Consider the following 112122-nt stretch of genomic DNA (forward strand, 5'->3'; position numbering starts at 1 on the left):
AGCCGCCGCAGGCAAACATCCTTGCCCGCAACCATGCGTTCGACGAGCGCCGCCCCCCTTTATCGAGACGACGATCCCCGAACCGGCCCAATGTCCAGTCAATCCGTGGCGACATGGCGGCACCTCCGTCAAATCGAAGTGCCACAATAGAAATCACACAGATTCCCGATTCTGGAATCCCTCACACCCGCCCCGAGTCAATCCGCCGCACCGCACCACATCTGTGCATGCCCTAGCGCCTTCGCGGGGACGACAGTGGAGTGCGGGGCTAGCGCTTGCCTGCTCCCATATAGCCGAACAGGAATCCCGCCACTTTGCGCTTCTGGATTTCCTCGCTGCCTTCGGTGATGCGGTAGCGGCGGTGGTGGCGGTAGATGTGCTCGAACGGCTTGTGGCGTGAATAGCCCATGCCGCCGTGGACCTGCATGGCGCGGTCGGCGGCCTCGCAACAGAGGCGGTTTGCCCAGTAGTTGCACATCGAGACCTTGTCGGAGAGCGTGTGCTCGACCTGCGCCTGGGTGAGCTGATCCATTTCCCAGGCGGTCTTGCGGATCAACAGACGCAGCATCTCGGCTTGGGTCGCAAGCTCCACCAGTGGCCACTGGATCGCCTGGTTCTCGGCCAGCGCCTTGCCGAACGGTTTTCGTTCGCGCGCATAGGTGACGCTTTCATTGATGCAGTAGACGGCGGCGCCGAGCGAGCTCGCAGCCTGGCGGATACGGTTCTCGTGCACGAAGCATTGCGCTAGCGACAGCCCGCGGCCGACCTCGCCGAACAGCGCATCCTCAGGCACGAACACATCCGTGAAGCTGACGCGGGGATGATCGGTCGGCATGTTGAAGGTCCACATATATTCCTCGACCTTCACGCCTTCCGATTTCGCCGGCACGAGGAAGCAGGTGATGCCGCGCGCATCGCCGTCATTGCCCGACGTGCGCGCGAACAGCGCGCAATGGGTTGCGACATGCATGCCCGTGGTCCACATCTTCTCGCCGTTGATCAGCCAGCCCTTGACGTTGTCGCGGGTCGCCGGCTCCGCCCTGGCCTCCATATGGGTCGCATCGGAGCCGTGGTCGGGCTCGGTGAGGCCGAAGGTGATGCGGTATTTTCCTGTGATCGAGCCGTCGATCATCGCCTTCTGTGCGTCGCTGCCGTAGCGGTCGAGCATGGTGACGACAGGGAAATTGCCGACGATCGAATGCTCGTTCTGCAGGTCGTTGTGCAGGCCTAGCCCCTTGGAGGCGAAATGCTCGCGGATCACCGCCATCCAGAGATTGGAGCCGTCCTTGCCGCCATAGCGTTTCGGGATCGCAAAGCGCAGATGGCCCGCGGCATCGGCGCGGTCCTTGGCTTTGCGCAGCAGCGCTTCCCATTCGTGCCGCGGCAGGCCTCCGTTCTCGAAATCGGTGCGCGCCCATTCGCGGCGGTGGTCGAAGAAGCGGATGTTATCGTCGGCCTCCTCCAGCGGCTTGATCTCGCGTGCGATGAAGGAATCGAGTTCGGCGAGATAGCCAACGAGGTCGGCCGGCAGGTTGAAATCCAAGGCAATCTCTCCCGCAAGATGTCGTTGCTTGTCGTTTTGCGTTTAGGCGCTGCGCGCCTCTGTTCGGTTGATTAAGGTGAGAAGACTGTGCCCAAGTCAAGCAACCGCGGCGCGCTTGGCATGCGCAGACGCCTTGCGTAATTGGCTGGCATCAAGCGCCTGAGCCGCGCTACTATCGCGGCCAATATTCTTCGCCACAGAAAATCAGCGGGAGCGAATATGGATCTGAAATTCTCGAAGGTGGAACGCAAGGGCCCGATCACCATCGTGACGCTGTCGCGCCCCGAGGTCTACAACGCGCTGCATATCGATGCGCATTTCGAGCTCAACAAGGTGTTCGACGATTTCTCCGCCGATCCCGAGCAGTGGGTCGCGATCGTCACCGGTGCCGGCGACAAGGCGTTCTGCGCGGGCAACGATTTGAAATGGCAGGCGGCCGGCGGCAAGCGCGGCTGGGACAAGGGCGGCTTCGGCGGGCTGACCTCGCGCTTCGACTGCGACAAGCCGATCATCGCCGCGGTCAATGGCGTAGCGATGGGTGGAGGCTTCGAGATCGCGCTCGCCTGCGACCTCATCATCGCCGCCGAGAATGCAACCTTCGCGCTACCGGAACCGCGCGTCGGTCTCGCCGCGCTCGCCGGCGGCCTGCACCGATTGCCGCGGCAGATCGGGCTGAAGCGCGCGATGGGCATGATCCTCACCGCGCGCCATGTCAGCGCCAAGGAAGGCCACGAGCTCGGCTTCGTCAACGAGGTGGTGCCGCAGGGCGAGGCACTGGCTGCGGCTGTGCGCTGGGCCGAGACCATCTGCAAGAACTCGCCGATGTCGATCCGCGCCTCCAAGCAGACCATCGAACGCGGCTTGGCCGTGTCGCTGGAGCAGGCCATCAACGAGCAGCGCGATTACCCCGCGGTGAAGGCGATGGCGGCCTCACAGGATTACATCGAGGGTCCGAAGGCGTTTGCCGAGAAGCGCCCGCCGAAGTGGGTGGGGAAGTAGGCTGCCTTCGCTCTCCGTCATGGCCGGGCTTGTCCCGGCCATCCACGATCTTTGGCACCTCGATGAAGGACGCACGTGGATGCCCGGGACAAGCCCGGGCATGACGACACAACTACGATCTCGTTGTGTCGCCCATCTCCCGTTTATACGCCGCATAGTTCGGCTGATCGACGGCGAGCTTGTCCATCGTGGTCTGCCAGAGGTGGTCGGCCAGTCCCGGCGTTTGCAGATCAACCACGCCACTCGCGATCTTCTCCGAGAGAAGGCGGTTAAGCTCGATCAGCGAACCGTCCGCGCCGAGTAATTGCTCGAGCCGCGCTGCCTCGGCAGCATCAGCCGTTTGCGCCAGTGTGAGCTGCCGCGTGACCAGATCAAGCGCGTTGATGCCGACGCGAAGCTTGAACGAATTGTGGCCCGTGATCGCGGGCGCGATCTCGTTGCGCAGGAAGTCTGCGACGGCCTTGATCAGTTCTGTTGGTGTCGGTTCGTCCTGCATCTCAACGCCCTCGCGGTGCCAATAGCCTGAGCAAATCGATCTCGGTCTCCGACGCACGACGGCCGATCATCGCGCGCTCCATCGAATGGTCGGGGCCAATGCGGAAGCGCTGCATCATGCCGCAGCACATCACGCCCCAGCGCAGCGTGCCCATGACTTCCCAGAACATCACCCTGCTAGGATCGACCGTGCCGCCGGCCTCCTCATAGCCTGCGAACAGCTCCTCGCGCGAACCGAAACCGCCGACCGGCTTGTCGATCTCGCCGAAGCGCCAGGAGTTGACGCAGATCCAGCCGAGATCCTCCATCGGGTCGCCGAAATGCGCGAGCTCCCAGTCCAATACCGCGCGCACGCCGTCGGGGCCGATGATGAGGTTGCCGTGGCGGAAATCGCCATGCACCAGCGTCATCTCGTCCGATGGACCGGGATCATGGTCGCGCAGCCAGCGCAACGCCAATTCGAACACCGGGCGCGGCCAGTCGAAGCCGCGATATTCCCGCTCGAGATCGCCGATCTCCTTGGTCGCCGTCATCTGCCTCAGCTTCGGCAGTTTCGTCGCCGGCAAGCCGTGGATGCCCGCTGCGACCTTACCGAGCTGGCGCGCCAATAGGGGCCGCGCCTTGGCGAACTGCTCGTCGCGCAGGATCTTGCGCGCGATGGTCTCGCCCTCAACGCGCGCCATGATGAAGCCGGTACCAAGCCCCTCCTCCGGCCTCAGCACATGCAGCACGCGCGGCGACGGCAGGCCGGCATCATGCGCAAGCTGCATCAAGCTCGCCTCCGCATCGAGCCCGGCCGCGCGCGAGGGTGCCGCACCAAAGCCCGGCGGCGCGCGGCGCAGGATCGCGCCGATAGTGCCGTCCGGATGCACGATGTCGAAGGTCCAGGTCTCCTGGCTGGCGCCGCCGGAGAGTTTTGCGGCGCCGGTGACACCGGTCGCGCCGGGATGGAACGATGCGACGCAGCGCGCGAGTTCGGCCTCGATCATTTGCCCTTGAACTTCGCCGGGCGCTTCTCGAGGAACGCGGTGACGCCTTCCTTGAAATCCTCGGTGGTGCCGGCCTGTCGCTGGCACTGGAATTCGAGGTCAAGCTGATCCTCGAACGAATTCTCCGGACTGTTCCAATAGAGCTTGCGGATCAGCGACAGCGCCACCGTCGGGCCGTTGGCAAGCTCATGCGCGAGCTTCATCGCTTCATCCATCAGCGCGCCGTCGTCATGGAGGCGATTGATGAGGCCCCATTCCAGCGCCTTCTCCGCCGGCAGCCGCTCGCCCATCAGCGATAATTCGATCGCACGCGCCTTGCCGACCAGTCGCGGCAGCAGCCACGTCGAGCCGCAATCCGGCACCAGGCCGATGCGACGGAAGGCCTGCAGGAAATACGCCGAGCGCGCGCACAGAATCATGTCGCCCATCAACGCGAAGCTCATGCCGGCGCCCGCCGCCGGACCATTGACCGCGGTGACGATCGGGCAATGCAGATTGCGTAGCCGCCGCAGGAACGGATGGAACGCGGTCTCCAGCGCCGCGCCGGCGTTACGCCTGCCTGGCGTCTGGTTGTTGCGTCCCTGCAGATTGGCGCCGGTGCAGAAAGCGCGGCCGGCACCGGTGATAACAACGCAGCGCACCTCGTCCCGCTTGTCCTCGATCGCATCGAGAGCTTCGGCCAGGCCGCCGAGCATGTCGATCGACACCGCGTTCATGACCTCCTGATGGTCGAGCTTGAGGACCGCGACCGGTCCATCGAAATCGAGCGTGACGTGCTTGAATTGCATTGTTTCCTCGCGAGTTGCGCCCGCGCCATGGGTAACGCGGTAGGTCCAGTCTTCGACCCATATTTGATTTTTGAGACGCGCTTGTCCATGGTGGAGCAAGAACGCCTCGCTTTCGGATGCACGATTAACGTGCGTCAGGCCAAATGGAAACACTCCAGGGAAAATACGCCAAGGAAAAAATACCATGAGCATCTTCGACCTCTCGGGCCGCGTTGCGGTCATCACCGGTGGCAATGGCGGGATCGGGCTTGGCATCGCGCAGGCGCTCAATGCCGCCGGCTGCAATGTCTCGATCTGGGGCCGCAACGCCGAGAAGAACAAGGCCGCCGCGGCAACGATGGCGGCGGGTCCCGGCAAGGTCGACGCCCGCATCTGTGACGTCAGCAATGCCGCCTCGGTGCAGGACGCGATGAAGGCGACGCTCGACACCTTCGGCCGCGTCGATGGCTGCTTTGCCAATGCCGGGATCGGCGGCGGCGGACGGCGCGCCTTCATCGACCGCACCGAGGAGGAATGGCGAACCATGTTCGCAACCAATCTCGACGGCGTGTTCCATGTATTCCAGGCCGCCGCCCGCCACATGACCGAGCGCGCCGAAGCCGGCGATGCCTTCGGCCGCCTCGTCGCCACATCGAGCCTGGCGTCGCTGTTCGGCACCGCACGCAACGAGCACTATGCCGGCACCAAGGCCGCGATCAATGCTCTCGTCCGCGCGCTCGGCGTCGAGCTGGCCCGCCATGGCGTCACCGCGAATGCAATCCTGCCCGGCTGGATCAAGAGCGACATGACGGCCGGCATCATGGCGAATGACAAATTCGTCGCCAATGTGATGCCGCGCATCCCGGTGCGCCGCTTCGGCGAACCCTCCGACTTCGGCGGCATCGCGGTCTATCTGATGAGCAAGGCGTCGTCGTACCACACGACGGATTGTTTCGTGATCGACGGCGGCTACACAGCGTTTTAAACGCTGTTCGAATTCCGTCATGCGGCAATGGCGTCCTGCGCTGCGTCAGCGCAGGCACCCATGAAAAAATGTGCGCTCGCACTTTGAAACCGCCGCGTCTATGGTTGGCCGCAACGATCTCGGCGATGGGAGGAAAAAATGAAACACGCCTATATACCCCGGACCACAAACTACACGCTCAATCCGGGCGACGAGCTCAACGACCTCCGCATGTCGGATCAGGTCCGTCCGCTCTATGAGCATGTGAAGAAGTTCATCCGGGAAACCGTCGAGCCGATGTCCGTCGAATTCTATCGCCACGGCGAGAACAAGAAGGACCGCTGGAGCTTCACCGACAGCCAGCTCGAAGTGCTCGATAAGGCCAAGAAGAAGGCCAAGGAGGAAGGCCTCTGGAATTTCTTCCTGCCCGACGCGGAGACTGGTGAAGGCCTGAACAATCTCGACTACGCCTATATCGCAGCCGAGCTCGGCAAGAGCCCGCTGGCCTCCGAGACCATGAACTGCTCGGCGCCCGACACCGGCAACATGGAAGTGCTGGAGCGTGTCGGCACCAAGGCGCAGAAGGAGAAATGGCTGAAGCCGCTCCTGAACGGCGAGATCCGTTCGGCCTACGCCATGACCGAGCCCAACGTTGCCTCGTCGGACGCCAAGAACATCTCCACCACCGCAAAGCTGGTCGGCGATGAGTGGGTGATCAACGGCGAGAAATATTACATCTCCGGTCTCGGCGATCCCCGCTGCAAGATCATGATCGTGATGGTGAAGACCAATCCGGACGCGCCGCCGAGCAAGCAGCAGTCGCAGATCCTGGTGCCAAAGGACACGCCCGGCGTCGAGATCCTCGGCCCCATGCATGTGTTCGGGCAGGATCATGCGCCGCGCGGCCACATGCATCTGCGCTTCAACAATGTCCGCGTGCCGAAGGACAACATCCTGCTGGGCGAGGGCCGCGGCTTCGAAATTTCGCAGGTTCGCCTGGGGCCGGGCCGCATCCACCATTGCATGCGTACCATCGGCAAGGCGGAGAAGGCGCTCGACATGATGGTGCAGCGCGGCCTCACCCGTGAAGCCTTCGGCAAGAAGATCGCGCATCTCGGCGGCAATCTGCAGATCATCGCGCAGGCGCGCTGCGAGATCGAGGCGATGCGGCTGATGGTGCTGAAGGCGGCGAAGGCGATGGACGTGCTCGGCAACAAGGAAGCGCGCGTCTGGGTCTCCATGGTCAAGGCCATGATCCCCGAGCGCGCCTGCAAGATCATCGACCAGGCAATCCAGATGCACGGCGCCACCGGCATCTCGCAATGGACGCCGCTTGCCGAAATGTACCAGGACGTCCGCCATCTCCGCTTCGCCGACGGTCCGGACGAAGTGCACTGGATGGTGGTCGGCCGGCACGAACTCAGCATGCCGTAGCGCTCACCTGTCATGCGCGGGCTTGACCCGCGCATCCATCAGCAACAAGATTTTCGCAAGGTGATGAATTGCCGGGTCAAGCCCGGCAATGGCAAGATTGGGTTCGGACCAGCTATTGGAGCCAATCATGGAATACGCTGCCAGCGATCTGAAGCCGCGCGAACGCTACAAGGTGCTGGCATCCTTCGTGCTGCCGCGACCGATCGCCTGGGTGACCAGCGTCGGTCCAACCGGCGTCGTCAATGCCGCGCCGTACAGCTTCTTCAACGTGTTCTGCGAGGACCCGCCGCTCTGCATGTTCGCAGTCAATCTGCGGCCCGACGGGCGGGTGAAGGATACGCTGGTCAACATCGAGCGCACCGGGGAATTCGTGGTCAATATGACCGACGAGCCGCTGGCGCACGCGATGCATGAGACCAGCGGCGACTTTCCGCCAGATGTGGGCGAGCCCGACTATCTCGGGCTCAAGCTTGTGCCATCGACCAGCGTGGCAGTGCCGCGCCTTGCGGATGCGCCGTGGGCAATGGAATGCAAGACCTGGAAGATCATCGACGTCAACGGCGACCGCCGGCTGATCATGGGTGAAGGCATCCACTTCTACATCCGCGACGAGCTGTGGGACCGCGATGCCATGCGTGTGCACATGGACCGCTACCACCCCGTCGGCCGCATGTTCGCCGACCGCTATTGCCGCACCGACGACCGGGTGGTGTTTCCGGCAGCCGAGGGCGCGAAAAGCTAGCTCGCCGCCTCTCCGATCTTGTCCTGCGTCTTGGTCTCGAAGTCGCTGGCGTCGTGGCGCTCGTGCAATTGGCTCGCGGGATCGCCCGAGATGCGGTTGACGATGCGGCCTCGCTTCACCGCCGGGCGCTTTGCGATCTGATCGGTCCAGCGCAGCACGTTCTTGTATTCATGCACCGACAGGAATTCGCCTGCGCCATAGAGCAGGCCCTTGACGAGCCCGCCGTACCACGGCCACACGGCGATGTCGGCGATCGTGTAGTCGCTGCCGGACAGATATTCGTTGTCCGCCAGACGACGATCGAGCACATCGAGTTGACGCTTCACCTCCATCGCATAGCGGTCGATGGCATATTCGATCTTGGTCGGCGCGTAGGCATAGAAGTGGCCGAAGCCGCCGCCAAGAAACGGCGCGCTGCCCATCTGCCAGAACAGCCATGACAGGCACTCGGCGCGAGCCTGACCGCCGGTCGGCAGGAATGCACCGAACTTCTCGGCAAGGTGCATCAGGATCGCGCCGGACTCGAACACGCGGATCGGTTCCGGCCCGCTACGGTCCAGCAGCGCCGGGATCTTGGAATTCGGATTGACCGCAACAAAACCACTGCCGAACTGGTTGCCATCGATCTTGATCAGCCACGCGTCATATTCGGCGTCGGAATGGCCGAGCGCGAGCAGCTCTTCCAGCATGATCGTGACCTTCTGGCCGTTTGGCGTCGCCAGAGAATAAAGTTGCAACGGATGCTTCCCGACGGGAAGTTCCTTCTCATGCGTGGGCCCGGCGATCGGGCGGTTGACGCTGGCGAAACGGCCGCCATTTTCCTTGTTCCAGGTCCAGACTTTCGGCGGCTCATAGGCAGGTGCATCGGTCATTGATCAAGCTCCAGCGCGGAAGCCGCGCCAGTGTTAACTAGCGTCGAGCACAGGATTGGCAAGGGCGGGATTTCGTATAGCCGGAGCCTCTTCACTTCCGTCATGGCCGGGCTTGTCCCNGCCATCCACGTCTTGCGTCAAAGGAAGTGCTTGAATACTCGAGACAGGCTCGGGCATGACGGTTGATAAAGCTCAGAACGCGGCCGCCCGCTGCTGGCGCGCTGCGCCCGTCATCGCAAAGCCGTCATAGCCCTTCGCCGCGACCTCGTTGCAGATCTGCCGATAAGGCCCGACGCCGCCGATATAGGGCATGAAGATCCGCGGCTTGCCGGGAATGTTGGCGCCCATGTACCACGAATTGGCCTGCGGATAGAGCGTGGTGTAGGCAACCTCGTTGACGTGCGTCACCCATTTGTCTTCGGCCTCCCTTGTCGCCTCCATCGTGTCGAGTTCACGCTCTCGCATGTAGTCGAGGCAATCGCTGATCCAGTCGACATGCTGCTCAATCGAAACGATCATGTTCGACAGCACGGACGGACTGCCGGGCCCGGTGATGATGAAGAGGTTCGGAAAACCGGCACTCATCAGGCCGAGATAGGTGCGCGGTCCCTCGGCCCATTTCCGGTTCAGCGTCAGCCCGTCGCGGCCGCGAATGTCGATCTTTGCCACCGACCCGGTCATAGCGTCGAAGCCGGTCGCCAGCACCAGCGCATCGAGTTCATATTCGCATGCTGTGGTGCGCACGGCGCTTTCCGTGATCTCCTCGATCGGACTGCTCTTGATGTCAACCAGCGTCACGTTGGGCCGGTTGAAGGTCGCGAAATAGTCGGTATCGACGCAGATGCGCTTGGAGCCGATCGGATGGCTGTTCGGCTGCAGCAGCTTCGCGGTCTCGGGGTCCTTGACGATCTCTGCGATCTTCTCGCGCACGAAGTTTGCGGCGGTATCGTTGGCGGCCTGGTCCAGCGCCAGATTGTTGTAGGCCGACATGAACGTGAGTCCGCCCCGCTGCCAGCGCGCCTCGTATTTGGCACGGCGCTCGTTGTCGCCATCATCGAGCGCGCCGCGATCGGGCAAGTCGGTATAGATGCCGTTGCGCGCCACTTCCCGCTCCACGCGCCGGATCTCCGGATAGTTCGCGCGAAACCATGCACGTTCCTCATCTAGCAGCTTGGCATTGCGCGCGGGGATCGAGAAATTCGCCGTGCGCTGGAACACGGTGAGATGGCCCGCCTGCTCGGCGATGACAGGTATCGACTGTATTCCGGATGAGCCGGTGCCGATCACGCCGACGCGCAGGCCCGTGAAATCCACCGGCTCGTGCGGCCAATGGCCGGTGTGATAGATTTGGCCCTTGAACCGATCGAGACCCTTGATGTCGGGCTTGCGCGCATTCGACAGGCAGCCGGTGGCAAGCACCACGAATTTGGCGGTGACGGTCTTGCCGTCGGAGGTGGTCACCGACCAGAGCTTGCTGGTCTCGTCGAATGCGGCCGCATCGATGCGGGTGTCGAACTGGATGTCACAACGCAGGTTGAAGTGGTCGGCGACATGGTTGGCGTATTGCAGAATCTCCGGCTGCGGCGCGTAGCGCTCGCTCCAGTCCCATTCCTGCTGCAGTTCCTCGCTGAATGAATAGGAATACTGCATGCTCTCGACGTCGCAGCGCGCGCCGGGATAGCGGTTCCAGTACCAGGTGCCGCCGACGCCGCTGCCCTGCTCGTACACTCGCGCGGTAAAGCCGAGACCGCGTAGCCGATGCAGCATGTACATGCCGGAGAAGCCGGCACCAACCACGACGACGTCGTAATGCGCGGCAGGGCCGCCGGAAGCGGATGGCGAAACGGACATGGACGCGGGCTCCCTTGAAGATTCTTTTCGTTGCCGGCCAGCATTCCCCGCGACGCGCCAAAGCGCAAGGGACAAAGCGCGAGTAGAAGGGAGCTGCATATTTTGCCTTACGGAATGCGTAGCAGCTGCACGCAAGTCGGCGAAAGCCGGTTGGCTTTCCTCTCCGCCATGCGCTAGCCTGATCGTTATCAAAATAGAAAAGCAGCCTGAACCTGCCATCGGGAGAGAGAACGCAGCCATGAAATCGCCGATCTGCGACATGCTGGGCATCGAATTTCCCCTGCTCGCCTTCAGCCATTGCCGCGACGTGGTCGCAGCGGTCAGCCGCGCCGGCGGATTTGGCGTGCTGGGCGCGACCGTGCATTCGCCTGAGAGCATCGAGCAGGAACTGAAATGGATCGACGACCACGTCGACGGCAAACCCTATGGGCTCGACGTGCTGATCCCCGAGAACATCTCGACCGCCGGCGAGAAGAACGTCACCTGGAAGAGCCTGGAACAGCGTATCTCGCCTGAGCATCGCGACTTCACCCGCAATCTCCTGAAGAAATACGGCGTCGAGCTGACGACGACCGATGTCGCCGACAACCAGCCGCAGCCGTTCGACGCACAGCGCGCGCTCGAAGTGCTGGACGTCTCCTTCAAGCATCCGATCAGGCTGATCGCGAACGCGCTGGGCGTACCGCCGCAGGAGATGATCGACATGGGCCGCAAGCACGGCGTGCCGGTCGCGGCGCTCGTCGGCGCCAAGGAGCACGCGCTGCGCCAGGTCGCGGCCGGTGTCGACATCCTCGTCGTGCAGGGCACCGAGGCCGGTGGCCACTGCGGCGAAGTCTCGACCATGGTGCTGGTGCCGGAGGTCATCAAGGCGATCAAGCCGATCCGCGATGTGCCCGTATTGGCCGCGGGCGGTATCATGACCGGGCGCCAGATGGCGGCCGCGATGGCCATGGGCGCCGCCGGCGTCTGGACCGGCTCGGTGTGGCTCGCGACCGTGGAATCCGAGACCACGGAAACCTTCCGTGAGAAGATGATCGCGGCCTCCTCGCGCGACGCGGTGCGTTCGAAGGGCCGCACCGGCAAGCCGGCACGGCAGCTGCGCTCGGTCTGGACCGACGCCTGGGACCGCTCACCCGACAGCCCCGGCACGCTGCCGATGCCGCTGCAGAGCATCATCAGCCGCGACGCCTTCAACTCGATCGACCGCTCCGCGGCGGCCGGCAACGAGAAGGCGCGCGACCTCGTGAGCTATTTCGTCGGCCAGGGCGTCGGCCTGATCGACAGCGTGAAATCGGCAGGCGCTGTGGTACAGGAATTCAAGGAAGATTTCATCGAGGCGGTCGAACACATGAATGCGCTGGTGGCGGAATAGCGGCGTCATTGCGAGGAGCGCAAGCGACGAAGCAATCCACGCCTCCGCAAGCTCAGAGATGGATTGCTTCGCTTCGCTCGCAATGACGGGTAAAATGGCCGGCGAGCCCAATGTCCGAAAGTGAACCAAGAAGACAAGAAGAAATGTCCAATAGCATCCCCGAAGACCGCATCCCAGTCATCGTCGGCGTCGGCGAGATCGTCGATCGTCCCAAGGACATCGCTGCAGGCCTCGAGCCTCTCGCGCTTCTCGAAGAAGCGCTCAAGCGCGCGGAAGCCGACAGCGGGGCCAAGCTGCTCCACGACGTCCAGTCGCTCGACGTCGTCAATTTCCTGAGCTGGCGCTATCGCGATCCGGAAAAACAGCTTGCCGAACGGCTCGGCATCAAGCCGGCGCATCTCTATTACGGCCCGGTCGGGGGCGAGAGCCCGATCCGCTATCTGCATGAAGCGGCGCAGCGGATCGCGCGCGGCGAATGCAGCGTGGCGGCGGTCTGCGGCGCCGAGGCGCAGTCGACCGCGACCAAGGCGGATCGCGGCGGCATCGCCCTGCCCTGGACGCCGTTTGCCCATGATGTCGAGGAGCCGAAGCGCGGCGCGGCATTCCAGAAGCCGCTGGCGGTGAAGCTCGGCGTGTTCAGGCCGATCACGGTCTATCCGCTCTATGAGTCCGCAACGTCAGCGCATTGGGACCAGACGCCACGCGAGGCGCTCGCCGAGTCCGGCGAGCTGTGGTCGACCTATGCAAGCGTCGCGGCTTCGAACCCGAATTCGTGGCTGAAGAAGCGCTTCACGCCGGAGGAGATCACCACGCCGACGCCGGAGAACCGGCTGATCGCCTGGCCCTACACCAAGCTGATGGTGGCCAATCCGACCGTGAACATGGGCGGCGCGCTGCTGCTCACCAGCCTCGCCAAGGCGCGCGCGGCCGGAATTCCCGAGGACCGGCTGGTCTATCCGCTCGGCGGTGCGTCGGCGGAAGAACCGCGCGACTATCTCGTGCGCGACCAGTTCTTCGAAAGCCACGCGCAGAATGCGGTGCTGAAAGCGGTGATGGACCTGGTCGAGGGCGACGGCAGCAAGTTCGACGCGATCGAGCTCTATAGCTGCTTCCCCTGCGTGCCCAAGATGGCGCGACGCACGCTCGGCCTCGGCCCTGACGTGCAGCCGACCGTCACCGGCGGGCTCACCTTCTTCGGCGCGCCGCTCAACACCTACATGACACACGCCGCCTGCGCGATGGTGCGCAAGCTCCGCGATGGCGCCAAGCTCGGCCTGCTCTACGGCCAGGGCGGCTTTGTCACCAAGCATCATGGCCTGGTGCTGTCGCGCGAGGCACCGAAGACGACGCTCAAGCAGGATACCAGCGTGCAGGCGGAAGCGGATCGCAACCGCCGCACGGTGCCGGAGTTCATCGCCGAGGCCAGCGGCAAGGGCAAGGTCGAAAGCTTCACCGTGATCTATCGCGGCAATGGCGAGGTCGAGCACGGCGTCGTCATGTTGCGCACCGAAGACGACCGCCGCACGCTCGGCCGCGTGCCGGCGAGCGATGCGACGACGTTAGCGCATCTGCTCGGCATGGAGCGCACGCCAGTCGGCACCACAGGTGACATCGTGATGGCCGATGACGGCGTGCCAGAGTGGCGGGTGGTGTAGATCGCGGAAATCGTAGGAAAATTCGTAGGGTGGGCAAAGCACAGCGTGCCCACCCTCCACGTTCGGTGCAAGGAAAGGTGGGCACGCTGCGCTTTGCCCACCCTACAATCCTCTTCCCTTCTCCCCTTGTGGGAGAAGGTGGCGCGCATGCAATGCGCGACGGATGAGGGGTTGTCTCCGCGAGCGATTGTGCTTGTGGAGAGAACCCCTCACCCAAGCGAGTCCGTTGCTGGCAACGACGCAGCCCTCTCCCACAAGGGGAGAGGGCGCAGCAATCGGCTTCGGCGCAATCTCGTAAGGGAGCGCCTCCCCTACCCCTTCACGTCCTGCTTTTCGGAGGCCGTGGTCGGCTTCTTCGCGCCGCCGCCGACCACGCGGACCTGGTCGCCGTCGTTGATGCCGTCGGGCGGGGCGATGATGATGCGGTCGTCGGCGGTGAGGCCGGAGGCGATCTCGATCTCCTTGCCGAGGTCGCGGGCGATCGTCACCTTCTTGAACAGGATCTTGTCATCGGCGCCGACGGTCGCAACGCGCAGGCCGTTGCTGTCGAAGATCAGCGCGCTGGCGGGGATGTGCAGCGGAATGGTGTCGCGCTGTAACGTCAGCTTCACATTGGCATAACCGCCGGGCATCAACTCGCCGCTGGAGTTGTCCAGCGCGAGTTGCATGCGCGTCGTTCCCGAGCTGACATCGACCGCCTGCGAGGACGTTTCCACGGTCGCCGTAAAGGTGCGGTTCGGATATTCCGGCAGCGTGATGACAGCCTTGGCGCCCATCTTGATCGACGGCACGAAGTTCTGCGGCACGTTCACATAGACGCGCAGCTTGGAGATGTCGGAGACGATGAACATCGCCGGGCCCGCGCCGCCGCCGGCATTGATCAGCGCGCCGACATCGGTGTTGCGCTCGGTGACGACGCCGTCGAAGGGGGCGGTGATCTTCTTGTAGCCGGCAAGCGCTTCCAGCCGTTCGACATTGGCCTGACCGGAATTGACGGCGGCCTTCTTGTTGGAGAGATCGGCGGTGCGCTCGTCGATTTCCTGCATCGAGACGAAGTTCGAGGCAAGCAGCGACCGCCGCCGGGTCAGCGTCGCTTCCGACAGTTTGGCGCTGGCCTGCTGGCTCGCGAGATCGGCCCTGGCCTGCAGCAATTGCTGGTCGAGGTCGGGCGCCTCGATTTCGGCGATCACCTGCCCGGCCCTGACGCGGGCGCCGATGTCGACGCTCCAGCTCTTCAGGTAACCGGACACGCGCGCGAAGATCGGGGCGCGGTAATAGGCTTCCAGCCGGCCCGGCAGGTCGATCGTGGGGTTGAGCACCTTGGCGCTGGGCGGCGCCACCGCAACACTCGGAATGGCCTGATTCTCGGTCCATTCCTTCAGCTTGGTGCCCTGCTCCTCGCGGGCACGGATGCCGGTGATGACGACGAGGACCAGGCCGACACCGGCGGCAAGCCCGAAAATGCCCAGCTTCCAGCGCGAGACCGGCGGGCGTTGGTCAGTGGGCATGCGACATCTCCGGTGCGGCGGCGGCGCTGGCGCCTTGCTTCTTGTGTACCATACTAAAGACGACGGGAACAAACATGAGTGTGGCGAACGTTGCAAAGATCAGGCCGCCGATCACGGCGCGGCCGAGCGGGGCGTTCTGCTCGCCGCCCTCGCCCAAGCCGAGCGCCATCGGCGCCATGCCGATGATCATGGCCAGCGCCGTCATCAGCACCGGGCGGAAACGGACGAAACCGGCCTCGAGCGCGGCGGCAATGGGATCGCCGAGCTGCTCGTAGCGCTCGCGGGCGAAGCTGATGACCAGGACGCTGTTGGCGGTGGCAACACCCATGCACATGATCGCGCCGGTCAGCGCCGGCACCGACAGCGTGGTCTCGGTGGTGAACAGCATCCAGACGATGCCGGCGAGCGCTGCCGGCAGCGCGGTGATGATCACGAACGGATCGGACCAGGACTGGAAGTTCACGACGATCAGGAGATAGATCAGCACGACGGCGCCGAGCAGGCCGAACAACAGGCCGGAGAACGCACTGTTCATGGTCTGCACCTGGCCGAGCAGCACCACCGAGCTTCCCTTCGGCACGTCCTTTGCGGTCTCGGCGATCAGCGCCCGCACGTCGGTGGCAACGGCGCCAAGGTCGCGGCCCTGCGTCGTGGCGTAGATCTGCACCATGGACTGGATGTCGTATTGGGAAACGACCGCGCTCGAGGTCGAGCGCGTGATGTCGGCAATGCCGCCGAGGATCGGCGACTGCGGATTGCCGGTCGCGGTGATCGGCAGCGTCTGCAAGGCGCTCAGCGAGTCGATCTGGTATTGCGGCGTCTGCATCACGATCGAATAGGACACGCCGTTATCCGGATTGAGATAATAGGTCGGCGCGACCTGCGAGCTGCCGGCGAGATTGACGACGAGGCTGTTGGTGACGTCGCGCTCGGTCAGCCCGACATATTGCGCGCGGGTGCGGTCGACATCGATATTGAAGGTCGGGTTGTTTGGCGATTGCTGGATGCGCGCGTCGGCAATGCCGGGAATGCGACGGATCCGGCTCAGCAGCTTGTTGGCATAAGCGAAATTGGCATCGAGATTGGCGCCGCGGATCTGCAGGTCGATCGGCGCCGGCGCACCGAAGTTCAGGATCTGGCTGACGATATCGGCAGGCAGGAACGAGAAGCTGATGCCGGGGAACATCCGCGGCAGTTGCTCGCGTAGCACCTGGACATATTGCTCGGTCGGCCTGTGGCCTTCCTTCAGCTTGACCTGGATGTCGCCATCCTGCGGGCCGATCACGCCGGTGTTGTTGTAGGTCATGTTGATGCCGGAGATCGGCATGCCGATATTGTCGGCCAGCGTGTCGATCTCCTCCGGCGGGATGATCTTGCGGATCGCCTTCTGCACCTCGGCGAGCTGGTTGGCAGTCTCCTCGACGCGGGTGCCGACCTGGGTGCGGACGTGCATCAGGATGTTGCCGGCGTCGACCGACGGAAAGAAGTTGCGGCCGAGGAAGGGCACCAGCAGCATGGACACCGCGACGAAGCCGAGGAAACAGCTGACGAAGATGGCACGGTGTCCGAGCGCCATCGCCAGCATGTCGCGATAGGCGCGGCGGATGCGCTCGAACCGCGCCTCGAAGCCGCGCTGGAACAGCTTGAACGGATTGCGCGTCGGCGGCAGCCCGCCCTCGTGATGCACATGGGGCTGCAGCAGATATTTCGCCATTGTCGGCACCAGCGTGCGCGACAGGATGAACGACCAGATCATCGCGAACATCACCGCTTCCGCCATTGGCACGAACAGGAAGCGCGCAACGCCGGTCAGGAAGAACATCGGCACGAACACGATGCAGATGCAGAGCAGCGAGACGAATGCCGGCGTGACGATCTGGTTGGCGCCGTCGAGAATCGACTGTTCGACCGGCTTGCCCTGCTCCAGATGGTAATTGATGTTCTCGATCGTCACGGTGGCGTCATCGACGAGGATGCCGACCGCGAGCGCCAATCCGCCGAGCGTCATGATGTTGAGCGTCTCGCCGATCGCCGACAGCATGATGATGGCGCCGAGAACCGACAGCGGGATCGAGACCGCGATGATGATCGTCGACCGCCAGCTCCCGAGGAACAGCAAGATCATCACGCTGGTGAGCAATGCAGCAATGACGCCTTCGAAGGCGACGCCGGTGATGGCGCCGCGGACGAACACCGACTGATCGCCGATGAAGCCGATCTTCAGCGCGTCCGGAAGCTGGTCCTTGACGTCGATCACCTTCTGCTTGATGCCGGCGATGATATCGAGCGTCGAGATCGCGCCCGCCTTGAGCACCATCATCAGCACCGAGCGGTTGCCGTCGACATGGACGATGTTGGTCTGCGGCGGGTTGCCGTCGCGGACGGTGGCGACATCCCGAACATAGACCATGGCGCCGTTGACGGTCCTGATCGGCAGATTGCCGAGATCCTCCATCTTCAGCGGCGAGTTGTTGAGCTGGATGTTGTATTCGAACTGGCCGATCTTCTGCGTGCCGACTGGCGTGATCAGATTTTGTGCAGCCAGCGCATTGGCCACGTCCTGCCCCGACAGGCCGCGCGCCTGCAGCGCCGTGGAGTTGAGGTCGATCTGCACCTGACGCTGCTTGCCGCCGAACGGGTAGGGTATGGCTGCGCCCGGCACGGTGACGAGCGGCGTGCGGAGCTGGTTGATGCCGATATCGGCGAGGTTCTGCTCGGTCAGCCCCTCACCTGACAACGCGACTTGGATGATCGGTACCGTGGAGGCGCTGTAGTTCAGGATCAAAGGCGGTGTCGCGCCCGGCGGCATCTGCTTCAAAAGCGTCTGCGAGATCGCCGTGACCTGGGCGTTGGCGGTACGGATGTCGACATTCGGCTGGAAGAAAATCTTGATGATGCCGAAGCCGTTGTAGGAATTGGCGACGATATGCTCGATATCGTTGACGGTGGTGGTCAGCGCGCGCTGAAATGGCGTGGTGATGCGCCCGGACATCTGGTCCGGCGGCAGGCCAGTGTACTGCCAGACCACCCCGATCACGGGGATGCGGATGTCGGGAAAGATATCGGTGGGCGTGCGCAGCGCGGCGAGCGGTCCGACAATGAGGAGCAGCAGCGCGAGCACGACAAACGTATACGGCCGGCTCAGCGCGATACGGACCAGTGCAACCATTGACGAGTTATTCCCCGGAACCCGTAAAATGTACGGGGGATTGGCGCCCCTACAGGCCAATTCACTTGCGTCGATCTAGCGAAAAACGGGCCAAAAGCCAACTTTACGCGACGCAATCCGCGTTCACATCCTCGACATAGCTGCCGGGCCGGACCGGCCGCGGGGTGAACCGCGGCCGGGAATTATCGCAACTAATTAAGTAATTAAGCCGCCCGTACCGATTCCAGGAACTTGCTGACCTCGACCTTGAGGCGGCTGCTGTCGCCGGACAACGCCTTTGCCGCCGACAGCACCTGCGAGGAGGCCGAACCGGTCTCGGTCGCGCCGCGCTGCACGTCGGTGATGTTGGCCGAGACCTGGTGGGTACCCTGGGCAGCCTGTTGGACGTTGCGGGAGATTTCCTGCGTAGCCGCGCCCTGCTCCTCCACCGCCGCGGCGATGGTCGAGGAGATCTCCGACAGCCGTTCGATGGTGTTGCTGATTTCCTTGATCGCGTTCACCGAGTCCTGGGTGGCGGCCTGGATGCCGGTGATCTGCTGGCCGATCTCGCCGGTGGCTTTCGCGGTCTGCTCGGCCAGCGCCTTCACTTCGGAGGCGACCACCGCAAAGCCGCGGCCGGCCTCGCCGGCGCGTGCCGCCTCGATGGTCGCGTTCAGCGCCAGCAGGTTGGTCTGGCCCGCGATCGTGTTGATGAGCTCGACGACGTCGCCGATCCGTGCCGCCGCCTTCGAGAGCTCGCTGACACGGTCGTTGGTGCTGCGGGCCTGGCCGACGGCGTCGCCCGCCATCCGTGCTGATTCCTGGACCTGGCGGCTGATCTCGGTGACGGAGGATGACAGCTCCTCGGTCGCGGACGCCACCGACTGCACGTTGGTGGACGCCTCTTCCGAGGCGGAGGCGACCGTGGTGGTCAATTCCTGCGAGCGTGTGGCAGTCGAGGAGAGCGTGCCGGCCGCGGCTTCGAGCTGGGTCGAGGCGGAAGAGACGGTCTGGACGATCTCGCCGATCATGGTCTCGAAATTGCGGGTGATGGCGTCGACCCGGCGGCCGCGCTCGATCTTTGCTTCGGCGTCGGCGGCTGCAGCCTCGTCGGCGGCCTTCTTGGCGATCAACGCTTCCTTGAACACCTGAAGCGCATCGGCCATCGTGCCGATTTCGGTCTTCTCGCCCTGGTGCGGGACTTCGGCGGTCAGATCCCCATTTCCGAGCGCCTGCATCGGCTTGACGATGGAGGCGATCCCGGCCGAGACGTCGCGGATCAACAGGAAACTGATGGCGGCGCCAACAAGCACCGCTGCCAAGAGAATGGCAGCGAGTATCGCGAAGGCGGAAGAGTAGTTGGCGGCGGCGTCCTCCGCAGCCTTGTCGGCACCCACCTTGTTGAGCTCGATGTCCTTGAGGAGAATCGCGTCGGCGTCGAGCCCGATCTTGTTCACGGTCTTGCTGTTCAGCTCATGCGCGTCATGCGGGATCTTGCCGACATCCCTGCGCGACAACGCCATCACCTCTTCGGTGCCCTTCCTGTATCGATCCCAGGTGTCCGACCATTGAGCATAGAGCGCCCGCTCCTCCCGGGAGGTGATCATCGTTTCATAGCTCTTGCGGGCCTTCATGTTGCCCTCGACAACGGTGACCAGAGTCTTCTCCGCGGCCAGCTTCTCCTCGAGCGTTTCCGAGAGCATGTGCTCACGGATCACGTTGCGGTAGGTAATGACACCAGCGCGAAGCTCACCGAGCACCCGGACGCTCGGCAGCCAGCTCGTCGTGATGTCGACCGTATTGGCATTGATCGCCTGCATGTTGCGGACGGCGAGGAGCCCCATGCCCGTCATCGCGAGGAGCAGCAGCGCAACCACGGTGATGATCTTGGCGCGGATCGAGTATTTGGCGAACATCTCAGAATCTCTTGGTGTTGCGCGTGTCGGGCACGTCGGGTGATGCAAGGTGCTTTGGTTTAGAAGGATGCCTTACTGGCAATCAAATCGCGCAACTTCTGAGGTCGCGTTAATTTGTCCCTCCGTAGAGTTACGGTAAATGAAAACCGTCACTAACAAATGAACGAAGCGATGAGATCAGCGCATCAACGCAAGCGCGTCCGAGAAAAATTGCGGTCCGCCGAAATTGCCTGATTTCAAGGCGAGCAGCATCTCGCCTTTGTTCGCGCCGACCGCACGCAGAACTGGTACACCAGCGGCGATCTCCACGCCGACGAGAAAACCTGGAATTCGCAAACGATCGACCACGGCGCCTGACGTCTCACCACCGGCGACCACCAATCGACGCACGCCGTGTTCGACGAGACCTTCCGCGATGTCTGCCATCGCCTGCTCGATGGCATGCCCGGCTGCATCACGGCCATAACGGGACTGCAGAGCTGCGACTTCGTCGGGCGTGGCGCTGCTGGCGATCAGCACCGGCCCTTCGCTGATCCGGTCGCGGGCCCAGGCGAGCGCGCGATGGACTTCATCCTTGCCGGTCACGATCCGCTCGGGGTCGAGATGCAGCACGGCCATGCTGCGCTCGGCATTGGCGATCTGCTGCAGTGTCGCTTGCGAACAGCTTCCGGCGAGACAGGCGGCTGGCCCTCCGACCAGCGCCTCGGCCGTCACGCTTGCGGCTTCTGGCCTGACTTTTTCGGAGTCAACCAGCGCCCTAGCAAGCCCGAGCCCGATCCCGGAAGCGCCGACCGAAACGCGATGATCCAGCGCCACGGTGCCGATGGTGCCGAGGTCGCGGTCGAACACGGCATCGATGATGGCGGCGCCAAATCCGCCGGCGACGAGATCCGCAAGGCGCGCGCGAACAGCGTCCGGGCCACGCGCAACGGTGGCAAGGTCGACCAGCCCGACCTTGGTCCTGCTCTGGCATGCCAGCACGCGCACCAGGTTCGAGTCATGCATCGGGTTGAGCGGATGATCCTTGAGCGGGCTTTCATTCAACGGCACCGACCCGACGAATAGATTGCCCTGGTATACAGTGCGGCCGGTTTCCGGGAATGCCGGCGTGACTAGTACGATGTTGTCGCGGGAGTCCTCACGCAGCGCATCCATCACCGGGCCGATATTGCCAGCGTCGGTTGAATCGAAGGTCGAGCAGATCTTGAACAGCACATGCGAAGCGCCGCGGCTACGCAGCCATTTCTCGGCCGCGCGCGAGCGGGTGACCGCCTGGCTCGCCTCGATCGAGCGGCTCTTCAGCGAGACCACCACAGCATCGACCTCGGGCAAAGCGAGATCGTCCGATGGCACGCCAATCGTCTGCACCGTGCGCAGGCCGGCACGGGTCAGCGTGTTGGCGAGATCGGAGGCGCCGGTGTAGTCGTCGGCGATACAGCCCAGCGCCAAAGTCATGCTTTTGCTCCGGCATAGGGCTTGAACCAGCCGAGGCCATCGACGGTCTTGCCACGCGGATTATATTCGCAGCCGACGAAGCCGGCATAGCCGAGCCGGTCGAGCTCATCGAACAGGAACGGATAGTTCAGCTCTTCGCCATCGGGCTCGTTGCGCGAGGGGATGCTGGCGATCTGGGTGTGGCCGATGATCGGCATCATCTCACGCAACCGCATGGTGACATCGCCATGGATGATCTGGCAGTGATAGATGTCGAACTGCAACTTCAGGTTCGGAATCTTCAACTCGTTGATCAGATCACGTGCAAAGCCGAAATCGTTGAGGAAATAGCCGGGCACGTTGCGTGGATTGATCGGCTCGATCACGACGTCGAGGCCATGCGGCGCGAAGAACTCGGCGGCCCATGTAACGGACTTATAAAATGCCTCGACCGCCTTGCTGTCGCTTCGGTCGGCAATGCCCGCCATCAGGTGCACGCGCTTGACGCCGGTCGCTTCCGCATAAGGGAGCGCGGTGGCGAGGCTCGCCTGCAGGTCGGCAAACCGCGCCGGCAGCGCCGCGAAACCTTTCTCTCCGGCCGCCCAATCGCCCGGCGGCAGGTTGAACAACGCCTGCGTCAGGCCGTTCTTGCGCAGCCGCTCGCCGATCTCCTTCGCCGGATGGTCATAGGGAAACAGGAACTCCACCGCGGTAAAGCCGGCTTTCGCCGCAGCCTCGAAACGGTCGAGGAACGCGACCTCGTTGAACATCATGGTGAGATTGGCGGCAAAGCGGGGCATCGCGTGTCCTTATTAATTGTGTTCGCCGGGCAGCTTGGTGCCGGTGACGCGAGCGTACATCCGCGCCACCGAGGCGTCGTCATCACGCCCCATGCCGGCGGCGGCCGTCATCAGGAACATCTGCAGCGCCGCGGCTGCAACCGGCACCGGGAATTTCGCTGACCGAGCCATGTCCTGGATAATGCCCAGATCCTTGACGAAAATCTCCACCGCGCTGCGCGGCGTGTAGTCGCCGTCGAGCACATGCGGCATGCGGTTCTCGAACATCCAGGAATTGCCGGCGGAGGCCGTGATCACCTCATAGACCTTGCGGATATCGAGGCCTTGCTTGGCCGCGAACGCCATGGCCTCCGAGGCGGCGGCGATATGCACGCCGGCGAGTAGCTGGTTGATCATCTTGAACGCGGCGCCCTGCCCGGCCGCATCGCCGAGTTCATAGAGCTTGGCCGCCATCGCATCGAGCGCGGGACGGGCTTTTGCGAACGCCGCCGCGCTGCCGGAAGCAAGGATGGTGAGTTCGCCCTGCGCTGCGCGCTGGGCACCGCCGGAGATCGGGGCATCCAGATAATGCCGACCCGTCGCCTCGAGCTTGGCTGCCAATCGCCGCGCCACATCAGGGTCCATGGTCGCGGAGGAGACGAACACGGATCCCTTCGGCAACGTCTCGGCGACGCCGTTCTCGCCGAACAGGATCGTTTCGGTCTGGGCGGCGTTGACGACCACGCTGACCACGATGTCGGCGCCATCGGCGGCTTCCTTCGGCGTCTTGGCGCCCTTGCCGCCGCCCTGGACAAACCGTGCGACGCTGTCGGCCGACACGTCGCAGCCGGTCACCTCAAAGCCTGCGCGCAACAGCGAGGTCGCCATGCCTGATCCCATCGAGCCGAGCCCGATCACGGCGACGCGGGTTTTTGACTGGTCAGGCATGCGGCGGTCCCTCACATTTTTCTTCAGGCTTGTCCCCTGCGTATCACGGCTTGGCCGCCGTGCCAAAGCGTGAGACAAGGCGACAAACGGGTATGGCTGCCATGAGCGAAACAAAGCTCCGTGAGGAAATCTGCCGCTTCGGCCGCTCGCTGTTCGAGCGCGGGCTGACGTCGGGCTCGTCAGGCAATATCAGCGTGAGACTGGACGATGGCGGCTGGCTGGTGACGCCGACCAATGCCTCGCTCGGTTTCCTCGACCCTGCCAGGATGTCGCGGCTCGATGCCGATGGGCGGCTGCTCTCGGGCGACGCGCCGACCAAGGAGGTGCCGCTGCACACCGCGCTTTACCAGACCCGCGGCGCGGCGCGTGCTGTCGTGCATCTGCATTCGACCCATTCGGTGGCTCTCTCGATGCTGCCCGAGATCGACCCGCGCGCCGCGCTGCCGCCGCTCACCGCCTATTATGTGATGAAATGCGGCCAGACCGCGCTGGTGCCTTATTATCGACCCGGCGATCCCGCGGTGGCCGACGCGATCAAGGGATTGGCGGGCAAATATTCGTCGGTGCTGCTCGCCAATCATGGGCCTGTGGTTTCAGGCGACACGCTGGAAGCCGCGGTGTTCGCGACGGAGGAACTGGAAGAGACCGCGAAGCTCTATCTGCTGCTGCGCGGGCTGAACCCGCGCTATCTCTCGCCGGAGCAGGTGGCGGATTTGACGAAGGTGTTCGGGCTGAAGCTGCCGGAGCATGGGCACTAGCCCTTCCGAATTCGTCATGGCCGGGCTTGTCCCGGCCATCCACGTTCTTTGCATCCGGAAAGAAAGACCGTGGATGCCCGGGACAAGCCCGGGCATGACGGAGAACCTACCGTTTCGTCGTTGCGAGCGAAGCGAAGCAATCCATTTTTCTCCGCGCGCGTGGAGAGGTGGATTGCTTCGCTGCGCTCGCAATGACGGGGACGCGGATCAAAGCCCCAGATAGGCCTTGCGCACGTCGGGGTTGGTGCTGATCTCAGCCGCCGGGCCCTGCATCAGCACGCGGCCGGTCTGCAGGATGTAGGCGCGGTCGGCGATCTCAAGACATTCGGCCATGCGCTGCTCGACGATCAACACGGTCATGCCGGCGTCGCGGATGCGCTTCACTGCCTGGAAGATCTCGTCGACGAGCTTTGGCATGATGCCCTGCGATGGCTCATCGAGCATCAACAGCCGCGGGCGGGTCATCAGCGCGCGGCCGATCGCGAGCATCTGCTGCTCACCGCCGGACAGCGTCTCGGCGCGCTGCTCCAGCCGCTCCGAAAGCCGCGGGAACAATTTGAACACGAGATCGAGCGGCTCGTCACGATTGGCTTCACTGCGGTAGAGATAACTGCCGAGGCGAAGATTGTCGCGCACCGACAGGCGCGGAAACAGCCGGCGGTTTTCCGGCACGAAGGCGATGCCGCCCGCGGTGATGACATGCTGCGGCTTGCCGTCGATCCGCACCCCGTCGAAAGTGACGGTGCCCGAGCGCGGGCGCTCGGCGCCGGCGATGGATTTCAGGAGCGTCGACTTGCCGGCGCCGTTGGCGCCGGCAACGCAGACGATCTCGCCCTTGGCGACCTCGATCGAGACCGCGGAGATCGCGACCAGCCCCTGATAGGCGGTGGTGACTTCATGCACCGACAGCATGACGATCCCCAAGATAGGCGGTGATGACTTTCGGGTCGCGCACGACCTCGGTTGGCTTGCCCTCGACCAGCACCTTGCCGAGATCGAGCACGATGGCGCGGTCGACCAGCGGCATCACGATCTCCATGACATGCTCGACCATCAGCACGGTGACGCCGGTGTCGCGCACCTTGCGCACGAGTTCGACGCCGGTCTTGGCCTCCACCGGTGTCAGGCCGGTCAAGACTTCATCGAGCAGCAGCAGTTTTGGTTCGGTCGCGAGCGCGCGGGCCACTTCGAGACGCCGCTTCTCTGATGGCACCAGATCGCTTGCCAGCACGTTGGCACGCGTGCCGAGCCCGCAGAATTCCAGCACCTCATGCGCCTTGCGGCGGGCGACGCGCATCACGGTGTTGCGGATCAGCGCGCCGACGATGACGTTGTCGATGACCGTCATGGTCTCGAAGCTTTTCACCACCTGAAAGGTGCGGCCGATGCCACGCTGGCAGCGTTCCGCCGCCGGCAATCTCGTGACATCCTCGCCATCGAACCAGATCGAGCCTTGAGTGGGCGGCAGCACGCCGGCGATCAGATTGAACAGGGTCGACTTGCCGGCGCCGTTGGGGCCGATCAGCCCGACGATTTCGCCGCGGCCGACCGAGATCGAGACGTCGCTGTTGGCGACCAGGCCGCCGAACCGCTGCCAGACGCCACGGGTTTCCAGGAGCGCCGTCATCGCACGGCCGCCTTGCGCCAAAAGAACTTGGGCCGTGCGAACAAGCTCACCAGCCCGCGCGGCAGTGCGAGCGAGATCAGCACGATCAGCGTGCCGTAGACGATCAGGTCGACGCCGCGTCCCGAACCGCCGATGAAGGATCGGGTCAGTTCGGTCAGCGGGATCAGGATCACGGCGCCAAGCACCGGTCCCCACAGCGTGCCGATGCCGCCGAGCACCGCGGGCAGCGCCATCAGCAGCGAGAACTGGAAGCCCATCACGCTTTCAGGATCGATGTAGGAGACGAACTGTGCGTAGAAGCTGCCGCCGACGGCGACCAGGAACGCGGAGACCGCTGCCGCCCCCATCTTGGAATTGAACACGACGACGCCAAGGCTTTCGGCGGCATCCGGATTGTCCTTCACCGCGCGCCACCAATAGCCCCATTTGGAGTCCTCAAGCCACCAGGTGACGAACCAGGCGACGCAGGCGAGCGCCAGCGCGAAATAGAAATAAGGCAGCTTGCTGCGCGTGAACTGGAATTTCAGCCAGCTATCGCCACGCACCGGGATATCGATGCCGAGCGCCGCTCCCGCCCACTCCCAGTTCTGGATCAAGAGCAACCCGATCTCGGCAATCACGATGGTGGCGATGACGAAATAGTGCCCGCGCAGGCGGAAGCAGGGATAGCCCAGCGCCATCGCGATCAGCGCCGAGAGCGCGCCACCGGCAAGCATGCCGAACCAGGGCAGCACGCCGAACTTGGTGAACAACAGCGCGGTCGTATAGGCGCCGAGCCCGAAATAAAGCGCGTGGCCGAGCGAAATCTGCCCGCAATAGCCAGACAGGATGTTCCAGCTCTGCGAGAGCGCCGCATACATCAGCGTCAGCACCATGACGTTCTGGACGTAGACGTCCTTCACGAACAGCGGCACCAGCGCGGCGACGGCCGCAAGACAAAAGGCGATGATCAATTCGCGGCGGCGTCGTCTGGCGAAATCCTTGTCCATTACATCGACCCGAACAGGCCGCGCGGGCGGACGAAAACGACGAGCAGATAGACAGCGTAGATGCCGACCGATTTCAGCGAGGGCGGCAGGATCAGCGCGGTGGTCGCCTCGACCAGGCCGACGATGATGCCGCCGGCGAAGGCGCCGAACACGCTGCCGAAGCCGCCGAGCGCCACGGTGACGTAGGCGATCAGCGCGAAGGAGGCGCCGACGTCGGGATAGACATAGAAGAAGATCGCCATGATCGCGCCGGCAAGACCAACGAGCGCCGCGCCGAGCCCCCAGCCGAGCGCGAATACCCGGTTCTTGTCGATGCCGACCAGCGCCACCGCACCCGCATCCTCACGCGTTGCCTCCAGCGCGCGGCCGAAATCGGTGCGGTGGATGAAGAAGTAGAGTCCCGCGAAGGCCGCGATCGACAGCAGCGCGCCGACGAGCTGCGGCTCCGGCAGGAAGATGCCGCCGACCGAGATAGTTTTCCCGCCGAGCCAGGAATTGGTGACGCTGCGATAGTCCGGCGTGAAGAAGAACTGCGCCAGTCCGCGCATCACGATGGCAAGGCCGAAGGTCGAGAAGATCTGCACCATGCCGGCATTGGCCTTGGCGCGCACGGCAAAGCGCACGATCAAGAGATAGACGATCGCCCCGAACACGAACAGAGCCGCCGCCACCAGCGGCGCCGACAATAGCGGGTCGATGGCGAAGAACGCGAACAGGAAGAATGTCGCGTACATCGCGATCATCAGGAACTCGCCATGGGCGAAGTTCACAACGTCCATCAGGCCGAAGATCAGCGCCAGCCCGACGGCGATCAGTCCATAGAGCAGCCCCATCAGGAGGCCGCTCGCCAGACTCTGGATAATGGTCTCGGCTGTCACTGCCGTTTCGCTCCTGTCAACAGATCACTCGATGTCGTCCTGACGAAAGTCAGGACCCATAACCACGACTGCATCGAGGGATGGATGACAACCAATCATCGCGAGAACGCAGACCTGTGGTTATGGGTCCCGGGCCAAGCCCGGGAGGACGTAGAGAGGTGCCTACTTCATCGGCCAGACGGCTTCGGCCACTGCCGCCTGCGGCGGGAAGATGGTGACGAACTTGCCGCCGATGTATTGCAGCAGCACCGGATCGGCGTCGTTGTTCTGGCCCATGTCGTCGAATTTCACGCGCTTCCAGGGCATGATGGTCGCCTCGCCCGGCATGTCGGTCGCGACCAGCGCCTCGCGGATCTTCTCGCCATCGGTGGACTTGGCGCGATTGATGGCGTCAGCCATCACGATCAGGCCCATGAACTGGCGCGAGGAATAGTCGTTGAAGTCCTTGCCCGAGCGCTCCTTATACATCGCGTTGATCTTGCCGACCATCGGCCGCTTGGCGGCGAGATCGAGCGAGAAGCTGCCGCGCGAGATCACGCCTTCGAGCTTGTCGCCGACCGCGTCATACAGCGCCTTCTCGGAGAAGCCGGCGTCCTGGGCCACGATCGCGGGCGGCTTGTAGCCGAGCTCGGCCATGGTCTTCACGAGCAGGATGCCGTCGGTGGTGTAGCTCGAGGGCATCAGCACGTCGGCATTACCAGCCTTGAGTTGCTGCACTTCGGCCGACAGCGACGGCGAGTTGGCGCGGTACTTGATATCGGCAACGATCTTGTAGCCGCGCTCACGTGCGAGCTTGGTCTGGGCGTTGCCGGAGTCGGTGCCGAAGATGGTATCCTCGTGGAACAGCGACAGCGTGTCGATCTTGGTGCCCTTCTTCTTCATCGCATCGAAGAAGTCGAACATCGCGGTCGAGAACATCTCGTCATGAGGCGCCGCGCGGAAATAGAATTTCAGGCCGCGGCGATGCAGGCTCGGCGAGGAATTGTCGGCCGAGATGAAGGGGATCTGGTAACGCTCGCAGATCTGGCTGACGGTGACGGCAACCGCGCTCTGGTAGGTGCCGACGATGGCGCAGACCTTCTCCTGCGTGATCAGGCGCTCGGCCTCGGCCCGGCCCTTCTGCGGATCGGCCTGGTGATCGGCGAAGACGAGGCGGACCTTGGCGCCGCCGAGACCGGACAGGCCCTCGCCCTTGGCGAGCGGCAGCTCGAAATCATAGTTCTTGTTGATGATGTCGGCCGCTGTCTCGAATGCCTTTTGCGCGTCGACGCCGATCTGGGCGCTGGCGCCGGACAGCGGATAGATCACGCCGATCACCACCTCGCTGGTTTGCGCGCGCGCAGCGATCGGCGCGAGCGCGGCAGCAGCGGTGGCTCCAAGCAACACATTGCGGCGAGTGATCGTCATTTGCGGAAATTCCCCTTAATTGAAGCGTAGCTATCGAATGAAACGGAAGGCGGTTGCGGTAAAGCCTCAAGAAACGGCAGGCGCTGCCCTTTAGAGCACAGCCAACTGCTTGTTCCTCAGATCAGTGATCAGCATCAATCCCGGCGCATGCGTGATCGCGAATGGTAGCTTGGCGTTCGCGATCACCGCCTGCGGTGTCACGCCGCACGCCCAGAATACCGGGATCTCATCGGCTTCGACCGGAACCGGATCACCATAGTCGGGCTTGGCGATGTCGCTGATGCCAATCAGATGCGGATGGCCGAGATGCACCGGCGCGCCGTGCACCGAGGGAAAACGCGAGGTGACCTGCACCGCGCGGATCGCATCGGCCGGCTTGAAGGGACGCATCGACACCACCATCGGCCCCGCGAACGGGCCCGACGATCGGCAGGCGATATTGGTGCGGTACATCGGCACCCGCACGTTGCGCTCGATGTGACGGATCGGCAGGCCCTCGTCCATCAGCGCTTCTTCGAACGAGAACGAGCAGCCGAGCACGAAGGTGACGAGATCGTCGCGCCAATGCTGCATGATGTCGGTCGGCTCCTCCACTACCTCGCCGTCGCGCCAGACACGATAGCGCGGCACGTCGGTGCGGATGTCGAGATCAAGGCCGAGCGCGGGGATCCGGGGATCGCCGACGTCAGACATGCCGATAATCGGGCATGGCTTCGGGTTGAGCTGACAGAAGCGGTGGAAGGCCCCTGCGAGCTTTTCTGGCAGGATGGCAAGGTTGCCCTGGACAAAGCCGTTCGCCACGCCGGCGGTGCTCGAAGCCATGCCCTTACGGTACGCCAGCCGGGCCTCTCGGCTCGGAAGCACGGGGTCGTTGTCACGGGCTTGCTGCGCTGCCGCAAAAACAGTCATTTGACCGACCTGCCTAATATCTCGACAAGCGCAACCAACACCATGCGTGCTATAAAGTCTAATCTTCCTTTCTAATCGAATTCGATAAATCCCATTTATCGAGTGGGAAAAAGCTTCCAATGCTTGATTTCAAGTCGATCGAAACGTTCCTCTGGGTGGTCAAGCTCGGAAGCTTCCGCGGCGCGGCGCAGCGGCTCAACACGACCCAGCCGGCGATCTCCCAACGCATCGCGCAGCTCGAGCGCGAATTGGGCGTGAAGCTGCTCAATCGCGACCATCGGGTGGCCTCGCCGACGCCAAGCGGCCGGCGGATGATGGTCTATGCGGAGAAGCTGATCGGGCTGCGCTCGGAGATGATGGCCGAGATCGGCGACCGCTCCGCGATGCGCGGCGTGCTCCGGCTCGGCGTGGCCGAGACCATCGTGCACACCTGGCTGACGCGCCTCGTCAAGAGCGTCAACGAGGTCTATCCGAACCTGTCGCTGGAGATCGAAGTCGACATCACGCCGAATTTGAGCGCGCGGCTGCTCGCGCAAGAGATCGAGCTGGCCTTCGTGGTGGGGCCGCTATCGGCGTCGGGCGTGCAGAGCCGCGTGCTTTGCGATTATCCGATCGGATTTCTGGCGAGCCCGGCGCTCGGCCTCGGCAATGGCCCGGTGGCGCGGCATGAGCTGGCGCGCTTTCCGATCATCACCTTTCCCCGCAAGACAGTGCCTTACGAAAGCGTGCGCGCGGTGTTCGAACGGCCAGACCTGCCGCCGATCCGGCTGCACGCAAGCGCCTCGCTGGCAACCGTCATCCACATGGCGATCGAAGGGCTCGGCATCGCCGTGATCCCGTCGGCCATCGTCGAGAACGAACTCGCCGACGGACGGCTGCAACTGCTCGATACCGACATCAACATGGCGCCGCTCACCTTCAACGCAAACTGGCTCACCTCCCCCGACATCGCCGCAATCGAGCGCGTCGCCGACCTCGCGCGCCAGATCGCGCAAGCGAGCCCGTCGGTTGACGAGGCGCTGCGGGCGCGTCATTGAACGAACACCATGTAACGACGCGTCATTCCGGGGCGCCCGCAGGGCGAACTTGGAATCTCGAGATTCCGAGTCTGGTCCTTCGGACCATCCCGGAATGACAGAAAACGAATGGAACGAACGCATGAGCCGAGCCGCATCCAACCTGCAGATCGATTCCGCCCGCCTCTGGGGCACGATTCATGAAACTGCGAAATTCGGCGCGACGCCGAAAGGCGGTGTGCGGCGGCTGACATTGAGCGCCGAGGACAAGCAGGTGCGCGACTGGTTCCGCAAGGCCTGCGAGGACGCAGGGCTTGAAGTCCATGTCGACGCGCTCGGCTCGATGTTCGGCCTGCGCAAGGGCCGCGACATGTCGAAACCGCCGATCGGGCTCGGCTCGCATCTCGACACCCAGCCGACCGGCGGCAAATATGACGGCGTGCTCGGCACGCTCGCCGCGCTCGAAGTCGTGCGCACGCTCAATGATGCCGGCATCGAGACCGAGATGCCGATCTGCATCTGCAACTGGACCAACGAAGAAGGCTCGCGCTTCGCGCCGGCGATGATGGCCTCCGCCGCCTATGTCGGCGATTTCACCACTGATGACATCCTGTCGCGCAGGGATGCCGAGGGCGTCACGGTTAGCGAGGCGCTTGACAGCATCGGCTATCGCGGCACGACGGCGGTCGGCACGCAAAAATTCTCCGGCTTCGTCGAATTGCATATCGAGCAGGGCCCGATCCTGGAAGCCGAGAACAAGACCATCGGCGTGGTCGATTCCGGCCAGGGCGTCTTGTGGTACGACGGCAAGATCACGGGCTTCGAGAGCCATGCCGGCTCGACACCGATGCCGCTGCGGCGCGATGCGCTGGCGACCTTGTCGGAGATCGTGCTGGCGATGGAGAGCATCGCGAAAAAGCACGGGCCGAACGCGGTCGGCACAATCGGCGAGGCCGTGATCGCGAAGCCCTCGCGCAACGTCATTCCGGGCGAGATCGCCTTCACCGTCGATTGCCGCAGCGCCGATGCCGCCATCATGGACGCGCTGGACAAGGACCTGCGCGCTGCGATCGCCGAGATCGCCGCCCGCCGCAAGGTCGAGGTTACGCTCGACCTGGTCTGGCGCAAGCCGCCGACGCATTTTGATCCCAAGCTGGTCGATGCCGTCGAGAACGCCGCCAAGCAACTCGGCTATTCGCACCGGCGCATCACCTCGGGCGCCGGCCACGACGCCTGCAACCTCAACACGTTGATCCCCGCGGCAATGGTGTTCGTACCCTGCAAGGACGGCATCAGCCACAACGAGCTCGAGGACGCAACGCAGACCGATTGCGCCGCCGGCGCCAACGTACTGATGCATACGGTGCTGGCACTCGCTGGCGTCGCGTCCTGACCGGTCCACCAAGCAAGATGGAGATGTGCCGTGCGCGGGGTTTTTGTCGACGCCAATGAATCGCTTGCCGTGATCTTCGAGCGCCTGGAGAAACCCGGCGATCCCAAGGTGCGCATCCACCGCAATCCCGACGTCACGTCCGACCAGCTGCCTAAAGTGCTCGACGGCGCCGAGATCGCCATCATCGACCACACGGCGCTGCCGACCGACATCGCAAAGCAGTGCGGCGGGCTGAAGCACGTCGTGTTCCTCGGCACCGGCGCGCGCAGCTACATGAATCCGGAGGAACTCGCCGAACTCGGCATCTCCGTGCATCTGATCAAGGGCTATGGCGACACCGCCGTGGCGGAGTCCGCGATCGCGCTGATGTGGGCCTCCGCCCGCGTGCTGGCGCAGATGGACCGCGAGATGCGCGCCGGAAAGTGGCTGCGCGAAGACGGCATGCAGCTCACCGGCAAGACGCTCGGCCTGATCGGCTTCGGCGGGATCGCGGCTGAAGTCGCGCGCATCGCGCTGGGATCGGGGATGCGCGTGATCGCCTGGAACCGCTCGCCGAAAAACTATCCGGGCGTCGACTTCGTCGATCTCGACACGCTGCTCGCGCAGAGCCATGTCGTCTCGCTGCATCTCCTGCTCAACGATGACACGAGAGGCTTCATCACCCGCGAGCGCATCGCCGCGATGAAGCCGGGCGTCATCTTCGTCAACACCGCCCGGGCCGCCATCGTCGACGAAGCAGCGATGATCGATGCGCTGAACTCAGGCCACATCCGCCACGCCGGGCTCGATGTCTTCACCGTCGAGCCGCTGCCTGCCGATCATCCGCTGACAAAACTGCCAAACGTCACGCTCTCGGCGCATTCCGCCTTCCGCACGCCGGAAGCCAGCGAGAACCTGCTGCATGCCGCCTGGGAGCATTGCCGGCGTATTGTAAAGGGCTAGACCCCGCCGTCTCCCGGCGAAAGCCGGGACCCATACCGCGTTGTGCTCTCGGCTTACGCGCGGTGGCAGAGGCGCATCATAACCACGGCCTGTGGTTATGGATCCCCGCTTTCGCGGGGATGACAGCGAGCGCCTAATCCACCATCTCCGCGACCGCCTTGCCGCAAGCCTCGGTATCCGCATTGCCGCCGAGGTCGCGGGTGCGGAGCGTGCGTTCGGCGAGCGTGCGTTCGATCGCGCCGACCACCGCGTCCGCCGCCGGCTTCTCGCCGAGATGCTCCAGCATCATCGCGCCTGACCAGATCATGCCGATGGGGTTGGCGATCCCTTGGCCCGCGATATCGGGCGCCGAGCCGTGCACCGGCTCGAACACCGACGGGAAATCGCCTTCCGGATTGATGTTGCCCGAGGGCGCAATGCCGATGGTGCCGGTACAGGCCGGGCCGAGATCGGAGAGGATATCCCCGAACAAATTGGAGCCGACCACGACGTCGAACCAGTCCGGATGCAGCACGAAGTTCGCGGTCAGGATGTCGATGTGGTACTTGTCCCACTTCACCGACGGATAGTTCTTGGCCATCGCCTCCACGCGCTCGTCCCAATAGGGCATGGTAATCGAGATGCCGTTCGACTTCGTCGCGGAGGTCAGATGCTTCTTCGGCCGCGACTGCGCGAGGTCGAAGGCGAATTTCAGGATGCGGTCGACGCCGATGCGGGTCATCACCGTCTGCTGCGTCACGAACTCACGCTCGGTGTCCGGGAACATCCGCCCGCCGACGGACGAATATTCGCCTTCGGTGTTCTCGCGCACCACCCAGAAATCAATATCGCCGGGCTTGCGGTTCGCGAGCGGCGACGGCACGCCGGGCATCAGCCGCACCGGGCGCAAATTGACATACTGGTCGAACTCACGGCGGAACTTGATCAGCGAGCCCCACAGCGAGACGTGATCCGGAATCTTGGCCGGCCAGCCGACCGCGCCGAAATAGATCGCGTCGTGCTTGCCTATCTGCTCCTTCCAGTCATCCGGCATCATCTGGCCGTGCTTCTCGTAATAGTCATAGGAGGCGAAATCGAAATGGTCGAACTGCACGGCGACGCCATGTTTCTTCGCGGCGGCCTCGAGCACACGCAGCCCCTCCGGCATCACCTCCTTGCCGATGCCGTCGCCGGGAATGACCGCGATCCGATACTGTTTCTTTGCGTTGGCCATGAAGAACACCCTTGTGATTTGCCCGGCTTGAGGCGCCGTCTATTCTCGCGCCCTGCAATGGACCAAACTTCGCCCCGGCGCAACGCTGCAGTGCAATGTTGACGGTCAAGGCGTGATCCACCTACCAATTCCGCCGACTTTTCTCCGATCCCCTCCAGCAACAGCGAGTATTGCCATGGACCTGCATCTGCGCGGCAAGCGCGTTCTGATTACCGGCGCCTCCAAGGGCATCGGCGCGGCCGCCGCCGAAGCCTTTGCCGAGGAAGGCTGCCATCTGCTGCTGGCCGCCCGCAGCGGCGACCAGTTGAAGGCGCTGGCCGACCGACTGCGCTCGGCCCACCAGATCGATGCCGCGACGTCGGTGGTCGACCTGCGCAAGCCGGAGGATCTGGCGCGATTGTCCAAAGAGGCAGCCGACATCGACATCCTCGTCAACAATGCCGGCGATATTCCCGGCGGCTCGATCGACAAGATCGATGAGGCGACCTGGCGACACGCCTGGGAACTCAAGGTGTTCGGCTATATCAATCTCACCCGCGCGATCTACGCACAGATGAAGGCGCGTGGCGGCGGCGTGATCATCAACGACATCGGCGCCGCCGGCGAGAAATTCGATGCCAACTACATCGCCGGCAGCGCCGGCAACGCCGCGCTGATGGCGCTGACCCGCGCGCTCGGCGGCAAGAGCCTTGCCGACAACATCCGCGTCGTCGGCATCAACCCCGGTCCCGTCGGCACCGACCGGCATGTCACGCTGCTCAAGACCCGCGCCAAACATCAGTTCGGCGACGAGAACCGCTACAAGGAATTCCAGAAGAGCCTGCCACTCGGCCGCCCTGCCCACGCGCGCGAGATCGCCGACCTCATGGCGTTCCTGGCATCCGACCGCGCGGGTTATACGTCAGGCGTGATCTATACGGTGGATGGCGGCATCAGCGCAGGGTGGTGATGGCTACCACCGTCATTGCGAGCGAAGCGAAGCAATCCATCGCATCCGCGGAGACAGTATGGATTGCTTCGTCGCTCACGCTCCTCGCAATGACAGGTGGGCCTCACTCGCCCTCGCACAACCGCCGGATCAGCGTCGTGATCCGGCCATTCGGCGACATCATCTCGTCCATGATTGAAAAATGGTCAGCGCCGGGAATCTCCTCATACGTCACGGGCAATCCGTAATTGGCGCGGTGCCCGGCAAAATCGGCGGTCTGCTTGCGCAGGAGCGGCAGTTCGCCGCTGCCGACCACAAGCGACAGCGGCTTCGGCGGCCCGCCCGCCTGCTCCATCGGAGAATTGCGGTGGGAAGCCGCCTCGTCGAGCCCGAGCTTGACGTTGAGATAGCTCATCCGGATCGGCTCGAGATCATAGATGCCAGAGATCGCGACCCCGCCCCGCACATGCGGATGCGACAGCGCCATCGCGGTCAGATGACCGCCGGCCGACCAGCCGGAGACGACAAGCTCGGTTTCGGCCGCGCCCAGCGCCGGCAACTGTTTCGCGAGGAAGTCGGTGCCGGCGTGGATCTCGGCGACGATCTCGTCGAGCGTCGCCTCAGGCGCGAGCGTGTAGCCGATCAGCGCGACATTGATGCCGTGCGCCATCGGCCCTTCGGCCATTACCGTGAAGAACTCTTTCGATCGCATCTGCCAATAGCCGCCATGGATGAACAGCAGCGTCGGCGCGCGCTCGCCCGCTTTGAGGAAATCGATGCGGTTGCGCTCACGCGGGCCATAGCGGAGATCGATGTGATTGGGATGGCGCTTGCGCAGCTCGGCGGAGCGCTCGCCCCAGCCCGCAACGATGTCACCGCTGCCTAAAACTGCGGCACCGTTGTTAAGGCCGCGGTCTCGCTCCTCCTGGCTCATGTCGCGCCAATCGAGCGCAGAGAAGGGTGTCGTCATCAGCAGATCTCCGGTTCCAGCCATTCCCCCAGCACGTTTCCACTTTTCCGGAAATTGGTCTAGAGCACTATTCCCTCCGCTATTACGAACTGCAATCAATGGAGATGCGAGTGACGGATCAAGGCCTGGTGCGGGAGAGCGCCTGCACAGTCGTCGACAAATTGCGGGCGGGCGATGTCACCCCGCTTGACCTGCTCGACGTCCTGGAAAAACGGATCACCGAAGTCGACGACAAGGTCAACGCGCTCCCGATCCTGTGCTTCGACCGTGCCCGGCAGCACGCCAAGGCGTTGATGCAGAAGCCGGCCGCTGAGCGTGGCCTGCTCGCCGGCCTGCCGGTGCCGATCAAGGATCTCACGAATGTCGCCGATGTGCGCACCACGCAGGGATCGCCGATCTTCAAGGATACCGTCGCCACCAGGTCCGATATCGTCGTGACGAATCTGGAAGCGAACGGCGGTGTGGTCTACGCCAAGTCGAACACCCCTGAATTCGGGGCCGGCGCCAACACCTTCAACGAGGTATTCGGCGCGACGTTGAACCCCTGGGATACGTCGCGCTCGGCAGCCGGCTCTTCCGGCGGAGCGGCGGTCGCGCTTGCGACCGGAATGGCATGGCTTGCCCACGGCACCGATATGGGTGGATCGCTGCGCAATCCAGCCAGCTTCTGCGGCATCGTCGGAATGCGGCCCAGCATCGGCCGCGTCGCCCACACGCCGAGCGCCATGATCGATCGCAACCTGACCGTTCACGGCCCGATGGCGCGCAACGTCGAGGATCTCGCGCTGCTGCTCGACGCGATGAGCGGCGAGTATGCCGCCGACCCGCTGTCGCTGCCGGCGCCGACGGCGTCGTTCCTGTCAGCGACGCGCTCCGGCAAGAGGCCGAAACGCATCGCCTATTCGCCCGACCTCGGCATCACCCCGGTTGATCCCGAAGTAAAGGCGATCACGCGCAGAGCGGCGGAACGCTTTGCCGAAGCAGGCGCCATCGTCGAGGAAGCGTATCCCGACCTCAGCGAAGCTCATGAATGCTTCCACGTGCTGCGCGCGTTCGACTTCGCTGTAACCAAGGCGGCGCTGCTTCGCACCAAGCGCGACATGCTCAAGCCGGAGGTGATCTGGAACATCGAGGAAGGCCTGAAGTTGACGGTCGAGCAACTCGAGCGCGCAGAGGCCCAGCGCGTCGCCATGACGGCACGCACCCTCGAATTCTTCGGTAGCTACGACCTGTTGCTGACGCCTGCGACCATCGTCGCGCCGTTCCCGATCGAGAACCGCTATGTCGCTGAATGCGACGGCAAGAAGTTCGAGAATTACGTGCAGTGGCTCGGCATCGTCTATGCGATCACACTTGCGTGTTGTCCGGCGCTGTCCCTGCCCTGCGGCTTCACCGCCTCCGGCCTGCCGGTCGGATTGCAGATGGTGGCACCGCCACGCGGCGAAGCTCAGCTATTGGCCGGCGCGAAAGTGCTGGAGGATATTTTGGGCGTGCACTGCACCACTCCGATCGATCCGCGGGCGCCGAGATAAGGATCTCTCCCCTCATGGTGAGGAGGCGCGCAGCGCCGTCTCGAACCATGAGGCCCCGATCTCACCCGCGGCCCATCCTTCGAGACGCCTGCTCCGCAGGCTCTCAGGATGAGGGCTATCGAGAGGAGAAAGACACGCCCATCGGCAATTGCGCTGGCGACATTTGACGTGCTACCGGGGCCGCAACCAGTTCCCGACCTCGTGAAGTGTGTCGGGCCGGATGATCAAATTGCCGTGCGTGGAGTTCCAATATGACAGATCAGGCCGCCAGGATCGCCGACGAGCCCCTCGACATTCAGGACGTCGAACGACGGATCAAGGCGATCTTCATTGGCTCGGTCGGCAATCTCGTCGAGTGGTACGACTTCTACGCCTACACGGCGTTTGCGCTGTATTTCGCGCCAGCGTTCTTTCCTGGCAACGATCCGGTGGTGCAGCAGCTCAATGCGGCCGTGATATTCGCCGCGACCTTCCTGATGCGGCCGCTCGGCGGCTGGCTGTTCGGCTTCATCGCCGACCGTTACGGACGGCGGCTGTCGCTCACGATCTCCGTGGTCTGCATGTGTTTCGGCTCGCTGATCATCGCGGTGACGCCGACCTACGCCACGATCGGCTTTGCCGCGCCCGTGATCCTTGCGCTGGCGCGCGTGATCGAGGGTCTCAGCCTCGGTGGCGAATATGGCGCGAGCGCCACCTATCTCAGCGAAGTCGCCGACGCCAAGAATCGCGGTTTCTATTCGAGCTTCCAATACGTCACCTTGATCGGCGGCCAGCTCACCGCGATCATCGTGCTGCTCCTGCTGCAGAAGGTGTTCTTGACGCCGGAACAGCTCAAGGACTGGGGCTGGCGGATTCCCTTCGCGATCGGTGCGGCGCTTGCCGTGATCGCAGCGGTGATGCGGCGCAGCCTGCAGGAGACCGACGCCTTCGAGGAAGCAAAGAAGGTCAGCAAGCCGACCGGCTCGATCACGAAGCTTCTGAACTATCCGCGCGAACTGCTGCTGGTGGTCGGGCTGACCGCGGGCGGCACCGCGGCTTTCTACACCTTCACCACCTACATGCAGACCTTCGTCAAATTGTCGGTCGGCCTCACCGAGGACCAAACCACTTTCGTGATCTTCGGCTCGCTGATCTTCGCGACCATTCTGCAACCGCTCTACGGCGCGCTGTCCGACCGGATCGGCCGCAAGCCGCTCCTGATCTTCTTCGGTGTCGCCGGCACGCTCGCGACCGTTCCGATCCTGACCACGCTGAAAGATACCAAATCGCCCTTCATCGCGTTCCTCTTGATCTGCGGCGCCTGGATCTTCACCGCCGGCTACACGTCGATCAACGCTGTGGTGAAGGCCGAACTGTTTCCGACCAATGTCCGCGCGCTCGGCGTCGGCCTGCCCTATGCGATCACGGTGTCTCTGTTCGGCGGCACAGCGCCCGCGATCGCGCTCTATTTCAAGAGCCTTGGGCACGAACAATGGTTCTACTATTACCTCAGCGGCATGATCTTCCTCTCGCTCCTGATCTATGCAACCATGCGCGACACCAAGCATGAATCAGCGATGCATCGCCACGAGTGACGACAAATGGCTGACGACCAGGAGCCGCCGCCGGAAAGCAAGCTGACGCGCAGCAAGGAGCGCTGGGCGCGCGAAGGCCGCTTCCTCACCGGCAGGATCACGCGTCCCGACGAGCAACGCCTGCCGCCGGGCCAGCATCTCACCCGCGACTGGCCGACGCTCGATCTCGGATTGACGCCCGAGATTCCCCGCGAGCGCTGGCGGCTCGACGTCTATGGCGCGGTGGAACATCCGGTGTTCTGGGATTGGGCGCAGTTCACCGCGCAGCCGCAATCGCAATTCGTCTCCGACATCCATTGCGTCACCACCTGGTCGCGCTACGACAATCAATGGCAGGGTCTTGCGACCCGCGATCTCTTGGCCGCCTGCCAGCCACATGAGGATGCGCGCTTCGTGGTGCTGCATTCCTATGACGGCTACACCACCAATCTGGCGATTGAGGATTTTGCCGCCGAGGACGCGCTGCTTGCGCATGGCTGGTCAGGCAAACCGCTGACCGAGGAGCATGGCGGCCCCGTGCGGCTCGTGGTGCCGCATCTCTATTTCTGGAAGAGCGCCAAATGGCTGCAGGCGATCGAATTCGTGACGCAGGACAAGCCCGGCTATTGGGAAGTCCGCGGCTATCACAATCGCGGCGATCCCTGGAAGGAAGAACGTTATTCGGGTGATTGACTGTTGTCGGTGGCGTTCTTCACCTCTCCCGTAGGGAGAGGTCGAATTTAGAGCGTAGCGAGAAATTCGGGTGAGGGGTTACGCTCTATCGAGGGACCTGAACCCCTCACCCGGCGCTGCACGCCGACCTCTCCCTATGGGAGAGGTGAAGGGAAAACCGTGATGGAGGGTAGCCGTGCCGACTGAACGCTTCCAGTTCGCAAGCTCGGAAGGACACCAGCTCGCCGCCGCGCTGGATACCCCAGACGGCGAGATTCACGCCTATGCGCTGTTTGCGCATTGCTTCACCTGCGGCAAAGACGTGCTGGCCGCCAAGCGCATCGCGGTCGCGCTTGCCGCCAAAGGCATCGCGGTGCTGCGCTTCGATTTCACGGGGCTCGGCTCCAGCGAAGGCGATTTCGCCAATTCGACGTTCTCCTCCAACGTCGCCGATCTCGTCCGCGCCGCCGATCACCTGCGCGAAACCCGCAAAGCGCCCGATCTCCTGATCGGCCACAGCCTCGGCGGTGCCGCGATCCTCGCCGCGGCCGCGCAGATACCAGAAGCGAAGGCCATCGTCACCATCGCCGCGCCGTCCGATCCCGCCCATGTCACCCACTTGCTCAAGGACCAGGTCGAGAACATCCGCGAGCAAGGCGAAGTCGAGGTTTCGCTCGCCGGCCGGCCGTTCCGCATCAAGCGCGAATTCCTCGATGATATCGCCGAGCAGAATCTGCTGGCGCGGGTCGCAAAGCTGCACAAGGCGCTGTTGATCATGCATGCGCCGACCGACGACACTGTCGGCATCGAGAACGCCACCAAGCTGTTCATCGCGGCAAAGCACCCCAAGAGCTTCGTCTCGCTCGCCGACGCCGATCATCTCCTCTCAGACAAGCGAGACACCAGCTATGCCGCCGACGTTATCGCGGCCTGGTCGGAGCGCTATGTCGGGCCGGCGGTGCTCGGGCCTCCGGTAGATCTCACCGAGGCGCCGCGCCATGTCGTGGTGCGCGAGACGCGCGACAGCAAGTTCCAGCAGATCGTCACCGTCGGCCCGCACCGATTGCTGGCGGACGAACCGGCCGCCGTCGGCGGCAAGGACTCAGGGCCCGGCCCTTACGATCTCGTGCTCGCGGGACTTGGCGCCTGCACCTCGATGACGATGCGCATGTACGCCGACCGCAAGGCGCTGCCGCTCGATCGCGTCACGGTGACGCTGACGCACAGCAAGATTTACGCCAAGGATTGCGCGGAGTGCGAGACGCGCGACGGCATGCTCGACCAGATCGACCGGATCATCAAGATCGATGGCCCCTCGCTCGACGACGACCAGCGCAAGCGGCTGATGGAGATCGCCGACAAGTGCCCGGTGCACCGGACGCTGACGTCGGAGGTGCGGATCGTGACGAAGGCCGCGGATTGAGAAAGTCTTGCACCCGCTAGCCGCCGGACATCGGCGTCATTGCGAGCGAAGCGAAGCAATCCATCTCGCCACTTGCTGAGGCATGGATTGCTTCGTCGCTTCCGCTCCTCGCAATGACGGCGTCAATCCATCACGGCCGCAGGATCACGCGGTCACGCGAGGAGCCGGCCACGGCGAGGAACGCTTGCTTCGCCTGCTCCAGCGGATAGATCGCGCTCGCCTCGATCGGAAACGGCCTCAGGTGCCCGCTCGCAAATCCGGGGCCGAGTTCACGCAGCACAGCGCCGGTCGCAATCGACGACAAGCCCAACGTGTCGATGCCGACATAAGTGTGCTGGCCACGATAGAATTCGAGGATGTTGAACTGCACGATGCGGTCGACGGCCGCGATCAGGATCTGCCGCCCACGCAGCGCCAGAGATTTGTGCGCGGCCTGAAAATAGGGATCGCCAACCGTGTTGAAGACGATGTCGGCGCCCTTGCCGCCGGTGAGTTCGCGCACGCGCGCCGCCACATCGGTGCTTGAGGCATCGATCATCTCGACCTTCGCGTTGCTGTGCCCTTCGTAGGGCTCGCTCTTGCGGGCCACGCCGATGACACGCGCGCCTTGCCAGGTCGCGATCTGCACCGCTGCCTGCCCGACCTTGCCATTGACGCCCATCACCAGCACGGTCTCGCCTGGCTTCGGCAGCCCGGCGCGGCGAAAGCCTTCGATCGCGGTCACAAAGGGCACGCCGATGCCGGCGGCCTCCTCCCATGAAATGCCCTTAGGTTTTTCCACCACTGCGTCTGCCTCGACCACGAGATGCGTCGCATGCGTGCCATCGCGGCGAATGCCGAGATCGCCGGACGAGCCGAACACCTCGCGCCCAATCCACCCCTCGGGCCCGTCGATGACGACGCCGGCATAGTCGCGGCCCGACGTGCGCGGAAACACCGCGTAAGGCATCAGCCCGGTCGCGGCCTTCACATCGGATGGATTGACGGCGGCAGCCTTGATCTCGATCAGCACCTCGTTCGCGGCGCGCGACAGCGCGTGCGTTTCCACGGTCAGCGCAAGTGAGGCGGGATTGTCGGCCTTCGCCGACAGGCGAACGCAGCTGGCTTTGACGGTTTGGTTGCTTGGTGTCGGCATGGAGGTGTTAATCCGTTACGGGCGGTGCCAGCCCCGTCATTGCGAGCGGAGCGAAGCAATCCATGTCTCCACAAGGGGCAAGATGGATTGCTTCGCTCCGCTCGCAATGACAGGAGGAAAGAGCGGCGCACTCCAACCTGCCCCTCGCTCGGAGCGGCCGCTATGCAGAGAGTTACCCCCTCGGTCGCTTGTCGTAAACCCGTTTGGCCTTGCCGAGCGAACGCTCCAGGGTTTCGGGGGCGACGGCTTGAACGCGCGCGGTGATGCCGATCGTATTCTTGATGAAAATCGAGACCTTCTCGGCATGCACGGCAAGGCCGCTGCCGTCCCAGCTTTCGGGGCGGGCTTCGGCGAGCACCGTCATCTCGTCCATGCGGCCTTCGCGCGAGAGCTCGATGATGAAATGGCCGCCGCACCAGTCGGTCGCGAGCAGCGCCTCCTCGATCTGGGTCGGAAACACGTTGACGCCACGCAGGATGATCATGTCGTCGGAGCGGCCGGTCACCTTCTCCATCCGCCGCATGCCCGGCCGCGCGGTGCCCGGCAGCAAGCGCGTGAGGTCGCGGGTGCGGTAGCGGATCACGGGAAAGGCTTCCTTGGTCAGCGAGGTGAAGACCAGTTCGCCCTTCTCGCCGTCGGGCAGCACTTGTCCGGTCTCGGGATCGATCACTTCAGGATAGAAATGATCTTCCCAGATGTGCAGCCCGTCCTTGCTCTCCACGCATTCCTGCGCAACGCCGGGGCCGATCACCTCCGACAGGCCATAGATATCGGTCGCGTCCATGTCGAAGGCGTGCTCGATCTCGGCGCGCATCGCGTTGGTCCAGGGTTCGGCGCCGAAGATGCCGAACTTCAGCGATGATTGTCGCGGCTCGAGCCGCTGCCGCCTGAACTCGTCCAGGATCGCCAGCATATAGCTCGGCGTCACCGTGATGATGTCGGGCCGGAAGTCGTTGATGAGCTGCACCTGACGTTCGGTCATGCCGCCGGAGACCGGCACCACGGTGCAGCCGAGCTGCTCGGCGCCGTAGTGCACGCCGAGGCCACCGGTAAACAGGCCATAGCCGTAGGCATTGTGGATGATCATGCCGCGGCGGCCGCCGGCGGCGCGGATCGAGCGCGCCATCACGTCCGACCAGATGTCGATATCGGCCTGCGTGTAGCCCACCACAATCGGCTTGCCTGTCGTGCCGGAAGAGGCATGGACGCGCACCAGCCTTTCGCGCGGCACCGCGAACATGCCGAACGGATAATTGTCGCGCAGGTCGGTCTTGGCCGTGAACGGGAATTTCGCGAGGTCGGAAAGCTCCCTGAAATCGGACGGATGCACGCCGGCCGCATCGAAGACGCGCTTGTAATGCGCAACGTTGTCATAGGCGTGCTGCAGCGACCATGCCAGCCGCTTGGTCTGCAGTGCCATGATCGCGTCGCGCGAGGCGCCCTCAGTTTCATCCATCTCAGCGCTGTAACCACTTCCCGTCGACTTGAGCTTTGGCACGGCCATGGCGCGTTTCCTTCGATCGTCTATTTTTGCTTGGTCTCGTTGTCCGCTGTCGGCAGCCATGAGCCGCCGATCACGCGAGAATGGCCGCGAAACTCGGCGATCACATCATCGCCTGCCGTGACGCGGACGTCATAGATTCCGGACCGTCCGTTGCGCGAGATCTCGCGTGCGGTGGCGATCAGGCGGTCGCCGAGCTTGCCGGGCCGGATGAAGGTGATGCTGCCTTGCGCGGCGACGACGCGTTCATTGTGGCTGTTGCAGGCAAAGGCGAACGCGGAATCGGCCAGCGTGAAGATGAAGCCGCCATGGGCGATGCGTTGGCCGTTGACCATGTGCGGCGCGATCGTCATCGCAAGCGTCGCCTGCCCCGGCTTGATCTCGACGATCTCCATGCCGAGGCCCTTGCTGGCGTCGTCCTCCTTCCACATCGCCTCGGCGCAGGCGCGGGCGAGGTCCTCAGGCGAAAGCGTGGCCTTGACGTTCACGTTCAACTCCCTGTCGCCGGGCCCGTTACATGGGCCTCTTGGCATGATTTGTGAGACGCGCTGCCCTGCCTGTCAACGCGACTTGAAGCTCTATACGTGGTCGTAGTCGACCATGACCTTGTCCGAGCACGGCCGCGCCTGGCAGGTCAGGATGAACCCGGCCTGCAATTCCCACGGCTCCAGCGAATAATTCAGCTCCATCTCCGCCTTGCCTTCGACCAGTTTGGCGCGGCAGGTCGAGCACATGCCGCCCTTGCAGGCGAAGGGCAGATCGATGCCCGCACGCAGCGCCGCGTCGAGGATGGCTTCGCCGTCCGCAACCGGCACCTCGCGCCGCTTGCCGTCGATGATCAGCGAGGCCAGCGCCTTCGGCGGTGCGCCCGGCTCCACGATCTTTTTCGGCCGCGGTTTGCCGCCGAACTCGGAGACGAAGCGCTCGACGTGGATCTTGTCATCGCCGAGGCCAAGGTCGCGGCAGGTCGCCTCGATCTCCTCGCTCATCCCGATCGGGCCGCAGATGAAGACGTGATCGACACTTGCCGCCGGCACCAGTGAGCGCAACAGCACCCTCACCTTCTCGCCGTCGAGCCGGCCGTGCAGGATCGGAATGTCCTGCTCCTCGCCCGAGATGACGTGGAACAGCGAGAACCGCTGCAGGAAGCGATCCTTCAATTCCTCCAGCTCTTCGAGGAACAGCATGCCTGAGGTCGAGCGGTTGCCGTAGAACAGGAAGAAGCGGCTTTGCGGCTCGCGCGCCAGCACGCCCTTGACGATCGACAGGATCGGCGTGATGCCGCTTCCCGCGGCAAAGCCGACGTAAATCCGGGCCTCCTCCGGCGCCGGCGCGACGCCGAAGCGGCCGGTCGGCGTCATCACATCGAGTTCGTCGCCGGCTTTAAGGTCTTCCGCCGCCCAGTTCGAGAACGCGCCGCCATCGACCTTCTTCACGGCAATGCGCAATTCGCCATCATCAGGGCCGGAACAGATCGAATAGGATCGGCGTACTTCCTCGCCGTCCAGCATGGTGCGCAGGGTCAGATATTGACCAGGCGCAAAGCTGTAATCGCTTGCGAGTTCCTTCGGAATCGCAAACGTCATCGATATCGCGTCCGCGGTCTCGCGGCGCAGGTCGTTAACGGCAAGGCGATGGAATCGGGGTGAGAGCGACATAGTCACCTCTTCCCGTCATTGCGAGGAGCGAAGCGACGAAGCAATCCATAGCGCCGCGAGTTGAGGCATGGATTGCTTCGCTGCGCTCGCAATGACGGCATCATGGATCAATGACACTTGAAATAATCGAATGGTTCGCGGCAGCTCCTGCAGCGCCACAGCGCCTTGCAGGAGGTCGAGCCGAATTCGGACAGCAATTCGGTGTCTTCGGACCCGCATTGCGGACACGCCACCCGTTGCCGGCCGAACAGCGCGCGGCGTGAGCTGCCGGGCAGCGGCGGTGCGATACCGTACTCCTTCAGCTTGCGGCGGCCATCCTCGCTCATCCAGTCGGTGGTCCAGGCCGGCGATAGCACAGTGCGGATCTTCGGGCCGCGAATGCCCTCGCGCTCGAGCGCCAGCTCGATCTCCAGCGCAATCACGTTCATGGCGGGGCAGCCGGAATAGGTCGGCGTGATCGCGACCTCGACCCGCCCGTCCTGAACCGCGACATCGCGCAGCACGCCGAGATCGGCGATGGTCAGCACGGGAATCTCGGGATCGACCACTTGTGCAGCCGCGTCCCAGGCGCGCCGGCGCAGATCGGCATTGCTGATGACAGCGCTCACCATGTCGCCCCCGGAAAGGTTCGCTGCAGCGACTGCAATTCGCTGAGGACATGGCCGAGATGCTCGCTGTGCCGGCCGCTGCGGCCGCCCTGCTGCATCCAGTTGCTCGCCGGCAAGCGAAGCGTCGCCTCGTCCACCACAGCGGTTATCGTCTTCAGCCATTGCGGATGCAGCAGCGCCGGGTCGACTGCGATACCGGCATCGATCAGGCCGCGCTCAGAGTCGTCGACGGCGAACATCTCGCCGGTGAAGGACCAGAGATCCTCAATCGCCGTCTGTGCGCGGCGATGGCTTTCCTCGGTGCCGTCGCCGAGCCGGATGATCCATTCCGACGAATGCCTGAGATGATAGGCGCTCTCCTTCTCGGATTTCGCCCCGATCGCCGCGAGCGTCGCATCCTTCGACTGCATCATCGCACGCCAATAGAGATCGGCGAAGGCGGCATGGAAGAACTGCCGCACCATGGTGCGCCCGAAATCGCCGTTCGGCTGCTCGACCAGGAGGAGATTGCGGTACTGCCTGACGTCGCGCAGATAAGCGAACTTGTCCTCGTCGTTGTCCTTGCCCTCGAGCTTGGCGGCGTAGCTGTAAAGCTCGCGCGCCTGTCCGAGGAGATCGAGCCCCATATTGGCGAGCGCCATGTCCTCTTCGAGCGTTGGCGCGTGTCCGCACCATTCCGACAGACGGTGGCCCAGGATCAGCGCATCGTCGGCGCGCCGCAGCGTGTAGAGCACGAGCGGCGTTTCGGAGACCTGGATGTTGGCGATGGTCATCGATCAGTCCACTTGCTCAGTCGTCATTGCGAGGAGCGAAGCGACGAAGCAATCCACGTCTCAGCAAGTGGCGCTATGGATTGCTTCGCTTCGCTCGCAATGACGAAGGCGGCTACATATGTCCGACTTCCTCGGGCACGTCGTAAAACGTCGGGTGCCGGTAAATCTTCGACTCCGCCGGTTCGAACATCATGCCCTTCTCGGCCGGGTCGGAGGCGGTGATCGCGCTCGACGGCACCACCCAGATCGAAAGGCCCTCGCCGCGGCGGGTGTAGATGTCGCGCGCGGCCTGCAGCGCCAGCGTAGCGTCGGCGGCATGCAGCGAGCCGACATGCTTGTGCGCAAGCCCGTTGCGACTGCGGATGAAGACTTCCCAGAGCGGACTATTCGGCGTGGCCATCTCGGCCTCCCTATTCGGCTGCCTGCGCGAACTGCCGGCGCTTGCGCTTCTCGGCGTAAGCGGCCGCCGCCTCGCGCACCCAGGCGCCCTCGTCATGCGCCTTACGACGCGCAGCGAGACGATCGCGGTTGCATGGACCGTTGCCCGCGAGCACCTGCTTGAATTCGTCCCAATCGATCGGGCCAGGCACCCAGTGGCCGGCTTCATCCTGCTTCATCTCGGAATCGGGAATGGTGAGGCCGAGGAACTGCGCCTGCGGCACGGTTGCATCGACGAATTTCTGCCGCAGCTCGTCGTTGGAGAAGCGCTTGATCTTCCATTTGGTCGAGGTGTCGCTGTGCTGGCTCACTTTGTCGGGCGGACCGAACATCATCAGCACCGGCCACCACCAGCGGTTCAGCGCATCCTGCGCCATTGCCTTCTGCTCATCGGTGCCGCGGCACAACGTCAGCATGATCTCGAAACCCTGGCGCTGATGGAACGACTCTTCCTTGCAGACGCGGATCATCGCTCGCGCATAAGGACCGTAGGAGCAGCGGCACAGCGGGATCTGGTTCATGATGGCGGCGCCATCGACCAGCCAGCCGATGGTGCCGATGTCGGCCCATGTCAGTGTGGGATAGTTGAAGATCAAGGAATACTTGGCCTTGCCCGTCAGCATCGCGTCGACGAGCTCTTCGCGCGAGGTGCCGAGCGTCTCGGCCGCGGCATAGAGGTAGAGCCCGTGGCCGCATTCGTCCTGTACCTTGGCGAGCAGCGCGGCCTTGCGGCGCAGCGTCGGCGCGCGCGTGATCCAGTTGCCCTCGGGCAGCATGCCGACGATTTCGGAATGAGCGTGCTGGGAAATCTGCCGCGTCAGCGTCTTGCGATAGGCCGCGGGCATCCAGTCGTTCGGCTCGATGCGCTCGTCGGCATCGATGCGCGCCTGAAACGCGGCGGCGCGCGCGGCGTCCTCGACATTGCGGTCATCTGCGTCAGACGTATTCAGCGCCTGCGTGTACATGCCCGACCTCCCGAATTTTATTGTCTTTAATCTATATCAAAATTCTAATTCTTGCAAGCATTCTTGTAATATATTTACGCATCCTCAAACCGCCGTGAAAGTTCCACGCCGGGCTTCGGCAGCGGCCCGTCCTCAGTGGTCGCATGCCGGTCAAGCCATTGTTCGGATAAGGCCAGCACGCCGCGATAGATTTCGCCGCAGAGCTTTCGCGCTGCACTCCCCGGCCAGTCCTTCGGCAACAGCGCCATCGGCAGCAGCGGATCGCGCAGCACCACGCGGCGGTAGTAATGGATCAGGAGGATGCGGGCCGTGAACGCGTCGGCGTCGGTGAGTTCCTCTCCGCGCGCGAGCCAGCCGCGCAACGGCTCGAACGTCCTGATGAATTTCTGATAGGCATCCGCGGTGCGATCGAGCGGCCAGCTCTCGCTGAGCAGCCGCCGCCCGTTTTCATCTTCGGCCGAAACGTCCAGACGGATGGCGCTAGCGGCCTCTTCAGGGATCGGCACGCCCGACGGCGCGACCCACACGCCCGGCAGCGGACTGCCGAAGCCGGCGTTCTTCAGCGCCTCGCGCGCGGCATCGCGATCCTCGCCATTGCCGATCAGCAGCAGTTCGAAACGCCCGGTCCAGTCCGACTGCGGCGGATCGTAGATGTGCCTGGTCGCGGTGTCGAAGGTTTGCCGGCCCCTCTCATTCAGTCGGTAGAAGCTGTTGCGGCCGACCTTGTTGCGCTCGAGCCAGCCGTCGGCGGCGAGCCGCGACATCGCGGTGCGCACCACGCCGCCGTCGGTGTCGAGGAAGGCGAAGAAATCCAGCAGCGTGCCGAGCCACACGCAGCCGCCGCGCGGGACGATAGCGTCGCCGAACACGGTGATGACGATGGAGCCGGTGCGCGAGGGCTCGCGCTTCAACTGGTCGATGATGCGGTCAAGCGGCTGCGGCATGCGTCCACGCATACCGCGTTTCGCGTTGGGGCGACAATGTTGCTTGTGGTAGGCAGCCGGGCTGCATCCTTCGAGACGCGGCCAAGAGGCCGCTCCTCAGGATGAGGTCTGGCAGGGGGCGCGCTGTTAGACCCTCATGGTGGGGCGGCCTCTTGGCCGCGTCTCGAACCATGAGGCCCCGACGCACTACCGGTCCGGATCCGGATAAACCATGGCGCGCCAGCCGCCACGATCGAACGGCGCCCACTCCCCTTCGCGCTGCGCCAGCCGGTCGGCGACCGCGTAGACGGCGGCGGGATGGTGGCCCATGCCGCAATGGCTGCTTTCGACCTCGATGCTTTCCGACATCGCCGAGGCCTGCTCGCGGCAGCCTTGCCAGGCGCAGATGCCATCGGTGCGGCTGAAGATCGCCGTGGTCGGCACCGGAGGCGCGCTGGCCAGCGATCCACCGAAGCGCGGGTCCTCTTCCTCGGCGCGGCGGCCGCTCGCGATCTCATAGACCTGCCAGGCGTTGGTCGATTTTGGCCCGGCCGCAAAGGGGCTACCGAGCGTGATCACCTGGCGCACGCGCTCAGGCATCATCTTGGCGAGTTGGCGAGCATAGAGGCCGCCGAGGCTCCAGCCGACGAGCGAGACCTTGCGGCCATGGCTGTCGTTCATGTCCTGCACGAGATCGACCATCGCCTGCTGCACGCCCGCGCGCAGGCCGAGATTGCGGCCCTGGCGCCAGCCGCTGACCGCGTAGCCCTTGCTGCTCAGGAACTCGCGCAGCGGCCGCGTCGAGAGATCCGATGCGACGAGGCCGGGCAGCACCAGCACCGGATGACCATCGCCGCGCGGCGCGAGGCTCAACAGCGGCAAAGCGCCGAGGAAGGCGCCGAGTTCGTGGATGGCGCGCCCCTCCAACAGCATCAACGTCCTGGACGGCGGGCGAAGCGTCTCTGCGGCAAGGGGCACGGCATCTCCTTCCCGCCGGCCTTCGCATTGCGGCAGCCGGCCAACGGATCAATAGGCAATTAAAGCTAGGGAAACGGCTTTCTACTTTCAAGCTAACCAGATCACACAGATCACAACAAAAACGCTCGCGTTCCCGATCGGTCACACCAGCCGCAGCAAATATTCGATGGTGTACAAGATCAATCCGGCAAGGCCGCCGATCAGCGATCCATTGAAGCGAATATATTGCAGGTCCCTGCCGACGTTGATCTCGAGCAGCGAGATCAATTGCTGCATGTCCCAGGCCTTCATCTGATCGGCGATGAAGGTCGAAACGCCGCTCTTCTGGTCGGCGACCACTGTCCGCAGGATCGCGACCAACCCCTCGTTGATCTCGGCGCGCAGCTCAGTGTCGCCGGCCAGCGCTTCACCCGCCTCCACGAACATCCTGGCCAGATACTGCTGCAGGACCTGCGTCTCTCCAGAGGCGCTGCGTTCGATGAAGTCCTTCAGGTTCGACCAGATGTTGCGCGCGAGGCCTTCAAGTTCCGGCCGCGCCAGCAGATCGCGCTTCAATCGGTTGATGCGATCGGCAAAGGCACGATCGCTGCCGAGCCGCTCGACGAACGACAGCAGCATGCGGTCGAACTCGCCGCGGAACGGATGCTTCGGATCGTCACGGACTTCCTCGAAGAATTTCGTCGCGGAGGCGATGATCCGGTTCACGACGAATTTGTCAGCGCGATAGAGCCTCAGGAGCGTCGGCATTTCCGCGCGGACCTTGTCGCGGATGACAGCCATGGTCTCCTTCGTCGTCAGCGTCTGGTGCAGGACGCGCAGGATGTCGTCGAGCAGGCCCTCGTGCTTTCCCTCCTGCACGAAGCCGCGCAGCGTGCCGGCGGCAAGCGGCGCCAGATCGATCGCCAGCAGTTGCGCGGTGACGCGGCGGCTGACGAACTTCATCGATCCCGAATTCTCCGTCGCCGAGAACGCCTCCGGCAACAGACGCAGCAGAAAGCGAGCGAGATCGGTCGAGCGCTTGCGGTCGCGCAGCCAGTCGGCGATGAAAGCGCCGAAATCGATCTCGCGCAGCTTGGCCTCCACCGGCCCTGCTTCGAGGAAATTCTTCTCGATGAATTCGCCGAGCTTCTCGGCGATGCGGCCCTGATTGCTCTGGATGATCGCGGTGTGCGGGATCGGCAATCCCAAGGGACGCTTGAACAAGGCGACCACCGCATACCAGTCGGCGAGCCCGCCGATCGTCGCCGCTTCCGCAAAGGCCGCGATGAAGCCGAACACGGGATGCACCGGCAACAACGCTTTCGCGACGAGGAACAGCACGAACGTCGCAACTAACACCCCGGTCGCCAGCCACTTCACGCGCCGCAACTCCGCCGCGCGGATCGCGTCGGCGGGAGTGGCGATGGTGAAGGTGGCGGGAAGGGTCATGGAGGTTCAACCACGGTTGGTTGGCTGCGATCATATCGCGCCACACCCACTGCCGTCATGGCCGGGCTTGTCCCGGCCATCCACGTCTTGGTGCATGCGGCAAGAAGGCGCGTGGATGCCCGGGACAAGCCCGGGCATGACGAAGCAAAAAAGAAGGCCCGCAATCGGCGGGCCTCGGAAAACCGTTGCTTGGCAGGCCTGACGCGATCAGGCCGTCTTGTTGTAGACCTTGGCGAAATTGTCCTGCGCGGACTTCGCACCTTCGGTGACGAGCTTGCCGACATATTCAGTCGCAGACTTGGCCCGCGAGACGAACACTTCGCCGCGCGCACGCACCAGGTCCGACTGGATCTGCACCGCGTCGTTCAGCGACTTGGCGGAAGCCAGCTTGTCGATACCGTTGAAGAACGCTTCCGCGTCCTGATAGATCGCCTCCTGGATATTGCGGCTGATCTTGGCGGCCTCGGAAACCGAACCGGCAACGGCGGATTCGATCACGGCGGTCACCTTTTCCGAGCCGGCGTGCAAGTCTGCGGCACGAACCTTGGCGGTCTCGGCCTGCTTCTTCACGAACTCACGGGCGGCTTCCGGCACTTCCAGGTTCTGCAGCTTGGTAAAAGCTTCGGTCACAGGCGCAAAGGCCTGCTTGACGCTATCAAAAACGGAATTGGTCTCGGTGGTCATAGGGTCTCTCCATCCTCGGTTAGAGCTATGGGCTCACCCCGTCCAAATCTGGCCCAGGGCGTCATCCTTATGCCATGGTTAATGGTGCATCGCAATATATATGTTGCGATGCAGTATCACAAATCTGTGAACAGCCGCAATATCGGGCGAATTGCCCGTCAGGCAGGCTGCAGCCTGGTCAAACCTGAGGCTGGACCGCCCCCGGCAGGCCGTAGGCCTCCATCTGAGCCCGGACCTGCGCCACATTGTGCCCGAGCACCACGATGTCGGGGGTCGCGCCGGCGACATCCCGGACATGGTCGCGCAGCAGCGCCTCGGCCCGGAAGCCGAGGCCCTCGAAGAGGGCAATCGCGCTACGCTGGTCGACCGTCATCTGCACCGACAGCTTCTCGAGGCCAGCGCTGAGCGCAATGGCAAACGTCTCCTGCGCCAGCGCCCGCCCCACCCCCTGCCCGCGGACGTCCAAGGACACCACCATCCGGATCTCGCCGACATGGGGCGACCAGGAGTGACGGTCGCGCACCAGCGTGCCGCAACCGATCACGACGCCATCCCTCAGCGCCAGCAGGCTCATGATGTCGCCGCGGTCGATCTCGTTGAGCCACGCCGATAGCACCTTCGGCTCGCTGATGTTGCGCGGCAGGAACAGCAGATCATGCGTCGGCAGCTTTTGCGCGAAAGCTAGCACCGCGGCTTCGTCGGCGCGCGACATCAGACGGAATTCGATCTCGCCGGCCTCGGTCTTGACGCGCCGTGGATAGGGACGTGTCTCACTCATGTCGATCGCTGCCCCAGCCAGGAATCCAGTTTCGGCCACAGCCGCTTGATCGCATTGGCGCCGGCTACCAGGCTGACATGGCCACCTTTGAGGACCACCTCCTCCTTGTCGGTCGAGCCGACTTTCGCGATCAAGTGTCGCGCCGCCTCATAGGGCACGATGTGATCGTGCTCGGCGACAGCGTGCAGAATCGGCACCTTGACGTTCGCAAGCTTCGCCGGACGCCCGCCGACCGACATGGCGTCGTTATAGAGCTTGTTGTCCCACATCAGGTCCTTGGTGATGGTCCGGAAATAGTCGCCGGCGAGCGGCAGCGTGTCGGTCGCCCAGCGGTCGAACATCCGGTACGACTTCACGAACTCGTCGTTCCAGATGTTGTCCCAGAGCTGCACCTGGCTTGGCGCGCGCGAAGCCGGCCGCAGCATCTCGAACGATGACAGGATCAGTTCGGGCGGCATGTTGCCGACGCTATCGATCAGGCGGTCGACGTCGAAATAGCGCCGGTCGGCGAAATTCGAGAACAGCGTCATCTCGCGGAAGTCGATCGGCGTGGTGAAGCAGATCAAATTCTTCATCGGCCCGTCGTGGAAGATCGAGCCATAGAGCAGCGACAGCACGCCGCCGAAGCAATAGCCGATGACGGAGACATCGGTCTCGCCGCAATCCTGCTGCACGCGGCGAACACAGTCCGGAATGAAGTCGAGGACGTAATCCTCCATCCTGAGGTTCTTCTCTTCCGGTTTCGGCGCGGTCCAGTCGAGCATGTAGACGTCGTAGCCGCGCCTGAGCAGGAATTCGATGAAACTCTGGCCGGGCACCATGTCGAGGATATAGCCGCGATTGGTGGTGGCCATCACGATCAGGACCGGCACGCGATAGATTTCATCCGCCAGCGGTCGATAGTGGTAGAGCTGCATGGTTCCACGGCTGGCCAGCACATCCTTTGGCGTGGAGCCGAGCGCGGGACCCGAGGTCGAGAGATATTCGACGCCCTTGATGCTGCGCTGGATCGCGCGCTGCACCTCGGATTGAATGCGCTCCGCGATCGACGCTGCGTCGATCCCCAAGGACGCGTTCATCGAGGGCGCGTTCATTTTTGCGCTTTCTCCGCAGGCGGGCGTTTGGTGCGTGGCGGCCGCGGCTTGCCGGCTGTCGCACTTTCCACATTGCCCGCGCTGCGGTTCATCTCGCTCAGCAGTGCCTTGATCTCGTCGAGCTGGCTTTCGATCGATTGCAGGCGCTCGGCCATGCCGACGAGCTGCGCCCGGCTCGGCAGGTTCATGCCCACCAGATACTTCTCCATGAGCTCCGCGAACTGCTTCTGCGCGCCGGCCGCGACGCCGCCGGCCTGGTTCATCATCCGGCTGAATTCCGGCGTTCCCATTGCCTTGTTGGCGAAGGAATTGAATCCCTTTTCCAGCTCGCCGATCATCGTCTGCCAGACGACAGCAGGATCGTTGCCCTTGTCGGCCATTGGCGCTCTCCCACGTGCTTGCGAGCGCTTGCCACGCTTCTCTTTGCGCTCCATACGACACCGTTGCAGGCAGCCGGTCAACCCAAGCTGACATTGAACGCCGCGTCAGAAAGCTTCTGCGCTGCGGCAAAGCGTGGCATACAGTCGTCCATCAAGAACCCAGCCGAGGAGGCCCCGTGACCACCCTCGTCCACCGGCCGCCGCAGATGATCCGCGCCAACGGCATCGACATCTGCTACGAGATCTTCGGCGACGAGAGCGCCGAACCGATGCTGCTGATCATGGGACTCGGCGCCCAGATGATCCATTGGGACGACAAGTTCTGCGAACAGCTCGCCGCGCGCGGCTTTCGCGTGATCCGCTTCGACAACCGGGACATCGGCCAGTCCGGCAAGCTCACAGGCGGCAAGCGGCTGACGGCGTTCGAAATGCTGAGACTGCGTCTGTTCGGGATCCCCGTCGCCGCACCCTACAGACTGATCGATATGGCCAAGGACACGGTCGGCCTGATGGACGGGCTCGGGCTGAAGTCTGCGCATCTGGTCGGCGCCTCCATGGGCGGCATGATCGCGCAGGAAGTCGCGATCTCGTTTCCGCAAGTCGTGCGCTCGCTCACCTCGATCATGTCGACGACAGGCAATCCGAAGATCCCGCCGCCGACCCGCGAGGCCGGGGCCATACTTATGGCGCCGCCGCCAAGGACGAAGGACGAATATATCGAGCGCTTCGCCAAGACCTGGAAGGTCCTGCGCGTCGGTTCCTTCCCGGAGGATGAGGCGCTCGATCGTTCGCGGGCGCTGCGCACCTATGAACGCGGCCTCAATCCCGCCGGCGTCGGCCGCCAGCTCCGCGCCATCCTCGCCTCCGGCAGCCGCAAGCAACGCCTCGGCGCGGTGAAAGCGCCGACACTCGTCATCCACGGCACCGTCGATCCGCTGGTGCACCCGGCCGGCGGCAAGGACACCGCGGCCTCGATCCCGGGCGCAAAACTCCTGATGATCGAGGGCATGGGCCACGCATTGCCGATCCCGATGTGGCCAGAGATCATCGACGCCATCGCTGAGCACGCGCATGGAGCTGTGGGAAGGGCGGCGTGACGGAATCGTAGGATGGGTGGAGCGCAGCGAAACCCATCATTGCCACCAAGCGCATAGACGCGATGGGTTTCGCTTCGCTCTACCCATCCTACAATTTGTGGCTATCCGCCCGCCCAGACGTCGAGCACATACCTGTTCTTCGCGCCGAGGTCCTCGATCCAGCGCGTCGCTGCGCCGGCATCGTCCCCATTGTGCTCGCGACGGATCGACATCAGGGTCGCCTTGACATCCGGCTCCATCTTGCTGCCGTCGCCGCAGACATAGATGATCGCGCCCTTCCCGATCAGGTCCCAGACGCGGTTCTTCTGGGCGGCAATCAGGTCCTGCACGTAGGTCTTCGAGCCATTGAGCCGCGAGAACGCGATGTGCAGCTCGGTGACGCCATCGGCGGCGAACGCCTTCAACTCGTCGGCATAGATTAAATCCTGATCCGGATGGCGGCAGCCGAAGAACAGCATTGCCGGCCCCAGATTGGCGCCCTGCGACTTGCGATGCGCTCGCTCCTGGAGGAAGCCGCGGAACGGCGCCAGGCCCGTGCCGGGGCCGATCATGATCAGCGGCACCGACGCATCGTCGGGCAGGCGGAAGCCGGCCTTGGTCTCGCGCACGGTGGCATGGACGGTGTCGCCGACGCGGCGGCCGGAAAGATAGTTTGAGCAGATGCCCTTATAGATGCCGCGGCCCGAATTCGCCGGCGCCTCCACGACGCCGACGGTGACGCTGCAGCGCGCGGGATCGCCCGAGGGCGAGGACGAGATCGAATAATAGCGCGGCGCCAGCAGCGACAGCATTTCCAGATAGATGTGGAACGGCAATTCGCAGGCCGGATGCTCCTCCAGGAGATCAAACACCGATTTGCGCTTGTCCATCACCTCGCTGCGATAACGTTCACCGGACGCATCGTCGTCGCCGACGTAGGCGAGCAGCTTCGGCTTCGTCATCGGGCAGCGCGTATGCTCGGCCATCACCTGGATCTGCTTGCGGGTTGCGACCTGCTGCAGCTCCACGAACTCGGTGAGCAACCGCCCGATAGAGATCGCATCGCCTACCGGCAGCTGCGCGCGACGGCCTTCCGTCACCTGCAGCCTGATCTGGTCCGCCGGCAGGAAGCCGAAGCGGCGCGCGACCTGGTCCACCAGCGTCGGATCGTTGCGCGGCACCACGCTCAAATGATCGCCGACGCGGTAGGTGATGCCGGGCGGTAGTTGCACCTCGATGTGCCGTGTCGAACGCTCGGACGGATTGGCGCCGGACTTGTTCTGCAGTTCCGCATTCTCCAGCACCTTCATCGCAACCGCGCCGCCCTGCGCGACGATGGCATTGACCGAGGCCGGCGCTACCGGCTCGACCGCATAGAGCGGCTCGTCCTCTGGCGTGCGGGTGAAGTTCCAGTCGATCCCGAATTCCTTGGTCGCGACCTGCGCGGCGGCCGGAAACCATTTCTGGAACTGGCCGTCGAGATCGGCCCTAGCATCGCCCTCGCCGCGCGGATAGACGGCGCGGGCGCCGCGGGCGGCGAGCTGCTCGTCGATGAAGCGCGGCACCGACTGGTACGTCGCCGCCCAATCGCTGTTGCCGCAGCCGAACACTGCGTAGCGCACGCCGGCAAACGCGTCCTTCGGCAGATCGCTGCCGAGCCATTTGACGAACTCCGTCGCGTTGTCGGGCGGCGCGCCATTGTAGGAGGCGCAGATGATCAGGACGCCGCCTTCACTCGGCAATTTCCCGACATAGTCGTCGAGCGGACCGAGCCTGGTGTTGAAGCCATTGACCTCCGCAAGATCGGCCATCCGCGTCGCCAGTTCCTCGGTCGAGCCAAGATTGGAGCCGTAGAGCACCAGCATCGGCATGTTGTGTCCCAGGCGCGGTTTCGGCCGAGGCGCCCTCGGCGCGGCCGACGCCGCCGCGGCCGCGCCAGCGAAGACGCCGCGCTCCCTGTCCTCGCGCGGGCGCACCTTGATCTTGAAGTCTTCGGGCTTGATCGTCAGCGTTTCCTTCAGGTGCATCTGGTAGCGATGCACGTCGATCAGTTTGAAGCGCTGCAGGATCATGCCGAGCGCGAGCGCCGCTTCATGCATCGCAAAGCCGCGGCCGATGCAGGCGCGCTGGCCGTTGCCGAACGGCTTCCAGGCATTGATCGGCCGCTTGGCCTCAGCCTCGCGGCTGAAATTCTCAGGGTCGAAGACATCAGGATTCGGACCCCAGACGCTGGGGTCGCGATGCAGCGCCATCACCAGGACAGTGATGAACGTGTTCTTCTTGAGCTTGTACTTGCCGCCGATGGTCTCGTCCTGCAGCGGTGCGATGCCATAGGCCGGCGCCGGCGGCCACAGCCGCAGCGCCTCCTTCAGGACTTGCGTGATGTAGGTGAGCTGGGTGACCTGCTGATAGGTCGGCTTGGCGTCGATATCGGGGCCGAGCACGCGGTCGACCTCCTCATACGCCTTCTTCAGCACCTCGGGATGTTTCAACAGCGCATAGATCGTGCTCGACAACAGGCCGCTCGTGGTCTCATGCCCCGCGATCAGGAATGTGTTGATCTGGTAGCGGATGTTGACGTCGTCGAGCTGCTCGCCGGTGACGCGGTCGATGCCGGTCATCATCGCGGCCAGCATGTCCTTCTGGCCCTCGCCGACATCGGACTGGCTCCGCCTGCGCTCGGCGATGATCTCGTCGACCATCTTGTTCATGAACGAGACGTCCTCAGTGAGCGTCTTGCGTCGCTGGCGCATCCACAGGCGCTCCAGCGGCAGGCCGCGGGTCATCATGATGGTCTCGAGGGAGCGCACCAGCGACTCCACGAAGGGGTGATAATCGCGGCGATAGAACGAATTGAAGCGATAATCGAAGCCGCAGAGCCCGATCGTGTCGAGCGTCAGCGCCGTCATGTCGTGGACGACATCGATCTCCTCGTCGGCATTGAGCCGCTCCCATTTCTTCACGAGCTGCTCGGCGATATCGACCATGCTGGGATGGTAGGACTGCATGGCGCGGTTGCCGAATGGCTGCAGCAGGATGTTGTGCGCCTTGCTCCAGTTCGGCTCCTTGGTGTCGGCGGTGAACAGGCCGTCGCCGCCGACCGCGCGCACACGCCGCAGCGAGCCGCGCACCGCTTTGTCAAAGCGCTTTTCATCCGAGAGCTCGTCGACAAGGTCATGGCCGGAGACGATCACGAGCGGGGCGCCCATCATGTCGAGCCAGTAGATCGGCCCGAGCTCTTTGGCGAGCCGCACCAGATGCTGCACCGGAGCGGTCGAATCCAGCGACAGCATGTTGCCGACCACGGGCATGGTCGGCGGATGCGGGATCGGAGCCAGTCGGTTGCCGGATGGCATATGGGAATGTCTCCTGATCTCGCCTTTAGCTCACCCCGTCATTCCGGGGCGCGCGGAGCGCGAGCCCGGAATCCATCGCGCCGCATGCGCAGGCGGAGAAATGGATTCCGGGCTCGATGCTGGCGCATCGCCCCGGAATGACGATCGGAGTTGCTTGATGCGCGCGTTCACCCAAACCGCCTTCTACGCCATTCGATCAGCTTGGCACTGACTTCTTCCGGCTTCTCCTGCTGTGTCCAATGGCCGCTGTCTTTGACCAGGTATTTCTCGAGATCCGGGATGAGCTTGTCCATGCCATCGGCCGACGACGGCGGCAGCACCGCGTCGTTCTCGGCCATGATCATCAGCGACGGCACGCGCACAATGTGATCGAGCCCTTCGGAGCGCTGCCAATTGCGCGACATGTTGCGGTACCAGTTGATGCCGCCGGTGAAGCCGGTCTTGGTGAAGGCATCGACGAACACCTGCTTTTCTTCCGGCGACAGGATCGGCGTGCGCGGATCGTGCTGGGCATCGTAATTCGCGATCATCTGCGGGAAAGCCAGGTTGAGCCGCGGCGAGGCGCCGACGCCGGCCACCACCTCCTCCGCCGGAGCGTCGGGCCGCCGTGCCGGCTTGCGCATGAAGGCATCAAAGGTCTGCTCGACCCGGCTGCCAAATATCTTGTCCGGCTCGTGCGCGGGGTCCTGGAACTGGATGATATACATGTGCTCGCCGAAGCGCTTGCGCAAAAGTTCGATCGGATCGGCCCAGGCGCGGTTGGTGTGCGGGGTATTGATGCCGACCACACCGGCGACGCGGCCCGGATGCCGAAGCGGCATCTGCCAGACCACGAAGCCGCCCCAGTCATGGCCGACGAAGACGGCCTTTTCGATCTGGAGATGATCGAGCAGGCCGACGAGATCGGCGGTCAGTTGCTCGATATCATAGGCCTCAACCGGCTCCGGCCGGTCGGTCACGCCATAGCCGCGCTGGTCCGGCGCGATCACGCGGATACCGGCTTCGCTCAGCGCCTTGATCTGGTGGCGCCAGGAAAAGGCGAGCTCCGGCCAACCGTGGCAGAGCACCATCGCCGGCCGGTCGGACCTGGGTCCGGCTTCATAGAAGCCCATGCGGATGCCGTTGGTCTGGGCGAATTGCAGCGGGGGCATTTCCATCATCGAGACGATCCTTATTCAGCGGCGCTTTTGGTCTCGGCTGGCGGCGGCACGAACGCCGCCTCCAGCGCCTCGAATTCGGCCGGCAGCATGTCGCACAAAATCTGCACATGCGGAATGATGTTCGCGCCGGCGACGAAACCGAAATCGAGCTGGTCGCGATAACTCTGCACGGTGATGTTGAGCGCAAGGCCGTGGGTCGCGATCGACACCGGGAAGATGTGCAGCAGCTCCGCGCCCGCCGCGTAGAGCGTCTGCCTCGGCCCCGGCACATTCGAGACGGTGATGTTGGCTGCCGGCGGCAGCACATTCGACAGGTCCGAGCGGCTGTAGAGCAGCGCCAGGATCTGCACCAGGATCGGCGCGCCCAGCATCGAGACATTGGAGACCTGCGGCATGAACGCCCGCAGCGGATGCGACATCTCCTTCGCCTTGGTGGATTGCGCGATGATCGCTTCCAGCCGCGCCCTGGGATCCTCGACGTTGGTCGCGATCGAGCAGATCATGCCGAACACTTGGTTGTTCGATTCGGTATTGCCCTCCTCGCGCAGCGAGATCGGTACCGCCGCGGTCAGCGATTTGTTCGGCAGCGCGCCCTGGCTGATCAAATGGCGGCGCACCACGCCGGAGGCGAGCGCCAGCACGACGTCATTGAGCTTGCCGCCGGCCGCCTTTGCCACCGCCTTGGCGCGAGACAGCGAAACCGAAGTGCCGGCAAAGCTGCGCTCCGAGGAGATCGCCTTGTTCAGGATGGTCGGCGGCGACACCATGCTGGCGAGGCTTTCGCGCGATTTTGGATCGGAGACCTTGGTCACGACTTCCGACACGCTTTTCAGCATCGCCGGCACGGCGCTTGCGAACTTGATTGCGTTCTCGATCTGGAACATGGCGTTGTCGAACAGGATCGAGCCGAGATCGCTCTTGCCCGAGCGCGGCAGCTCGATCGTCCTTGGCGCCGCCGCGGCATCGAACGGCTGGGTCCAGAGCAGCTGATAGGAATCGATCAGGTTGGCCGCAATGTCGCGTGGTTCCTGCGCGACCTTCCGCGCGATCGGCGGGTCGACCTTCCGCGGGATCGGCGAGATGTCGTAGATCATGCTGGTGAGCGCAGCGCCCGCGCCGCCGTCGATGCAAGCATGGTGCATCTTGGAGTAGAGGCCGATCTCGTTGTTCTGCATGCCCTCGAAGACATAGAACTCCCACAACGGCCGGGCGCGATTGAGCAGCTTGGCATGGATCCAGCCGACGAGGCGCTCCAGCGTGGCGCGGTCATGCGGCGCCGGCAGGCTGCCGCGGAAGATGTGGCGGTCGATGTCGAACTGGTCGTCCTCCACCCAGGAAGGGTGGTCGATGTCGAGCGGTGCCTTCTCCAGGCGCGATTTCAGGATCGGCGCGATGTGCAGTCGCGAGGCGATCATCGCCTTGAAGTCTTCGAAGAAGTCGCCCTTGTAGTCGTCGGGCAGGCGGAAGATCGCCATGCTCCCGACATGCATCGGCATTTCCGGCGTTTCCAGATAGAGAAACGACGCGTCCAGCGACGACAGTTTCTTGGCGTCGGCCATGGCTCCCTCCCGGTGATTGTCGCGCGGCGCCTTGCTGGCGCTCTCATTCGGACGGCCGCTTGCTGCGGCGTCGATCAGGATTGTGCCTGTTCCGGGGGTGGATAGGCAATGGCAAAGGGGCCGGACCGATCAAAATGACTGAACTCGCCCTCCGCCTGCGCCAGCCGATTGGCCACCGCCCAGAGCGCCGCGGGATTGACGCCGAGCCCGATATGGCTTGCGAGCAGCACCTCGATATTTTCGGCTGTTGCCGACGGACGCAGCACGCTGGTGCGCCAGTTCACGATGCCGTCGGCGCGCGAGTAGATCGAGGTGGTCGGCACCGGCATGTCGCCGGCGATCGCCTGCCGGACCTCGGGAGCGTCATCGACGCTCTCGCCTGTCAGCGCCTCGTAGAGCCGCGTCGCGTTGGTGGCGCGGATATCGCCGGCAAAGGGGGAGCCGAGCGTGATGACGGAGCGCACCATCTCCGGCGCGTTCAGCGCCAGATCGCGCGCATAGACGCCGCCAAGGCTCCAGCCGATAACGCTCACCTTGCGTCCGGTGGAGTCGCTGATCCGCCGCAACAGATCGCGCAGCGAGGCGCGCATCCGGCTGAGGCCGCGGACATTGCGACCAAAGCTCCAGGCATAGGTGTCATAGCCGAGCGCCTTCAGGTACCGCCGCATCGGCGCCATTGACAGGTCGCTTGCCAGGAATCCCGGCAGCGTCAGCACCGGATGGCCGTCCCCTCTCGGCGCACGCATCAAAAGCGGCAGCAGCAGGAGGCTCGAATTGAACTCGAACAGGCCCCTGCCCTCGGCCAGCATCAGACAGATGTTCGGTGGACGCAGCCGGCGTTCGCTCTCCTCACGGCTGCCATCCACGGCCGTCATCTATTTCCTGTCCTTCTTCGAGGTGCTGCCGAGGCCCGCCATCGCCACGAACATGTCCTGGAAACGCTCGGCCAGCTTGGGATCGAGCCAGCTCTGCATCAAAGCTTCCGGCGATACCTTCTCGATGTTCGAGGTCATCTGCTGCTGCAGCTTTTCCATGACCGCCGTCTGCATCGGCGCGACATCCGGCAGGCCGAAGAACTGCCGGGCTTCGAGCGGCGTGCAATCTATTTCGACATTGACCTTCATGACCGCTCCTCAATGCAGTTGACGCAAGAACATGACCCGGAATCGATTCTTCGAAAGGATCATGCCGTGGTGCAGTATCGCCGCGAGAGGGCTGGTCACGCAAGCGGGACGATGACGGCAGGCGGCAGGCGTCGCCTGCCAGGGTCAACCAAAGCGCTCGACCGCAAACGGCTTCGCATCCGCAAACGGCGTCTCGCCGGTCATCATCTCCGCAAGCAGCCGGCCGCTCACGGGCCCTAGCGTCAATCCGTGGTGCTGATGGCCGAAATCGAACCAGAGCCCGGGGTGGCGCGGCGCCTTGCCGATCACCGGCAGCATGTCCGGCAGGCAAGGCCGCGCGCCCTTCCAGGGCTTTGCCTCGACGGGATCGCCGAGCGGAAACAGGTTGCGCGCCCGCGGTACCGCCCGCTCGACCTGCACCGGGGACGCCGGTGCGTCGCGATGGGCGAACTCGACACCGGTGGTGAGCCGGATGCCGCGGTTCATCGGCGCCAGACAATAGCCGAGATCGGAATCGAGCACGGGATGATTGAGCACGGCGTTATCGCCCGGCTTCAGGTGCAAATGATAACCGCGCTTGACCTGAAGCGGGATCGCATAGCCGAGCGGGCCGAATACCTGGTCGGACCACGGGCCCATCGCGACCACCACCTCGCGGGCGGTCACACTGCCCTCGCTGATGGCCACCCGCCATCGTCCGCCGGACTGTTCGAGCGTGCGGGCGTCGCCGACAAAGAAGCGGCCGCCCCTGCGGCCGAACAACGCGGCATAGGCCTTTGCCAGCCCGCCGGGATCGACGATCGAGCCCGGCGCCGGCGAATATATCGCGCCGGCGAAGTCACCCGACAGGTTCGGCTCACGCGCGGCGATGCCCTTGGCATCGAGGACTTCGTTGGTGACGCCATATTGCTTCGCACGCTCGGTATCGCGCACGGCCTTGGCGAAGGTCGCTTCGCTGCGATAGAGTTTGATCCAGCCGGTCTTGCGCAGCAATTCCGGAACGCCGGCTTCTGCAATCAACGCCTCGTGCTCGATCAGGCTCTGTCGGATCAACGGCATCTCGGCGAGCGCGCTGTGCAATGCACCCTCAGCCGAGGAGGCGAAGTAATAGCGCGCGAGCCATGGCAGGAAGATCGGCAGGTCGGCGAAGCGGTAGCGCACCTGCGGCGCGCGGTTCAGCGCATAGCGGAGCAGTTCGCCGAAATCCCGCGGGAACATGTAGGGAAAAACCGAGGCGCATTCGATGATGCCGGCATTGCCGTAACTCGTCTCCTCGCCGGCAACATCATGCCGGTCGACGAGGACGACATCGCGGCCTCGTTTTTGCAGATGCAAGGCGGCTCCAACACCGACCATGCCAGCCCCCAGGACAACGACGTCGGCCCTCAGTTCCGCCATCAGTACTCCGAAAGTTCAATGTTACGCGCACGCCCGGCCAGCGAGCGTCAAGCTAATGATTGCGGCACCTCTGCGCAAACTGATCTCACGTCTTACGGGAAATCGCGCTTGCGCACCCGGTAAACTTTGGCAACATTGGCATGCAATATCCAAACAGCGCATCGCGGGGCCAAGACGGGGAACAGGTTCAAATGTCGGTACGCCAGTATCTGCTTGCGGCAATAAGTCTTGCCATCGTCGCGACGACGACATCTGTTTCAGCCCAGACGCTGCGCTACGCCAATCAGGGCGATCTGAAATCGCTGGATCCGCATACGCTGAACGAGACGACCACGCATGCCCATCTCGGACAGGTCTATGAAGGACTCACCGCGCGCGACAAGGATCTGAAGATCATTCCGGCGCTCGCGGAAAGCTGGGAGACGCCGGAGCCGACCCGCTGGCGCTTCCATCTGCGCAAGAACGTCAAGTTCCAAAACGGCGATCCCTTCACCGCCGACGACGTGGTGTTCTCGGCCGACCGCGTCCGCGCCAAGGGCTCCAACCTGCAGACCCGCATTCCTGCCGATGCCAAGGTCGTCAAGGTCGACGACTACACCGTCGATTTCATCCTGACCTCGCCCAATCCCATCCTGAATTCGCAATGGGATACTTGGTACATCATGGACAAGAAGTGGGCTGAGGCGAACAACGCCACGCAGCCCACGCCGGCATCCGCGACCACGCCGAGCTTTGCCTCGCTCAACGCCAACGGCACCGGGCCTTTCATGATCGAAAGCCATCAGCCCGGCGTGAAGACGGTGTTCAAGGTCAATCCGAACTGGTGGCAGAAGCCCGAACACAATTTGAAGGAAATTGTCTTCACCCCGATCGCCTCCGATGCGACCCGCGTCGCCGCGCTGCTCTCGGGCGAGGTCGACATCATCGAGCCGGTTCCGATCCAGGACATCTCACGCGTCGATTCCAGTCCGAACGCGCAGGTGCTGAAGGGGCCGGAGCTCCGCACCATCTTCCTCGGCATGGACCAGAGCCGCGACGAGTTGCTCTACTCCAACATCAAGGGCAAGAACCCGTTCAAGGACGTCCGTGTCCGCGAAGCCTTCTACAAGGCGATCGACATCGAACTGATCAAGAACCGCGTGATGCGCGGATTGTCGACGCCGTCGGCGCTGATGGTCGCGCCGCAACTGTTCGCGCTGTCGAAGGATTTCACCCGTCCGAAATTCGATCCCGACGGCGCCAAGAAGCTCCTGACCGCAGCCGGCTATCCCGACGGCTTCGAAGTCACCATGGATTGTCCGAACGACCGCTATGTCAACGACGCCGCGATCTGCCAGGCCGTGGTCGGCATGCTCGCCCGCATCGGCGTGAAGGTGAACCTGCTGGCGCAGCCGAAAGCGCAGTATTTTGCAAAAATCCTGAAGCCCGGCGGCTACCAGACCTCGTTCTACATGCTGGGATGGACGCCGGGCACGCTCGACTCGCACAACGTGATGTATGACATCATGGGCTGCCGCGACGATCCGAAATCGGCGCGCGGCGAGACCAATCTCGGCGGCTACTGCAACAAGGAATTCGACGCCGTCGCCGACAAGGTGCTGCAGGAGACCGACACCGCCAAGCGCGACCAGTTGATCAAGGCCGGCTTCGAGATCGCGATGAAGGACTGGGCCTATATCCCGCTGCATCAGCAGGCGCTGGCCTGGGGTGTCTCGAAAAAATTGAAAGTGGTGCAGCGCCCGGACAACCAGGTGCTGCCCTACTGGATGGTCAAATCGGAATAAAGCTTCGTCACTCCAAGGTCCCGGCAGCCCCGCGCTTCCGGGACCTTTTGCTTAGTGACAGGAAATCACCAACGCTTCGGGTGAAAGGAACAGATGCTCGCTTTCACGCTTCGCCGCGCCGTTCAAGCCATCGGGGTGATGATCGCCGTCGGGATCATCGCCTTCGCGATGTTCCGTTTCGCCGGCGACCCCGTCAGCCAGATCGTCTCGATCGACACGCCCGCGGCCGAGCGCGAGGCGGTGCGCAAGTCGCTCGGGCTCGACGATCCCGTGCTGGTCCAGTTCGCGCGCTATTTTATCAACGCGGCGCAGTTCAAGTTCGGCGTCTCCTATCAGTTCCGGCAGCCGGTCTCGACACTGCTCGCCGAACGGATGCCGGCGACGCTGGAACTCGCGGTCTGCGCCACCATCTTCGCGATGGTGTTCGGCATCCTCATGGGCGTCTATGCCGCGCTGAGGCGCGACACGCTGCTTGCCAAACTATGCCAGGCGGTGTCGCTGATCGGCATCTCGCTGCCGACCTTCCTGATCGGCATCCTCCTGATCTATTTGTTCGCGGTGACCCTGGGCTGGCTGCCTTCATTCGGCCGCGGCGAAGTAGTGCGGATCGGCTGGTGGACCACTGGCCTGCTCACGGTGTCCGGACTCAAGGCGCTGATCATGCCCTCGATCACGCTCGGCCTGTTCCAGATGACGCTGATCATGCGGCTGGTGCGCGCGGAGATGCTGGAAGTGCTGCGCGCCGACTATATCCGCTTTGCCCGCGCCCGTGGACTGACCACGCGCGCCATTCATTTCGGTCACGCGCTGAAGAACACGCTGGTTCCCGTCATCACCGTGGCCGGCCTGCAATTTGGCTCGGTTATTGCATTCTCGATCATCACCGAGTCCGTGTTCCAGTGGCCGGGCATGGGATTGATGTTCGTGCAGGCGGTGCAAAACGTCGATATCCCGATCATGGCGGCGTATCTTCTGATGGTCTCGCTGATCTTCGTCACGATCAACCTCGTGGTCGACATCCTCTACACCATCGTCGACCCGCGCCTGCGCGCCACCGTCAGCCGTCCGGCTTGAGGGCCACAGCATGTCCGACGCAGTCGTCCAAGACCAGACCGAAGCCGCGCACGCTGGTGCAAGCTGGTTCCGTCGCGCCGTCGACAGCGACCTGTTCTATTCCTTCCGCCGCTCGAAGCTGACGATGCTCGCGGCCGCCGTCACCCTGCTGTTCTTCCTGCTCGCGATCCTTGCTTCCGTACTCGCCGTGCAGAACCCGTTCGATCCGGCGCAGCTCCAATTGATGAACTCACGCATCTCGCCACTCTGGACCGCGGACGGCCAGAGCCCGTTCCTGCTCGGCACCGACGAACAGGGCCGCGATGTGTTCTCCGCCATTCTCTATGGCTTGAGGATTTCGCTTATCGTCGGCGTGCTCGGCGTCGTCTTCGCCGGCGCGATCGGAATCACGCTCGGGCTGATCGCGGGCTATCTCGGCGGCGCCGTCGACGCCGTGATCATGCGGATCGCCGACGTGCAGCTCACCTTCCCGGCGATCCTGATCGCGCTGATCGTCAATGGCGTTGCCAAATCCGTGTTCGGCAACCGGCTCGATCCGATGAGCATGCTCGCCGTCCTCGTGGTCGCGATCGGGCTGAGTTTCTGGGTGCAATATGCCCGTACCGTGCGCGGCTCGGTCATGGTGGAGAAGAACAAGGATTATGTCGCCGCCGCGCAACTGATCGGTCTGCCCGCGCCCAAGATCATGCTGCGCCACGTGCTGCCCAACACGATGGGCCCGATCCTCGTCATCGCCACCATCAACCTGGCGCTCGCTGTTATCACCGAGGCGACGCTGTCGTTCCTGGGCTCAGGCATGCCCGACACCATGCCCTCGCTCGGAACGTTGATCCGGATCGGCAACAATTATCTCTTCGCCGGCGAATGGTGGATCGTCGCCTTTCCCGGCATTGCGCTGGCCGGCTTGATCCTCTCGATCAACCTGCTCGGCGATTGGCTGCGCGACGCGCTCAATCCGAAGCTCCGATGACCGTGCCTGTCCTCTCCGTGCGTGACCTGAAGGTGGAGTTCGTCACCCGCCGCGCGACGTTGCGCGCGATCGACGGCGTCTCCTTCGAGATCGCCAAGGGCGAGGTGCTGGGCGTGGTCGGCGAATCCGGCGCCGGCAAGTCGGTCACGGGCCTTGCTGTCATTGGCCTGATCGATCCGCCCGGCCGCATCTCCGGCGGCGAGATCCTGCTCTCGGGCATGCGCATCGATCATTTGCCGCCGGAGGAAATCCGGCGCGTGCGCGGCAAACGCATCGGCATGATCTTCCAGGATCCGCTGACGAGCCTCAACCCGCTGTACCGGATCGGCGACCAGATCGTCGAAACTATCCGCACCCATACCAACCTGTTGGAAAGTGCCGCGCGAAAACGTGCCGTCGACCTGCTCGCCGAGGTCGGCATCCCCGCGCCGGACAAGCGCGTCGACGGCTATCCGCATGAATTCTCCGGCGGCATGCGCCAGCGCGTCGTAATCGCGCTCGCGATCTGCGCCGAGCCGGAACTGATCATTGCCGACGAGCCGACCACCGCGCTCGACGTTTCTGTACAGGCGCAGATCATCGCATTGATCAAGCGGCTCGGCCGCGATCATGGCACCGCCGTGATGCTTGTGACCCACGACATGGGCGTGATCGCCGAGACCTGCGACCGCGTCGCGGTGATGTATTCCGGCCGCATCGCCGAGATCGGCCCGGTGCAGGACGTCATCCGCAATCCGCTGCATCCCTACGCCAAGGGCCTGATGGGCGCGATCCCGACGCTTGCCGGCGAGGACAAGCGATTGGTGCAGATTCCTGGCTCGATGCCGCGATTGTCGGCGATTCCGCCGGGCTGCCCGTTCAACCCGCGCTGCGCTTTTGCCTTCGACCGCTGCCGGGTCGAGCGTCCCGAACCGATCCGCCAGGGCGCGCAGGCCGTCGCCTGCCATCTCTACGACCACGCCGCGAAGGAGAGTGCGGCATGACATCGTTCATCGAGGTCAAGAAGCTCCGGCGCGTGTTCGATGTCTCAAAGCCGTGGCTCAATCGCGTGCTCGAAGGCGGCCATCTCGAATTCCTCAGGGCGGTCGACGGCGTCACCTTCGATATCCGCAAAGGCGAAACCTTTGCGCTTGTCGGCGAATCCGGCTCCGGCAAGACCACGGTGGCGCGCATGGTGGTCGGGCTGTTGCCGCCGAGCTCGGGCGAGGTCGTGATCGATGGCGTCTCGATGACCGATCCGAGGCAAGCGCAGGCGCGCCAGCGCTTGCGCCGCCGGATCCAGATGATCTTCCAGGATCCCTATGCGAGCCTCAATCCGCGCTTCCGGGTCGATGCCATCGTCTCCGAGCCGATCCGCGCCTTCGAGCTGATCCAAAGCGAGCGCGACATCCGTGCCCGCGTCGGCGAGTTGCTCTCCCTGGTCGGACTGCATGCCGATGACGGGCTGAAATATCCGCATGAATTCTCCGGCGGCCAGCGCCAGCGCATCGCCATCGCCCGCGCGCTCGCCTCTGAGGCCGAGTTCATCGTCTGCGACGAGCCGACCTCGGCGCTGGATGTTTCCGTGCAGGCGCAGATCCTCAATTTGATGCGCGACCTGCAGGACAAGTTCGGCCTCACCTACCTCTTCATCAGTCACAACCTTGCCGTCGTGCGCCACATGGCGAGCCGGATCGGCGTGATGTATCTCGGCCGCATCGTGGAGGTCGCGGAGGGCCGCACGCTGTTCAACAATCCGCGCATGCCCTACACCAAGATGCTGCTCGGCGCGGTTCCTGATCTCGCAATGAGCGGCCGCCAGCGCATTCCCGTCAAAGGCGAAATCCCGAACCCGATCGATCCGCCACCGGGATGCGCCTTCAACCCGCGCTGCCCGCTGGCATTTGACCTGTGCCGCCAAAAGGCGCCGGAATTGATCGACGGCGTGGCCTGCCATGCGGTGAACGCCCCCGTCGAAGCTGCCGCGCCCGTGTGAACACAACGATGCGAGGTAGCCATGCCGGCCGCGCCGTTGGCAGCGGCCCGCGCCTGTGATCAAGTGCGCCCGCAAAGAACAACTGGTGGCCAACGATGAGCAATATCAATCCCGATCCGTTCACGACGCGTCCCGAGATCGAAGGCACTTTCGGCGTCGTCACCTCCACGCACTGGATCGCGACCGCGGTCGGCATGGCCACGCTGGAAAAAGGTGGCAACGCCTTCGACGCCGGCGTCGCCACAGCCTTCACGCTGCAGGTGGTCGAGCCGCACCTGAACGGCCCCGGCGGCGACGTGCCTGTCATTGTGCACGATGTCAGGCGCGGCAAGACCGAGGTGATTTGCGGCCAGGGCCCCGCGCCGGCGAAGGCGACGATCGCGCATTATCGCAGCGAGGGGCTGGAGATGGTCCCCGGCACCGGCCTCCTCGCCGCCTGCGTGCCCGGCACATTCGAGTCCTGGATGCTGCTGCTGCGCGATTACGGCACGCTGAAGCTGCGCGATGTGCTCGAGCCCGCGATCGCCTATGCCGGCGAAGGCTTTCCGCTGGTCGAGCGCGCCTGCGCCACTATCCAGACGGTAGAGCAACTGTTCCGCAAGCACTGGCCGACCTCGGCCGAAGTTTATCTTCCGAATAACGAGGTGCCCAGGCCCGGCACGATCTTCACCAACAAGCGCCTGTCGGAAACCTACGCCCGCATCCTGAAAGAAGCGGAAAGCGCAGGCGGCGACCGCGTCGCGCAGATCGAGCGCGCGCGCCAAGTGTGGTCGAAGGGCTTCGTCGCCGAGGCGATCGACAAATTCTGCCGGACCCAGGAGGTGATGGACGTCTCCGGCTCGCCGCATCGCGGCGTGCTGTCGGCTGACGACATGGCGCGCTGGCAGCCGACGATCGAAGCGCCGCTGACCTACGATTACGGCCGCTACACCGTCTGCAAGGCCGGTGTCTGGAGCCAGGGCCCGGTGATGCTGCAGCAGCTTGCGCTGCTGAAAGGCTTTGACCTCGACGGCCTCGATCCCACCAGCGCCGATTTCATCCATCTGCAGATCGAATGCGCCAAGCTCGCTTACGCCGACCGCGAGACGTTTTACGGCGATCCGAACTTCACCGATATCCCGATCGAGACGCTGCTGTCGGATGCCTATAACGACGAGCGCCGCAAGCTGATCTCGAAGGACAAGGCTTCGCTCGACTTCATCCCCGGCTCGGTCGAAGGCTTTGGCGCGATGGTCAAGCTGCGCCGCGCCGAGGGCCATCGCGAGGCGGTCGGCGCGATGGGCGCGGGCGAGCCCACCGTCGGCCGCTTCGGGGAGGTGCGCGGCGACACTGTGCATTTCGACATCATCGACAAGGCCGGCAACATGATCTCGGCGACGCCCTCCGGCGGCTGGCTGCAATCCTCACCTGTCATCCCCGAGCTCGGCTTCTGCCTCGGCAGCCGCGCGCAGATGTTCTGGCTGGAGGAGAACCATCCGGCCGCGCTGGCGCCGGGCAAGCGCCCGCGCACCACGCTCTCGCCCACCATGGCGCTGCGCGACGGCGAGCCGTATCTGGCCTGGGGCTCGCCGGGCGGCGACCAGCAGGATCAGTGGATCACGCAGTTCTTCCTGCGCCACGTCCATGCCAAGCTCAATCTGCAGGAGGCGATCGACGCGCCGGCCTGGCATTCCGAGCATTTCCCGATCTCGTTCTGGCCACGCACCGCGCGCCCTGGCGTGCTTGTGGTCGAGGGCCGCGTGCCCAAGGCGAGCATTGACGAGTTGCAGCGTCGCGGCCACATCGTCGAAGTCGGTCCCGACTGGTCGGAAGGACGGCTGACCGCGGCTTCACGGTTGGGCCGCAAGCGCCGCGCTGCAGCCAACCCACGCGGCATGCAGGGCTACGCCGCTGGAAGGTAGCGGGCGAAAAGCGATCGGGCCGCGGGGCGGCAAGCTAACCCCTCATGGTGAGGAGCGCGTAGCGCGTCTCGAACCATGAGGCCCCGCTGGTGGCCTCATCCTTCGAGACGCGCTGCACGCTCCTCAGGATGAGGGGATATAGCGCGCTTTAGATCACCAGCTCTCGCAGCACGCGGCGGCAATCCATCTCGTATTCGAGATCGACCACCGGCGGCCGGGCGAAGTGCCAGGTCAGGCCGGCGCGGGTGGCGCCGCGGCGCACCAGTTCATCGGCGAGATGCGGATGGAAATCGTGCACGGTGTAGACCTGCACGCCGGTGGTGTCCTGCCAGGTGGAACCGAATTCGGCGAGCCGCCGCTCCATTTCGCCGACGGTGAAGCGCACCTTCTCCTTCCAGGCTTCCGCGCTCACGTCGCGATAGCGCACGATGCGCTCGGGATAGCTGCCGGTACCGCCGCGCGCCTCGGCGCCGCCGGCGATGACGAAGGACGGCGAGGTTCCCGTGCTCGGGCGTGTGAACGAGAATGCGTAGAATGACGGCTCGGCGGGAGGATCGATTTCGGGACAGACATTGCTGCGCGCCACCGGATTGGTGTTGCCATCGAACAGCCCCCATTCCGCGAGCGTCTTCACATAATGCTCGTTGAAGGCGCGAAAGCCCTGCTCCGAGACCGCCGCCGGCGAACGCAATTCGCAGGCGCAGAACGAGGTCAGCGGCCGACCCGCCGCCTGGATATGACTTGCGATCCGCGCAAAACCCTCGGCAAGCGGCACCAGCCTGTCAAAGCGCACGCGCTCGACCTCGAAGCCGGGATTGGCGGCCGCGCCGCTCGAATACTGGAACACGGCCGGAATGAAGCGATAATTGCCGGGCGCGAAGTCGCTCACCATGTCTGTTTCCCCCTAAAGCTCAGTTGTTTATGCGCGCATGCTGAAGAGCTTGCGACTTTCTAGCAAGGAAACTCGCCGTCGTCCCGGACAAGTGAGCGAAGCGAACGCCGATCCGAGACCCATAACCACAGGCCCATGCGATGGGCCAAGCTATAACCGCTTGCTCGCGTACAACACCTCCCTGTGGTTATGGGTCCCGGGTCAAGCCCGGGACGACAGCAGACATGCTGTCCACAAAAACCAAAAGGGCAGCAACGGTAGAACCGTCGCCGCCCTTTCGCTGAGACTTTGGGGCCAAGAAGTCTCAGGTAGGCTTGAGCGCTCCGTCACCGCCGAGCTCGTAGTCGGCGATCTGCTTGTTGCGCTCTGAAGTCGCTTTCGCCCGGTGATCGGTGGCGATCGTGACATAGACCGCGGGCAGCACGAACAGCGTGAACAGCGTACCGATCAGCATGCCCGCGACCACGACGAGACCGATCGAGAACCGGCTGGCCGCACCGGCACCCGACGCGGTCAACAGCGGGAGCAGGCCGGTGACCATCGCCGCCGTCGTCATCAGGATCGGACGCAGCCGGATGCGCGCCGCCATCTCGATCGCCGAGCGGCGGTCGAGCCCCTCGTTGAGCTGCAGTTCGTTGGCGAACTCCACCATCAGGATGCCGTGCTTGGTGATGAGGCCGACCAGCGTCAGCAATCCGACCTGGGTATAGATGTTCATCGTCGCGACGCCGAAGAACAGCGGGATCAGGGCGCCGACGATCGCCATGGGCACAGAGACCATGATGACCAGCGGGTCGCGCAAGCTCTCGAACTGCGCCGCCAGCACCAGGAAGACGATGATCACGGCGAACGCGAAGGTGATGACGAGCTGGTTGCCCTCCTGCACATATTGCCGCGAGTCCGCCAGATAGTCATGGCCGAAGCCGGCCGGCAGTTTCTTGGCCTCACCTTCGAGGAAGTCGACCGCCTGGCCCACCGTCACGCCCGGCATCGGCACCGCCGAGAAGGTCGCCGAGTTGAGCTGGTTGTAGTGCGTCAGCGCGTTCGGATCGGTGCCCGTCTCGATCGAGACGACGGTCGAGATCGGCACCAACTGTCCGGTGTTGGTCGGCACGTAGTAGCCGCCAAGCGCCTCCGGCGACAGGCGGACGGCACGCGGCACCTGCGGGATCACCTGGTAGGAGCGTCCCTCCAGATTGAAGCGGTTGACGTAGTTGCCGCCGAGCAGCGTGGCCAGTGTCGCGCCGACCTGCTGCATGTTGATGCCGAGGTCGCTTGCCTTGGAGCGGTCGACGCGGACACGCACCACCGGCTGGTTGAAATCGAGATCGCTGTCGGAGACGATGAACATACCGCTCTTGCGGGCGGCTGCCTTCAACTTCTCCATCTGCTCATAGATGGCCTGGAAGCTGACGGTCGAATTGATCACCATCTGCACCGGCAGGCCGCCCGGACCACCCGGCAGCGGCGGCAGGTTGAAGGCAAACGCATTGACGCCTTCGATCTTGGACAGCTCCGCCTGCACCAGCGACTTCAGTGCGATCGACGAACGCTTGCGCTCGTCCCACGGGGTGAGCAGCATGCCGGCGATGCCGCTTTGCGCACTCGGCGTGCCATTCAGGATAAAGCGCAGATCCGTCTCCGGAAACTTCTGGAACGCCTTGTCCATCTTCTCGCCGTAGAAGTCGATGTAGTCGATGTTGGCGTATTTCGGCGCCTTGGTCAGCGCGAACACGATGCCCTGGTCCTCCTCGGGCGCGAGCTCCTTCATCGTGTGCATGTAGAGGAAGCCGACGAGGCCGAGCATGGTCAGCGCAAACAGGCCGGTGATCGGTCGGTAATCGAGCGAGCGGTCGAGCTTCCGACCGTACCAGCGCGTCAACGAACCGAACACGCGGTTGACCGCTCGCGCGAAACGCCCTTCCTCGGTGTTCTTCAGCAGCACCGAGCACATCATGGGCGACAGCGTCAGCGCGATCACGCCCGACACGATCACCGAGCCCGCGAGCGTGAAGGCGAATTCGCGGAACAACGCACCGGTGAGGCCGCCGAGGAAGCCGATCGGCGCGTACACCGCGGCGAGCGTGATGGTCATGGAGATGACCGGACCGACGATCTCGCGCGCGCCGATGAGTGACGCCTGTACCGGCGTCTTGCCCTCCTCGAGATGGCGGTGGATGTTCTCCACCACAACGATGGCGTCGTCGACCACGAGACCGATCGCGAGCACCATCGCGAGCAGGGTCAAGAGATTGATGCTGAAACCCATGACCAGCATCAGGCTGCAGACGCCGACCAGCGATAGCGGGATCGTCACCACGGGGATGATGACCGAGCGGATCGAGGCCAGGAACAGGAAGATCACCACGATGACGATCACGACGGCTTCGCCGAGTGTCTTCTCCACCTCATCGATCGACGATTGAATGAACTTGGTGGAATCGTAGGCCACCTTCATCTTCAGCGACGGCGGCAGGTTGCGCTCGAGTTCCGGGAATAGGGCGCGGACGCCCTTCACAAGGGTCAGCGGGTTACCTTGCGGGGTCGCGTTGATACCGATGAAGATCGCATGCTCGCCATTGAACGCGACGCTCGCGTCCGTGCTTTGGGCGGCAAGTTCGACTTGCGCGATATCCTCCATCCGGACGAAGCCGCCCTCCCTCGACTTCACGATCATGCGCTTGAACTCGTCGATGTTGCGCAGATCGGTGTTGGTCGAAACGTTGGAGACGATGTAGTAGCCCTTGGACTGGCCGGCGGCGGCCTGGAAGTTGTTGGACGCAATCGCCTGCGCAACATCCGTGGGCGACACGCCGCGCCCCGCCATCTTGATCGGGTCGAGCCACAATCGCATCGCAAAAGTCTGGCCGCCGAGGATGTCGGCGGAAGCCACGCCGTCAACCGTCGACAGCAACGGCTGGACCACGCGCGTGAGGTAATCCGAGATCGCCGATCCCGACAGCTCCTCGCTGGAGAAGCCGAGATACATCACGGCCGTGGTCTGGCCGGTGGTCTTGGTGACGACCGGGTCGTTCGATTCCTTCGGGATCAGGTATTTGACCGAGTTGACCTTGGCCAGCACCTCGGTGAGCGCCTGGTTCGGGTCGAAGTTCAGCTTGATGTAGACCTGGATCGTGGAGGTGCCGAGCACCGAGGACGAGGTGATGTAGTCGACGCCTTCGGCCGAGGCGACCGCCTGCTCGATCGGCGTCGTGATGAAGCCCTGGATCAGGTCGGCCGACGCACCGGGATAGCTGGTGGTGACGTTGACCACCGTGTTCGACAGTTTCGGATATTGCCGGATCGGCAGCACGGTCGCCGCCCGCAAGCCGATCAGGAGGATCAGCAGGCTGACGACGACCGACAGGACCGGCCGCTTGATGAAGATGTCGGTGAAGGACATTTACGGGGTCCTGCTTCTCAGTAGCGCGGCGGTTCGGCTGGGATCGGCGGCGTCGGCTCGGTGGAGATCGCAACCGCGGCGCCCGATTGCAGCTTGATCTGACCGAGCGCCACGATACGGTCGCCGGCCTTCAGGCCGCGGACGATCTCGGTGCGGCCGCCAAATCGCTTGCCGGTCTGCACGAAGGTACGCACCGCCGTCAGGCTGGTCTTGCCGTCGTTCTCCTTCTTCTCGGTGATCAGGTAGACCGAGTCGCCATAGAGCGAGTAGTCGACCGCGGTTTCCGGAACCGTGATCACCGGCGGCTTGTCGGGCAGCACCACCGTGGTGGTCGCGAACATGCCGGGCTTGAGGATCTTTTCGGGGTTGGCGACGGTGGCCTGCACGCGGATGTTGCGGGTGTCGGTCGCGACCTGCGGCTCGATCGTCGTCAGCTTGCCCTCGAAGACGCGATCCGGATAGGCGTCCACCTTGATGCGGACGGTCTGGCCGACTTTGAGCTGGCCGCTGTCCTTTTCGGTCACCGTGAAATTGTCGTAGAGCATCGACAGATCGGTCAGCGACACGATCTGGTTGCCTGCGGTCAGATATTGACCGACCTCGACCCTGCGCACGCCAAGCTCGCCATTGAAGGGGGCGCGGACCAGCTTCTGCGAGATCAGCGCCTCGGTCTTGGCAATGCCGGCCAGGGCCTGGTCATACGCAGCCTGGGTCTGGTCGACCGTAGCCTGCGGCCCGAAATTGCGCGCGGCAAGCTGCTTGGCGCGATCGAGCGAAAGCTGTGCCACCGTCGCCTGCGCCTTGAAGCTGGCGAGATCGCCCTGCTCCGGCCCGTCGAACAACTGGAGCAGCGGCGCACCCGCCTTTACCTCGGCGCCTGCGGTGAACAGGATATCCGTGATGCGTCCCGAGACGTCGGAGGTGACGTTGACCTGGTGCACGGCGGCGAGTTCGCCGACCGCGGTCAAAAGGTTGGGTACGACTTCCGATTTCGCCTCGGCCGCATTCACCGTCACCGGCGGCGGCTTCATGTTAGCGAAGAACTCGCCGATCATCTTGGCGCGGAAATAGTTGAACCAGACCAGGCCGCCGACGACGACCCCCAGCAGCAATCCAACGATGATGAACCAGCGCCCCATCCTGACCGGCCGCTTATGCGGCTTTTTTTCGATCGGTTCGCCCTTGATGTTGGTTTCGGTCACGATGTTCATGTCATGCACTTTCTGCTGTTACCGATTGTCCCTGGCTCGGTGACGGCTGACGGTTCAAATAAAAGGAAATCGCGGCTTCGGTCAGCCCGATGCCGCGCAGGATGAATTCGGAAAGCTGGCGCTCGAGGTCGGGCGCGCCGCCGTAGGTGAGGCACGGCGTCGTCGGCAGCCGCGTTAGCGCCGACATCAGCACGACGTGGTGCGCGAACCAGAACAGGTTGAGCGGCACGCTGCCGATGCGGGTGGCGTCGCCGGCGGCAACGGCACGTTCGATCGATGCGGTGAAGACCGGCGCGATCAGTTCGCCGACCTTGCCGTATAGCAGGCGCGCGAACTCACCGTCGTCGAGGTGGCTGGAGGTCATCAGCCGCAGCCGCTGCGCCTCTTCCTCGTCCGGCCCCTGTGATACCTCCAGGAAATGCCCGACCATGCCCTTCACAAGTTCGACCAGGGTTGCGGTCGAGGGGTCCTGCCCGAGCAGGTGCGCGAGATCCGGATCGGCCTCGCACTCTTCGGCGAGGATCTCGGCGTAAAGCGCCGCCTTGGACGGGAAGTGCTTGAACAACAGCCCTTCCGAAATGGAAGCGGCGGCCGCCACGCTCTTGGTCGTGGTGCCGGCAAAGCCATGGCGGGCGAAGCACCGCTTGGCGGCGCTCAGGATCAGCTGACGCCGCAAGTCACTTGTCATGCGCAGGGTAGACATGCGCGTGAGTAATCACTCACCTTAAAGAATGTCAAGAATTTACGGCAGTGCAAAAACAGAACTTAAGGTTGGGTCACGCGCCAAGCTCCCGATAAGGTCTTGTACCGCCACGAGGATAACGCGATGTCACACTTGACAAAAATCGGCAAACACGCGGCCGACGGGTACGGGATCTGCACCCCTTCTCACGGAGAGGGATTGAGTCGCAAGCAATTTGGATGAGGGCCGTAGCCCGGGTGGAGCGCCAGCGTAACCTGGGCGGCTCTCAACATTGACTCGCAGATCCCGGGTTGCGCTGCGCTCCACCCGGGCTACGAAACTTCCTAAATCGGCTGGTAGCCTAGCGAGCCGCGCAGCCGGTTGACGATGAAGGTTCCGTCGCGGTTGGACAGCACCCGTTCCAGATTGGCGCCGTCGATCTTCACATTGGCAAAGCGCGGGCCGCGGTTCGCTTCCTTCAGCGACAGCGCGAACGTTTCGACCTCCGCCACGGTCGTGATCGCGCGGCTGTCGGCGATGCCGCAGGCCTTTGCGACACTGACCAGGTCGACCGAAGCGGCAGTATGGCTGACCTGTCCTCCGGTCTCGCCATAGGCCTCGTTGTCGAGCACGACGATGGAGAGGTTGGCGGGCTTCTGCGCGCCGACGGTGGCGAGGCTCCCGAGCCCCATCAGCATCTCACCGTCGCCGGTGATGACGATCACCGGCAGCTTGGGTTGCGCCAGCGCGAGCCCGAGCCCGATCATGACCGCGCCACCCATGGCGCCCCAGAGATAGAAATTGCGGGCATCATCGCCGGCGGCGGCGATGTCGTAGGTCGAAGCGCCGAGGCCGCCGACCGCGATCGCGCCGTTACGGTTCTTCAGCAGCTCAGAGACGACCGCGCGGCGGTCCAGAAGATTGGCCTTACTCATTTCACGAACACCTTTGCCCCGATCAGCCGCTGCGACAGCAGCACGGCGGTCGGCGTTGCAGCGTTATAGGCCTGCGCCGCGCCGGCCTCGACGACCTCGCGCACTTCCTCGGGATGCGTCGCCCGCAGCACCTTGACGCCGCAGAGCTCGAAGGCGGCCTGCGTGTTCGATCCCATCGGCACCTGCCACGGATTGAACTCGCCCCATTCGCCCCGCATCGTCACCAGCGTCAGGAACGGGAAGCGGAACACTTGCGTCAGCGACAGCATGTTGATGCAGTTGCCGACACCGCTCGACTGCATCAGCAGCACGCCGCGCTGGCCGCCGGCCCAGGCGCCGAGCAGCAGCGCCACGCCCTCCTCCTCCGTCGTCAGCGGAATGCCGCGCATGGTGGCGGAGCCGAGCACGCGCTCGATCAGCTGCGAGTGCCCGGCGTCGGGCACGTAAGGCACCTGGCGGACATCGAAGCGCTGCAATGTCGAGAAAATCTCTTCCGGCCAGGCCGGCTGGCTGTCGGAGGCAGTTTCAGTGCGGGCATGCATGGGCGTTTCCGAAGGAAGAAGCGAGGCAAGCGAACTGTAAAGCGGGCGGCACTTTCCGGAAGAACAAAAACGGCATATCAGTTCTCAAAAAGAGAATGGCAGCATGACAGGAAACGCACGAGAGCTGGCTGAAAGTTTCGACCTCGAACGGCTGACGCCGGAATTCTATGCCAATCCCTACCCGACCTATCGTGCACTGCGGGATAACGCGCCGGTCAAGCGCCTGCCCAACGGCTCCTATTTCCTGACCCGCTACGACGATCTCGTCACCGCCTACAAGACCACGAAAGCGTTCTCCTCCGACAAGAAGAAGGAGTTTTCGCCGAAATACGGCGACTCCCTCCTCTACGAGCATCACACCACGAGCCTCGTCTTCAACGACCCGCCGGCGCACACCCGCGTGCGGCGCCTGATCATGGGTGCGCTGTCGCCGCGCGCGATCGCCGCAATGGAGCCCGACCTGATCCGCCTGATCGACGGCCTGCTCGATGCGATCGCCGCCAAAGGCAAGGTCGAGCTGATCGAGGATTTCGCCTCTGCGATCCCAGTCGAGGTGATCGGCAATCTGCTCGACGTGCCCCACGACGAGCGCGGCCCCTTGCGCGACTGGTCGCTCGCGATCCTGGGCGCGCTTGAGCCGGTGATCTCATCGGAGCAATTTGCGCGCGGCAACAAGGCCGTGAAGGACTTCCTCGCCTATCTGGAGACGCTGGTCGAGCGACGGCGCGCCAAGCCGGGCAATCCCGAACGCGACGTGCTGACGCGGCTGATCCAAGGCGAAGGTAATGGTGAGGACAATGGCGAGCGACTGACCGAGCAGGAACTGCTACACAATTGCATCTTTCTGCTCAACGCCGGCCATGAGACCACGACCAATCTGATCGGCAACGGCCTGGTGACGCTGCTGCGCTATCCCAAGGAAAAGCAGCGGCTGATCTCGCAGCCCGACCTGATCAAGACCGCGGTCGAGGAGATGCTGCGCTACGAGAGCTCGAACCAGCTCGGCAACCGCATGATCGTGGAAGAGGTCGAGCTCGGCGGCATCAAGATGTCCGCGGGCACGCCGGTGACGCTCTGCATCGGCGCCGCCAACCGCGATCCCGCGCAATTTCCTGACCCCGAACGTTTCGACATCGCCCGCACCCCGAACCGCCATCTCGCCTTCGGCACCGGCGCGCACCAATGCGCCGGCATGGCGCTCGCGCGGCTCGAAGGCGCCATCGCGATCTCGCGCTTCCTCGCCCGCTTCCCGAATTACGCGCTCGCCGGCGAGCCGACCCGCGGCGGCCGGGTGCGGTTTCGGGGATTTTTGAGCGTGCCGTGCATTATCGGTTAGAATGTGGAAAGGTGCGCAAACTGAAGTGACGAAAGATGAGCAGTCCGCCAGTCACTGATTTCCTCGCAACCGAAGCGCGCCTTGGCACCTATAACTACGAGCCGATGGGCGTCGTCCTGTCGCGTGGCGAAGGCGTTTGGGTGTGGGATATCGAAGGCAACCGCTATCTCGATTGCCTTGCGGCCTATTCGGCGGTCAGCCAGGGCCACTGCCATCCAAAAATCCTGGCCGCAATGGTGGAACAGGCGCGCAGACTGACGCTGACCTCACGCGCCTTCCACAACGACCAGCTCGCCCCCTTCTACCAGGAACTCGCGGAGCTGACCGGCTCCCACAAGGTGCTGCCGATGAACAGCGGCGCCGAGGCGGTAGAGAGCGCGATCAAGTCCGTGCGCAAATGGGGCTACGAGGTGAAGGGCGTACCGGACGGACAGGCCGAGATCATCGTCTGTTCCAACAATTTCCACGGACGCACCCTCGGCGTTGTCGGCTTCTCTACCGACCCCGAGACACGCAAGCATTTCGGGCCGTTCGCGCCGGGTTTTCGGATCATCGCCTTCGGCGACGAAAGGGCGCTCGAGGAGGCGATCACGGCGAACACCGTCGCTTTCCTGGTCGAACCGATCCAGGGCGAAGCCGGCGTCATCATCCCGCCAGCAGGCTATTTCACCCGGGTGCGCGAGCTCTGCACCGCGCATAACGTCATGCTGGTCCTCGATGAGATCCAGACGGGACTTGGCCGCACCGGCAAGCTGCTCGCCGAACAGCACGAAGGGATCGAAGCCGATGTGACGCTGCTCGGGAAGGCGCTGTCCGGCGGTTTCTATCCGGTGTCAGCCGTGCTTTCGAACAACGAAGTCCTCGGCACGTTCAAACCCGGCCAGCACGGCTCGACTTTCGGCGGCAACCCGCTCGCCTGCGCGGTGGCCCGCGCCGCGCTGCGTGTACTGGTCGAGGAAGGGATGATCGAGAACGCGGCCCGGCAGGGCGCGCGCTTCCTCGAGGGATTGCAGAGCATCCGCGCCAACATCATCCGCGAGGTGCGCGGACGCGGTTTGATGCTGGCGGTTGAGTTGCATCCGGAGGCCGGCCGCGCGCGTCGCTATTGCGAGGCCCTGCGGGCCAGAGGCATCCTCGCCAAGGACACCCACGAACACACGATCCGCATTTCGCCGCCGCTGGTGATCAACAGCGATGACGTCGACTGGGCGCTGGAGAGGATCGATGCTGCCTTGAAGCTGGATCTCTCCTGACCGCTCACGCTCGGCAACTCGGCTTGATCGCGATTACCTGCGTCGCAAGATCGCAGTGCTGATCGCTGCCAGTTGCGAACGATTCGGGCGCTCGCACGTTTAGGAGTCCCGGGTGACCAGGACTGGCGGGGAGCTGCAGATCATGCTTCCACGTGGTACTTACCTTACGGCTTTTTTTGTTGGCGTCTCCGTGATTGCGGCGGGCGTTGGCCCGTCCGCCCAGGCACAGATAAGGGCTGGGCATCCAGGAGTGGCTGCGGCGGCGCCGCGACACGCAGCACCACCCGCCATGGCTCGTCCCGCCGCACCGCCCGCCATGGCTCGCCCCGGCGCGCCGCCGGCAATGGCACGGCCGGCCGCGCCGCCGCGACCGGCCATGGCGCCGCGCCCGACCCCGCACATCGCGGCACCGCCGCCACGCCCAACGCCCCACGTCGCCGCGCCGTCGCGCCCGGCCGCCCCACGCGTTGCTACGCCGCCGCAGCGTCCGGCGATGGCACCGCGACCGACACCCCATATCGCTACACCGTCGCGCCCGAGCACACCGCCGACGGTGAGCGAGCGGCCGCCACGACAGCAGCAGATCGAACAGCGCGCGCAACAGCGCGAGCAGCGCATCCAGCAGCAAAAGCAAATCGTGCAGGACCGGCAGCGCGAGACGCTTTCGCGCCAGACCGCGGATCGGCAGGGCCGCATCGACCGCCTCCAGCAGCGCGTGCAGCAACTGCAATCGCAAAAGGCAGAAGGCCCACGTGCACAGCGCGCGCAGGAGCGGTTGCTGCAGACCCAGAGCCGCCTACTCCAGCGCGAGCAGCGCATGCAGCAACAGGATCAGGCGCGCATGCAGCAGTTGGGACCGGCCGAACGGCCCGCCTCTGCGCAGGAGCGGCAGCGTGAGATGCTTTCGCGCCAGAGCGCCGAGCGCCAGACCCGTATCGATCGCCTGCAGCAGCGCGTGCAGCAATTGCAATCGCAAAAAGTAGAAGGCCCACGTGCACAGCGCGCGCAGGAGCGGTTGCTGCAGGCCCAGAACCGCCTGCTCCAGCGCGAGCAGTTCATGCAGCGACAGGATCAGGCGCGCCTGCAGAGCTTGGGACCTGAGCCTACTACCGTTGGGCGCGCGGCTTCTGTTGCCTCGGTTGCGGCTGCAGCACGCGGGCGATTTGCCGCACAGTTCCGGAGCAATGATGCCCTGCAACCCCAAGCAGCGCTCACGGCCCGGGAGCAGGCCTGGGCCCCCCGCCATGCCTGGCGGCACGGCAAGCACGCCGTGTTTGTGGCCTGGCTCGGCCCGGTGTTCTGGCCCTACGCCTATTCCGACATCTTCAACTACACCTTCTGGCCCTATGCCTACGAACCCGGCTATTGGGCTTACGCTTACGACGACTTCGTCGACACCGTGTTCTGGGGTGCGGATAGCCGCTATTCTGCCTACGCCAGATCTCCGGACCCGGGCGCGCCGATCACCGAATACCGAGGCCGCGGACGCCCAAGCGCGAGCCCAGAGGCTCTGCGGCAAGTGTGCGAAGCTCCGGATAAGGGCGTGACCGCCTGGCCGATTGCCGACATCACGCGGGCCGTCCAACCGACTCCCGAGCAGCGCGCTTTGCTCGATGAATTGAAGATTGCGGCGGCAAAGGCTGCCGACGTGTTCAAGCAATCCTGCGGCGAATCCTATGCGCTGACGCCGCCCGGCCGCTTGCGGGCGATGACGGACCGCATCACCGCCACGCTCGAGGCGGTGAGGATCGTGCGGCCGGCGCTGGAGAGGTTCTATGACTCGCTCAACGATGAGCAGAAGGCGCGATTCAATGCGCTCGGCCCGAATGTCGGCGATCGTTCGCAACAGCAGCCGCAGCGGGAAGCGTCCGAGGCCTGCGGCGATCCGAAGTCCAGCCTGACGCAGCTGCCGATCGAACGGATCGAAGCGGTGATACGCCCCGCGGGCAAGCAAAAGGATGCGCTCGACCGTTTGAGCAACGCGACGAAGAAAGCGGTTGCAGGGCTGCAAGCTGCCTGCCCGGACGAGGTGCCACTGACGCCGGTCGGACGGCTTGAGGCGATGGAAAAGCGGCTCGAGGCCATGCTGGAGGCAGCCGATTGGGTGCAAGCCAGACTGGACGAGTTCTATGCCACGCTGAGCAGCGAGCAGAAAGCGCGGTTCAACACGCTGCAGCAGACTGCAGGCCAATGACCACGCTTTCAGGGAGCCTTGAGTACCGACCCTAAACCGCGGTCCGGTGCCGCTCGATGCAGATCCGCAAGACCTCATCCATCGGCCGGCTCCACCAGTCGTTGGAAAAGACCTCGATCTCCGAATAGCCCGCATACCCTTGTGCTTCGACGGCCACGCGCACCGACTTGATGTCGATCACGCCGTCGCCCATCATGCCGCGGTCGTTGAGGATGTCCTTGGTCGGCACCAACCAGTCGCAGACATGAAACGCAAGCAACCGGTCTTTGCCCGCGCGCGCGATCTGGCCCATCAACTCCGGATCCCACCAGATGTGATAGACATCGAGCGCGACGCCGAGCATGCCGCTCCGCTGCGGGTCCAGCGCGTCGCAGATATCAAGCGCCTGCCTGGTCGTATTCACGCACGCGCGGTCGCCGGCATAGGCCGGGTGCAGCGGCTCGATTGCAAGCGGGAGCTTTGTCCCTCTCGCATATTCCAGCATCTCGGCGATGCCGTCATGCACCTGCGTGCGCGCTGCCGCTATGTCCTTCGAGGCCGCGCTGCCCGGCCGCGAATATTGCGGCAGGCCGCCGACCACAAGGACGATGCAGGAGGCGCCGAGCGCGGCGGCCTCGTCGACCGCGCGGCGGTTGTCGTCGCGCGCCTCAAGCCGATGCGCAGCGTCGGCAACGAACATGCCGCCGCGGCAATAGCCCGACAATTCGAGCCCGGCGTCGCGCACCGCACGCACAGCGCGATCGAGGCCGACGGCCGCGACCTGATCGCGCCAGGGATCGATGGCGCGGATGCCCTGGCGCGCGCAGGCTTCGATGATCTCGACCAGGTTGCCCTGCTTGCGGACCGTCGCCGTGTTCAGCGACAGCCAGCGGTGATCGGAAGAAAAATCGCGCATCAGGACTCAACGCCACGCGTTGCCAGCACCGTCTTCATCCGCCGCGTCGCCAATTCCGGATTGGCGAGCAGACCCGCAGCATCGGCGAGGCGGAACAGTTCGGCGAGATGCAGCGTCGAGCGCGTGCTCTCCTGCCCGCCGATCATGGTGAAGTGATCCTGGTGACCGTTGAGATAGGCCATGAACACGATGCCGGTCTTGTAGAACCGCGTCGGCGCCTTGAAGATGTGGCGTGACAGCGGCACCGTCGGCCCCAGCACGTCGTGGAAGCCGACTTCATCGCCCGCAGCCAATCGCGACAGCGCATAGGATGCAGCCGGAGCGATCGCATCGAAGATGCCGAGCAGCGCATGCGAGAAACCCTGCTCGTCGCCGGCGATCAGTTCGGCATAGTTGAAGTCGTCGCCGGTATACATCTTGACGCGCGGATCGAGCCTCCGGCGCATGTCGATCTCGCGCTGCTTGTCGAGCAGCGAAACCTTGACGCCGTCGACCTTGCCTGCGTGAGCGTTGATGATGGCAACCGCGGTGTCCATCGCCTTGTCGAGATCGCTCGTACCCCAATAGCCCGCAAGCGCCGGATCGAACATGTCGCCGAGCCAGTGGATAATCACGGGCTCGCGGACCTGCGACAGCACGCGGCCGTAGACTTTGGCGTAGTCGTCCGGACTCCGCCCGAGCTTTGCCAACGCCCGCGAGCACATCAGGATGATGCGGCCACCGACCTTCTCGATCGCGGCGATCTGCTCCTCATAGGCGCGGATCACATCGTCCAGCGTCCTGGCGTCCTGCACCGCGAGGTGGTCGGTGCCAGCGCCGGAAAACACCAGCGCATTGCCTTTGGCCTTCGCCGCGCTCACCGAGCGCCGGATCAATTCCAGCGAGGTCTTCCAGTCCAGTCCCATGCCGCGCTGCGCGGTGTCCATCGCCTCCGCGACGCCCAGTCCCAGATCCCAGACATGTTCGCGGAAGGCGATCGTCCTGTCCCAGTCGACCGCGGCGGTGAGCCACGGATCGACATCGGCACGCGGGTCGGCGACGACATGCGCCGCCGAGAACGCGACGCGGTTCAGCGTGCCCTCGAGCTTGGCGGGAAACGTCCGCGACGCCGCGAGACGATAGGTCTCGAGGCCGCCACCCGCGGTCGGCAGCTTCAACGACAGCGAAGACATCGGCGGGACAAGCCTGTTCATGATCCTGTCCTCACAGCCTGATCGCTTCGACGTCGATCCAGCGCCGCTCCTTCCAGCTCCGAAGCGCGCATTCGGCGAGCTGCACGCCCTTGGCGCCTTCGAGCAGCGTGTATTTGTAGGGCGCGTCCTCGCAGACGTGGCGGATAAACATCTCCCACTGCTCCTTGAAGCCGTTGTCGTAGACGGCATTCTCAGGCAGCTTCTGCCAGTCGGCATAAAAATCGTGCAGCCGCTTCTCATCCGGATTCCACACCGGCCGCGGCGTCGCCTGCCGCGCCTGGATCACGCAGTCGGTGAGCCCCGCCACAGCAGAGCCATGGGTGCCGTCGACCTGGAAGGTGACGAGATCGTCGCGATAGACGCGCGTCACCCAGCTCATGTTGATATGCGCGATCACGCCGCCCTTGAGCTGGAACGTCGCATAGGCGGAATCGTCGGCGGTGGCCTTGTAGGCCTTGCCTTTCTCGTCATAGCGCTCGGGGATATCGGTCGTGCCAAGGCAGGAGATGCTCTGCACTTCGCCGAAAAGGTTGTCGAGCACGTAGCGCCAGTGGCACACCATGTCGAGGATGATGCCGCCGCCGTCCTCAGCGCGGTAATTCCACGACGGCCGCTGCGCTTCCTGCCAGCCGCCCTCAAACACCCAGTAGCCGAACTCACCGCGCACCGAGAGCATGCGGCCGAAGAAACCGGAGTCGCGCAGGAAAGCGAGCTTCTTCAAGCCCGGCAGGAACAGCTTGTCCTGCACCGTGCCATGCTTGAGGCCCTTGGCGTTGGCGAGCTTCACGACCGCGATCGCCTCTTCCAGATTGGTCGCGATCGGCTTCTCGCAATAGACATGCTTGCCGGCATTGATCGCCTTGGCCAGCAGCGAGGGCCGCGCCTGGGTGGTCGCAGCGTCGAAGAACACGGTGTCGTTGGGATCAGCCAGCGCCTTGTCCAGGTCGGTGGTGACCCGCGCGATATCGAAGCGCTTGGCAAGCGCGCCGACCTTTTCGGCATCGCGGCCGACCAGGATCGGATCGGGCATGATGCGATCGCCATTCGACAGCAGCACTCCGCCTTGGTTGCGGATCGCGACGATCGAGCGGATCAGATGCTGGTTGAGCCCCATCCGGCCTGTGACGCCGTTCATGATCAGGCCGAGACGTTTGGTGGTCATAATGCTTGCTCCTGCAGAATTCTTGCTATTGGCCTCGCCAGCGGCGACAGGGTGGACCAGTCCGGATGCACTGATGTGGCAAAGCCCGGCGTCGTCAGCGATCCCGTCATGAGATCACCGTCATGGATAGCGAGGCGCACTTTGCGGTCGCGGACGTAGAGATCGGGATGCGCCGACAGGAATGCCTCCGCCTCGGCGGTGGGGGTCTCGGCAAAGCCGTCGACATAGTGATGCCCGTTGCGCTCGGCATGGGTGACGCCGATCAGCGCGCCGAGCGCGAGGTCCTGCTGCACGGCAAGCCCCGCCTGGCAGGTCAGGTCCTCGCCGCTGACGAAAAACGCATCGCCATCCGCGCTCCATTTGGCCGCGCGCGTCGCGTTGACGATCGACTTGTAGAGACCCTTGCAGGATTTCGAGGAGATGCCGCGATAGCCGAGCGCCCGCGCCGCCGGAAACGCATCGTAGGAATCATCGGCCTCGTCAATGATGAAGCCGCCTTTAGCCAGCGCGCCGAGCGGCGAGGCCTTGGTGATGTCGCGCGGCATCGGCTGCTCGATATAGAGTAGTTTAGCAGCGATCGGCTGCATTGCGCAGTCGCGGTCGAGGCGGTCGACCAGAGTGGCGAGCGCCGCAAGGTCGGCATATTGCTCGTTGGCATCGAGCGTAACCTTGTAGTCATACGGCAGCGTTGCCAGCTCATTGCCGATCCGGATCAGCCGCGCCGCATCATGTTCGGGATCGCCGTTGAGCTTGAGCTTGAAATAGCGCGCGCCGGCGTTTTCCCTTGCGTCGGCAACACCGCCCTCGCCTTCGATCTTGTCGTCGAGACCAACGGTGTGCCGGATCGCGACCCGCTCAAGCCGCTTGCGCCCGGCGAGGAAAGCCGCGATTTCACCGTCAGCCAGATCGGGCGATAGCCGCGCATCGATGCCGGCAACGTTCTGCGCCATGCCGTCGAAGAAATTGACGCCGACGGAGCGGAGCAGCGCATCCAGGATCGCCTTGTCGATTTCCGCCGGTCCATAGGCTGCCGCCAACGGTGGAATGTCCTCGCGTGCGCACGCCGCGACTTGCGCGCCGATGCAGGCGGCATGCAGGCCGAACGCGGTGTCAAAACCGGAATGGGCGAGATAGAATTCGCGCGCGATCAAGAGCGACCGCCGCAGCTCCTGCACCGTTTCGTCCGGCGTAAGCTCTGGCCGCTTGTCGAACCATTTCGGCACAAGGAATTCGGCGCTCGCACCTAGCGCCCGGCCCTTCCCCTCCACCTCGATCTCAACCCGCACGAAGGCTTGGGGCGTCGCGTTGACCACGACCGCGCCGAAGCGGAACGGCCGGGCAAAGCTAACCGGACGTTCGAACAGGGCAATATCTCGGACAACGAGACGGGGCGGCATCAGCTTCAAACCTCGGCAGTCTGATGCATTTTGGACGAACGGATCCGCGGGGCTCCACCTCTCCCCAGCGGGGAGAGGTGGGAGGATGCCGCGCCAGGGTGACTCGATCCCTGCATGTCCTAGTCCAGCGATCCCTGGGTGAAGAAGTGCTTGCGGATGCGCTGCACCAGCTCGGTGAAGACCGGATCGGACATTGCATCCAGCGAGCGCGGCCGCGGCAGCGGCACGTCGTAGATCGCCGCAATCGCGCCGGGACGCTCGGTCATCACGAGCACGCGGTCGGCAAGGAACACAGCCTCGGGAATCGAGTGCGTGATCAACAGCACCGTCTTGCCGGTCTCGCGCTGGATCCGCATCAATTCCACATTCATGCGCTCGCGCGTCATCGCGTCCAGCGCGCCGAACGGCTCGTCCATCAGCATGATCTTCGGGTCATGCACCAGCGCGCGGCAGATCGAGGCGCGCTGCTGCATGCCGCCGGAGAGCTGCCACGGCAGCTTCTTCTCGAAACCTTCGAGGCCGACCAGCTTCAGAAGCTCCTTCGCACGCGGCAGGTATTTTTCCCGCGGCAGCTTCTTCATGTCGATCGGCAGCATCACATTGGAGAGGATGTTCCGCCACGGCAGCAGCAGCGCGTGTTGGAACACGATGCCGACATTGCCGTGCGGCTTGGTCACCGGCTCGCCCTCGACCAGGATCTCGCCTGATGTCGGCGGCAGCAGTCCGGAGATCATCTTCAGCAAAGTCGATTTGCCGCAGCCGGATGGGCCGACCACGACGAAGAACTCGCCTTGATTGATATGGAAGTCAAGCGGCCGTAGCGACGGCACGTCGCCGTCGCGCGAGCGGTAGGTCTTGGAGACTCCGGACAGCTTGATGCCGGATGCCTCTCCGGCGGCACGGTCGGACACCAGCCGCAGATGCGCGGCTGGTTGATCCACATGGCTCTGTGTCGCCGGCTTCATTGCAGGTGCTTTCACGAGTCGCCCTTCGGCAGATAATCGTTGGTGTAGAAGGCCTTCGGATTGTCCTTGGCCTTGGCATCGAGCCCGCCATATTCGACCATGAGGTCGACGGAGTCTTTCATGTTCTGGTCGGTGACCTGGAACGGCCGCTTGGTCTTGGTTTCATCGGTGCGATAGAGCGGGATCGTCAGTTCAAAGCCCTGCGTCAGCGTGTCGATCTTGCCGCCCTTGGGGTTGGCATCGAGGATCGACTGCGCCGCCGCCTTCGGCTCCTTCTCGGCGGCTTCCACCGCCTTGGTCGTCGCCGACATGAAGCGGCGAACGAGATCGGCATTCGCCTTGACATAGTCGCTGTTGGCGATGATGCCCGAGGAGACCAGATGGATACCGTAGTCGGCGAACTTGATCGGATAGACGTCCTTGCCGGTGGCGTCCTTGATCTTCATCGACTGGTCCATGACATAGCCGAGCAACATATCGGCCTGACCGTTGATGACCGCATTCAGCTTGGTCTGGCCGTCGCCGGCAACCGTCTGGAAGTCGCTCTCCTTCAGGCCGGTCTTCTTCAGGAACAGCGGCCAAATCTGCGTCATCGAATCGGCCGGCGTGATCGCAACCGTCTTGCCCTTGATATCCTCTGGCTTCCTGATGTTCTTGTCGACGAAGCCCATCGCCGACATCGGGCTGGTCTGCAGGAGCACGCCGGTCGCGATGACGGGCGCGCCCTTCACCGCCGCGCGCATCATGGTGGGAATGTCGACATAACCGAAATTGGCGGTCTTGGCGGCCACCGCCTGCGTGGTCGCGGCCGAGCCGCGGCCTTCCTGGATCTCGAGATCGATGCCCTCGGCGGCATAGATGCCCTTGGCCTTGCCGTAATAGAACGGCGCGTGCTCGCCATAGACATACCAGTTGAGCATCAGCACCACCTTGTCGGCGGCCGATGCCGGAAGCACCGACATCGCCGTCCAGGTCAGCGTCGCCAAGACCACAGCTATCAATCGCATCTTGTTCTCCTCCCTCTCCCCGTCATTGCGGGCGAAACCTCTTGTTGTTGTCCTTCCGGATAACTCACGAAGCGAAAATAATGTCCTCGCGCTGGCTGACATGCCAGGGAATGACCAGGCGTTCGATGCGGTCGACGATCCAGAACAGGATGACGCCGAGCAGCGCCAGGATCACCAGCGCGGCGAACATCGTGGGCAGGTCAAAGGTTCCGATCGAGCGCTGCATCACATAGCCGATGCCGGAATTGGAGCCGACGAACTCGCCGACGACGGCACCAACCACCGCCAGCGTAACCGACACTTTCAGGCCGGAGAAGATCGCGGGCATCGCATGCGGCAGGTTGACAGCACGGAACACCTGGAAGCGGCTGCCCTGCATCGCACGCGCGAGATCGACCATATCAGGGTCAACAGACTTGAATCCCTGCACCGCCGAGACCACCACCGGGAAGAAGCCGAGCAGGAACGCCGAGATCACTTTGGGGATGATGCCGAACCCGAACCAGACCACGAACAGCGGCGCGATCGCGATCTTCGGCACCGACTGCGAGAACACCAGAAGCGGATAGACATAACTCTCCACCGTCCTCGACCCCGCGATCAGCATCGCGACGGGAATGCCGAACAGTGCCGACAACAGGAAACCACAGACCGTCGCATAGGTCGTCGGCCACGACTGCCGCAGCAGCTCCGGCCAGTCCGTCTGCAGCACGGCGACGACGTCGCCCGGCGACGGGATCTGGTAGGCGGGAATGTGGAACAGGCGGATGGCGAGGTCCCACGCCGCCACAATGAACACCAGGAACAGAAATGGGCGCACCCACGCCGCATTCAGCAGCCTCGACAGGCCTCCCGCTTCCTTGCTCTCCGCCACGTTCCGCTTCCCTGCTTGACCGTTTCTAGGACCGGAAATTAACCCGTTGGATAAATACTGTCCAGCCCGATTTCGCGCGGCATTTTGAGCGCATTTGGTCGTCATGCCCCGGCTTGACCCGTGCATCCACGCCTTATGGACTTGGAAAAACGTGGATGGCCGGGTCAAGCCCGGCCATGACGACGCGATGCAACAATTTCGAGCTTCGCTAAACCGCCTGCTGCGCGGTCACCTGCAGCTTCGGCGCCTTGCTCTTGCCGAACGCTGCGATCGACTTCCCCGTCAACGCCGCCAGCACCAGCGCAATCATGTGCTCCAGCCGTTCATCGCGGGCGTCCTTCGACAAGAGATCACGGCCGAAGATCACGCTCAGCGTCGCGCTGTTGGAGAGATAGAAGAAGGCAAGCGCGGCGATCGAGATATAGAGCTGCACCGGATCGACCGCGGCGCGGAAATCCCCGCTCTTCACGCCGCGTGTGACCACCGTGCGGATCATCTCGACGAACGGCGAATGCATCGATTTGACCTTGGTCGAACGCTTCAAATGCCGCGCTTTCGCAAGATTCTCGGTATTCAGCAGCGCCAGGAATTCCGGATTGCGGATGAAATAGTTCCAGGTGAAATCGATCAGCCGCGCGATCGCCTCCGGCGGCTCGAGATGTTCGAGATCAAGTCCGCGTTCTTCGGCGCGGATCTTCTCATAGGCGCCTTCGAGCACCTCGAGGTAGAGGTCCTCCTTGTTGCCGACGTGGTAATAGAGCATGCGCTTGTTGGCGCCGGCCTTCTTGGCGATGCTGTCGACGCGCGCGCCGGCGAGCCCATGAGTGGCGAACTCGGCCTTCGCCGCCTCCAGGATGCGCAGCCGCATCCCCTCGGGGTCACGCTGCCACTTCAGAACTCGCTTTGCCTTGGCCAATCGGATCGCTCAATTCAGTCGGAATGTTGGATGTAGCACGCCCGACGGCGTTTGAGAATGAATCTCCGCGGTCACGGTGACGTAGGATGGGTAGAGCGAAGCGAAAGAGAATCGTTACGCCACGACGGGGGCGGACGGCTGCACCAGCAGCGTCGGGACGCTGCAGGTGCTACTGTGCACGGTCATCACGCGCGTGCCCGGCTTGCGGCCGGTGCGGATTTCGGAGACGTCGACGCCGGCGGCAACGAGCCGCGCATGAGTGGCATCGATGTCGGTGACGCGCCAGCAGATGCCGCGCAGGCGGTCGGGTGCATCGGCCTCCGTCTTGCCGGGCTTGTGCGCGACCTCGACGATCAAATCGCCGCAGCGGAAGAACATCAGCCGGCCCCAATCTGCGTGCGAACGATCCAGCGCCATGTCGAGGCCGAGGCGGGCGCCATAGAGCGCGGCGGCGCGTTCGGGATCGGCGGTCGCAACCACCACGTGATCCATGGCGGTGATGCCCGCGGGCTGGGTGCGCACCGAGAGCGGGCGCTCCTGCTCGCGCTCGAGGAAGAACATCCGCACGCCGCGCGTCGCGTCGGTGGCGGCGCGGGTGCGCTTCCACGATAGCGTCGCGCCGGAGATCTCGTCCTGGCTCTCCACCTCCGAGACCGGCTCCGGCCGCAGCGTCAGCCGCTCCAGCCTGCGATGCATCTTTTCGATATCGTTGGTGCGGAAGCACAGGCTCGCTAACCCCTCGCCCTGCGATGCCAACACGGCGCGAATCCGGCCCGCATTCTCGCCCTCGCCGCTCGGCGCCATCAATTCCACCGATGTGTTGTCCAGCGTGAACAGCACCCGCGCCGCGCCGTCGCTGACGTTCTTCCACGCTGGCGAGCGTGCGAACAGCGTCTCATGAGCCGCTGTCGCCGCCTCGATATCGCCGGTGAGGACGACGACATGGTCGAGCGCGGTGATCATGGGAACAGCCCCCGCGTGTTCTTGGCGGCACGGACTTTCTCCACACCGATCGCCATCGCCGCGGTGCGATGCGGGATGTTGTCCGTCTTCGCGCGCTTCAACATCGTCTCGAAGGCGCGGTCGAGGATCTGGTATTCGCGTCGCATCACCTCCTCCTCTTCCCAAAACAATTGCTGCAGATCCTGCACCCATTCGAAGTAGCTGACCACCACGCCGCCGGAATTGCAGAGGATATCGGGAATGAGGAATATTTCATCTCGACGCTTGTCCAGGACAAGATCGGCCTCCGGCGTGGTCGGACCGTTGGCGCCTTCCGCCAGCACGCGGCACCTGAGCTTGCCGGCGACGCGAGCGTCGATCACGCGCTCCATCGCGGCCGGCACCAGCACGTCGCAGGGCAGCGTCAGTACCTCGGCGGGATCGAAATGCAGTTCGTTGGAGAAGCCCGCGATGCTGCCATGGAGCTGCGCATGGTGCATCAGCGCCGGGATGTCGAGGCCCTTCTCGTCATAGAGCGCGCCGGTGTGGTCGGAGACCGCTGTTATCTTGAGGCCGTAGTGATGCAACTCCAGCGCTGCATAGGAACCGACATTGCCGAAGCCCTGGACTACGGCGGTGGCGCCGGAGAGATTGATCCCAAGCTCCTTCAGCACTCGCCTGGCGAGATAGGCGACGCCGCGCCCGGTCGCCTCGCGCCGGCCGAGGGTGCCGCCGGAAGAAACCGGCTTTCCCGTGACGATCTCGGTCACAGTCTGGCCCTGGTACATCGAGTAGGTATCCATGAACCAGGCCATCACCTGTTCATTAGTGCCCATGTCCGGGGCCATCACATCGGTGTGCGGGCCGACGAAGGGAATCATCTCCTGCATGTAGCGCCGCGACAGCGACTCCAGTTCACGCTTGGAGATCTGCGTCACATCGACATTGACCCCGCCCTTGGCGCCGCCATAGGGAAGACCGACAAGAGCGCATTTCCAGCTCATCCAGATCGCGAGTGCGGCGACCTCGCCGATATCGACGGAGGGCGCAAAGCGGGTGCCGCCTTTGGTCGGGCCCATGGTGAGATGGTGCTGGACGCGATAGCCCTCGAACACCGCCACCGTGCCGTCATCGCGGTGGATTGGGCACGAGACCGTGACCGAGCGTTTCGGCATCAGCAGCCGGTCGCGCTCGTCCATGGGGATTTCGAGATGGTTGGCGATCACGTTGAACTGGTTCGCCGCCATCTCGAACACCGGCCCGGAATATACGGTCATCGCCCTACCCCCATTGTATTGCAACCAGGAACTCAGGACAGCCACCGTCCGTTATCGGACGGCATGCTGGCAAACGCGGGAACGGTGGTAGTCCGCTCACTTGGCCATCTCAAGCCGCAAAGACGGCATGGTTGCGAATAATTTCGGCGAACGCACATAATATCCGGTGCTAAGCTGAAGCTGCCGCCGGGACCACCCATCACCTCACGACGGAAAACGAATGCAGGCCCTCTTCATCGGACAGACCTATATCGACGTCACCTTCATCACCGACCATCTGCCGACCGGCGACGAGAAACATGTGGCCGACGCCTATGCGGTCTCCTTCGGCGGCAATGCCGTCACTGCGGCATTTTGCTGCGCCAAGCTCGGCATCGTGCCGGACCTGATCGCCACGATGGCGAATGATTGGCTCGGGCGGATGTTCTGGGACATGGCCGCGAAGTACGGAATCTCCGTCCATCCGCGCAAGGTCAATTCATCCTCGCTGTCCTTCATCATGCCGAAGGATGGCAAGCGCGCCATCGTCCGCTGCCGCGACGACGAGCATATTCATCCCTTCCCGCTGTTGAACCTGAAGGGCTGCCGCGCGCTGCATATCGACGGCCACCAGCCGGACGCTGCCATTCATTATGCAAAGCTTTGCCGCGAGGATGGCATCCTGACCTCGCTCGACGGCGGCGGCCTGCGCACCAACACCCATGAGCTATTGGAATATATCGACGTCGCGATCGTCGCCGAGCGCCTCTGCGAGCAGATGGACCTGACGCCGGAAAAGATGCTCGATTATCTCAAGGGCCGCGGCTGCCGGGTTGGCGGAGTGACGCAGGGCGAGAAGGGCCTGCTCTGGTATGACGAAGCCGGCGTGGTCCGCACCATGCCTGCGCTGCCGATCCCGCGCGAGCGCGTGATCGACACCAACGGCGCCGGCGATGTGTTCCATGGCGCTTACATCTATTCCTATCTCGCGCATCCCGGCAAAACCTGGAGCGATCATTTCGAACTCGCGCGCGCGGCGTCGACCTACAAGATCCAGAAGCTCGGCAACGAGGCAGGCCTGCCGACGCTTACCGACATCGAGGCGGTGAAGCGGGAGTTCCAGATCAACGCGTAAGGGAGCGCTCTTGGCATGCGGCGGGTTTTCGTCGCCGGCAGCATCAACATGGATGTGGTCGCAACCGCCGAGCGTCACCCGCGCGTCGGCGAAACCGTTGCGGGCAGCGCTGTGCTCTATTTCCCCGGCGGCAAAGGCGCCAACCAGGCCGTCGCCGCCGCCAAGCTCGGCGCGCCATCCACGCTGATCGGCCGGCTGGGCAAGGACGCTTTCGGAGAGCAGTTGCGGACGTTCCTCGCAGCCCAAGGCGTCGACCTCAGCTTCGTCAAGGACACGCCCGAGGCGCATACGGGCACCGCGATCATCACCGTCGCGGATGCGGATAACACCATCGTCGTGGTGCCCGGCGCGAATGCGCTGGTCGATGCCGACGACGTCGCAATGCCCGTGCTGGCAAAAGGCGACATTGCGGTGAGCCAGTTCGAAATTCCGCAGGCGGCCATCACCGCCTTTTTCAGGAGCGCCCGGGCCGCCGGCGCCACCACGGTCCTCAATCCCGCACCGGCCAGGAAATTCGACGGCGAATTGCTCGACCTCGTCGATATTCTCGTCCTCAACGAAACCGAACTCGGCTTCCTGACGGGACGCGAGCTGCGCGACAACGACGATTACACCCGCTTTATCGATGCCGCCCATTCATTGGCGGGAAGCGACAGAATCATCTGCGTCACGCTCGGCAAACGCGGCGTGCTGGCGCTGGTCAAAGATGAGCCGCTGATCGTGGCCGGGCGCGAGGTCAAGGCGATCGACACCACGGGCGCCGGCGATTGCTTCGTCGGCGCACTGGCCTCGCAACTCGCCGGCGGAAACAATCTTCGTGATGCGCTGGGTTACGCCAACGTCGCCGCATCCATCTGCGTGCAACGAATGGGCGCCGCGCCATCGATGCCGACTGCGGCAGAGGTTGCGAATATACTCAACACGTAGGGTGGGCAAAGCGTAGCGTGCCCACCATTTCATGCTGTGCTCTCGAAGGTGGGCACGCTGCGCTTTGCCCACCCGACAAATTCACATCAATGCGCTCTTGAGATCAAACGACGGATCGGCCGCCTGCTCCGGTGTGATCGAGCCGCCAGCGCCGAGCAATCTTCGGCCGAACATATGGTCGCCGGCACGGTTGACGGATTCGATGCCGACGAGATGGCCATCGCGATAACAAAATGCCGAGAACTGTCCCTGCTCGCGATCACCGCGCACCACGACGCGATCATAGCCGGTGGTCAGGCCTGCCATCTGCAATTTGTCGGGCCCCTGGTCGCTCCAGAACCACGGCAGCCCATCATAGGCTTTCGCATGGCCCGTGAGCCGCGCGGCGACGCAGCGGGCATGGTCGGTCGCGTTCTGCACCGACTCCAGCCGCAGCGAGCCGCCGAACCGCTCGCTCTTGTAGAGCGCGCAATCGCCGATGGCCGAGATATTCGGATCCGAGGTGAGCAGATGCTCGTCGACGATGATGCCGGACGCCACCGGCAAGCCGGCTTCCGCCACGATCTCGACATTCGGTAACACACCGACGCCGACCACGACGAGGTCGGCCGGGATATGCCGGCCGTCGCTGAGGCTGACGCCGGTCACCCTGGCGCCATCGGCCTCGATGCTCGTGACCTGAACGCCGAGATGGATGCGGATGCCGGCGGCCGTATGCCGCGACTGGAAGTAGCCGGAGATTTCCGCCGTCACCGCGCGCGCCATGACGCGTCCCGCCAGTTCGACCACATCGACCTCAAGCCCCTTCGCGCGCGCGGTTGCGGCGAACTCCAGCCCGATGAAGCCGGCGCCGATCACGACGACGCGCAGGCCGGGCTTGAGCAGATGTCGCAACGCTTCGCTCTCGTCCAGGGTACGCAGGTAGCGCACCGCTTCCAGATTGGCATTGGGGATATCGAGCAGCCGGTTGCGTGCGCCGGTCGCAAGCACCAGGTGCCCGTAATCGAGCGACGCGCCGGAATGGAGCATGATCTTTCGCGCAGCACGATCGATCGACACGGACCGATCGGTGATCAGTTCGATGCCCTGGTCGAGATAGAATTTTCCCGGTCGGAACATCAGCGTCTCCGGCCCGCCGGTTCCCTTGAGGTAAGCCTTCGACAAAGGCGGACGCTGGTATGGCAGATGGCCTTCGTCATTGATGAGCGCGATGCGCTCGGCAAAGCCGTCCTGCCGCAGGGACGCCGCTAGCTGGAAGCCGGCATGCCCCGCGCCGACGATGATCACCGGTCCTGTCGTCATCGCAACAATCCAGTTACGAGCGCGCTGAAGCGACCCATGCCATTTCCTCACTTAGATGTTGGCTTGTTCGCGTCGTCCGTGCGGCGCTCGTGTCCGCGTCCCGAACGATGGCAGGCGCCATTTGGCCTCATGCTTTGCCGCGATGCAAGAGTGTTTCCGGCGGCGAAACCAAATAAGGCGGCATTTTATGGAGAGTGGGATTGTCACCCCTGCGATCTGCGCCTTAAATGTCGGCCAACCATCCCGGAGGCCGCTCATGCCGACACCCTCTGCTACCGACCCGGCGCTGCTTAACATCGACGGCGCGATTGCGACAATTACCCTCAACCGGCCGGCGGCCTTCAACGCGATCGATCTGTCGATCGCAAAGAAGCTCGAGCAGTTTGGCGCTGAAGTCGAGGGCAACGACAATATCCGCGTGCTGGTGATCGAAGGCGCGGGCCGCGCTTTCTGCGCCGGCGGCGATCTGCAAACCATCGGCGCGGCCGTTGAGGCCAATGATGTCGACTCGGTCGTTGGCGAGTTGCTAAAGCATTACCACGCTTTCATCGCGACGCTCAGGCGGATGCCCAAGCTCGTGCTGGCGAGCGTGCACGGTTCGGCGGCCGGCGCCGGCCTGTCGCTCGCCTTTGTTGCCGACCTCTGCATCGCGGCCGAGGACGCTCGCTTCACGCCTGCCTATGCCAAGATCGGCGTCTCGCCCGATGGCGGCGGCACCGTCGGACTTGCCGCGAGCGTTGGGCCTCGCCGTGCGCTGCAGATCTTCCTGGCCGAGGACGGTTTTTCGGCGGCGCAGGCTTACGATTGGGGCCTCGTCGCGAAGGTGGTTCCGGCAATCGAGCTGAAGGCCGCGACACGCGAGTTTGCGCTGAGGCTCGCGCAGAATGCGCCGGCAGGTCTGGCAGCGACCAAAGCCCTGATCCACCGCGCGCCGACGACGCCGATCCAGGCGCAGCTCGACGCCGAGCGTGACGCCATCATCGACTGCATGCAGACGGATGAATTCCGCGTCGCCGTGAAGAAATTCACCAGCAAGTCGAAATAGGTTGGAGCCCTACTCCTTCCCACCGACGCGCATGAAATCGAAATCGCAGCCTTCATCGGCCTGCAGGATGGTCTCGTTGAAGAGGTGCGCATAGCCGCGCTTCGCCCAATCGGGCGTAGCCCGCGGGGCCAGCGCGGCGCGGCGCTTCTGCAATTCGGCCTCGTCGACCAGAAGATCGATGCGGCGCTTTGCGACATCGAGCTGGATCATGTCGCCGTTCTTCACGAGCGCCAGCGGACCGCCGACGGCCGATTCAGGCGTGATGTGCAGCACGATGGTGCCGAATGCCGTGCCGCTCATGCGCGCATCCGAAATCCGCACCATGTCCTTCACACCGGCACGTGCAAGCTTCCTGGGGATCGGCAGATACCCAGCCTCGGGCATGCCGGGCGCACCCTTGGGGCCGGCATTGCGCAGCACCAACACGTCGTCGGCGGTGACATCCAGTTCGGGATCATCGACGCGGAGCGTCATGTCTTCGACGGATTCGAACACGACGGCGCGCCCGGTATGCTGCAATAGCTTCGGGCTCGCGGCGGACTGCTTGATGACTGCGCCGCGCGGCGCCAGATTGCCGTGCAGGATCGCCATCGCGCCCTCGGCCTTGATCGGATTCTGGCGCGAGCGGATCGCATCCTGCCCCGGCACGTCCTCGGCTGCCGCAACGACCTCGCGCAGCGTCTGCCCGGTGATGGTTTTCGCATCGAGATCGATGAGTTCGCCGAGTTGCGCCATCAGCTTCGGCACACCGCCGGCATGATGGAAATGCTCCATGTAATGCTCGCCCGTTGGCTTCAGGTCGACCAAAACAGGCACCTCGCGGCCGAGCTTATCGAAAGCTTCGAGGTCGATCTTGTGCGGCGAGCGATGTGCGATGGCAGTCAGGTGGATGAGACCGTTGGTCGAACCGCCGATCGCCTGCATCACGACCTGCGCGTTACGGAACGAGGCCGGCGTCAGGATTTCGCTCGGCTTCGGCCCTTTGGCCTTTGCCATCGCGGCGGCGGTCCTGCCGCTCGCTTCCGCGGAGCGGAAGCGCTCGGCGTGCGGCGCCGGGATCGTCGCACTCATCGGCAGCGACAGTCCGAGCGCCTCGGTGACGCAGGCCATGGTGGAGGCGGTGCCCATCACCATGCAGGTGCCGACGGAAGGCGCGAGCCGGCCGTTGACCGCCTCGATCTCGTTATCGTCGATCTCGCCGGCGCGATATTTGCCCCACAGCCGCCGGCAATCGGTGCAGGCCCCTAACACCTCGCCCTTGTGATGGCCGACCACCATCGGCCCCACCGGAATGACCACCGTCGGCAGGTCGGCGCTGACGGCGGCCATGATCTGCGCCGGCAGCGTCTTGTCGCAGCCGCCGATGACGACGACCGCGTCCATCGGCTGGGCGCGGATCATCTCCTCCGTGTCCATCGCCATCAGATTGCGCAGATACATCGAGGTCGGATGCGCAAAGCTTTCCGCGATCGAGATCGTCGGGAATACGAACGGCATCGCGCCTGACAGCATCACGCCGCGCTTCACCGCCTCGAGGATCTGCGGGACGTTGCCGTGGCAGGGATTGTAGTCGCTATAGGTATTAGTGATGCCGACGATCGGACGATCGAGCGCGTCGTCCGAATAGCCCATCGCCTTGATAAAGGCTTTGCGCAGGAATAGCGAGAACCCGGCGTCGCCATAGCTCGTCAGCCCCTTGCGCAGACCTTCAGCCATTTTCTTGTTTCCTTCGGTTACAGTGCAGGCACTAAAGGAGCCTGGCAGATCGTTGTCAACGTTGGATACCTAGCTACCCGGCGGGGCTAGCCGAACATCCAAAGGGTCGTATCTAATCGATTATTATCTCCGGCGCATCACGGGCGACAACAAAGACGCAATAGCAAACCAGGCTCATCGCAATCGGGACGGCGTGCTCATGAAATTCGTGCATATGTTACTTTCGTCGATCACAGCATATCTCACACTCCTTAGCGCAGGCTTGGCTGCCGATCCTCGCGCCACGCAGCTCGCATACCAGCCGTGGATCAAAATTTGTCTGAACAACAACGCAAACTGCTTCGTCGGGATCGGTGCAAGCGGTTCATGTCAGCCGGCCGGCGGCAGCCTTACAATCGCCTTACAGAACGACGGCGCGACCTTGTCCGCCCAGTTCGGAACGAGACGCGGGCTCGACGGACCAATCAGTGTTCAGATCGACCAAGATGACCCGATTTCCATAGCCAATCCTCGTTGTTACCCCACCAGCTGCGTAGGCACACTTAAGATTGACAACGAACTCATCGGGCGATTGAAGCGCTCTCAAACGATAACCTCAAAAGCGCTCGATACGAACGGCCAAGAGATCAAAATCCTGTTTTCCTCGGTTGATTTCGCCAAAGTCTACGACAGACCAGGAAGTGAACCTCGCGTATTTGAAGAAGCCCAGCAAAGTTTAAAGGAATTGCAGCGGCAGCGGCCGGAGGAGTTCAAGCAACTTCCTCCATGCGAAGACTGACTATTTCTTCCAATCGATGATCCTTCCCTCATCACCGTCGAACTCCATGCCGCAGAACGCGCCGCCCTGGTAGAAGTCGCTGACCGGATCGGGTGGCAGCTTGGCCTGCTCGGCCATTGCGTGCTCGCGGAACTCCTCCGCGCGGCCGGTCGGGCGATAGCCGAGATCGTAGGCACGGTGATTGTCCCACCAGGCGCGTTCGTTGTGGGAGGCGCCGTAAAAGATCTCGAAATGGATATCGGGATGCTCGAGCCCGATGCGGCAGAGCTGTACCAGGTCCTCCGGCTTCAGCCAGATCGAGAGCCGGCGATGATCGAGCGGTTTGTCACCGAAATTGCCGATCCTCAGGCAGGTCACCTTCAAACCGTGCTTGTCGGCATAGAGCGCGCCGACCGCCTCGCCAAAGACCTTGCTGACGCCGTAGCGGCTGTCGGGACGCGCAGTGACATCGGTGCCGATACGGTGATGGCGCGGATAGAAGCCGACCGCGTGGTTCGAGGAAGCGAAGATCACGCGCTTCACGCCCTTCTTGCGAGCGGCCTCGAACAGATTGTAGCAGCCGATGATGTTGGACTGCAGGATGGAGTCCCAGGGCCCCTCGACCGAATAGCCGCCGAAATGCAGGATGCCGTCGACGCCTTCGCAGATCGCCTCGACCTGCGCGAGGTCGGCGAGATCGGCGGGCCTGAACGTTTCGTTGGCGCCGAGATCGGCAGGCCGCTTGAGATCGCTGAGCACGAGGTCGGGATAGATCGGCGGCAGCAGCTTGCGCAGGCTGGAGCCGATACCGCCGGCTGCGCCGGTCATCAGGATGCGTGGCATTTCGTCCCCCGTTTCTTCGCTCGTTGTTTCCGCCGATTTGCGGTCGGTGTCTGACAATGATAGCAAAATGAGGCGCGAGGAAACATCACAACGAGAACAGCAAATGTCCGATACGCATCCCGCCGGCTGGCGTCCGGCGACGTTCTATCCCGATCCCGCGATCCATGCGCTCGATCCGCGCTTCGAGAAATACTGGCTCAAGCTCTCGGCGGTGGAACGGCTGACCACCGGCCTGCGCTGGGCGGAGGGCCCGGTCTGGTTCGGCGACGGGCGTTATCTCCTGTGCAGTGACATCCCCAACCAGCGCATCATCAAGTGGGAAGAGGAAACCGGCGCGGTCAGCATCTTCCGCAAGCCCTCCAACTTCGCCAATGGCAACACGCGCGATCGGCAGGGCCGGCTCGTCACCTGCGAGCACGGCGGCCGCCGCGTCGTGCGCACCGAGTATGACGGTTCGATCACGGTGTTGATGGACTCCTTTGGCGGCAAACGGCTGAACTCACCCAATGACGTTGTCGTCAAGTCCGACGGATCGATCTGGTTCACCGATCCCATCTTCGGCCTGCTCGGCAACTATGAAGGCTACAAGGCCGAGCCCGAGATCGATGCCAACGTCTACCGGATCGACGGCGAGACCGGCAAAGCGACCATCGTCGCCGAGGGCGTCCTGGGGCCGAACGGGCTGTGCTTCTCGCCGGATGAGAAGATCCTCTACATCGTGGAATCCCGCGGCGCGCCGAACCGCAAGATTCTTGCCTATGACGTCGCGCCTGGTGGCGACAAGATTGCCAACAAGCGCGTCTTCGTCGATGCCGGCCCGGGCACGCCCGACGGCATGCGCTGCGACATCGACGGCAACCTCTGGTGCGGCTGGGGCATGGGCGATCCCGAACTCGATGGCGTCGTCATCTTCGCGCCCGACGGCGTCATGATCGGCCGTATCGCGTTGCCGGAGCGCTGCGCCAACCTCTGCTTCGGCGGCTTGAAGCGCAATCGCCTGTTCATGGCCGCCAGCCAGTCGATCTATGCGCTTTATGTGAACACGCAAGGCGCGCTCGGCGGATAGAAACACGGCGCCGGGGCGAAGGCCCCGGCGCCGCAATGGTGTCGTGAAAGGGTTTACGCCGCGTTGAAGCCGGCGACGGCCTTCACCTCGAGATATTCCTCCAGGCCGAACCTGCCCCATTCGCGGCCGTTGCCGGACTGCTTGTAGCCGCCGAACGGCGCGGTGCGTTCGTTCGGCACGCCCTGCAGGTTGACGTTGCCGGCGCGGATCTGGCGACCGACCTTGCGCGCGCGCTCAACCGTGCCGGCGGAGACGTAGCCCGCGAGACCATAGGGCGTGTCATTGGCGATGCGCACGGCGTCTTCCTCGTCCTTGGCGCCGATGATGGTCAGCACCGGTCCGAAGATTTCCTCGCGGGCGATCGTCATCTCGTTGGTGACGTCGGCGAAGATGGTCGGGCGGACGTAGAAGCCCTTGTTGACGCCCTCCGGCAGGCCCGGACCACCGGCGACGAGCGTGGCGCCTTCGTCGATGCCTTTCTGGATCAGCGCCTGGATCTTGTCCCACTGGCCGCGGTTGACGACCGGGCCGATGGTGGTGCCGTCGGCGCGGGGATCGCCGGCCTTGGTCTTGTCGGCGACGCCCTTGGCGATCGCGGCCACTTCCTTCATCTTCGACAGCGGCACGATCATCCGCGACGGCGCGTTGCAGGACTGGCCGGAATTGTTGAACATGTGCATCACACCGCCCGTCACCGCCTTGGCGAGGTCGGCGTCGTCGAGGATGACGTTCGGCGACTTGCCGCCGAGTTCCTGGCTGACGCGCTTCACCGTCGGCGCGGCGCGCTTGGCGACATCGACGCCGGCGCGGGTCGAGCCGGTGAACGAGATCATGTCGATATCCGGATGCTCGCTCATGGCGGCGCCGACTTCGGGGCCGAGGCCGTTGAGCAGGTTGAACACGCCCTTCGGCACGCCGGCTTCATCGAGGATTTCGGCGAAGATCAGCGCCGAAGTCGGCGTGAACTCGGACGGCTTCAGGATCATGGTGCAACCGGCCGCAAGCGCCGGCGCGACCTTGCAGGCGATCTGGTTCAAGGGCCAGTTCCAGGGCGTGATCATGCCGATGACGCCGACCGGCTCGCGCACGATCACGGCGGTGCCCATGGTCTCCTCGAACTCGTACTTCTTGAGGACTTCTAAAGTGTTCATGAGATGGCCGAGGCCAGCGCCGGCCTGCAGCTTCTCCGCCATCGGCAGCGGGGCGCCCATCTCGTCGGAGACGGCGGCGCCGATCTCCTTCATGCGGCGCTTGTAGATCTCGACGATCTTGGTCAAAAGCGCGACGCGCTCCTCGCGGCTGGTCTGCGAATAGGTCTCGAAGGCGCGCTTGGCGGCAGCCACAGCCTTGTCGACGTCGGCCTTGGAGCCGAGCGCCACCTCATACATCGCCTCTTCGGTCGCCGGATTGATGACGGGGGTGGACTTCTTGACGACGGGATCGACCCAGGCGCCGTCGATATAGAATTGCAGGCGGTTGACCATCGGAAACCTCTTGTGCGGGGCGTATGGAGAACAGAACGGAAGCGTTCGGCAGGCATCCTTGCACGAAAGCTTGATCAGTTGAACCCGCCATATGCGGTGGCGCCGCGATGCGGCGGACACCGGATATAAGATCAGCCTTGCGATGGTGGCAAGACGGCTCGCTGTCGCTCCCTCCCCTCTCCGTCCTCCTGCCTTACACCGCCATTTTGCGGTGCCGCACCGGGGCCCCGATGGTTACCGCTTCGGCGGCATCGATGATGGCGTTGGCGTCGATGCCGTGGTGGCGATAGAGGTCGCCGATCGAGCCGGTCTGGCCGAAATGCTCCACCCCCAATGCCTCGACGCGATGGCCGCGCACGCTGCCCAGCCAGCCGAGCGAAGCCGGATGGCCATCGAGCACGGTGACGAGACCGCAGTCGCGGTGCAGGACCGAGAGCAGCTTTTCGACATGGCTGAGATGCTGCACGCCGCGCCGGTCACGGCGCAAATTCCGTGCCGCGGTCCATCCGGCATGAAGCCGGTCGGCGGAGGTGATGGCGAGCAGGCCGACATCGCGATGGCTCTCGCCGATGAAACCAACCGCCTCGATCGCCTCCGGCGCAACCGTGCCGGTATAGGCAACCACGATATCACAGTTCGGCCCCGGCCGCCGCAGCCAATAGGCGCCGTCGGTGATGTCGCGCTGCAGTTCGCCCGTCATGATCCGCTGCGGCTGCTCGATGGTGCGGGTCGACAGCCGCAAGTAAACCGAGCCGCCCTCGCCGCCCTCACGCTGCATGTGCTGGAAGCCCCATCCCATCATCACCGCGAGTTCATCGACGAACGCAGGCTCGAACGCGGTGAGCCCATCCTGGCCGATGCCGATCAGCGGCGTCTTGATCGACTGATGCGCGCCGCCTTCGGGCGCCAGCGTCACGCCCGATGGCGTCGCCGCCACCATGAAGCGCGCATCCTGGTAGCAGGCATAGTTCAGCGCATCGAGGCCGCGCTCGATGAAGGGATCGTAGAGCGTGCCGACCGGCAGCAGCCGCTCGCCGTTGATCTGGTGCGACAACCCGAGCGCCGAGAGCAGGATGAACAGGTTCATCTCGGCGATCCCGAGCTCGAAATGCTGTCCCTTCGGCGAATATTCCCAGGTGTAGGCGGAGGGAATCTTCTCCTGCCGGAACAGATCGTGGTTCTCCGCCTTCGCGAACAGGCCGCGGCGGTTGACCCAGGCGCCGAGATTGGTTGACACCGTGACATCGGGCGACACCGTGACGATGCGCGAGGCGAGCGCACTATCACCACGGGCGATCTCGTTCAGCACCAGGCCAAAGCCCTGCTGCGTCGACATCTGCGCCGACGGCTTGTAGGCAAGCTGCGGCGGCACCTCAATCTGAGGCGCCTCCAGCCGGCGCCGTCCCTCGCGGTTGAATGGCGCCTCGCCCAGGAACGCTTCGAGCGCGGCCGGATCCTGCGACAGGCCTTCGAACTTCTCCCACTCATGGCCCGGCCGGATGTTCTGGCTCGCGCGCCATTTCTCCATCTGCGCGACCGTCATCAAGCCGGCATGGTTGTCCTTGTGGCCCTGGAACGGCAGGCCGACGCCCTTGATGGTGTAGGCGATGAAGCAGACCGGACGATCGTGATCGATCGCCTCGAACGCCTCGATCATACTCGCCATGTCATGGCCGCCGAGATTGGACATCAGCGCCAGCAGCTCCTCGTCGCTGCGGCGGTCGATCAGGGCCGAGACCGGTCCCTGGTCGCCGATGTCGTCCTGCAGATGCTTGCGGAAGGCGGCGCCGCCCTGGAAGCAGAGCGCGGCATACATCTGGTTCGGGCAATTGTCGATCCAGCGCTTTAACGCCTCCCCGCCCGGCTCGGCGAAAGCCTCGAGCATCAGCTTGCCGTATTTGACGATGACCACGTCCCAGCCGAAATTGCGGAACATGGTTTCGAACTTGGCCCACAATCCTTCGCGCACGACGGCATCGAGCGACTGCCTGTTATAGTCGACCACCCACCAGGTGTTGCGCAACCCGTGCTTCCACCCTTCGAGCAGCGCCTCGAAGATGTTGCCCTCGTCCATCTCGGCGTCGCCGACCAGCGCGATCATGCGGCCTTCAGGACGGTCCTGCATCCAGCCGTGCGATTTGACGTAGTCCTGCACCAGCGAGGCGAACAGCGTCTGCGCCACGCCGAGCCCGACCGAGCCGGTGGAGAAATCGACGTCGTCGACGTCCTTGGTGCGCGATGGATAGGACTGCGCGCCCTTGTAGCCGCGAAAATTCTCCAGCTTCTCGCGGGTCTGATGCCCGAACAGATACTGGATCGCATGGAACACAGGGCTCGCATGCGGCTTCACCGCGACGCGGTCCTGTGGGCGCAGCACCGAGAAATAGAGCGCCGACATGATGTTGGCGAGCGAGGCTGATGATGCCTGGTGGCCGCCGACCTTCAGCCCATCCGCATTGGCGCGGATGTGGTTGGCGTGATGGATCGTCCATGACGACAGCCAGAGCACCTTCCGCGCCAGCGCGGACAACAGTTCCAGGCGAGCGGGCGCAATTCCCATGATCGTGCTCCGGGCGTGATTCAAATATGCGCCGATTTTAGCGGTGTCGCCATCGGCAAAAATCTCAATTTCTTGCGACATACCGTCCTGGATTGGGATAAATTCCCACGTCCTGCTTCCAAACTGCGAGTTCATCCCAATGCCAGCGCTAGACGCCATCGACCGCAAGATCCTCAGCCTGCTGCAGACCGACAGCCGCATGACCATGCAGGAGCTCGCCGACAAGGTCGGCCTGTCGGTCTCGCCGTGTCACCGCCGCGTGAAGCTCCTGGAAGAGCGCGGCGTGATCACGCGCTATATCGCCACCGTCGACCAGAAGGCGCTCGGGCTGCATGTCAGCGTCTTCATCTCGATCAAGCTGGCGCGGCAGAAGGAGGAAGACCTCAACCGCTTCGCGCGCGCGATCTCGAAATGGGACGAGGTTCTGGAATGCTATCTGATGACGGGCAACCGTGACTATCTCCTGCGCGTCGTCGCCGCCGACCTCTCCTCTTATGAAGCGTTCCTGAAGAACAAGCTGACGCGGCTCGACGGTATCGCCTCGATCGAGTCGAGCTTTGCATTGAGCCAGGTGAAGTATTCGATCGCGCTGCCGGTGTGAGGTGGTGTTGCGATCCCGTAGGATGGGTAGAGCGGAGCGAAACCCATCGCGATGGAACAAGCCGCGCGAATGATGGGTTTCGCTCCGCTCTACCCATCCTACGACTCTGTCGTCCCCGCGAAGGCGGGGACCCATAACCACAGGGAGCTGTTGTGGCGCGAGCGAGCGGTTGCAGCGGAGCACATCACCAAAGCCTGTGGTTATGGGTCCCGGGTCAAGCCCGGGACGACGGGGTGAGAGCTGATTCAACTGTCAAACAGCGTGAGGATGTGAGTTCGCATTCTCGCGGCGCCATGCGTCCGAGCTTTGCTTTACTTTCCACCCTCTCACCAAACAGAGGGCGCAGGGAAAGCCGGGTGCCGGTTGCACCCATGGGTCCCGTGCAACAAAAAGCACGGGGGTAGGACCACAGGTTCAACCGAAGCATTCCGGCTTTCCCTGCGCGATGGTTTACGGCTTACTTCGTGCTCTCCCCGGTGACCGGGCTTTTTGCCACCGTCACTTCGCAAGAAGCTTAGCGCCAGCGTCGGGGCGCCAGGACCACACGACTTCGCCGTCCGCTGATGTCGCGTTCGCCTATCGCAACACCTGCGTCCACCGCATCTCACCGCAACGTTCGTGACGATCGCGAGCCGCCCCTCATCCGCCGTGAGACGCGCGGAGTTAAATCACTGATTTGCCCGACGACGGAAGCGGAATGTTTTTTGCTGCAGGGGTGGACAAGGCAAATCACGTTGATTGGCTTAAGGAAAATCGCGCGAATGATACGACGCCGTCATGCCCGGGCTTGTCCCGGCCATGACGGAGGAGAGGATTGCGCAATGTGTCCCCCAGTCATTCCGGGGCATCGCGAAGCGATGAGCCCGGAATCCATTTCTCCGCTTGCGTCTGTTGCACGACGGATTCCGGGTTCGTGCTTCGCACGCCCAGGGATGACGGTGGAGTTTGAGGCTCGAGAAGCGGTGGGGTTACGCTTCGCTAACCCACCCTACGAACCACGGACTGCGAGGCTCTTCATCAGGGCCGATATCCCAAACGTCCAGGGTTCGCATTCGTCGCTTGAGCGCATGCGGTTGACGAGCTTGCCGAGCTCGGGGGCCGCGATCGTGACGATGTCGTCGCGCTTGTGGGTAAAGCCCTGGCCCGGCGTATCGCGGTCCTTTACGGGCGCGAACATGGTGCCGAGGAACAGCGCAAAGCCGTCGGGATATTGATGGACCGGTCCGATGGTCTGCGCCACGAGGTCGGTCGGATCGCGGCTGATCTTGCTGATCGACGAATGGCCTTCGAGGACGAAGCCATCAGGTCCTTTCACGGTCAAGCCGACATCCATGTTGCGCACATGATCGAGCGAGAAACTGCGGTCGAACAGGCGGAGCAGCGGGCCGACGGCGCAGGAGGCGTTGTTGTCCTTGGCCTTGGACAATAGCAGCGCCGAGCGGCCCTCAAAGTCGCGCAGGTTGACGTCGTTGCCGAGCGTGGCGCCGACGATGTTGCCGCGGCTCGAGACGATAAGCACGACCTCCGGCTCCGGATTGTTCCAGGTCGATTTCGGATGCAGGCCGGCATCCATGCCGGTGCCGACCGAGGAGAGCACCGGCGCCTTGGTGAACACCTCCGCATCGGGGCCGATGCCGACTTCCAGATACTGGCTCCAGGCCTGCTGCTCGATCAGCACCTGCTTCAGCCGCATCGCCTCCTCCGACCCGGGCTTGAGCTTGGAGAGATCGTCGCCGACCAGCCGCACCACCTCCTTGCGGATCGCCTCGGCGGAAGCGGGATTGCCGCGCGCCCGCTCCTCGATCACGCGCTCCAGCATCGAAATGGCGAAGGTGACGCCGGCGGCCTTCAGCACCTGCAGATCGAGCGGCGCGAGCAGCCACGGCTTTTGCCGATCGCGGCGGTCCGGCGGCGTGTTGGCCACGATGCTATCGAGGTCGCCGACGGGCTCGCCCTTGAAGGCGCGCAGCGCAGCGGCCGGATCGCTCTCCTCGCACAATGCGCTGACAGTCGGAAAGCGCGCGGTCACATCGAACACACCGTCGCTGCGCACGGCGACCACGGCCGGTCCGTCGCGCCGCGGCAACCAGACGCGCCCGACCAGCGTGCCGTTGGTGCCGTCCTCCGGCAGGATGTCTTTGGCAGTCAGCGTGATCATCGGGCTATCTCCCATCCCTTTTCGTTGTTAGCGGCGCTTCTTAGCACGCCTGCGACGCCAGTGTAGAGATGCTCGTCATCCCGATGTCACAGAAGCAGCGTCAATTCCGGCACTCCACATCCCGACTGTGAGCAGCCGAGAGACAGCACTCCATGACCACATCCACTCCGATCGACGAAGCCGCCCTGCGCGAGCGCATCAACCAGGAAATCGCCGACAATCTTGACGAGGAACTTGAGCTCGAACTCGACGATACGCGGCTGGACGATCTCGACGACGTCGCGCGGGCCGGCCTGCCTGTGCTCGATCGCAAGCTCTATTTCCGGGAATTGCTACGGCTGCAGGGCGAGCTCGTGAAGCTGCAGGACTGGGTGCAGCACGAGAAGAAGAAGGTCGTGATCCTGTTCGAAGGACGTGACTCCGCCGGCAAGGGCGGCGTGATCAAGCGCATCACCCAGCGCCTCAACCCGCGCATCTGCCGCGTCGCGGCGCTGCCGGCGCCGAGCGAGCGGGAGCGGACCCAATGGTACTTCCAGCGCTATGTCGCGCATCTGCCGGCCGGCGGCGAGATCGTGCTGTTCGACCGTAGCTGGTACAACCGCGCCGGCGTCGAGCGCGTGATGGGCTTCTGCACCGACGAGCAATACCAGGAATTCTTCAAGTCGGTGCCGGAGTTCGAGCGCATGCTGATCCGCTCCGGCACCATCCTGATCAAATACTGGTTCTCGATCACCGATGACGAGCAGCAATTCCGCTTCACGATGCGGATCCAGGATCCGCTGAAGCAATGGAAGCTGAGCCCGATGGACGTCGAGGCGCGGTCGCGGTGGGAGCAGTACACCAAGGCCAAGGAGACGATGCTGGAGCACACCCACCTGCCCGACTCGCCGTGGTGGATCGTCGATGCCGTCGACAAGAAGCGCGCCCGGCTGAACTGCATCTCGCATCTGTTGACACAGATTCCGTATCAATCGGTGCAGCACATCCCGGTCGTGCTGCCGCCGCGCGTCCGCAATCCTGACTATCACCGCGGTCCGATCCCGGAGGAGATGTATGTCCCGGCGGCGTTCTGACGGAAGGCGTTGTAGGGTGGGCAAAGCGCAGCGTGCCCACCTTTCTTGCACCGA

Annotated in this window: 96 protein-coding genes; 32 read left to right on the top strand and 64 right to left on the bottom strand. The window is 63.8% G+C overall.

Annotated elements, in window-relative coordinates; translation table 11 throughout:
- Window positions 1–268: 268 nt before the first annotated feature.
- Window positions 269–1543 (bottom strand): acyl-CoA dehydrogenase family protein, encoded by a 1275-nt coding sequence (locus tag YY7_RS0121000; RefSeq protein WP_028164940.1) that lies wholly within the window; start codon window positions 1541–1543, stop codon window positions 269–271.
- Window positions 1544–1762: 219 nt separating this feature from the next.
- Between YY7_RS0121000 and YY7_RS0121005 the strand changes: the two genes are divergently transcribed.
- Window positions 1763–2542: an enoyl-CoA hydratase-related protein gene (locus tag YY7_RS0121005; protein WP_028164941.1), complete on the top strand. Its 780-nt coding sequence runs from the start codon at window positions 1763–1765 to the stop codon at window positions 2540–2542.
- Between the two features lie 112 nt (window positions 2543–2654).
- Here YY7_RS0121005 and YY7_RS0121010 read toward each other — a convergent pair whose 3' ends face one another.
- From YY7_RS0121010 to YY7_RS0121020, 3 genes are read right to left on the bottom strand one after another with little or no spacing between them, the layout of a single operon-like run.
- On the bottom strand, window positions 2655–3038 hold the full coding sequence (locus YY7_RS0121010) for a DUF6285 domain-containing protein (protein ID WP_028164942.1): 384 nt from the start codon (window positions 3036–3038) through the stop codon (window positions 2655–2657).
- A gap of 1 nt (window position 3039) precedes the next feature.
- On the bottom strand, window positions 3040–4026 hold the full coding sequence (locus YY7_RS0121015) for a phosphotransferase family protein (protein ID WP_028164943.1): 987 nt from the start codon (window positions 4024–4026) through the stop codon (window positions 3040–3042).
- Window positions 4023–4814: an enoyl-CoA hydratase/isomerase gene (locus YY7_RS0121020; protein ID WP_028164944.1), complete on the bottom strand. Its 792-nt coding sequence runs from the start codon at window positions 4812–4814 to the stop codon at window positions 4023–4025. Before YY7_RS0121020 ends, YY7_RS0121015 begins: the two co-directional genes overlap by 4 nt.
- A 184-nt stretch (window positions 4815–4998) precedes the next feature.
- Between YY7_RS0121020 and YY7_RS0121025 the strand changes: the two genes are divergently transcribed.
- On the top strand, window positions 4999–5778 hold the full coding sequence (locus YY7_RS0121025; RefSeq protein ID WP_028164945.1) for an SDR family NAD(P)-dependent oxidoreductase: 780 nt from the start codon (window positions 4999–5001) through the stop codon (window positions 5776–5778).
- A gap of 138 nt (window positions 5779–5916) precedes the next feature.
- Entirely contained in the window at window positions 5917–7191 is a 1275-nt protein-coding gene (locus tag YY7_RS0121030; RefSeq protein ID WP_028164946.1) for an acyl-CoA dehydrogenase family protein, read from the top strand.
- A gap of 3 nt (window positions 7192–7194) precedes the next feature.
- Here the strand turns inward: YY7_RS0121030 and YY7_RS64430 are convergent, their stop codons facing one another.
- Window positions 7195–7320, bottom strand: a complete 126-nt coding sequence (locus YY7_RS64430) for a hypothetical protein (RefSeq protein WP_283807012.1) — start codon at window positions 7318–7320, stop codon at window positions 7195–7197.
- Between YY7_RS64430 and YY7_RS0121040 the strand changes: the two genes are divergently transcribed.
- Window positions 7319–7933, top strand: coding sequence for a flavin reductase family protein (locus tag YY7_RS0121040; protein WP_028164947.1), 615 nt, complete (start codon window positions 7319–7321; stop codon window positions 7931–7933). The two genes, YY7_RS64430 and YY7_RS0121040, sit on opposite strands and share 2 nt — an antisense overlap.
- On the opposite strand, the gene yghU is transcribed toward YY7_RS0121040, so the two are convergent.
- Both yghU and YY7_RS0121055 read right to left on the bottom strand, forming a co-directional pair.
- Window positions 7930–8805: a glutathione-dependent disulfide-bond oxidoreductase gene (gene yghU, locus YY7_RS0121045; RefSeq protein WP_028164948.1), complete on the bottom strand. Its 876-nt coding sequence runs from the start codon at window positions 8803–8805 to the stop codon at window positions 7930–7932. The two genes, YY7_RS0121040 and yghU, sit on opposite strands and share 4 nt — an antisense overlap.
- Before the next feature lie 192 nt (window positions 8806–8997).
- The gene (locus YY7_RS0121055) at window positions 8998–10656 is read right to left on the bottom strand and encodes a flavin-containing monooxygenase (protein ID WP_028164949.1); all 1659 of its coding nucleotides are present in this window, start codon (window positions 10654–10656) and stop codon (window positions 8998–9000) included.
- A 238-nt stretch (window positions 10657–10894) separates the two neighbouring features.
- Between YY7_RS0121055 and YY7_RS0121060 the strand changes: the two genes are divergently transcribed.
- Together YY7_RS0121060 and YY7_RS0121065 are read left to right on the top strand one after the other, a co-directional pair.
- The gene (locus YY7_RS0121060; protein WP_028164950.1) at window positions 10895–12028 is read left to right on the top strand and encodes a nitronate monooxygenase; all 1134 of its coding nucleotides are present in this window, start codon (window positions 10895–10897) and stop codon (window positions 12026–12028) included.
- A 143-nt stretch (window positions 12029–12171) separates the two neighbouring features.
- Window positions 12172–13683, top strand: a complete 1512-nt coding sequence (locus YY7_RS0121065; RefSeq protein ID WP_028164951.1) for an acetyl-CoA acetyltransferase — start codon at window positions 12172–12174, stop codon at window positions 13681–13683.
- A 311-nt stretch (window positions 13684–13994) separates the two neighbouring features.
- On the opposite strand, the gene YY7_RS0121070 is transcribed toward YY7_RS0121065, so the two are convergent.
- The 6 genes from YY7_RS0121070 to ltnD form a co-directional block, all read right to left on the bottom strand.
- Complete coding sequence (locus YY7_RS0121070) at window positions 13995–15191, bottom strand: efflux RND transporter periplasmic adaptor subunit (RefSeq protein WP_028164952.1); 1197 nt, start codon at window positions 15189–15191, stop codon at window positions 13995–13997.
- The gene (locus tag YY7_RS0121075) at window positions 15181–18360 is read right to left on the bottom strand and encodes an efflux RND transporter permease subunit (RefSeq protein ID WP_028164953.1); all 3180 of its coding nucleotides are present in this window, start codon (window positions 18358–18360) and stop codon (window positions 15181–15183) included. Before YY7_RS0121075 ends, YY7_RS0121070 begins: the two co-directional genes overlap by 11 nt.
- A 203-nt stretch (window positions 18361–18563) precedes the next feature.
- Window positions 18564–20255 (bottom strand): methyl-accepting chemotaxis protein, encoded by a 1692-nt coding sequence (locus tag YY7_RS0121080; RefSeq protein ID WP_028164954.1) that lies wholly within the window; start codon window positions 20253–20255, stop codon window positions 18564–18566.
- Between the two features lie 177 nt (window positions 20256–20432).
- Window positions 20433–21710, bottom strand: a complete 1278-nt coding sequence (gene otnK / locus YY7_RS0121085) for a 3-oxo-tetronate kinase (RefSeq protein ID WP_028164955.1) — start codon at window positions 21708–21710, stop codon at window positions 20433–20435.
- Entirely contained in the window at window positions 21707–22489 is a 783-nt protein-coding gene (gene otnI, locus YY7_RS0121090; protein ID WP_028164956.1) for a 2-oxo-tetronate isomerase, read from the bottom strand. The genes otnK and otnI overlap by 4 nt, the downstream gene beginning before the upstream one ends.
- Window positions 22490–22501: 12 nt before the next feature.
- On the bottom strand, window positions 22502–23443 hold the full coding sequence (ltnD, locus tag YY7_RS0121095; protein WP_433994516.1) for an L-threonate dehydrogenase: 942 nt from the start codon (window positions 23441–23443) through the stop codon (window positions 22502–22504).
- Between the two features lie 74 nt (window positions 23444–23517).
- Here ltnD and YY7_RS0121100 point away from each other — a divergent pair, with 74 nt between their 5' ends.
- Window positions 23518–24174, top strand: coding sequence for an aldolase (locus YY7_RS0121100; RefSeq protein ID WP_245287347.1), 657 nt, complete (start codon window positions 23518–23520; stop codon window positions 24172–24174).
- Window positions 24175–24381: 207 nt separating this feature from the next.
- Here the strand turns inward: YY7_RS0121100 and YY7_RS0121105 are convergent, their stop codons facing one another.
- The 6 genes from YY7_RS0121105 to YY7_RS0121130 all read right to left on the bottom strand — a co-directional run bounded on the left by YY7_RS0121105 (window position 24382) and on the right by YY7_RS0121130 (window position 29984).
- Window positions 24382–25086: an ABC transporter ATP-binding protein gene (locus YY7_RS0121105; protein WP_028164959.1), complete on the bottom strand. Its 705-nt coding sequence runs from the start codon at window positions 25084–25086 to the stop codon at window positions 24382–24384.
- Complete coding sequence (locus YY7_RS0121110) at window positions 25070–25801, bottom strand: ABC transporter ATP-binding protein (protein ID WP_028164960.1); 732 nt, start codon at window positions 25799–25801, stop codon at window positions 25070–25072. The genes YY7_RS0121105 and YY7_RS0121110 overlap by 17 nt, the downstream gene beginning before the upstream one ends.
- Window positions 25798–26790, bottom strand: a complete 993-nt coding sequence (locus tag YY7_RS0121115; RefSeq protein WP_028164961.1) for a branched-chain amino acid ABC transporter permease — start codon at window positions 26788–26790, stop codon at window positions 25798–25800. The genes YY7_RS0121110 and YY7_RS0121115 overlap by 4 nt, the downstream gene beginning before the upstream one ends.
- Window positions 26790–27668 (bottom strand): branched-chain amino acid ABC transporter permease, encoded by an 879-nt coding sequence (locus YY7_RS0121120; protein WP_028164962.1) that lies wholly within the window; start codon window positions 27666–27668, stop codon window positions 26790–26792. Before YY7_RS0121120 ends, YY7_RS0121115 begins: the two co-directional genes overlap by 1 nt.
- A gap of 162 nt (window positions 27669–27830) precedes the next feature.
- A complete protein-coding gene (locus YY7_RS0121125; RefSeq protein WP_028164963.1) occupies window positions 27831–29075 on the bottom strand; it encodes an ABC transporter substrate-binding protein in 1245 nt (414 codons plus the stop codon).
- A 90-nt stretch (window positions 29076–29165) separates the two neighbouring features.
- Entirely contained in the window at window positions 29166–29984 is an 819-nt protein-coding gene (locus YY7_RS0121130) for a putative hydro-lyase (protein ID WP_028164964.1), read from the bottom strand.
- A gap of 119 nt (window positions 29985–30103) precedes the next feature.
- Between YY7_RS0121130 and YY7_RS0121135 the strand changes: the two genes are divergently transcribed.
- The 3 genes from YY7_RS0121135 to YY7_RS0121145 all read left to right on the top strand — a co-directional run bounded on the left by YY7_RS0121135 (window position 30104) and on the right by YY7_RS0121145 (window position 33335).
- A complete protein-coding gene (locus YY7_RS0121135; RefSeq protein ID WP_028164965.1) occupies window positions 30104–31021 on the top strand; it encodes a LysR family transcriptional regulator in 918 nt (305 codons plus the stop codon).
- Window positions 31022–31142: 121 nt separating this feature from the next.
- Entirely contained in the window at window positions 31143–32393 is a 1251-nt protein-coding gene (locus tag YY7_RS0121140) for a Zn-dependent hydrolase (protein ID WP_028164966.1), read from the top strand.
- Between the two features lie 30 nt (window positions 32394–32423).
- Window positions 32424–33335: an NAD(P)-dependent oxidoreductase gene (locus YY7_RS0121145; RefSeq protein ID WP_028164967.1), complete on the top strand. Its 912-nt coding sequence runs from the start codon at window positions 32424–32426 to the stop codon at window positions 33333–33335.
- Between the two features lie 133 nt (window positions 33336–33468).
- On the opposite strand, the gene YY7_RS0121150 is transcribed toward YY7_RS0121145, so the two are convergent.
- Complete coding sequence (locus YY7_RS0121150; RefSeq protein ID WP_028164968.1) at window positions 33469–34548, bottom strand: tartrate dehydrogenase; 1080 nt, start codon at window positions 34546–34548, stop codon at window positions 33469–33471.
- Window positions 34549–34723: 175 nt separating this feature from the next.
- Between YY7_RS0121150 and YY7_RS0121155 the strand changes: the two genes are divergently transcribed.
- Complete coding sequence (locus YY7_RS0121155; RefSeq protein WP_028164969.1) at window positions 34724–35497, top strand: SDR family oxidoreductase; 774 nt, start codon at window positions 34724–34726, stop codon at window positions 35495–35497.
- Between the two features lie 103 nt (window positions 35498–35600).
- Here YY7_RS0121155 and YY7_RS0121160 read toward each other — a convergent pair whose 3' ends face one another.
- Window positions 35601–36446: an alpha/beta hydrolase gene (locus YY7_RS0121160; protein ID WP_028164970.1), complete on the bottom strand. Its 846-nt coding sequence runs from the start codon at window positions 36444–36446 to the stop codon at window positions 35601–35603.
- A 104-nt stretch (window positions 36447–36550) separates the two neighbouring features.
- On the opposite strand from YY7_RS0121160, the gene YY7_RS0121165 reads away from it, so the two are divergent.
- From YY7_RS0121165 to YY7_RS0121180, 4 genes are all read left to right on the top strand, one after another.
- Entirely contained in the window at window positions 36551–37978 is a 1428-nt protein-coding gene (locus tag YY7_RS0121165; protein WP_035690521.1) for an amidase, read from the top strand.
- Window positions 37979–38229: 251 nt separating this feature from the next.
- A complete protein-coding gene (locus YY7_RS0121170) occupies window positions 38230–39552 on the top strand; it encodes an MFS transporter (RefSeq protein ID WP_028164972.1) in 1323 nt (440 codons plus the stop codon).
- Between the two features lie 6 nt (window positions 39553–39558).
- On the top strand, window positions 39559–40224 hold the full coding sequence (locus YY7_RS0121175) for a sulfite oxidase-like oxidoreductase (protein WP_028164973.1): 666 nt from the start codon (window positions 39559–39561) through the stop codon (window positions 40222–40224).
- 175 nt (window positions 40225–40399) lie between these two features.
- A complete protein-coding gene (locus YY7_RS0121180; RefSeq protein ID WP_028164974.1) occupies window positions 40400–41626 on the top strand; it encodes a bifunctional alpha/beta hydrolase/OsmC family protein in 1227 nt (408 codons plus the stop codon).
- A gap of 130 nt (window positions 41627–41756) precedes the next feature.
- On the opposite strand, the gene YY7_RS0121185 is transcribed toward YY7_RS0121180, so the two are convergent.
- From YY7_RS0121185 to YY7_RS0121255, 15 genes are all read right to left on the bottom strand, one after another.
- A complete protein-coding gene (locus YY7_RS0121185) occupies window positions 41757–42761 on the bottom strand; it encodes a quinone oxidoreductase family protein (protein WP_028164975.1) in 1005 nt (334 codons plus the stop codon).
- Window positions 42762–42933: 172 nt separating this feature from the next.
- Entirely contained in the window at window positions 42934–44265 is a 1332-nt protein-coding gene (gene paaK / locus YY7_RS0121190; RefSeq protein WP_028164976.1) for a phenylacetate--CoA ligase PaaK, read from the bottom strand.
- Window positions 44266–44285: 20 nt separating this feature from the next.
- Window positions 44286–44750, bottom strand: a complete 465-nt coding sequence (paaI, locus tag YY7_RS0121195) for a hydroxyphenylacetyl-CoA thioesterase PaaI (protein ID WP_028164977.1) — start codon at window positions 44748–44750, stop codon at window positions 44286–44288.
- Window positions 44751–44840: 90 nt separating this feature from the next.
- A complete protein-coding gene (gene paaE, locus YY7_RS0121200) occupies window positions 44841–45920 on the bottom strand; it encodes a 1,2-phenylacetyl-CoA epoxidase subunit PaaE (RefSeq protein ID WP_028164978.1) in 1080 nt (359 codons plus the stop codon).
- A 107-nt stretch (window positions 45921–46027) separates the two neighbouring features.
- A complete protein-coding gene (paaD, locus tag YY7_RS0121205) occupies window positions 46028–46531 on the bottom strand; it encodes a 1,2-phenylacetyl-CoA epoxidase subunit PaaD (protein WP_028164979.1) in 504 nt (167 codons plus the stop codon).
- Window positions 46525–47301, bottom strand: a complete 777-nt coding sequence (gene paaC, locus YY7_RS0121210) for a 1,2-phenylacetyl-CoA epoxidase subunit PaaC (protein WP_028164980.1) — start codon at window positions 47299–47301, stop codon at window positions 46525–46527. The genes paaD and paaC overlap by 7 nt, the downstream gene beginning before the upstream one ends.
- A 112-nt stretch (window positions 47302–47413) precedes the next feature.
- Window positions 47414–47701: a 1,2-phenylacetyl-CoA epoxidase subunit PaaB gene (gene paaB, locus YY7_RS0121215; RefSeq protein WP_027581720.1), complete on the bottom strand. Its 288-nt coding sequence runs from the start codon at window positions 47699–47701 to the stop codon at window positions 47414–47416.
- Between the two features lie 10 nt (window positions 47702–47711).
- On the bottom strand, window positions 47712–48704 hold the full coding sequence (gene paaA, locus YY7_RS0121220; RefSeq protein ID WP_028164981.1) for a 1,2-phenylacetyl-CoA epoxidase subunit PaaA: 993 nt from the start codon (window positions 48702–48704) through the stop codon (window positions 47712–47714).
- 74 nt (window positions 48705–48778) lie between these two features.
- The gene (gene paaX / locus YY7_RS0121225; RefSeq protein WP_028164982.1) at window positions 48779–49648 is read right to left on the bottom strand and encodes a phenylacetic acid degradation operon negative regulatory protein PaaX; all 870 of its coding nucleotides are present in this window, start codon (window positions 49646–49648) and stop codon (window positions 48779–48781) included.
- 186 nt (window positions 49649–49834) lie between these two features.
- Complete coding sequence (locus YY7_RS0121230) at window positions 49835–50560, bottom strand: alpha/beta hydrolase (protein ID WP_051396829.1); 726 nt, start codon at window positions 50558–50560, stop codon at window positions 49835–49837.
- A gap of 186 nt (window positions 50561–50746) precedes the next feature.
- Entirely contained in the window at window positions 50747–52033 is a 1287-nt protein-coding gene (locus YY7_RS0121235) for a DUF445 domain-containing protein (protein ID WP_028164984.1), read from the bottom strand.
- 207 nt (window positions 52034–52240) lie between these two features.
- Window positions 52241–52717, bottom strand: coding sequence for a phasin (locus tag YY7_RS0121240; protein WP_028164985.1), 477 nt, complete (start codon window positions 52715–52717; stop codon window positions 52241–52243).
- A gap of 178 nt (window positions 52718–52895) precedes the next feature.
- Entirely contained in the window at window positions 52896–53495 is a 600-nt protein-coding gene (locus YY7_RS0121245) for a GNAT family N-acetyltransferase (RefSeq protein ID WP_028164986.1), read from the bottom strand.
- Complete coding sequence (locus tag YY7_RS0121250) at window positions 53492–54574, bottom strand: alpha/beta fold hydrolase (protein WP_028164987.1); 1083 nt, start codon at window positions 54572–54574, stop codon at window positions 53492–53494. The genes YY7_RS0121245 and YY7_RS0121250 overlap by 4 nt, the downstream gene beginning before the upstream one ends.
- Window positions 54575–54585: 11 nt before the next feature.
- Window positions 54586–54969, bottom strand: a complete 384-nt coding sequence (locus YY7_RS0121255; protein WP_028164988.1) for a hypothetical protein — start codon at window positions 54967–54969, stop codon at window positions 54586–54588.
- A 206-nt stretch (window positions 54970–55175) separates the two neighbouring features.
- Here YY7_RS0121255 and YY7_RS0121260 point away from each other — a divergent pair, with 206 nt between their 5' ends.
- Complete coding sequence (locus tag YY7_RS0121260) at window positions 55176–56066, top strand: alpha/beta fold hydrolase (RefSeq protein WP_155255259.1); 891 nt, start codon at window positions 55176–55178, stop codon at window positions 56064–56066.
- Window positions 56067–56167: 101 nt separating this feature from the next.
- On the opposite strand, the gene YY7_RS0121265 is transcribed toward YY7_RS0121260, so the two are convergent.
- The 6 genes from YY7_RS0121265 to YY7_RS0121290 form a co-directional block, all read right to left on the bottom strand.
- Window positions 56168–59401, bottom strand: a complete 3234-nt coding sequence (locus YY7_RS0121265; protein WP_028164990.1) for a bifunctional cytochrome P450/NADPH--P450 reductase — start codon at window positions 59399–59401, stop codon at window positions 56168–56170.
- 167 nt (window positions 59402–59568) lie between these two features.
- Window positions 59569–60561, bottom strand: a complete 993-nt coding sequence (locus YY7_RS0121270) for an alpha/beta fold hydrolase (RefSeq protein WP_028164991.1) — start codon at window positions 60559–60561, stop codon at window positions 59569–59571.
- A gap of 11 nt (window positions 60562–60572) precedes the next feature.
- A complete protein-coding gene (locus YY7_RS0121275; RefSeq protein WP_028164992.1) occupies window positions 60573–62120 on the bottom strand; it encodes a wax ester/triacylglycerol synthase family O-acyltransferase in 1548 nt (515 codons plus the stop codon).
- Window positions 62121–62194: 74 nt separating this feature from the next.
- Complete coding sequence (locus tag YY7_RS0121280; protein WP_028164993.1) at window positions 62195–62995, bottom strand: esterase/lipase family protein; 801 nt, start codon at window positions 62993–62995, stop codon at window positions 62195–62197.
- A complete protein-coding gene (locus YY7_RS0121285) occupies window positions 62996–63244 on the bottom strand; it encodes a DUF6489 family protein (protein WP_028164994.1) in 249 nt (82 codons plus the stop codon). It lies immediately after the preceding gene.
- A 144-nt stretch (window positions 63245–63388) separates the two neighbouring features.
- Window positions 63389–64642, bottom strand: coding sequence for an NAD(P)/FAD-dependent oxidoreductase (locus YY7_RS0121290; RefSeq protein ID WP_028164995.1), 1254 nt, complete (start codon window positions 64640–64642; stop codon window positions 63389–63391).
- A gap of 191 nt (window positions 64643–64833) precedes the next feature.
- On the opposite strand from YY7_RS0121290, the gene YY7_RS0121295 reads away from it, so the two are divergent.
- From YY7_RS0121295 to YY7_RS0121320, 6 genes are all read left to right on the top strand, one after another.
- On the top strand, window positions 64834–66426 hold the full coding sequence (locus YY7_RS0121295; RefSeq protein WP_028164996.1) for an ABC transporter substrate-binding protein: 1593 nt from the start codon (window positions 64834–64836) through the stop codon (window positions 66424–66426).
- A 93-nt stretch (window positions 66427–66519) separates the two neighbouring features.
- A complete protein-coding gene (locus YY7_RS0121300; protein ID WP_028164997.1) occupies window positions 66520–67500 on the top strand; it encodes an ABC transporter permease in 981 nt (326 codons plus the stop codon).
- A gap of 10 nt (window positions 67501–67510) precedes the next feature.
- Window positions 67511–68470, top strand: coding sequence for an ABC transporter permease (locus YY7_RS0121305; RefSeq protein WP_028164998.1), 960 nt, complete (start codon window positions 67511–67513; stop codon window positions 68468–68470).
- A complete protein-coding gene (locus tag YY7_RS0121310) occupies window positions 68467–69453 on the top strand; it encodes an ABC transporter ATP-binding protein (protein ID WP_028164999.1) in 987 nt (328 codons plus the stop codon). The genes YY7_RS0121305 and YY7_RS0121310 overlap by 4 nt, the downstream gene beginning before the upstream one ends.
- Window positions 69450–70445 (top strand): ABC transporter ATP-binding protein, encoded by a 996-nt coding sequence (locus tag YY7_RS0121315; RefSeq protein WP_028165000.1) that lies wholly within the window; start codon window positions 69450–69452, stop codon window positions 70443–70445. The genes YY7_RS0121310 and YY7_RS0121315 overlap by 4 nt, the downstream gene beginning before the upstream one ends.
- A 95-nt stretch (window positions 70446–70540) precedes the next feature.
- A complete protein-coding gene (locus YY7_RS0121320) occupies window positions 70541–72346 on the top strand; it encodes a gamma-glutamyltransferase family protein (RefSeq protein ID WP_028165001.1) in 1806 nt (601 codons plus the stop codon).
- A gap of 148 nt (window positions 72347–72494) precedes the next feature.
- Here YY7_RS0121320 and cnbZ read toward each other — a convergent pair whose 3' ends face one another.
- The 6 genes from cnbZ to YY7_RS0121350 form a co-directional block, all read right to left on the bottom strand.
- Window positions 72495–73238 carry a 2-amino-5-chloromuconate deaminase CnbZ gene (gene cnbZ, locus YY7_RS0121325; RefSeq protein ID WP_028165002.1) on the bottom strand — a complete coding sequence of 248 codons (744 nt, stop codon included), beginning with the start codon at window positions 73236–73238 and terminating at the stop codon, window positions 72495–72497.
- A gap of 304 nt (window positions 73239–73542) precedes the next feature.
- Window positions 73543–76641: a MexW/MexI family multidrug efflux RND transporter permease subunit gene (locus tag YY7_RS0121330; protein ID WP_028165003.1), complete on the bottom strand. Its 3099-nt coding sequence runs from the start codon at window positions 76639–76641 to the stop codon at window positions 73543–73545.
- 17 nt (window positions 76642–76658) lie between these two features.
- Entirely contained in the window at window positions 76659–77852 is a 1194-nt protein-coding gene (locus YY7_RS0121335) for an efflux RND transporter periplasmic adaptor subunit (protein ID WP_028165004.1), read from the bottom strand.
- Window position 77853: 1 nt separating this feature from the next.
- Window positions 77854–78555 (bottom strand): TetR/AcrR family transcriptional regulator, encoded by a 702-nt coding sequence (locus tag YY7_RS0121340; protein WP_080663797.1) that lies wholly within the window; start codon window positions 78553–78555, stop codon window positions 77854–77856.
- 323 nt (window positions 78556–78878) lie between these two features.
- Window positions 78879–79469: a thiamine pyrophosphate-dependent enzyme gene (locus YY7_RS0121345; RefSeq protein ID WP_028165006.1), complete on the bottom strand. Its 591-nt coding sequence runs from the start codon at window positions 79467–79469 to the stop codon at window positions 78879–78881.
- Window positions 79466–80011 (bottom strand): thiamine pyrophosphate-binding protein, encoded by a 546-nt coding sequence (locus tag YY7_RS0121350; RefSeq protein WP_028165007.1) that lies wholly within the window; start codon window positions 80009–80011, stop codon window positions 79466–79468. The genes YY7_RS0121345 and YY7_RS0121350 overlap by 4 nt, the downstream gene beginning before the upstream one ends.
- Window positions 80012–80114: 103 nt before the next feature.
- Here YY7_RS0121350 and YY7_RS0121355 point away from each other — a divergent pair, with 103 nt between their 5' ends.
- The 3 genes from YY7_RS0121355 to YY7_RS0121365 all read left to right on the top strand — a co-directional run bounded on the left by YY7_RS0121355 (window position 80115) and on the right by YY7_RS0121365 (window position 84794).
- Complete coding sequence (locus YY7_RS0121355) at window positions 80115–81347, top strand: cytochrome P450 (RefSeq protein ID WP_028165008.1); 1233 nt, start codon at window positions 80115–80117, stop codon at window positions 81345–81347.
- Between the two features lie 35 nt (window positions 81348–81382).
- The gene (rocD, locus tag YY7_RS0121360; protein WP_028165009.1) at window positions 81383–82600 is read left to right on the top strand and encodes an ornithine--oxo-acid transaminase; all 1218 of its coding nucleotides are present in this window, start codon (window positions 81383–81385) and stop codon (window positions 82598–82600) included.
- 289 nt (window positions 82601–82889) lie between these two features.
- Window positions 82890–84794 (top strand): Spy/CpxP family protein refolding chaperone, encoded by a 1905-nt coding sequence (locus YY7_RS0121365; RefSeq protein ID WP_283807014.1) that lies wholly within the window; start codon window positions 82890–82892, stop codon window positions 84792–84794.
- A gap of 31 nt (window positions 84795–84825) precedes the next feature.
- On the opposite strand, the gene YY7_RS0121370 is transcribed toward YY7_RS0121365, so the two are convergent.
- The 10 genes from YY7_RS0121370 to YY7_RS0121415 all read right to left on the bottom strand — a co-directional run bounded on the left by YY7_RS0121370 (window position 84826) and on the right by YY7_RS0121415 (window position 95422).
- Window positions 84826–85689, bottom strand: coding sequence for a sugar phosphate isomerase/epimerase family protein (locus YY7_RS0121370; RefSeq protein WP_028165011.1), 864 nt, complete (start codon window positions 85687–85689; stop codon window positions 84826–84828).
- Window positions 85689–86882 carry a dihydrodipicolinate synthase family protein gene (locus YY7_RS0121375; protein WP_028165012.1) on the bottom strand — a complete coding sequence of 398 codons (1194 nt, stop codon included), beginning with the start codon at window positions 86880–86882 and terminating at the stop codon, window positions 85689–85691. Before YY7_RS0121375 ends, YY7_RS0121370 begins: the two co-directional genes overlap by 1 nt.
- A gap of 10 nt (window positions 86883–86892) precedes the next feature.
- A complete protein-coding gene (locus YY7_RS0121380) occupies window positions 86893–88044 on the bottom strand; it encodes a Gfo/Idh/MocA family protein (RefSeq protein ID WP_028165013.1) in 1152 nt (383 codons plus the stop codon).
- A complete protein-coding gene (locus YY7_RS0121385) occupies window positions 88041–89441 on the bottom strand; it encodes a hypothetical protein (protein WP_028165014.1) in 1401 nt (466 codons plus the stop codon). Before YY7_RS0121385 ends, YY7_RS0121380 begins: the two co-directional genes overlap by 4 nt.
- Before the next feature lie 119 nt (window positions 89442–89560).
- Window positions 89561–90406 (bottom strand): ABC transporter ATP-binding protein, encoded by an 846-nt coding sequence (locus YY7_RS0121390; RefSeq protein ID WP_028165015.1) that lies wholly within the window; start codon window positions 90404–90406, stop codon window positions 89561–89563.
- An 11-nt stretch (window positions 90407–90417) separates the two neighbouring features.
- Complete coding sequence (locus tag YY7_RS0121395) at window positions 90418–91413, bottom strand: ABC transporter substrate-binding protein (RefSeq protein WP_051396830.1); 996 nt, start codon at window positions 91411–91413, stop codon at window positions 90418–90420.
- Between the two features lie 64 nt (window positions 91414–91477).
- Entirely contained in the window at window positions 91478–92287 is an 810-nt protein-coding gene (locus YY7_RS0121400; protein WP_028165017.1) for an ABC transporter permease, read from the bottom strand.
- 208 nt (window positions 92288–92495) lie between these two features.
- Window positions 92496–93203, bottom strand: a complete 708-nt coding sequence (locus YY7_RS0121405; RefSeq protein WP_196237303.1) for a TetR/AcrR family transcriptional regulator — start codon at window positions 93201–93203, stop codon at window positions 92496–92498.
- Window positions 93204–93317: 114 nt separating this feature from the next.
- Complete coding sequence (locus YY7_RS0121410; protein WP_028165019.1) at window positions 93318–94166, bottom strand: VOC family protein; 849 nt, start codon at window positions 94164–94166, stop codon at window positions 93318–93320.
- Window positions 94163–95422: a Glu/Leu/Phe/Val family dehydrogenase gene (locus tag YY7_RS0121415; protein WP_028165020.1), complete on the bottom strand. Its 1260-nt coding sequence runs from the start codon at window positions 95420–95422 to the stop codon at window positions 94163–94165. The genes YY7_RS0121410 and YY7_RS0121415 overlap by 4 nt, the downstream gene beginning before the upstream one ends.
- Window positions 95423–95642: 220 nt before the next feature.
- Between YY7_RS0121415 and YY7_RS0121420 the strand changes: the two genes are divergently transcribed.
- Window positions 95643–96536: a sugar kinase gene (locus tag YY7_RS0121420; RefSeq protein WP_028165021.1), complete on the top strand. Its 894-nt coding sequence runs from the start codon at window positions 95643–95645 to the stop codon at window positions 96534–96536.
- 15 nt (window positions 96537–96551) lie between these two features.
- Window positions 96552–97463: a ribokinase gene (gene rbsK / locus YY7_RS0121425; RefSeq protein ID WP_028165022.1), complete on the top strand. Its 912-nt coding sequence runs from the start codon at window positions 96552–96554 to the stop codon at window positions 97461–97463.
- A gap of 81 nt (window positions 97464–97544) precedes the next feature.
- Here the strand turns inward: rbsK and YY7_RS0121430 are convergent, their stop codons facing one another.
- A complete protein-coding gene (locus YY7_RS0121430; protein ID WP_028165023.1) occupies window positions 97545–98765 on the bottom strand; it encodes an NAD(P)/FAD-dependent oxidoreductase in 1221 nt (406 codons plus the stop codon).
- A 256-nt stretch (window positions 98766–99021) separates the two neighbouring features.
- Between YY7_RS0121430 and YY7_RS0121435 the strand changes: the two genes are divergently transcribed.
- On the top strand, window positions 99022–99810 hold the full coding sequence (locus YY7_RS0121435; protein ID WP_028165024.1) for an enoyl-CoA hydratase/isomerase family protein: 789 nt from the start codon (window positions 99022–99024) through the stop codon (window positions 99808–99810).
- Between the two features lie 9 nt (window positions 99811–99819).
- Here the strand turns inward: YY7_RS0121435 and YY7_RS0121440 are convergent, their stop codons facing one another.
- Complete coding sequence (locus YY7_RS0121440) at window positions 99820–101526, bottom strand: IlvD/Edd family dehydratase (protein ID WP_028165025.1); 1707 nt, start codon at window positions 101524–101526, stop codon at window positions 99820–99822.
- A gap of 199 nt (window positions 101527–101725) precedes the next feature.
- Here YY7_RS0121440 and YY7_RS0121445 point away from each other — a divergent pair, with 199 nt between their 5' ends.
- Window positions 101726–102304: an invasion associated locus B family protein gene (locus YY7_RS0121445; protein WP_028165026.1), complete on the top strand. Its 579-nt coding sequence runs from the start codon at window positions 101726–101728 to the stop codon at window positions 102302–102304.
- Here the strand turns inward: YY7_RS0121445 and YY7_RS0121450 are convergent, their stop codons facing one another.
- Window positions 102305–103126, bottom strand: a complete 822-nt coding sequence (locus YY7_RS0121450; RefSeq protein ID WP_028165027.1) for an NAD-dependent epimerase/dehydratase family protein — start codon at window positions 103124–103126, stop codon at window positions 102305–102307. It abuts the gene before it with no gap.
- Between the two features lie 103 nt (window positions 103127–103229).
- On the opposite strand from YY7_RS0121450, the gene YY7_RS0121455 reads away from it, so the two are divergent.
- Window positions 103230–104192 (top strand): SMP-30/gluconolactonase/LRE family protein, encoded by a 963-nt coding sequence (locus YY7_RS0121455; protein WP_028165028.1) that lies wholly within the window; start codon window positions 103230–103232, stop codon window positions 104190–104192.
- 53 nt (window positions 104193–104245) lie between these two features.
- On the opposite strand, the gene YY7_RS0121460 is transcribed toward YY7_RS0121455, so the two are convergent.
- On the bottom strand, window positions 104246–105676 hold the full coding sequence (locus YY7_RS0121460; protein ID WP_028165029.1) for an aldehyde dehydrogenase family protein: 1431 nt from the start codon (window positions 105674–105676) through the stop codon (window positions 104246–104248).
- Between the two features lie 193 nt (window positions 105677–105869).
- Entirely contained in the window at window positions 105870–108236 is a 2367-nt protein-coding gene (locus YY7_RS0121465) for a transketolase (RefSeq protein ID WP_028165030.1), read from the bottom strand.
- A 139-nt stretch (window positions 108237–108375) separates the two neighbouring features.
- Here YY7_RS0121465 and YY7_RS0121470 point away from each other — a divergent pair, with 139 nt between their 5' ends.
- The gene (locus YY7_RS0121470; RefSeq protein ID WP_028165031.1) at window positions 108376–108837 is read left to right on the top strand and encodes an Lrp/AsnC family transcriptional regulator; all 462 of its coding nucleotides are present in this window, start codon (window positions 108376–108378) and stop codon (window positions 108835–108837) included.
- A gap of 988 nt (window positions 108838–109825) precedes the next feature.
- Here YY7_RS0121470 and YY7_RS0121480 read toward each other — a convergent pair.
- Window positions 109826–110995, bottom strand: coding sequence for a fumarylacetoacetate hydrolase family protein (locus tag YY7_RS0121480; RefSeq protein WP_028165033.1), 1170 nt, complete (start codon window positions 110993–110995; stop codon window positions 109826–109828).
- 152 nt (window positions 110996–111147) lie between these two features.
- Between YY7_RS0121480 and ppk2 the strand changes: the two genes are divergently transcribed.
- Window positions 111148–112068, top strand: coding sequence for a polyphosphate kinase 2 (gene ppk2, locus YY7_RS0121485; protein WP_028165034.1), 921 nt, complete (start codon window positions 111148–111150; stop codon window positions 112066–112068).
- Window positions 112069–112122 lie beyond the last annotated feature (54 nt).

The sequence above is a fragment of the Bradyrhizobium elkanii WSM2783 genome (genome assembly GCF_000472865.1).
Taxonomy (GTDB): domain Bacteria; phylum Pseudomonadota; class Alphaproteobacteria; order Rhizobiales; family Xanthobacteraceae; genus Bradyrhizobium; species Bradyrhizobium elkanii_A.

Coding starts and splice junctions, on each gene's coding strand:
- YY7_RS0121005 (WP_028164941.1), top strand. CDS start 1,763: ATGGATCTGAAATTCTCGAAGGTGGAACGCAAGGGCCCGATCACCATC.
- YY7_RS0121010 (WP_028164942.1), bottom strand. CDS start 3,038: ATGCAGGACGAACCGACACCAACAGAACTGATCAAGGCCGTCGCAGAC.
- YY7_RS0121015 (WP_028164943.1), bottom strand. CDS start 4,026: ATGATCGAGGCCGAACTCGCGCGCTGCGTCGCATCGTTCCATCCCGGC.
- YY7_RS0121020 (WP_028164944.1), bottom strand. CDS start 4,814: ATGCAATTCAAGCACGTCACGCTCGATTTCGATGGACCGGTCGCGGTC.
- YY7_RS0121025 (WP_028164945.1), top strand. CDS start 4,999: ATGAGCATCTTCGACCTCTCGGGCCGCGTTGCGGTCATCACCGGTGGC.
- YY7_RS0121030 (WP_028164946.1), top strand. CDS start 5,917: ATGAAACACGCCTATATACCCCGGACCACAAACTACACGCTCAATCCG.
- YY7_RS0121040 (WP_028164947.1), top strand. CDS start 7,319: ATGGAATACGCTGCCAGCGATCTGAAGCCGCGCGAACGCTACAAGGTG.
- YY7_RS64430 (WP_283807012.1), bottom strand. CDS start 7,320: ATGATTGGCTCCAATAGCTGGTCCGAACCCAATCTTGCCATTGCCGGG.
- yghU (WP_028164948.1), bottom strand. CDS start 8,805: ATGACCGATGCACCTGCCTATGAGCCGCCGAAAGTCTGGACCTGGAAC.
- YY7_RS0121055 (WP_028164949.1), bottom strand. CDS start 10,656: ATGTCCGTTTCGCCATCCGCTTCCGGCGGCCCTGCCGCGCATTACGAC.
- YY7_RS0121060 (WP_028164950.1), top strand. CDS start 10,895: ATGAAATCGCCGATCTGCGACATGCTGGGCATCGAATTTCCCCTGCTC.
- YY7_RS0121065 (WP_028164951.1), top strand. CDS start 12,172: ATGTCCAATAGCATCCCCGAAGACCGCATCCCAGTCATCGTCGGCGTC.
- YY7_RS0121070 (WP_028164952.1), bottom strand. CDS start 15,191: ATGCCCACTGACCAACGCCCGCCGGTCTCGCGCTGGAAGCTGGGCATT.
- YY7_RS0121075 (WP_028164953.1), bottom strand. CDS start 18,360: ATGGTTGCACTGGTCCGTATCGCGCTGAGCCGGCCGTATACGTTTGTC.
- YY7_RS0121080 (WP_028164954.1), bottom strand. CDS start 20,255: ATGTTCGCCAAATACTCGATCCGCGCCAAGATCATCACCGTGGTTGCG.
- otnK (WP_028164955.1), bottom strand. CDS start 21,710: ATGACTTTGGCGCTGGGCTGTATCGCCGACGACTACACCGGCGCCTCC.
- otnI (WP_028164956.1), bottom strand. CDS start 22,489: ATGCCCCGCTTTGCCGCCAATCTCACCATGATGTTCAACGAGGTCGCG.
- YY7_RS0121100 (WP_245287347.1), top strand. CDS start 23,518: ATGAGCGAAACAAAGCTCCGTGAGGAAATCTGCCGCTTCGGCCGCTCG.
- YY7_RS0121105 (WP_028164959.1), bottom strand. CDS start 25,086: ATGCTGTCGGTGCATGAAGTCACCACCGCCTATCAGGGGCTGGTCGCG.
- YY7_RS0121110 (WP_028164960.1), bottom strand. CDS start 25,801: ATGACGGCGCTCCTGGAAACCCGTGGCGTCTGGCAGCGGTTCGGCGGC.
- YY7_RS0121115 (WP_028164961.1), bottom strand. CDS start 26,790: ATGGACAAGGATTTCGCCAGACGACGCCGCCGCGAATTGATCATCGCC.
- YY7_RS0121125 (WP_028164963.1), bottom strand. CDS start 29,075: ATGACGATCACTCGCCGCAATGTGTTGCTTGGAGCCACCGCTGCTGCC.
- YY7_RS0121130 (WP_028164964.1), bottom strand. CDS start 29,984: ATGACTGTTTTTGCGGCAGCGCAGCAAGCCCGTGACAACGACCCCGTG.
- YY7_RS0121135 (WP_028164965.1), top strand. CDS start 30,104: ATGCTTGATTTCAAGTCGATCGAAACGTTCCTCTGGGTGGTCAAGCTC.
- YY7_RS0121140 (WP_028164966.1), top strand. CDS start 31,143: ATGAGCCGAGCCGCATCCAACCTGCAGATCGATTCCGCCCGCCTCTGG.
- YY7_RS0121150 (WP_028164968.1), bottom strand. CDS start 34,548: ATGGCCAACGCAAAGAAACAGTATCGGATCGCGGTCATTCCCGGCGAC.
- YY7_RS0121155 (WP_028164969.1), top strand. CDS start 34,724: ATGGACCTGCATCTGCGCGGCAAGCGCGTTCTGATTACCGGCGCCTCC.
- YY7_RS0121160 (WP_028164970.1), bottom strand. CDS start 36,446: ATGACGACACCCTTCTCTGCGCTCGATTGGCGCGACATGAGCCAGGAG.
- YY7_RS0121165 (WP_035690521.1), top strand. CDS start 36,551: ATGCGAGTGACGGATCAAGGCCTGGTGCGGGAGAGCGCCTGCACAGTC.
- YY7_RS0121170 (WP_028164972.1), top strand. CDS start 38,230: ATGACAGATCAGGCCGCCAGGATCGCCGACGAGCCCCTCGACATTCAG.
- YY7_RS0121175 (WP_028164973.1), top strand. CDS start 39,559: ATGGCTGACGACCAGGAGCCGCCGCCGGAAAGCAAGCTGACGCGCAGC.
- YY7_RS0121185 (WP_028164975.1), bottom strand. CDS start 42,761: ATGCCGACACCAAGCAACCAAACCGTCAAAGCCAGCTGCGTTCGCCTG.
- paaK (WP_028164976.1), bottom strand. CDS start 44,265: ATGGCCGTGCCAAAGCTCAAGTCGACGGGAAGTGGTTACAGCGCTGAG.
- paaE (WP_028164978.1), bottom strand. CDS start 45,920: ATGTCGCTCTCACCCCGATTCCATCGCCTTGCCGTTAACGACCTGCGC.
- paaD (WP_028164979.1), bottom strand. CDS start 46,531: ATGGTGAGCGCTGTCATCAGCAATGCCGATCTGCGCCGGCGCGCCTGG.
- paaC (WP_028164980.1), bottom strand. CDS start 47,301: ATGACCATCGCCAACATCCAGGTCTCCGAAACGCCGCTCGTGCTCTAC.
- paaB (WP_027581720.1), bottom strand. CDS start 47,701: ATGGCCACGCCGAATAGTCCGCTCTGGGAAGTCTTCATCCGCAGTCGC.
- paaA (WP_028164981.1), bottom strand. CDS start 48,704: ATGTACACGCAGGCGCTGAATACGTCTGACGCAGATGACCGCAATGTC.
- paaX (WP_028164982.1), bottom strand. CDS start 49,648: ATGCCGCAGCCGCTTGACCGCATCATCGACCAGTTGAAGCGCGAGCCC.
- YY7_RS0121230 (WP_051396829.1), bottom strand. CDS start 50,560: ATGCTGTTGGAGGGGCGCGCCATCCACGAACTCGGCGCCTTCCTCGGC.
- YY7_RS0121235 (WP_028164984.1), bottom strand. CDS start 52,033: ATGACCCTTCCCGCCACCTTCACCATCGCCACTCCCGCCGACGCGATC.
- YY7_RS0121240 (WP_028164985.1), bottom strand. CDS start 52,717: ATGACCACCGAGACCAATTCCGTTTTTGATAGCGTCAAGCAGGCCTTT.
- YY7_RS0121245 (WP_028164986.1), bottom strand. CDS start 53,495: ATGAGTGAGACACGTCCCTATCCACGGCGCGTCAAGACCGAGGCCGGC.
- YY7_RS0121250 (WP_028164987.1), bottom strand. CDS start 54,574: ATGAACGCGTCCTTGGGGATCGACGCAGCGTCGATCGCGGAGCGCATT.
- YY7_RS0121255 (WP_028164988.1), bottom strand. CDS start 54,969: ATGGCCGACAAGGGCAACGATCCTGCTGTCGTCTGGCAGACGATGATC.
- YY7_RS0121260 (WP_155255259.1), top strand. CDS start 55,176: ATGATCCGCGCCAACGGCATCGACATCTGCTACGAGATCTTCGGCGAC.
- YY7_RS0121265 (WP_028164990.1), bottom strand. CDS start 59,401: ATGCCATCCGGCAACCGACTGGCTCCGATCCCGCATCCGCCGACCATG.
- YY7_RS0121270 (WP_028164991.1), bottom strand. CDS start 60,561: ATGATGGAAATGCCCCCGCTGCAATTCGCCCAGACCAACGGCATCCGC.
- YY7_RS0121275 (WP_028164992.1), bottom strand. CDS start 62,120: ATGGCCGACGCCAAGAAACTGTCGTCGCTGGACGCGTCGTTTCTCTAT.
- YY7_RS0121280 (WP_028164993.1), bottom strand. CDS start 62,995: ATGACGGCCGTGGATGGCAGCCGTGAGGAGAGCGAACGCCGGCTGCGT.
- YY7_RS0121285 (WP_028164994.1), bottom strand. CDS start 63,244: ATGAAGGTCAATGTCGAAATAGATTGCACGCCGCTCGAAGCCCGGCAG.
- YY7_RS0121290 (WP_028164995.1), bottom strand. CDS start 64,642: ATGGCGGAACTGAGGGCCGACGTCGTTGTCCTGGGGGCTGGCATGGTC.
- YY7_RS0121295 (WP_028164996.1), top strand. CDS start 64,834: ATGTCGGTACGCCAGTATCTGCTTGCGGCAATAAGTCTTGCCATCGTC.
- YY7_RS0121300 (WP_028164997.1), top strand. CDS start 66,520: ATGCTCGCTTTCACGCTTCGCCGCGCCGTTCAAGCCATCGGGGTGATG.
- YY7_RS0121305 (WP_028164998.1), top strand. CDS start 67,511: ATGTCCGACGCAGTCGTCCAAGACCAGACCGAAGCCGCGCACGCTGGT.
- YY7_RS0121310 (WP_028164999.1), top strand. CDS start 68,467: ATGACCGTGCCTGTCCTCTCCGTGCGTGACCTGAAGGTGGAGTTCGTC.
- YY7_RS0121315 (WP_028165000.1), top strand. CDS start 69,450: ATGACATCGTTCATCGAGGTCAAGAAGCTCCGGCGCGTGTTCGATGTC.
- YY7_RS0121320 (WP_028165001.1), top strand. CDS start 70,541: ATGAGCAATATCAATCCCGATCCGTTCACGACGCGTCCCGAGATCGAA.
- cnbZ (WP_028165002.1), bottom strand. CDS start 73,238: ATGGTGAGCGACTTCGCGCCCGGCAATTATCGCTTCATTCCGGCCGTG.
- YY7_RS0121330 (WP_028165003.1), bottom strand. CDS start 76,641: ATGTCCTTCACCGACATCTTCATCAAGCGGCCGGTCCTGTCGGTCGTC.
- YY7_RS0121335 (WP_028165004.1), bottom strand. CDS start 77,852: ATGAACATCGTGACCGAAACCAACATCAAGGGCGAACCGATCGAAAAA.
- YY7_RS0121340 (WP_080663797.1), bottom strand. CDS start 78,555: ATGTCTACCCTGCGCATGACAAGTGACTTGCGGCGTCAGCTGATCCTG.
- YY7_RS0121345 (WP_028165006.1), bottom strand. CDS start 79,469: ATGAGTAAGGCCAATCTTCTGGACCGCCGCGCGGTCGTCTCTGAGCTG.
- YY7_RS0121350 (WP_028165007.1), bottom strand. CDS start 80,011: ATGCATGCCCGCACTGAAACTGCCTCCGACAGCCAGCCGGCCTGGCCG.
- YY7_RS0121355 (WP_028165008.1), top strand. CDS start 80,115: ATGACAGGAAACGCACGAGAGCTGGCTGAAAGTTTCGACCTCGAACGG.
- rocD (WP_028165009.1), top strand. CDS start 81,383: ATGAGCAGTCCGCCAGTCACTGATTTCCTCGCAACCGAAGCGCGCCTT.
- YY7_RS0121365 (WP_283807014.1), top strand. CDS start 82,890: ATGGCTCGTCCCGCCGCACCGCCCGCCATGGCTCGCCCCGGCGCGCCG.
- YY7_RS0121370 (WP_028165011.1), bottom strand. CDS start 85,689: ATGCGCGATTTTTCTTCCGATCACCGCTGGCTGTCGCTGAACACGGCG.
- YY7_RS0121375 (WP_028165012.1), bottom strand. CDS start 86,882: ATGAACAGGCTTGTCCCGCCGATGTCTTCGCTGTCGTTGAAGCTGCCG.
- YY7_RS0121380 (WP_028165013.1), bottom strand. CDS start 88,044: ATGACCACCAAACGTCTCGGCCTGATCATGAACGGCGTCACAGGCCGG.
- YY7_RS0121385 (WP_028165014.1), bottom strand. CDS start 89,441: ATGCCGCCCCGTCTCGTTGTCCGAGATATTGCCCTGTTCGAACGTCCG.
- YY7_RS0121390 (WP_028165015.1), bottom strand. CDS start 90,406: ATGAAGCCGGCGACACAGAGCCATGTGGATCAACCAGCCGCGCATCTG.
- YY7_RS0121395 (WP_051396830.1), bottom strand. CDS start 91,413: ATGCGATTGATAGCTGTGGTCTTGGCGACGCTGACCTGGACGGCGATG.
- YY7_RS0121410 (WP_028165019.1), bottom strand. CDS start 94,166: ATGATCACCGCGCTCGACCATGTCGTCGTCCTCACCGGCGATATCGAG.
- YY7_RS0121415 (WP_028165020.1), bottom strand. CDS start 95,422: ATGACCGTATATTCCGGGCCGGTGTTCGAGATGGCGGCGAACCAGTTC.
- YY7_RS0121420 (WP_028165021.1), top strand. CDS start 95,643: ATGCAGGCCCTCTTCATCGGACAGACCTATATCGACGTCACCTTCATC.
- rbsK (WP_028165022.1), top strand. CDS start 96,552: ATGCGGCGGGTTTTCGTCGCCGGCAGCATCAACATGGATGTGGTCGCA.
- YY7_RS0121430 (WP_028165023.1), bottom strand. CDS start 98,765: ATGACGACAGGACCGGTGATCATCGTCGGCGCGGGGCATGCCGGCTTC.
- YY7_RS0121435 (WP_028165024.1), top strand. CDS start 99,022: ATGCCGACACCCTCTGCTACCGACCCGGCGCTGCTTAACATCGACGGC.
- YY7_RS0121440 (WP_028165025.1), bottom strand. CDS start 101,526: ATGGCTGAAGGTCTGCGCAAGGGGCTGACGAGCTATGGCGACGCCGGG.
- YY7_RS0121445 (WP_028165026.1), top strand. CDS start 101,726: ATGAAATTCGTGCATATGTTACTTTCGTCGATCACAGCATATCTCACA.
- YY7_RS0121450 (WP_028165027.1), bottom strand. CDS start 103,126: ATGCCACGCATCCTGATGACCGGCGCAGCCGGCGGTATCGGCTCCAGC.
- YY7_RS0121455 (WP_028165028.1), top strand. CDS start 103,230: ATGTCCGATACGCATCCCGCCGGCTGGCGTCCGGCGACGTTCTATCCC.
- YY7_RS0121460 (WP_028165029.1), bottom strand. CDS start 105,676: ATGGTCAACCGCCTGCAATTCTATATCGACGGCGCCTGGGTCGATCCC.
- YY7_RS0121465 (WP_028165030.1), bottom strand. CDS start 108,236: ATGGGAATTGCGCCCGCTCGCCTGGAACTGTTGTCCGCGCTGGCGCGG.
- YY7_RS0121470 (WP_028165031.1), top strand. CDS start 108,376: ATGCCAGCGCTAGACGCCATCGACCGCAAGATCCTCAGCCTGCTGCAG.
- YY7_RS0121480 (WP_028165033.1), bottom strand. CDS start 110,995: ATGATCACGCTGACTGCCAAAGACATCCTGCCGGAGGACGGCACCAAC.
- ppk2 (WP_028165034.1), top strand. CDS start 111,148: ATGACCACATCCACTCCGATCGACGAAGCCGCCCTGCGCGAGCGCATC.